At 71.9% G+C, this 114510-nt stretch carries 100 protein-coding genes, 1 tRNA gene, 1 pseudogene and 1 riboswitch (1 of these 103 only partly in view); of the genes and pseudogenes, 43 read left to right on the top strand and 59 right to left on the bottom strand.

The window, feature by feature from the left end:
* From egtB to ACWEGE_RS29740, 3 genes are all read right to left on the bottom strand, one after another.
* Positions 1 to 1232, bottom strand: the 5' portion of a protein-coding gene (gene egtB / locus ACWEGE_RS29750) for an ergothioneine biosynthesis protein EgtB (RefSeq protein WP_449663744.1). 106 nt of this gene lie to the left of the window's left edge; the window shows 1232 of its 1338 coding nt (coding positions 1-1232); it begins with the start codon at positions 1230 to 1232; its stop codon lies off the left edge, out of view.
* Positions 1229 to 2491: a glutamate-cysteine ligase family protein gene (locus ACWEGE_RS29745; RefSeq protein ID WP_449663792.1), complete on the bottom strand. Its 1263-nt coding sequence runs from the start codon at positions 2489 to 2491 to the stop codon at positions 1229 to 1231. Before ACWEGE_RS29745 ends, egtB begins: the two co-directional genes overlap by 4 nt.
* Before the next feature lie 130 nt (positions 2492 to 2621).
* Positions 2622 to 3548 carry a LysR substrate-binding domain-containing protein gene (locus ACWEGE_RS29740; protein WP_449663743.1) on the bottom strand — a complete coding sequence of 309 codons (927 nt, stop codon included), beginning with the start codon at positions 3546 to 3548 and terminating at the stop codon, positions 2622 to 2624.
* Between the two features lie 118 nt (positions 3549 to 3666).
* Between ACWEGE_RS29740 and ACWEGE_RS29735 the strand changes: the two genes are divergently transcribed.
* Positions 3667 to 4860: a Glu/Leu/Phe/Val dehydrogenase dimerization domain-containing protein gene (locus tag ACWEGE_RS29735; protein WP_449663742.1), complete on the top strand. Its 1194-nt coding sequence runs from the start codon at positions 3667 to 3669 to the stop codon at positions 4858 to 4860.
* Here the strand turns inward: ACWEGE_RS29735 and pip are convergent.
* The 5 genes from pip to ACWEGE_RS29710 form a co-directional block, all read right to left on the bottom strand.
* Entirely contained in the window at positions 4850 to 5797 is a 948-nt protein-coding gene (gene pip / locus ACWEGE_RS29730) for a prolyl aminopeptidase (RefSeq protein WP_449663741.1), read from the bottom strand. The genes ACWEGE_RS29735 and pip overlap by 11 nt on opposite strands.
* Positions 5798 to 5873: 76 nt before the next feature.
* Positions 5874 to 6602, bottom strand: a complete 729-nt coding sequence (locus tag ACWEGE_RS29725; RefSeq protein ID WP_449663791.1) for an ESX secretion-associated protein EspG — start codon at positions 6600 to 6602, stop codon at positions 5874 to 5876.
* Positions 6603 to 6627: 25 nt separating this feature from the next.
* Positions 6628 to 7995 (bottom strand): hypothetical protein, encoded by a 1368-nt coding sequence (locus tag ACWEGE_RS29720; RefSeq protein ID WP_449663740.1) that lies wholly within the window; start codon positions 7993 to 7995, stop codon positions 6628 to 6630.
* 3 nt (positions 7996 to 7998) lie between these two features.
* On the bottom strand, positions 7999 to 8628 hold the full coding sequence (locus ACWEGE_RS29715; RefSeq protein ID WP_449663739.1) for a DUF3558 domain-containing protein: 630 nt from the start codon (positions 8626 to 8628) through the stop codon (positions 7999 to 8001).
* Positions 8625 to 9026, bottom strand: a complete 402-nt coding sequence (locus tag ACWEGE_RS29710) for a hypothetical protein (protein ID WP_449663738.1) — start codon at positions 9024 to 9026, stop codon at positions 8625 to 8627. The genes ACWEGE_RS29715 and ACWEGE_RS29710 overlap by 4 nt, the downstream gene beginning before the upstream one ends.
* Positions 9027 to 9210: 184 nt before the next feature.
* On the opposite strand from ACWEGE_RS29710, the gene ACWEGE_RS29705 reads away from it, so the two are divergent.
* From ACWEGE_RS29705 to ACWEGE_RS29685, 5 genes are all read left to right on the top strand, one after another.
* A complete protein-coding gene (locus tag ACWEGE_RS29705; protein WP_449663737.1) occupies positions 9211 to 9792 on the top strand; it encodes a TetR/AcrR family transcriptional regulator in 582 nt (193 codons plus the stop codon).
* A gap of 199 nt (positions 9793 to 9991) precedes the next feature.
* On the top strand, positions 9992 to 11341 hold the full coding sequence (locus tag ACWEGE_RS29700) for a hemolysin family protein (RefSeq protein WP_449663736.1): 1350 nt from the start codon (positions 9992 to 9994) through the stop codon (positions 11339 to 11341).
* Complete coding sequence (locus ACWEGE_RS29695; RefSeq protein ID WP_449663735.1) at positions 11338 to 12381, top strand: hemolysin family protein; 1044 nt, start codon at positions 11338 to 11340, stop codon at positions 12379 to 12381. The genes ACWEGE_RS29700 and ACWEGE_RS29695 overlap by 4 nt, the downstream gene beginning before the upstream one ends.
* Positions 12378 to 13253 (top strand): 3-methyladenine DNA glycosylase, encoded by an 876-nt coding sequence (locus ACWEGE_RS29690; RefSeq protein WP_449663734.1) that lies wholly within the window; start codon positions 12378 to 12380, stop codon positions 13251 to 13253. Before ACWEGE_RS29695 ends, ACWEGE_RS29690 begins: the two co-directional genes overlap by 4 nt.
* Positions 13254 to 13369: 116 nt before the next feature.
* Positions 13370 to 15166: a hypothetical protein gene (locus ACWEGE_RS29685; RefSeq protein WP_449663733.1), complete on the top strand. Its 1797-nt coding sequence runs from the start codon at positions 13370 to 13372 to the stop codon at positions 15164 to 15166.
* On the opposite strand, the gene ACWEGE_RS29680 is transcribed toward ACWEGE_RS29685, so the two are convergent.
* Together ACWEGE_RS29680 and ACWEGE_RS29675 are read right to left on the bottom strand one after the other, a co-directional pair.
* Positions 15163 to 15942 carry an aldo/keto reductase gene (locus ACWEGE_RS29680; RefSeq protein WP_449663732.1) on the bottom strand — a complete coding sequence of 260 codons (780 nt, stop codon included), beginning with the start codon at positions 15940 to 15942 and terminating at the stop codon, positions 15163 to 15165. The genes ACWEGE_RS29685 and ACWEGE_RS29680 overlap by 4 nt on opposite strands.
* Before the next feature lie 40 nt (positions 15943 to 15982).
* Positions 15983 to 16777, bottom strand: coding sequence for a helix-turn-helix domain-containing protein (locus tag ACWEGE_RS29675; RefSeq protein WP_449663790.1), 795 nt, complete (start codon positions 16775 to 16777; stop codon positions 15983 to 15985).
* 169 nt (positions 16778 to 16946) lie between these two features.
* Between ACWEGE_RS29675 and ACWEGE_RS29670 the strand changes: the two genes are divergently transcribed.
* Positions 16947 to 17306: a nuclear transport factor 2 family protein gene (locus ACWEGE_RS29670; protein WP_449663731.1), complete on the top strand. Its 360-nt coding sequence runs from the start codon at positions 16947 to 16949 to the stop codon at positions 17304 to 17306.
* Between the two features lie 39 nt (positions 17307 to 17345).
* Here ACWEGE_RS29670 and ACWEGE_RS29665 read toward each other — a convergent pair whose 3' ends face one another.
* Positions 17346 to 18500, bottom strand: a complete 1155-nt coding sequence (locus ACWEGE_RS29665; RefSeq protein WP_449663730.1) for an NAD-dependent epimerase/dehydratase family protein — start codon at positions 18498 to 18500, stop codon at positions 17346 to 17348.
* A gap of 139 nt (positions 18501 to 18639) precedes the next feature.
* Here ACWEGE_RS29665 and ACWEGE_RS29660 point away from each other — a divergent pair, with 139 nt between their 5' ends.
* Entirely contained in the window at positions 18640 to 19149 is a 510-nt protein-coding gene (locus ACWEGE_RS29660; RefSeq protein WP_449663729.1) for a GtrA family protein, read from the top strand.
* Here ACWEGE_RS29660 and ACWEGE_RS29655 read toward each other — a convergent pair.
* From ACWEGE_RS29655 to ACWEGE_RS29640, 4 genes are all read right to left on the bottom strand, one after another.
* Positions 19079 to 21253 (bottom strand): glycosyltransferase family 2 protein, encoded by a 2175-nt coding sequence (locus tag ACWEGE_RS29655; protein WP_449663728.1) that lies wholly within the window; start codon positions 21251 to 21253, stop codon positions 19079 to 19081. The two genes, ACWEGE_RS29660 and ACWEGE_RS29655, sit on opposite strands and share 71 nt — an antisense overlap.
* Positions 21250 to 22185 (bottom strand): NAD-dependent epimerase/dehydratase family protein, encoded by a 936-nt coding sequence (locus tag ACWEGE_RS29650; RefSeq protein WP_449663727.1) that lies wholly within the window; start codon positions 22183 to 22185, stop codon positions 21250 to 21252. The genes ACWEGE_RS29655 and ACWEGE_RS29650 overlap by 4 nt, the downstream gene beginning before the upstream one ends.
* A 47-nt stretch (positions 22186 to 22232) precedes the next feature.
* Entirely contained in the window at positions 22233 to 25109 is a 2877-nt protein-coding gene (gcvP, locus tag ACWEGE_RS29645; protein WP_449663726.1) for an aminomethyl-transferring glycine dehydrogenase, read from the bottom strand.
* Positions 25110 to 25281: 172 nt separating this feature from the next.
* A riboswitch (glycine riboswitch) is annotated at positions 25282 to 25380 on the bottom strand.
* Between the two features lie 42 nt (positions 25381 to 25422).
* A complete protein-coding gene (locus ACWEGE_RS29640; RefSeq protein ID WP_033260631.1) occupies positions 25423 to 26001 on the bottom strand; it encodes a MerR family transcriptional regulator in 579 nt (192 codons plus the stop codon).
* A gap of 278 nt (positions 26002 to 26279) precedes the next feature.
* Between ACWEGE_RS29640 and ACWEGE_RS29635 the strand changes: the two genes are divergently transcribed.
* The gene (locus ACWEGE_RS29635; RefSeq protein ID WP_449663725.1) at positions 26280 to 26912 is read left to right on the top strand and encodes a TetR/AcrR family transcriptional regulator; all 633 of its coding nucleotides are present in this window, start codon (positions 26280 to 26282) and stop codon (positions 26910 to 26912) included.
* Here ACWEGE_RS29635 and trxA read toward each other — a convergent pair.
* The 8 genes from trxA to ACWEGE_RS29595 all read right to left on the bottom strand — a co-directional run bounded on the left by trxA (position 26893) and on the right by ACWEGE_RS29595 (position 31827).
* Positions 26893 to 27228, bottom strand: a complete 336-nt coding sequence (gene trxA, locus ACWEGE_RS29630) for a thioredoxin (RefSeq protein WP_449663724.1) — start codon at positions 27226 to 27228, stop codon at positions 26893 to 26895. The two genes, ACWEGE_RS29635 and trxA, sit on opposite strands and share 20 nt — an antisense overlap.
* An 11-nt stretch (positions 27229 to 27239) precedes the next feature.
* Entirely contained in the window at positions 27240 to 27635 is a 396-nt protein-coding gene (locus ACWEGE_RS29625) for a MerR family transcriptional regulator (RefSeq protein ID WP_449663723.1), read from the bottom strand.
* Between the two features lie 43 nt (positions 27636 to 27678).
* Entirely contained in the window at positions 27679 to 28152 is a 474-nt protein-coding gene (locus ACWEGE_RS29620) for a bifunctional nuclease family protein (protein WP_009078856.1), read from the bottom strand.
* A 216-nt stretch (positions 28153 to 28368) separates the two neighbouring features.
* Positions 28369 to 29115, bottom strand: a complete 747-nt coding sequence (ftsR, locus tag ACWEGE_RS29615) for a transcriptional regulator FtsR (RefSeq protein ID WP_449663722.1) — start codon at positions 29113 to 29115, stop codon at positions 28369 to 28371.
* Positions 29112 to 29576: a glycogen accumulation regulator GarA gene (gene garA, locus ACWEGE_RS29610; protein ID WP_004559567.1), complete on the bottom strand. Its 465-nt coding sequence runs from the start codon at positions 29574 to 29576 to the stop codon at positions 29112 to 29114. The genes ftsR and garA overlap by 4 nt, the downstream gene beginning before the upstream one ends.
* Positions 29577 to 29689: 113 nt before the next feature.
* Entirely contained in the window at positions 29690 to 30076 is a 387-nt protein-coding gene (gene gcvH / locus ACWEGE_RS29605) for a glycine cleavage system protein GcvH (protein ID WP_013226819.1), read from the bottom strand.
* Positions 30077 to 30165: 89 nt separating this feature from the next.
* Positions 30166 to 30789: a CDP-alcohol phosphatidyltransferase family protein gene (locus ACWEGE_RS29600; RefSeq protein WP_449663721.1), complete on the bottom strand. Its 624-nt coding sequence runs from the start codon at positions 30787 to 30789 to the stop codon at positions 30166 to 30168.
* A gap of 828 nt (positions 30790 to 31617) precedes the next feature.
* Positions 31618 to 31827 (bottom strand): hypothetical protein, encoded by a 210-nt coding sequence (locus ACWEGE_RS29595; protein ID WP_449663720.1) that lies wholly within the window; start codon positions 31825 to 31827, stop codon positions 31618 to 31620.
* Between the two features lie 284 nt (positions 31828 to 32111).
* Here ACWEGE_RS29595 and ACWEGE_RS29590 point away from each other — a divergent pair, with 284 nt between their 5' ends.
* Together ACWEGE_RS29590 and ACWEGE_RS29585 are read left to right on the top strand one after the other, a co-directional pair.
* The gene (locus tag ACWEGE_RS29590) at positions 32112 to 32615 is read left to right on the top strand and encodes a hypothetical protein (RefSeq protein ID WP_449663719.1); all 504 of its coding nucleotides are present in this window, start codon (positions 32112 to 32114) and stop codon (positions 32613 to 32615) included.
* Between the two features lie 29 nt (positions 32616 to 32644).
* Positions 32645 to 33046, top strand: coding sequence for a hypothetical protein (locus ACWEGE_RS29585; protein WP_449663718.1), 402 nt, complete (start codon positions 32645 to 32647; stop codon positions 33044 to 33046).
* A gap of 3 nt (positions 33047 to 33049) precedes the next feature.
* On the opposite strand, the gene ACWEGE_RS29580 is transcribed toward ACWEGE_RS29585, so the two are convergent.
* Positions 33050 to 34744 (bottom strand): AMP-binding protein, encoded by a 1695-nt coding sequence (locus ACWEGE_RS29580; RefSeq protein WP_449663717.1) that lies wholly within the window; start codon positions 34742 to 34744, stop codon positions 33050 to 33052.
* Positions 34745 to 34752: 8 nt separating this feature from the next.
* The gene (locus ACWEGE_RS29575; RefSeq protein WP_449663716.1) at positions 34753 to 35595 is read right to left on the bottom strand and encodes a crotonase/enoyl-CoA hydratase family protein; all 843 of its coding nucleotides are present in this window, start codon (positions 35593 to 35595) and stop codon (positions 34753 to 34755) included.
* A gap of 135 nt (positions 35596 to 35730) precedes the next feature.
* On the opposite strand from ACWEGE_RS29575, the gene ACWEGE_RS29570 reads away from it, so the two are divergent.
* Together ACWEGE_RS29570 and ACWEGE_RS29565 are read left to right on the top strand one after the other, a co-directional pair.
* Complete coding sequence (locus tag ACWEGE_RS29570; RefSeq protein WP_449663715.1) at positions 35731 to 36606, top strand: alpha/beta fold hydrolase; 876 nt, start codon at positions 35731 to 35733, stop codon at positions 36604 to 36606.
* Position 36607: 1 nt separating this feature from the next.
* Complete coding sequence (locus tag ACWEGE_RS29565; RefSeq protein ID WP_449663714.1) at positions 36608 to 37126, top strand: AAA family ATPase; 519 nt, start codon at positions 36608 to 36610, stop codon at positions 37124 to 37126.
* A 95-nt stretch (positions 37127 to 37221) separates the two neighbouring features.
* Here ACWEGE_RS29565 and cobA read toward each other — a convergent pair whose 3' ends face one another.
* The 6 genes from cobA to rpmB form a co-directional block, all read right to left on the bottom strand.
* Positions 37222 to 38439 carry a uroporphyrinogen-III C-methyltransferase gene (gene cobA, locus ACWEGE_RS29560; RefSeq protein ID WP_449663713.1) on the bottom strand — a complete coding sequence of 406 codons (1218 nt, stop codon included), beginning with the start codon at positions 38437 to 38439 and terminating at the stop codon, positions 37222 to 37224.
* A gap of 163 nt (positions 38440 to 38602) precedes the next feature.
* Positions 38603 to 39457: a hypothetical protein gene (locus tag ACWEGE_RS29555; protein ID WP_449663712.1), complete on the bottom strand. Its 855-nt coding sequence runs from the start codon at positions 39455 to 39457 to the stop codon at positions 38603 to 38605.
* An 86-nt stretch (positions 39458 to 39543) separates the two neighbouring features.
* Positions 39544 to 39798, bottom strand: coding sequence for a 30S ribosomal protein S18 (gene rpsR, locus ACWEGE_RS29550; RefSeq protein ID WP_449663711.1), 255 nt, complete (start codon positions 39796 to 39798; stop codon positions 39544 to 39546).
* Positions 39795 to 40100: a 30S ribosomal protein S14 gene (gene rpsN, locus ACWEGE_RS29545; protein ID WP_449663710.1), complete on the bottom strand. Its 306-nt coding sequence runs from the start codon at positions 40098 to 40100 to the stop codon at positions 39795 to 39797. The genes rpsR and rpsN overlap by 4 nt, the downstream gene beginning before the upstream one ends.
* Positions 40100 to 40267: a 50S ribosomal protein L33 gene (gene rpmG / locus ACWEGE_RS29540; RefSeq protein ID WP_003091682.1), complete on the bottom strand. Its 168-nt coding sequence runs from the start codon at positions 40265 to 40267 to the stop codon at positions 40100 to 40102. The genes rpsN and rpmG overlap by 1 nt, the downstream gene beginning before the upstream one ends.
* The gene (rpmB, locus tag ACWEGE_RS29535) at positions 40267 to 40503 is read right to left on the bottom strand and encodes a 50S ribosomal protein L28 (RefSeq protein ID WP_003091680.1); all 237 of its coding nucleotides are present in this window, start codon (positions 40501 to 40503) and stop codon (positions 40267 to 40269) included. Before rpmB ends, rpmG begins: the two co-directional genes overlap by 1 nt.
* Before the next feature lie 79 nt (positions 40504 to 40582).
* On the opposite strand from rpmB, the gene mrf reads away from it, so the two are divergent.
* Genes mrf through ACWEGE_RS29510 form a run of 5 tightly spaced genes read left to right on the top strand, consistent with a single transcriptional unit; the run spans position 40583 to position 43986 of the window.
* Positions 40583 to 41839: a ribosome hibernation factor-recruiting GTPase MRF gene (mrf, locus tag ACWEGE_RS29530; protein WP_449663709.1), complete on the top strand. Its 1257-nt coding sequence runs from the start codon at positions 40583 to 40585 to the stop codon at positions 41837 to 41839.
* The gene (locus ACWEGE_RS29525; RefSeq protein ID WP_449663708.1) at positions 41836 to 42090 is read left to right on the top strand and encodes a type B 50S ribosomal protein L31; all 255 of its coding nucleotides are present in this window, start codon (positions 41836 to 41838) and stop codon (positions 42088 to 42090) included. The genes mrf and ACWEGE_RS29525 overlap by 4 nt, the downstream gene beginning before the upstream one ends.
* Positions 42090 to 42242: a 50S ribosomal protein L32 gene (gene rpmF, locus ACWEGE_RS29520; RefSeq protein ID WP_449663707.1), complete on the top strand. Its 153-nt coding sequence runs from the start codon at positions 42090 to 42092 to the stop codon at positions 42240 to 42242. The genes ACWEGE_RS29525 and rpmF overlap by 1 nt, the downstream gene beginning before the upstream one ends.
* Entirely contained in the window at positions 42239 to 43288 is a 1050-nt protein-coding gene (locus tag ACWEGE_RS29515) for a GTP-binding protein (protein WP_449663706.1), read from the top strand. Before rpmF ends, ACWEGE_RS29515 begins: the two co-directional genes overlap by 4 nt.
* Before the next feature lie 20 nt (positions 43289 to 43308).
* Positions 43309 to 43986 carry a hypothetical protein gene (locus ACWEGE_RS29510; protein WP_449663705.1) on the top strand — a complete coding sequence of 226 codons (678 nt, stop codon included), beginning with the start codon at positions 43309 to 43311 and terminating at the stop codon, positions 43984 to 43986.
* A gap of 14 nt (positions 43987 to 44000) precedes the next feature.
* Here ACWEGE_RS29510 and ACWEGE_RS29505 read toward each other — a convergent pair whose 3' ends face one another.
* The gene (locus ACWEGE_RS29505) at positions 44001 to 44297 is read right to left on the bottom strand and encodes a hypothetical protein (RefSeq protein WP_449663704.1); all 297 of its coding nucleotides are present in this window, start codon (positions 44295 to 44297) and stop codon (positions 44001 to 44003) included.
* Positions 44298 to 44426: 129 nt separating this feature from the next.
* Here ACWEGE_RS29505 and ACWEGE_RS29500 point away from each other — a divergent pair, with 129 nt between their 5' ends.
* Genes ACWEGE_RS29500 through ACWEGE_RS29485 form a run of 4 tightly spaced genes read left to right on the top strand, consistent with a single transcriptional unit; the run spans position 44427 to position 47550 of the window.
* On the top strand, positions 44427 to 44861 hold the full coding sequence (locus tag ACWEGE_RS29500) for a MarR family winged helix-turn-helix transcriptional regulator (RefSeq protein WP_449663703.1): 435 nt from the start codon (positions 44427 to 44429) through the stop codon (positions 44859 to 44861).
* Positions 44858 to 46528, top strand: coding sequence for an MFS transporter (locus ACWEGE_RS29495; RefSeq protein WP_449663702.1), 1671 nt, complete (start codon positions 44858 to 44860; stop codon positions 46526 to 46528). Before ACWEGE_RS29500 ends, ACWEGE_RS29495 begins: the two co-directional genes overlap by 4 nt.
* The gene (locus tag ACWEGE_RS29490; protein ID WP_449663701.1) at positions 46525 to 47265 is read left to right on the top strand and encodes a dienelactone hydrolase family protein; all 741 of its coding nucleotides are present in this window, start codon (positions 46525 to 46527) and stop codon (positions 47263 to 47265) included. Before ACWEGE_RS29495 ends, ACWEGE_RS29490 begins: the two co-directional genes overlap by 4 nt.
* Positions 47266 to 47277: 12 nt before the next feature.
* A complete protein-coding gene (locus ACWEGE_RS29485; RefSeq protein ID WP_364242808.1) occupies positions 47278 to 47550 on the top strand; it encodes a DUF6295 family protein in 273 nt (90 codons plus the stop codon).
* 1 nt (position 47551) lies between these two features.
* Here ACWEGE_RS29485 and ACWEGE_RS29480 read toward each other — a convergent pair whose 3' ends face one another.
* The 4 genes from ACWEGE_RS29480 to ACWEGE_RS29465 form a co-directional block, all read right to left on the bottom strand.
* A complete protein-coding gene (locus ACWEGE_RS29480) occupies positions 47552 to 48967 on the bottom strand; it encodes a pyridoxal phosphate-dependent decarboxylase family protein (protein ID WP_449663700.1) in 1416 nt (471 codons plus the stop codon).
* Positions 48954 to 50276, bottom strand: coding sequence for an MFS transporter (locus tag ACWEGE_RS29475; protein ID WP_449663699.1), 1323 nt, complete (start codon positions 50274 to 50276; stop codon positions 48954 to 48956). Before ACWEGE_RS29475 ends, ACWEGE_RS29480 begins: the two co-directional genes overlap by 14 nt.
* 119 nt (positions 50277 to 50395) lie before the next feature.
* Positions 50396 to 51421, bottom strand: coding sequence for an LLM class F420-dependent oxidoreductase (locus tag ACWEGE_RS29470; RefSeq protein ID WP_449663698.1), 1026 nt, complete (start codon positions 51419 to 51421; stop codon positions 50396 to 50398).
* Between the two features lie 9 nt (positions 51422 to 51430).
* Complete coding sequence (locus ACWEGE_RS29465) at positions 51431 to 52348, bottom strand: oxygenase MpaB family protein (RefSeq protein WP_449663697.1); 918 nt, start codon at positions 52346 to 52348, stop codon at positions 51431 to 51433.
* 87 nt (positions 52349 to 52435) lie between these two features.
* On the opposite strand from ACWEGE_RS29465, the gene ACWEGE_RS29460 reads away from it, so the two are divergent.
* From ACWEGE_RS29460 to ACWEGE_RS29450, 3 genes are all read left to right on the top strand, one after another.
* Entirely contained in the window at positions 52436 to 53026 is a 591-nt protein-coding gene (locus ACWEGE_RS29460) for a TetR/AcrR family transcriptional regulator (RefSeq protein ID WP_449663696.1), read from the top strand.
* Between the two features lie 51 nt (positions 53027 to 53077).
* Complete coding sequence (locus ACWEGE_RS29455; RefSeq protein WP_449663695.1) at positions 53078 to 53863, top strand: IclR family transcriptional regulator; 786 nt, start codon at positions 53078 to 53080, stop codon at positions 53861 to 53863.
* Positions 53864 to 53950: 87 nt separating this feature from the next.
* The gene (locus tag ACWEGE_RS29450; protein ID WP_449663694.1) at positions 53951 to 55714 is read left to right on the top strand and encodes a glycosyl transferase; all 1764 of its coding nucleotides are present in this window, start codon (positions 53951 to 53953) and stop codon (positions 55712 to 55714) included.
* A gap of 75 nt (positions 55715 to 55789) precedes the next feature.
* Here ACWEGE_RS29450 and ACWEGE_RS29445 read toward each other — a convergent pair whose 3' ends face one another.
* The 6 genes from ACWEGE_RS29445 to ACWEGE_RS29420 form a co-directional block, all read right to left on the bottom strand.
* Entirely contained in the window at positions 55790 to 56941 is a 1152-nt protein-coding gene (locus tag ACWEGE_RS29445) for an LLM class flavin-dependent oxidoreductase (protein WP_449663693.1), read from the bottom strand.
* Complete coding sequence (locus ACWEGE_RS29440) at positions 56938 to 57945, bottom strand: ABC transporter substrate-binding protein (RefSeq protein ID WP_449663692.1); 1008 nt, start codon at positions 57943 to 57945, stop codon at positions 56938 to 56940. Before ACWEGE_RS29440 ends, ACWEGE_RS29445 begins: the two co-directional genes overlap by 4 nt.
* Entirely contained in the window at positions 57932 to 58636 is a 705-nt protein-coding gene (locus ACWEGE_RS29435) for an ABC transporter ATP-binding protein (protein WP_449663691.1), read from the bottom strand. The genes ACWEGE_RS29440 and ACWEGE_RS29435 overlap by 14 nt, the downstream gene beginning before the upstream one ends.
* Positions 58621 to 59439, bottom strand: a complete 819-nt coding sequence (locus ACWEGE_RS29430; RefSeq protein ID WP_449663690.1) for an ABC transporter permease — start codon at positions 59437 to 59439, stop codon at positions 58621 to 58623. The genes ACWEGE_RS29435 and ACWEGE_RS29430 overlap by 16 nt, the downstream gene beginning before the upstream one ends.
* A 134-nt stretch (positions 59440 to 59573) precedes the next feature.
* Positions 59574 to 60284 (bottom strand): MBL fold metallo-hydrolase, encoded by a 711-nt coding sequence (locus tag ACWEGE_RS29425; RefSeq protein WP_449663689.1) that lies wholly within the window; start codon positions 60282 to 60284, stop codon positions 59574 to 59576.
* A gap of 10 nt (positions 60285 to 60294) precedes the next feature.
* Positions 60295 to 61167, bottom strand: coding sequence for a LysR family transcriptional regulator (locus tag ACWEGE_RS29420; protein WP_449663688.1), 873 nt, complete (start codon positions 61165 to 61167; stop codon positions 60295 to 60297).
* A gap of 104 nt (positions 61168 to 61271) precedes the next feature.
* Between ACWEGE_RS29420 and ACWEGE_RS29415 the strand changes: the two genes are divergently transcribed.
* On the top strand, positions 61272 to 61883 hold the full coding sequence (locus tag ACWEGE_RS29415; RefSeq protein WP_449663687.1) for a dihydrofolate reductase family protein: 612 nt from the start codon (positions 61272 to 61274) through the stop codon (positions 61881 to 61883).
* Here ACWEGE_RS29415 and srmL read toward each other — a convergent pair.
* Together srmL and ACWEGE_RS29405 are read right to left on the bottom strand one after the other, a co-directional pair.
* Positions 61852 to 62979 carry a PheS-related mystery ligase SrmL gene (srmL, locus tag ACWEGE_RS29410; RefSeq protein ID WP_449663686.1) on the bottom strand — a complete coding sequence of 376 codons (1128 nt, stop codon included), beginning with the start codon at positions 62977 to 62979 and terminating at the stop codon, positions 61852 to 61854. The two genes, ACWEGE_RS29415 and srmL, sit on opposite strands and share 32 nt — an antisense overlap.
* Before the next feature lie 358 nt (positions 62980 to 63337).
* The gene (locus ACWEGE_RS29405) at positions 63338 to 63850 is read right to left on the bottom strand and encodes a DinB family protein (RefSeq protein ID WP_449663685.1); all 513 of its coding nucleotides are present in this window, start codon (positions 63848 to 63850) and stop codon (positions 63338 to 63340) included.
* 44 nt (positions 63851 to 63894) lie between these two features.
* Between ACWEGE_RS29405 and ACWEGE_RS29400 the strand changes: the two genes are divergently transcribed.
* From ACWEGE_RS29400 to ACWEGE_RS29390, 3 genes are read left to right on the top strand one after another with little or no spacing between them, the layout of a single operon-like run.
* Positions 63895 to 64767 (top strand): hypothetical protein, encoded by an 873-nt coding sequence (locus tag ACWEGE_RS29400; protein WP_449663684.1) that lies wholly within the window; start codon positions 63895 to 63897, stop codon positions 64765 to 64767.
* Between the two features lie 53 nt (positions 64768 to 64820).
* On the top strand, positions 64821 to 66491 hold the full coding sequence (locus ACWEGE_RS29395) for an ABC transporter ATP-binding protein (protein WP_449663683.1): 1671 nt from the start codon (positions 64821 to 64823) through the stop codon (positions 66489 to 66491).
* A complete protein-coding gene (locus ACWEGE_RS29390; RefSeq protein ID WP_449663682.1) occupies positions 66488 to 68239 on the top strand; it encodes an ABC transporter ATP-binding protein in 1752 nt (583 codons plus the stop codon). Before ACWEGE_RS29395 ends, ACWEGE_RS29390 begins: the two co-directional genes overlap by 4 nt.
* Positions 68240 to 68268: 29 nt before the next feature.
* Here ACWEGE_RS29390 and ACWEGE_RS29385 read toward each other — a convergent pair whose 3' ends face one another.
* The 5 genes from ACWEGE_RS29385 to ACWEGE_RS29365 all read right to left on the bottom strand — a co-directional run bounded on the left by ACWEGE_RS29385 (position 68269) and on the right by ACWEGE_RS29365 (position 89114).
* Positions 68269 to 69099, bottom strand: coding sequence for an RICIN domain-containing protein (locus tag ACWEGE_RS29385; RefSeq protein ID WP_449663681.1), 831 nt, complete (start codon positions 69097 to 69099; stop codon positions 68269 to 68271).
* A 285-nt stretch (positions 69100 to 69384) separates the two neighbouring features.
* The gene (locus ACWEGE_RS29380) at positions 69385 to 69594 is read right to left on the bottom strand and encodes an MbtH family protein (RefSeq protein WP_449663680.1); all 210 of its coding nucleotides are present in this window, start codon (positions 69592 to 69594) and stop codon (positions 69385 to 69387) included.
* 11 nt (positions 69595 to 69605) lie between these two features.
* Positions 69606 to 70628 (bottom strand): ABC transporter substrate-binding protein, encoded by a 1023-nt coding sequence (locus ACWEGE_RS29375; RefSeq protein ID WP_449663679.1) that lies wholly within the window; start codon positions 70626 to 70628, stop codon positions 69606 to 69608.
* Positions 70629 to 70698: 70 nt separating this feature from the next.
* Entirely contained in the window at positions 70699 to 71112 is a 414-nt protein-coding gene (gene panD, locus ACWEGE_RS29370; RefSeq protein ID WP_176169367.1) for an aspartate 1-decarboxylase, read from the bottom strand.
* A gap of 2 nt (positions 71113 to 71114) precedes the next feature.
* Positions 71115 to 89114 carry an amino acid adenylation domain-containing protein gene (locus ACWEGE_RS29365; RefSeq protein WP_449663678.1) on the bottom strand — a complete coding sequence of 6000 codons (18000 nt, stop codon included), beginning with the start codon at positions 89112 to 89114 and terminating at the stop codon, positions 71115 to 71117.
* 136 nt (positions 89115 to 89250) lie between these two features.
* Between ACWEGE_RS29365 and ACWEGE_RS29360 the strand changes: the two genes are divergently transcribed.
* Genes ACWEGE_RS29360 through ACWEGE_RS29345 form a run of 4 tightly spaced genes read left to right on the top strand, consistent with a single transcriptional unit; the run spans position 89251 to position 92667 of the window.
* Positions 89251 to 90291, top strand: coding sequence for a FecCD family ABC transporter permease (locus tag ACWEGE_RS29360; protein WP_449663677.1), 1041 nt, complete (start codon positions 89251 to 89253; stop codon positions 90289 to 90291).
* Entirely contained in the window at positions 90288 to 91346 is a 1059-nt protein-coding gene (locus ACWEGE_RS29355) for a FecCD family ABC transporter permease (protein ID WP_449663676.1), read from the top strand. The genes ACWEGE_RS29360 and ACWEGE_RS29355 overlap by 4 nt, the downstream gene beginning before the upstream one ends.
* A gap of 5 nt (positions 91347 to 91351) precedes the next feature.
* Positions 91352 to 92161 (top strand): ABC transporter ATP-binding protein, encoded by an 810-nt coding sequence (locus ACWEGE_RS29350; protein WP_449663675.1) that lies wholly within the window; start codon positions 91352 to 91354, stop codon positions 92159 to 92161.
* A gap of 20 nt (positions 92162 to 92181) precedes the next feature.
* Positions 92182 to 92667: a DinB family protein gene (locus ACWEGE_RS29345; RefSeq protein WP_449663674.1), complete on the top strand. Its 486-nt coding sequence runs from the start codon at positions 92182 to 92184 to the stop codon at positions 92665 to 92667.
* Here the strand turns inward: ACWEGE_RS29345 and ACWEGE_RS29340 are convergent.
* Positions 92654 to 93952, bottom strand: a complete 1299-nt coding sequence (locus ACWEGE_RS29340) for a lysine N(6)-hydroxylase/L-ornithine N(5)-oxygenase family protein (protein ID WP_449663673.1) — start codon at positions 93950 to 93952, stop codon at positions 92654 to 92656. The genes ACWEGE_RS29345 and ACWEGE_RS29340 overlap by 14 nt on opposite strands.
* A 114-nt stretch (positions 93953 to 94066) precedes the next feature.
* Between ACWEGE_RS29340 and ACWEGE_RS29335 the strand changes: the two genes are divergently transcribed.
* Positions 94067 to 95011 (top strand): methionyl-tRNA formyltransferase, encoded by a 945-nt coding sequence (locus tag ACWEGE_RS29335; protein ID WP_449663672.1) that lies wholly within the window; start codon positions 94067 to 94069, stop codon positions 95009 to 95011.
* A gap of 5 nt (positions 95012 to 95016) precedes the next feature.
* Here ACWEGE_RS29335 and ACWEGE_RS29330 read toward each other — a convergent pair whose 3' ends face one another.
* Positions 95017 to 96015 carry a hypothetical protein gene (locus ACWEGE_RS29330; RefSeq protein WP_449663671.1) on the bottom strand — a complete coding sequence of 333 codons (999 nt, stop codon included), beginning with the start codon at positions 96013 to 96015 and terminating at the stop codon, positions 95017 to 95019.
* 232 nt (positions 96016 to 96247) lie between these two features.
* Here ACWEGE_RS29330 and ACWEGE_RS29325 point away from each other — a divergent pair, with 232 nt between their 5' ends.
* The 4 genes from ACWEGE_RS29325 to ACWEGE_RS29310 all read left to right on the top strand — a co-directional run bounded on the left by ACWEGE_RS29325 (position 96248) and on the right by ACWEGE_RS29310 (position 101482).
* Positions 96248 to 98338, top strand: a complete 2091-nt coding sequence (locus ACWEGE_RS29325; protein ID WP_449663670.1) for an alpha-galactosidase — start codon at positions 96248 to 96250, stop codon at positions 98336 to 98338.
* A 106-nt stretch (positions 98339 to 98444) separates the two neighbouring features.
* Entirely contained in the window at positions 98445 to 99716 is a 1272-nt protein-coding gene (locus ACWEGE_RS29320; RefSeq protein ID WP_449663669.1) for an extracellular solute-binding protein, read from the top strand.
* A gap of 6 nt (positions 99717 to 99722) precedes the next feature.
* On the top strand, positions 99723 to 100664 hold the full coding sequence (locus ACWEGE_RS29315) for a carbohydrate ABC transporter permease (protein WP_449663668.1): 942 nt from the start codon (positions 99723 to 99725) through the stop codon (positions 100662 to 100664).
* On the top strand, positions 100661 to 101482 hold the full coding sequence (locus tag ACWEGE_RS29310; protein WP_449663667.1) for a carbohydrate ABC transporter permease: 822 nt from the start codon (positions 100661 to 100663) through the stop codon (positions 101480 to 101482). Before ACWEGE_RS29315 ends, ACWEGE_RS29310 begins: the two co-directional genes overlap by 4 nt.
* A gap of 88 nt (positions 101483 to 101570) precedes the next feature.
* On the opposite strand, the gene ACWEGE_RS29305 is transcribed toward ACWEGE_RS29310, so the two are convergent.
* Positions 101571 to 103208, bottom strand: a complete 1638-nt coding sequence (locus ACWEGE_RS29305; RefSeq protein ID WP_449663666.1) for an ABC-F family ATP-binding cassette domain-containing protein — start codon at positions 103206 to 103208, stop codon at positions 101571 to 101573.
* 146 nt (positions 103209 to 103354) lie between these two features.
* Between ACWEGE_RS29305 and ACWEGE_RS29300 the strand changes: the two genes are divergently transcribed.
* From ACWEGE_RS29300 to ACWEGE_RS29280, 5 genes are all read left to right on the top strand, one after another.
* Positions 103355 to 104266 carry a PaaX family transcriptional regulator gene (locus tag ACWEGE_RS29300; RefSeq protein WP_449663789.1) on the top strand — a complete coding sequence of 304 codons (912 nt, stop codon included), beginning with the start codon at positions 103355 to 103357 and terminating at the stop codon, positions 104264 to 104266.
* Between the two features lie 2 nt (positions 104267 to 104268).
* Positions 104269 to 105048: an enoyl-CoA hydratase/isomerase family protein gene (locus tag ACWEGE_RS29295; protein WP_449663665.1), complete on the top strand. Its 780-nt coding sequence runs from the start codon at positions 104269 to 104271 to the stop codon at positions 105046 to 105048.
* A 161-nt stretch (positions 105049 to 105209) separates the two neighbouring features.
* A complete protein-coding gene (locus tag ACWEGE_RS29290) occupies positions 105210 to 107423 on the top strand; it encodes a glycosyl hydrolase family 18 protein (protein ID WP_449663788.1) in 2214 nt (737 codons plus the stop codon).
* A 146-nt stretch (positions 107424 to 107569) separates the two neighbouring features.
* On the top strand, positions 107570 to 108733 hold the full coding sequence (locus ACWEGE_RS29285; RefSeq protein WP_449663664.1) for an alginate lyase family protein: 1164 nt from the start codon (positions 107570 to 107572) through the stop codon (positions 108731 to 108733).
* Positions 108734 to 108851: 118 nt separating this feature from the next.
* A tRNA-Pro gene (locus ACWEGE_RS29280) sits at positions 108852 to 108925 on the top strand.
* A gap of 271 nt (positions 108926 to 109196) precedes the next feature.
* Here the strand turns inward: ACWEGE_RS29280 and ACWEGE_RS29275 are convergent.
* The 7 genes and pseudogenes from ACWEGE_RS29275 to ACWEGE_RS29245 form a co-directional block, all read right to left on the bottom strand.
* Positions 109197 to 109604 (bottom strand): hypothetical protein, encoded by a 408-nt coding sequence (locus tag ACWEGE_RS29275; RefSeq protein WP_449663663.1) that lies wholly within the window; start codon positions 109602 to 109604, stop codon positions 109197 to 109199.
* Positions 109601 to 110323, bottom strand: coding sequence for a RipA family octameric membrane protein (locus tag ACWEGE_RS29270; RefSeq protein WP_449663662.1), 723 nt, complete (start codon positions 110321 to 110323; stop codon positions 109601 to 109603). The genes ACWEGE_RS29275 and ACWEGE_RS29270 overlap by 4 nt, the downstream gene beginning before the upstream one ends.
* A gap of 43 nt (positions 110324 to 110366) precedes the next feature.
* Positions 110367 to 110861: a tyrosine-type recombinase/integrase gene (locus tag ACWEGE_RS29265; RefSeq protein ID WP_449663661.1), complete on the bottom strand. Its 495-nt coding sequence runs from the start codon at positions 110859 to 110861 to the stop codon at positions 110367 to 110369.
* A complete protein-coding gene (locus ACWEGE_RS29260) occupies positions 110794 to 111456 on the bottom strand; it encodes a hypothetical protein (protein WP_449663660.1) in 663 nt (220 codons plus the stop codon). Before ACWEGE_RS29260 ends, ACWEGE_RS29265 begins: the two co-directional genes overlap by 68 nt.
* Positions 111457 to 111613: 157 nt before the next feature.
* Positions 111614 to 112000 (bottom strand): hypothetical protein, encoded by a 387-nt coding sequence (locus ACWEGE_RS29255; RefSeq protein ID WP_449663659.1) that lies wholly within the window; start codon positions 111998 to 112000, stop codon positions 111614 to 111616.
* Positions 111954 to 112412 (bottom strand): annotated as a pseudogene (locus tag ACWEGE_RS29250) (hypothetical protein); the annotation flags it as partial. The pseudogene ACWEGE_RS29250 and the gene ACWEGE_RS29255, both read right to left, overlap by 47 nt.
* A gap of 286 nt (positions 112413 to 112698) precedes the next feature.
* Positions 112699 to 114012 (bottom strand): hypothetical protein, encoded by a 1314-nt coding sequence (locus ACWEGE_RS29245; RefSeq protein WP_449663658.1) that lies wholly within the window; start codon positions 114010 to 114012, stop codon positions 112699 to 112701.
* Between the last annotated feature and the right edge of the window lie 498 nt (positions 114013 to 114510).

Genomic DNA, 114510 nt, shown 5'->3' with positions numbered 1-114510 from the left:
GAGTCGGTGCCGAACGAGCCGCCGCGCAGCACCTTGTACTCCGGGCCGAAGAACACCTCCGAGTACTCGCGGTACGGGAAGGCGGAGAAACCCGGGTAGCCGTGGAAGTCCGTCGAGGTCCACTCCCAGACGTCGCCGATCAGCTGGTGCACGCCGGTCGGCGACGCCCCGGCCGGATACGCACCCGCGGGCGCCGGGCGCAGGTGCCGCTGGCCGAGGTTGGCGTGTTCGGCCGTCGGCTCCTCGTCACCCCACGGGAACCGCCGCGACCGGCCGGTGGCCGGGTCGAACCGGGCCGCCTTCTCCCACTCCGCCTCGGTCGGCAGCCGCCGCCCGGCCCAGGCCGCGTACGCCTCGGCTTCGTGGTAGGAGACGTGCACGACCGGCTCGTCGGCCGGGATCCGCTCGTGGACGCCGAAGCGGGTCCGCCACCAGCCGTCCTGCTCCCGGTTCCAGAACCGCGGCGCGGTGATGCCGTTGTCCTGCCGGTACGCCCAGCCCGCCGGGCTCCACCACTGCCGGTCGTCGTAGCCGCCACTGTCGAGGAATTCGGCGTACGCACCGCACGTCACCGGGACGGTGTCCATCCAGAAGGCTTCGACGGCGATCTCATGGGCCGGGCGCTCGTTGTCCAGCGCCCACGGCTCGGCCGACGTGCCCATGGTGAAGACACCGCCCGGCACGAGCACCTCGGCCGGCAGCGTGCCGGACCGCGCGGGCGGCGGCTCGGGGGCGTGCAGCACCGGGTCGCCCTTGCGGAGCTGGTGGGTGGCCAGCATCGTCTCGTCGTGCTGCTGCTCGTGCTGGGTGATCATGCCGAACGCGAACGCCTGCTCGGTCAGCCGCCTGCCTTCCATCGGCGCGTGCTCCAGCACGTCGAAGGCCTTCTCGCGGACCTGCTTGACGTACGCGCGCGCCTCGGCCGGACCGAGCAGCGGCAGCTCCGGCCGGTCGGCGCGGGCGTGCTGGAAGGCGTCGTAGATGTCGTCGATGTCCGGGCGCAGCGGTTCGCGGCCGCCGACGTCCCGGACCAGCCACAGCTCCTCCTGGACGCCGATGTGCGCGAGGTCCCAGACCAGCGGCGACATCAGCTTCGAATGCTGGCGGACCAGGTCTTCGTCGTCCACCGCGTCGGTCAGTGCGACGCTGCGCGCCCGGGCCCGCGTCAGTGCCTCCGCCGCGCGGGCGCGCAGGTCCTGCGCGCTCAGGTCGTGCAGTGCTTCCGTGCTCATGCTTCGCTCCTCGATCGGTACGCGCGCCCCAGCACGCTCTCGCTGATCTCGGTGATCGACTCCGCCGCCAGCCCGGTCGCGCCCAGTTCGGCGCAGCCGAGGTCCGCCAGCGCCACCGCCGCGGCCGCCAGCTCCGGATCGGCCAGGCCGTGCCGCGCCGCGGTGGTCCACCGGCCCTCGACCGGCGCGCAGATCTCGCGCACCTTGTCGACCGTGGCCGGGCGGGCAAGTAGCGCGCACACCAGGGCCACCGGCGCCAGCCACTCGTCCGGCGGTTGCGCGTCGAGGTACCGGATCTCCAGGTACCCCTGCGGGCGGACCGGCGTGAACATCGTCGTGAGGTGGTAGTCGAGGTCCGCCACCGTGGGCCGCGGCAGCAGCGCCGCCGCGCCCCGGCCGTCGATCCAGTCGGCGAACGTCAGCCCGTCCGGCGCGTCCCACGGCCGGTCGCCGCGGGGCAGCACCATCAGGGGGACGTCCATCAGGCGCTCGGCCCATGCTCCGGCCGGGTCGTCGCCCGCCACGGCGGCCGTGCGCGTGCGCACCGCTTCCGTTTCGTGCACCGCCAGCCAGCGGGCGGAGGCGTGCCCGGTGTCGCGCCCGGCGTGGACGCGGGAGTTGGCGAAGAGGGCGAGCAGCGGCGGGCCCATCGCGTGCGCGGCCGCCCACCGCGCCGCGTGGTGCTCCGGCTGCCCCGCGTCGACGCAGACCTGCAGGCCCGCGGTGCTGCACATCATCGTGAGGCCGCCCGGTCCGATCGGCGCGAACCGGCGCTCCATGGCCGCGTAGCGCGGGGTGTGGAGGAGGCGGCGGGGCGCGCGGTGGGCGTCGATGCCCGTTTCGCCCAGCACGAGACCGCGGGAGGCGAGGCGGTCGCGCAGGTGGTGGAGGTCGGCCGTGACGACTGCGTCGAGCTCACGCAGGGAGGCCTGGGGAAGAGCGGAAATCTCGACCTGGCACCCGGGTTCGAGGCTCACGGGCGAGCCGGCCGGGAGTGGTGCGGCGGGGCTGCCGGGGTGGAGGGTCCGCGGGGTGTGCGGACCCAGCGCCGCGGCGAGGACGTCGGGATCAAGGGGTCTGGCCGGGTCGTCGGCGTGGTGCACGGTGAACTCCAGCTCCACGCCGGTCAGGCGGGGTGGTCCGTGCTTGAAACACACCGAGGCGACGTACGCCTCGCCGGCCGCGCGGTCCGCCAGGACCCGCGCGGTGCGGTTCGACGCACTACCCGACTTCTCGGGGAAATCGTGCACCGTGGACATCTCTGTCATGCCCGTTCCTGTTCCTGTTCGGTGGAACTTCTCGTCTTCGGACGCTACACGCGGGGTACGACAAATTCAGGGCGGATCCTGCGGTGTAGGAGGTGTTCACCACCCTGTAAGAAGTCCCTGATCAGGGCAAAGCCGGTTCGGTGCCGAGCCCGAGCTCGGCCGCGGAAGCCCGCACGGCCTCGATCACCAGGTGCAGCGCGGGGCGCCGGAACGCGGTGCGGCGGTAGGCGATCGACACCGTGCGCAGCAGCGGCGTGGTGAGCGTGACGACGTCGATCCCGGGCGGCCGCAGCAGCCGCAGGCCCAGGTCGGAGACGAGGGTGATGCCGAGCCCGGCGCCCACCATCGCCATCGCCGTCGACTGCTCCTCGACCTCGTGGTTGATCTTCGGCGCGAAGCCGTGCCGCTGGCAGGCGGTGCGCATCGCGCGCCCGAAGTGCGACTTGGGGCTGGCCAGGATCCACGGGTGCTCGGCCAGGTCGTGCAGCGACGCCGCCCCCGACGGCACCGCACCGCGCGGCACCGCGGCGTGCAGCCGCTCCACGGCCACGACCGCGCGCTCCAGCCCGGCGTCCCACGGGGTCGGCGCGTCGGAGTAGTCGATGACGAACGAGAGGTCGAGACGGCCGTCCCGGACCGCCTCGGCGGTGTCCTCCGGGGCCAGTTCGCGGGTGCGCACCTCGATGCCCGGGTGTTCGCCGGCCAGTGCGGTCAGCGCCGTCGGCAGCAGCCCGGAGGCCACCGACGCCCACACCCCGGCGGTCAGCCGGACCGTGCGGTCCTCCTGGGCCTCCTCGAGGGCGAGCGTGGCGCGCTCGACCGAGCCGAGGATCTCTTCGGCGTGCTCGGTGAGCAGGGTGCCGAGCTCGGTCAGCTGGACGCGCCGGCCGAGCCGTTCGAACAGCTTCGCGCCCACGTCCCGTTCGAGCTGCGCGAGCTGCTGTGACACCGCCGAAGCGGTGTAGTGCAGTGCCGCGGCCGCCGCCGTGACGGTGCCCCGGCGGTGCAGCTCGCGCAGCATCCGCAAGCGGTGCAACGAAAGCTCCATACACAAAACTTAAACGAGATCGTGCAGCAGCGTTAAATGGACGGGCGGGCCACCGGGGGCGCACGCTCGTGGTGGCGGTCACGAGGCCGCCCGGACTTCCCCGGAGGTGAGTGGCCTGATGACCCCCGCCCCGCCGCTGATGCGGCTCACGTGGACCGATCCCGTCACCGGCGCGCCCGGCTACCTGGTCGTGCACAGCCTGGTCTCGGGGGTCGCCACCGGCGGCACCCGGATGCGGGCCGGCTGCACGATGACCGAGGTCGAGGACCTCGCCCGGGGCATGGCCAACAAGACCGCCACCTTCAACCTGCCGGTCGGCGGGGCCAAGGGCGGCATCGACTTCGACCCCAAGGACCCGCGCGCGTTCGACGTGCTCAAGCGCTTCTGCGCCTTCCTGCGGCCGTGGCTGGACGCGCACTGGGTCACCGCGGAGGACCTGGGCGTGCCGCAGCACCTGATCGACTCGGTGTTCGCCGAGCTCGGGCTGGAGCAGTCGTACCACGCCGCGATCCGCCGTTCGGCCGACCCGGCGCGCACCCTGCGCCGGGTGCAGGCGGGGCTCAACGCCCCGGTCCCCGGCGGGTTGCTGCTCGGCGACGTCGTCGGCGGCTACGGCGTGGCGCAGGCGTGCCTGGGCGTCGCGGCGGCGTGGGACTGGGACGTGCGCGCGACGACGGTGGCGATCCAGGGCATCGGCACGATGGGCGGCGGCGCGGCCTGGTACCTGCACGAGGCGGGGGTCAAGGTGGTCGCGGTGGCCGACGCCGCGGGCACGCTGTACGACCCGGCCGGTCTCGACGTCCCGGTACTGCTGGAACTGCGCGACCGCTTCGGGGAGGTCGACCGGTCCCGGCTGCCCGCCGGCGTCCGGTCGCTGCCGCGGGAGACGATCGTCGGGATCGACGCGGACATCTTCGTGCCCGCCGCGATCTCCTACGCGCTGCGACCGGACAACGAGAGCGCCGTGAAGGCCAAGGTGGTCGTCGAGGCGGCCAACGCGGCGACGACGCCGGAAGCGGAAGCCGCGCTGTCGGCTCGCGGCGTCGCGGTGGTGCCCGACTTCGTCGCCAACGCGGGCGCCGCGGCGTGGGCGTGGTGGCTGCTGCTGGGCGAGGTCGGCGCGGACCCAGCCGACTCGTTCCTGCGGTTGCGCACCGAAATGCAGGCGAAGATCGCGCTGCTGCTGGCGGAGTGGAACCTGGACCGGCTGCCGCTGCGCCTGACCGGGCTCCGGCTCGCCGAGGCCAACCGGGCCCGGCGCGCCGAAGCCGCGCTCGCCCCGGAAGGCGAGCCGGGGCTGCTCATCCCCTGAGCGCGAACCGGTCGGTCGCGCCGATCAGGACGTCCTGCATCGACGCGGCCGACACGGTGTGCCCGACGTCGTCCAGCAGCACCAGTTCGCTGCCCGGCCAGGCGTGGTGCAGCAGCCAGGGCGTGCCGACCAGGTTGCTCGTGTCGAGCACGCCCTGCGCGAGCACCGCCGGGATGCCGGCGAGCTTGCCGGCCTGGCGCAGGATTTCGCCGTCCGGGAGGAACGCGCGGTTGCTGAAGTAGTGCGTGACGAGCCGGGCGAAGCAGAGCCGGTAGGCCGGGTCCTGGAAGTCGTCGTGCGGCGGGACGCCGGGGAGCATCGCGTCTTCCCAGGCGCACCACCCTTCGGCCGCCTTGTGGTGGACGGCGGGGTCCGGGTCCATCAGGAGGCGGTGGTAGGCCGCGGACAGGTCGCCGTCGCGCTCGCTTTCCGGGACGCCTTCGCGGAACTTGGCGAAGCCCTCCGGGAAGTACGCGCCGAGGCCCCGGATGAGCATCTCGATCTCGAGGTACCGGTCGGTCGCCAGGCCCATCAGGACGATCTCGCTGACGCGCTCGGTGTGGCGCAACGCATAGGCCAGGCTGAGCACCGAGCCCCAGGAACCGCCGAACAGCAGCCACTTGTCGATGCCGAGGTGGGTGCGGAGGCGCTCGAAGTCGGCCACCAGGTGGTCGGTGGTGTTGGCGGACAGGTCGGCGACCGGGGCGCCGGCGTGCGGGGTGCTGCGGCCGCAGCCGCGCTGGTCGGCCAGCACGATCCGGTAGCGCGCGGGGTCGAAGAACCGGCGGACGTTCGCCGAGCAGCCGGAACCGGGGCCGCCGTGCACGACCAGTGCGGGCTTGCCGTCCGGGTTCCCGCAGGTCTCCCAGTAGATTTCGTGGCCGTCGCCGACGTCGAGCATGCCGTGCGCGTAGGGTTCGATCTCGGGGTAGCGCATCAGCGCGTCCTTCCGCCGGAATGCAACAGCGCTGTCACATTATCCCCGATTGAGGTCTCGCGCACCCGGTTTTCGGTCAGTTCAGCGTGCCGGCCAGCTCGGTGAGCGTGCCGGCCAGCTCCTGCGGGCCCGCCGGGCCGATGTGGATGACGGCGTCGTCGCCCGAGCCGGACGTGTAGCTGAGGTAGCGGCCCCAGTCCGTGTCGGCGTAGTGCAGCGGCTGCTGCAGGCAGGTGTGGCGGCCGACGTCGTCGCGACGGCCGACGTAGAGTTCCCCGCTCCCCGAGACCGGCCGCTGCACGAGGCTGACGACGTCGGCGACGGCCGGGTCGAGCGGGTAGGCGGCCGGCCCGCGGCGGGCCGCCTCGGTCAGGTCGGCGACCCGCACGGTGCGCAGGCGGCCGCCGCCGGCCCCGACCGGCGGCAGCTGCTCGACGAGGGACTCGGCGAGCCGGTTCCGGTCGATTTCGCGGACACCGACGTGGGTCCCGTCGGAAACGGCCAAGACCGCCTGCAGCCCCTTCGCCGCGGCGAGCACGCCGTAGGTCTGCCCTTCGGTGCCGACCCAGCCGTAGTACTCCCGCGCCGGGTTGACCAGCAGCGGAAGCCAGTCGAGGAAGTCGACGGTGGCCCGGCCGCGGGTGTCGACCAGCCCCGCTTCGGCGAGCGCGGCGTCGACCCGCTTGCCGGCCTCCTCGCGCTCGGCGTCCGAGAGCCACAGCGGCTCGGGACGCAGGGTGAGGTGGAGCTGGCCGATCTGCTCGCGTTCGGCCAGCGCGGCCAGCGCCTCGACCGGAACGTCCACCCGGCCTGTTGCCACGTCCACCCGCCTACTCCCCGATGACCGGCGGACTGGTCCGCTGGTCGGTGCCGAAGATCGCGTCCGGGTCCGCTTCGATCAGGAAGTCCGGCCGCTGGTGCTCGTCGTCTTCTTCGCCTTCGCCCCGGCGTCCGCCGGGACCCATGGGGCCCAGCTGCCCGCCTCGCCCGGCGGCCGACCTCGCCGCCGCGGCCTCCGCGGCGGCCGCGTTGCCGAGGCTGCCCATGCCGGAGCCGCGGCCGCTGCCGAGCCCGCGTTCGCCTGCGCCGCCCGCCCCGCTGCCCGCGCCGGAACCGGTCCCCGTGCCCGTGCCGCCCCGGCCGGTCGGGTCCAGGAGCCGGCTGCCGGCATTGCCGCTGTTCGGGCCGCGGCCGCCGGTGGCGGAGTTCGGGTCGTTGGGGTTCAGGCCGTAGTTCGGGCCGTAGTTCGGCCCGCCACCGGTGTTGGTGGGGTAGAAGTCGATCCCCCCGGTGTTCGGCGGTGTCTTGCCCGGCTGGTCGGCGGTCTGCCCCGGCCTGGTCGGCACGGTGGGAACCGTCGGGCGGCCGGAGCCGGCGGTGTGGGTGTCGTCGCCGCCGGTGCCACCAGTGCCGCCGGTACCACCCGTGCCTCCGGTGCCACCCGTTCCGCCGGTCCCGCCGGTGCCTCCCGTGCCTCCGGTGCCACCCGTTCCGCCGGTTCCCCCGGTCCCGCCGGGCTTGTCGCCGCCGCCGGTGTGGCCGGGGTCGAAGCCGGTGGTGGAGGTGTGGTCATTGCCGCCGGTCCCCGGCGGCGGCTGCTCACCCCAGCCGGTCTTGTCGGTGCGGTCGATCCGGCCGGGGCCGTCAGGGGTGTTCACCGCGATGGCGGCGCCGTCGGACTCGAGGACGCCGTACTCGGTGGGCAACGCGGCCCTGGTCCCGCTGGTGACGTTGCTGTACTGGTCCATGACGCGGACGTTGGTCTCGTTCGCCGCGTTGTACTTGGCCATCCCCGCTTGGTAGGAATCGATGTCGTCCTTGGCCATGAACGGCCCGGCGATCGGGATGGCGGCCTTCAGACCGGTGGTCCACGGGTTCGGCTTGTCGGGCTTGGGCGGAACCTCGACCACGGAACTGCTGGACGAGTCGAAAACGGCAGCTTGGGTGTCGACGGAAGCCTTGGTCATGTCGAGGGGCGCGGCGGTCTCGGCGAACGCCTGCTCGAGCGGACCGGCGCCGGCGTTCGCGGCGTCCGCGGCGTCGCCGGTCCAGGCCTGCTTCATCCGGTCCTGCAGGGACTTGATGCCCTGCGCCCGGTCCAGGTAGGCCGACGAAAGCTTCGCCACCTCGTCCGCGGCGTTCCGGAGGCCGGTGGTGTCCCCCTGTCTGAAGTTCTCGTAGATCTGCTTGCCGTCCACCCGTCACGCCCCCTTGAGTGTGGTGATGATCGCGGCCGCCACCTTCTGGGCCGCGGCGCAGGAATCGTCCGCGCCTTCGTACCCCCCGGCGTACACGTTGATCGCGAGGTCGTCGGCGACGCCGACGTCCAGCACGCAGTTGCCGATCGGCCGGCGGTCCCGCTTGTCCACGTAGATCGCCGGGTAGCCGTCCACGTCGGGGGCCGCCTCGAGGAACGGGAACTGGCCGCTTTCGTGCGCTCCGTACAGTCCCGCCAGTCCTCCGGCGCCCCGGTCCCGGTTCCCGGTGCCGATGATGACCTGCATGCTCACGCCTTCGCCGGAGATCTTCCAGCCGCACCCCGGCCCGGCCGCGCCGAGTCCCTCGTCCTGCAGCTGGGTGTGCCCCGGTTCCGTGAACTTCAGGGACGACAGCACCGAGCCCGGCACGATGTCGCAGGGCTTCGAGGCGTACTTCGAGGCGTCGAGCGGGTTGGCCACCTTGGGCACGGCGGGATCGGACGGCGCACTGGACGACGCCGCACCACTCGGCGCGGGTGTCGCCGTTCCGGTCTTTTCGGGGGAACACCCGGTGAGCAGCAACGCGGCGGCCACGCCGCCGGCCAGGATGCGGGCAGGGAGGCGCACGGTCACACCGTCCGGAACGGGTCGGCCATGCCCTGGTCCGTCGCGACCGTCTTCGTCTGCGCTTCCTTCAGCTTCTTGATGTACCCCTGCACGTACTTGCGCATCGAGTCGTTCTGCGTCTGGAGGGCCGCGAGGGAGTCCATGCTCGTCGACACGTAGCCCCCGCTGACCGAGTCCTTCCCGGGCGCTTCGAGCATGAACATGATGTTCTGGATCCGTTCGCCGTCGTCGACGATCTTGTCCAGTTCGGCTTCCCACTGGCCGATCACCGAGGCGAGCTCCTCCGGGTCCATCTCGAACCGGCCACCGCCGCCGCCACCGCCGCCGTAGACGCGGCCGCCCTCGCCCAGGATGGCACCACCCCAGACCGCCTGGACCGCCTGCCCGGCCTCACCGATGATCACGACCGCACCTTCCCCTCAGTTCACCCACCGTGATGGGACAAACCTTAGCCAACCGTCTCTCTTCGTGTCAGCGAATCGCCGCAACGTTCGGACGGTGGGGTCAGGGCCGCGGTTCCCGGCACTCCGGGTCACAGTACGTACGTACGGATTGCGAGATCCCGGTCCGCGATGCCAGGATTTCAGGATGCCACGCGTAAGCCAGGATCACCTCGACGCACGCCGGCGCCAGATCCTCGACGGCTCGCGCGTCTGCTTCGCGCGCTACGGCTACGAAGGTGCCACAGTCCGGCGCCTGGAGGAAGCCACCGGGCTCTCGCGCGGGGCCATCTTCCACCACTTCCGCGACAAGGAGTCGCTCTTCCTCGCCCTCGCCGAAGACGACGCCCTCCGGATGGCCGACGTCGTCGCCGAACAGGGCCTCGTCCAGGTCATGCGCGATCTGCTGGCCGGTGGCGACCACCCCGCCGACTGGCTCGGGACGCGCCTGGAGGTGTCCCGGCGGCTGCGCACCGACCCGGAGTTCCGGGCCCGGTGGGCCGAACGGTCCGAGCAGCTCACCACCGCCACCCGGCTGCGCCTGCTGCGCCAGCGCGAAGCCGGCAACCTGCGCGACGACGTCGACGTCGACGTCCTCACCGCCTTCCTCGAGCTCGTCCTCGAAGGACTCGTCTCGCACCTGGCCATGGGCCTGAGCGCCACCGGGCTGGGGCCGGTGCTCGACCTCGTCGAAGAAACGGTGCGACGGCACCGCCCGAGCCGCGGATGAGCGCGCCGACACACCGCGAACGCCAGCGGCGACGGCCGGGGACACGTTAAGATTGTCCGCATATCCGCAGTACACGCCGATTTCCAGCTAGGAGTGACCGTTTCGTGCGCGCAGCGCAGTCACCCGGTGACAGTACCGGGCCGGGTGACCGACCCGGCTGTCCGATAGGTTCGTCCCCCGCCACCGGAGCGGGTGCGAAATGATCCAAATCCTCTTCGCCGTTCTCGGCGTCCTCCTCTTCGTGCTGCTGACGGTCGGCACCGGGCTCGCGGTCGCGGCCGAGTTCTCCTTGACCGCGCTCGAGCGCAGCACCGTCGAGGCCAACGTCCGCCAGGTCGGCGACCGCCGCGCGCTGACCGTCCAGAAGGCCCACCGGACGCTGTCGTTCCAGCTCTCCGGCGCCCAGGTCGCGATCACCCTGACCACGCTGGTCACCGGGTACCTGGCCGAGCCGCTGATCGGCGAGCTCGTCCGGCCGCTGCTGACCGGGATCGGGCTGCCCGCCGGGTTCGCCGGGGGCGCGGCGATCGTGCTCGCCCTGATCATCGCCACCTCGCTGTCGATGATCCTCGGCGAGATGGTGCCGAAGAACCTCGCGATCGCCCGGCCGCTGCCGACCGCGCGCGCGGTCGCCGGCTACCACTCGCGGTTCTCTTCGCTGTTCCGCTGGCTCATCACGCTGATGAACAACAGCGCGAACTTCCTGGTGCGCAAGTTCGGCGTCGAACCGCAGGAAGAGCTGCGGTCCGCGCGCTCGCCGCAGGAGCTGGGCTCGATCGTGCGGTCCAGCGCCGAAAGCGGCACGCTCGACACGTCCACCGCCGAACTGCTCGACCGCTCGCTGCGGTTCGGGGAGCGCACCGCGGAAGAGCTGATGACCCCGCGGGTGCAGCTCGAATCGCTGGCCGTCGACGACACCGTGCAGGACCTCGTCGAGATCTCCCGCCGCACCGGCTTCTCGCGGTTCCCGGTGCACGCCGAGGACCTCGACGACGTCCGCGGCGCCGTGCACGTGAAGCAGGCCTTCGCGGTGCCCGCGGCCGAGCGGGCCGCCGTGCCGATCGGCTCGGTCATGCGGCCGGTGCCGACCGTGCCGGAGTCCCTGCCCGGTGACGACCTGCTGCTGCGCCTGCGCGACTCCCGCTTCCAGCTGGCCATCGTCGTGGACGAGTACGGCGGCACGGCCGGGCTGGTCACTTTGGAGGACGTCGTCGAAGAGATCATCGGCGACGTCCGCGACGAGCACGACGAGCGCGAGGCACCGGCGTCGCAGCAGGTCGGCGCGAACAGCTGGCTGGTGTCCGGGCAGCTGCGCGCCGACGAGGTCACCGGGGTCACCGGGTTCCGGATGCCCGACGGCGACTACGAGACCATCGCCGGGCTGATCCTCGAACGGCTCGGCAAGATCCCCGCCGAAGGGGACGCCACCGAGGTCGACGGCTGGCTGCTCACCGTGACCACGATGGACAAGCGCCGGATCGCCGAGGTCGAGGTAGCCCCGGTCCGCACCACCTCGGACGCGAACCAGGAAGCGGAGGTGGCCTCGTGAGCGACTGGCTGAACATCGCCCTCGTCGTGGTCCTGCTGCTGGCCAACGCCTTCTTCGTCGGCGCGGAGTTCACCCTGATCTCCTCGCGGCGCGACAGGCTCGAAGCGCTGCTGGAACAGGGAAAGACCCGCGCGAAGATCGTCATCAACGCGAGCAGGCACGTGTCGCTGATGCTGGCCGGCGCGCAGCTGGGCATCACCATCTGCTCGCTGCTGCTCGGCCGCCTCGGCGAGCCCGCGATCGCGCACCGGCTGGCGGTGGGCTTCGACGCCCTCGGCCTGCCGGAGGCCTTGCTGCACCCGATCTCGTTCGCCATCGCGCTGGCGTTCATCACCGTGGCGCACGTGCTGATCGGCGAGATGGTGCCGAAGAACCTCGCCATCGCCGAGCCCGAGCGGCTCGCGCTGTGGCTGGTGCCGGCGCACGTCGCCTGGGTGAAGGTGGCCAACCCGTTCATCTGGCTGCTGAACTTCGTGGCCAACTCGCTGCTGCGCGCGGTCCGCGTCGAGCCGAAGGACGAGCTGGAGACGGCCTACACCTCCGACGAGCTGGCCGAGCTGCTCAGCGAGTCGCGGCGGGAGGGCCTGCTCGACCAGTCCGAGCACCAGCGGCTGGCCCAGACGCTCTCGTCGGTGCAGAAGACGGTCGCCGACGTGCTGGTGCCCACCGCCGAGCTGACCACGCTCCCCTGCGGGCCGACGGTCGGCGAGGTCGAGCGGGCCGTGTCGTCCACCGGGTTCTCGCGGTTCCCGGTGTGCACCGACGACGGGCGCCTGACCGGCTACATCCACGTCAAGGACATCCTCGACCTGGCCGGGCAGGACCCGAAGACGACCGTGCCGGCGTCGAAGACCCGCGCGTTGACCGAGCTGCCGGCCGACGCCCGGCTCGACGTCGCGCTTTCGGCCATGCGCAAGGAACGCAGCCACCTCGCGCGGGCACTGGACGCGAACGGCGACGCCGTCGGCGTCGTCGCGCTGGAAGACCTGGTCGAGGAGTACGTGGGCACGGTGCGCGACGGCACCCACGTGGGCGCATGACCGAGGTGCTCGCCGAGGCGGACTGGCTGGCCAGGGAGGCGGCGCACGTCGCGCGGATGCGCCGGTGGACCGGCCCGCACCAGGAGCGGCGGTCCCGCGGCGAGAAGCACCCGGTGCTGGACTTCCTGTTCACCTACTACTCCTACCGGCCCTCGCACCTGGAGCGGTGGCAGCCCGGGCCCGGCGTCGCGCTCGCCGGGCCCGCGGCCCGGCGCTTCCTGGACCGCAAGGGGTACGTCGAGACGCCGGACGGCGTGGTGCTGGATCCCGCCGGGTTCGGCGAGGGCAAGGCGCGGACGGCCGAGTTCGTCCTCGGCCTGCTGACCGCGACGGCGTCCCGCGCGCCCCGGCTGAACTGCTTCGGCCTGCACGAGTGGGCGATGGTCTACCGCGAGCCCGCGGATTCGGTGCGGCACGACCAGGTGCCGCTGCGGCTGGGTTCGGCGGGCACCGACGCGGTCGTGGAGTCCCTCGACATCCGCTGCGGGCACTTCGACGCGTTCCGCTTCTTCACCGCCGACGCGCGGCCGCGGAACGCGCTGACGCCGTCGAGGGAGACGCAGGTCGCACTCGAGCAGCCGGGGTGCCTGCACGCGAACATGGACCTGTTCAAATGGGCGTACAAGCTCGACCCGTTCGTGCCCGCCGAGCTCGTGGCGGACTGCTTCGAGCTGGCGGCCGAAATCCGGACGCTGGACATGCGGGCGAGCCCGTACGACCTGGCGGAGCTGGGCTACCCGCCGGTGCGGATCGAGACGGCGGCGGGGCGGGCCGAATACGCCAGGGCCCAAGGGGAGTTCGCCCGCCGCGCGGCGCCGCTGCGTCATCGCCTGATTGCGCATTGCCATCGCCTGGTCAGCGCAGCACCCTGAGCACGGCCCACTGTGAGTCAGATTATTCTCTCTCCGATACTCACCTGTTAGGGTGATAACGGTTTGGTTGCATAGCAGCGCGTGCTTGACATGCGCTCACCCCGAAAGGATGACGGATGGGGCGACACTACCGGGACGAGGAGCCGGTGCCGCACCCTCAGGACCGCACGCCCCGCGTGCCCGCCGAGGGCCGCGGCGAGGCCTCCGGTGCCTTCCGCACCTCGGGGCGCAGCTCCATCTCGGACGCTTTCGGCATCGCTCGCGTCGCGGGCGACTCGTCCGGTTCGGTCTTCTTCACGGAAGGAGCGGAGGCGCCCGGCTTCCCGCCCTCCGCCAACGCCCCGGCCCGCCGCGGTGAGGCTTCCGGGTCTTATCCGGTCGCGGACCGCCCGTCGGCCGGCCGCCGGGGCGAAGCCTCCGGGGCCTACCCCGTCGCCGACCGTTCCGCCGGCACCCGCCGAGGCGAAGCCTCCGGGGCCTACCCGATTGCGAACCGCTCCACCAACCCCCGCGGGGGCGAAACGTCCGGGGCGCGCCGGGGCGAAGCCTCCGGGGCCTACCCCGTCGCCGACCGACCCACCAACACCCGCGGCGGCGAAACGCCCGGAGCACACCCGGCCGCCCGCCGAGGCGAAACCTCCGGGGCCTACCCCGTCGCCGACCGACCCTCCGCCACCCGCCGAGGCGAGGCCTCCGGGTCCTACCCCGTCGCGGAGCGCCCAACCGGCACCCGCCGCGGGGAGGCTTCCGGGGCGTACCCGGTCGCGGGCCGGAGCGAAGCCACCCGCGCCCCGCGTCGCGGGGAAGCTTCCGGTGCCCACCCGGTCGCGAGCACCGAAGCCACCACGATCCTCTCCACGCGCCACGGCGAGCCGGAAACCGGCGCCTACGCCACCACCGACACCGCCACCCGCTCGCGCCGCAAGGACCGCACCAGCCCGGCTCCGGACCGCATCGAAGCGCCCGCGTCCGGCAGACCCACGCGCGCCTCCCGCCGGGCCGAAACCACCGGCGCCGCCCCGGCCGAAGCTCCCCGGTCGCGCCGCAAGGGCGGCAAAGCCCCCGCCGAAGCCGCCGCCGAGCGGACCGAGGTCATCACCCGGCCCGACGAAGACGTCACCCCCCGCAGCGACACCTCCCGCACCCTCGAGCGGACCGACGACACCGCCGCCCCCACCGCGGGCCGCGGCGAGCGCACCGACGCGACCGGCCCCCAGCGCACCGGGCGCGGCGACAGCACCGGCCCGAACCGCGCGGGCCGCAGCGAAGGCACCGGTTCGCACCGGGTCGTCGGCAAGAGCGACGCCACCGGTTCGCACCGCATCGTCGGGAAGAAGGCGCCGCGCCGCCGGATCGCCGGCTGGCCGATCGCCTGCGCCGTCCTCGCCGTCCTCATCGGGCTCGGCGTCGTCGGCTGGAACTGGGCCGACAACGAGCTCAACAGCCGCGCCGAGGCCCAAGCCGCCAGCTGCGACGGCGGCACCGCGAACATGCGGGTCGTCGTCACCCCGAGCGTGCAGAAGCCGCTCACCGCCGCGGCCCAGCGGTGGAACCAGGCGGCCACCGTCGTGCACGGGCAGTGCGTGCACATCGTGATCGAAGCCAAGCCGTCGGCGCAGGTGCTCGACGCACTGGTCGGCCGGGCGAACATGGACTCCATCGGCGGGCTCCCCGCCGCGTGGCTGCCCGAATCGTCGTACTGGGTCAGCGAGCTCACCACCAAGAAGCCGGAGATGATCGGCTCGCCCGCCCAGTCGGTGGCGAACGCGCGCTCGGCCGACTACCCGTTCATCGGGCTGGCCGGCCCGGGCGTCGACGACACCGCGCTGCGCGCCGCCCAGACCTTCCGCGAGTACCTGGAGCAGCCGGCCCAGCAGGCCGACTTCGCCGCGGCGGGCATCAAGTCCACCTAGACGCGCGTGCCGTTGTCGAGCTCGGCCACCACGGCGAGGTCGTCGTCGGCCAGCTCGAAGTCGAAGATCCCGAAGTTCTCCCGGATCCGGGTGGTGGTGGCCGAGGCCGCCACCGCGACCGTGCCGGTCTGCAGGTGCCACCGGAGCACGATCTGGGCCGGGGTCTTGCCGTACTTGGCCGCGAGCGCGGTGACCGTCTCGTCCGACAGCAGCGCCGTGTTCGCGGCCGGGTTGGCGGCGGCCGTCACGATGCCGCGCTCGCCGTGGAACTCGCGCAGCGGCACCTGCTGCAGCCACGGGTGCAGCTCGACCTGGTTCACCGCCGGCACCGAACCGGTCGCGTCGATCAGCCGGCGCAGCTCGGAGACGCCGAACCCGGAGACGCCGACGGCGCGGGCCCGGCCGTCGGCACGCAGCCGGCCCAGCGCGCGCCACGTGTCGGTGAACGCGCCTTTCGTGCCGTCCAACAGGCACAGGTCCACCCGCTCGAGCCGGAGGGCCTCGAGCGCCTGGTCGGCGGCCCGGCGGGCGGCGTCGTAGCCCTGGGCGGGCACGTGGACGCTGACGAAGAGCTCCTCGCGCGGCACCTCGGCCGCGGCGAGCACGGCGCCCACCGCCGTCTCGCTGCCCGGCGTGGCGTCGATGCCGCGGTAGCCGGTGTCGAGGGCGATGCGGAGGGCGCGCCCGGTTTCGGCCGGGGACAGCCCGGCGACACCGAACAGCAGCTGGGGGATGCGGACTCCGACGGACAGGGCGAGCGAAGGCGGGACGGCCATCAACCGGTGATCCTCACTTCGGATGCTGCGCGGACCCCCATCATCCCACCCGGACGGCCCGCTCGCGCAGGTACGCCGCCGTCGCCGGGTCGGCCGGGAAGAACGACTCGATGACCAGTTCCGCGACGGTGACGTCCAGTGGCGTGCCGAACGTGGCGACCGTGCTGAAGAACGTCAGGTCGGTGCCTTCGTGGCGGAACTTCAGCGGCACGAAGATGTCACCCGGTCCGGGCACCTCCACCTCCGGCACCGGCTGGGCGCACGGGTAGCCGCGCAGCTCGGCCAGCAGCTCGGCGAGGCCCGCGTCCGCGGTCTGGGTCACCTGGCGGCGCAGCCGGCCGAGCAGGTGGGCGCGCCACTCCCCCAGGTTCAGGATGTGCGGGGCCATCCCGTCCGGGTGCAGGGTCGCGCGCAGGACGTTGGCGGTCAGCCCGGCGGGGAGCCCGGCGACGAACAGGCCGGTGGCGGCGTTGGCCTCGACGAGGTCCCAGTTCCGGTCGACGACGGCCGCCGGGTACGGCTCGTGCCCGGCGAGCAGCTGCCGCACGGCCTGCCGGACGGCGTCCATCCCGGGGTCCCCCAGCGCGGTCTCGGTGTAGGCGGGCGCGTACCCCGCGGCGAGCAGCAGCCGGTTGCGTTCCCGCAGCGGGACGTCGAGGTGCTCGCCGAGGCGCAGCACCATGTCCCGGCTCGGCTTGGAGCGCCCGGTTTCCACGAAGCTCAGGTGGCGGGTGGAGATGTCCGCCGAGATCGCCAGATCGAGCTGGCTGATCCGGCGCCGGTCCCGCCACTCCCGCAGCAGCTCACCGACGGGCCGCTGCCGCGCCTGCACCATGGTCGTCACGCGGACGACGCTACGGCGGTCGAGGAGCCGCTGCCATTACTTCCGGGGTAATGCCCCGGCATTACCTCTCGCGTAATCGACGCGCCGCCGCCGCGCCGCCAGAGTGGGTTCCAGCGCCGGGACGACGACAACCGTTGTCCCCCAACGAAAGGGAAACCCCATGACCGACGTCCGCACCCTCGTCGAGCAGTACATCGCCGTCTGGAACGAGACCGACGCCGACAAGCGCCGGGCCCTCGTCGCCGACGTCTTCACCGACGGTGCCGCCTACACCGACCCGCTCGGCGCCGTCACCGGGCACGACGGGATCGACCAGTTCGTCGCCGGGGCGCAGCAGCAGTTCGGCGGGCTCACCTTCAGCCTGCCCGCCGACCCCGACGCCCACCACGACCTCGCCCGGTTCCAGTGGTACCTCGGCACGCCCGGCGCCGAGCCGGTCGCCATCGGGTTCGACGTCGTCGAGCTCGAAGACGGCAGGATCGCCAAGGTGCACGGCTTCCTCGACAAGCTGCCCGGCTGAACCCGGTGGGGGCTCCCACCCGGGAGCCCCCACCGTCGGCTAGCTCTTCAGCGCGCCCCGCCAGCGGACGGTCGGGCGCAGCTTCTCCGGGTTCACCCGGTGCTTGTTGGCGCCCACGATGTCGAACATCGACTCGATCAGCGTGTCCGACAGCAGGTGGGGCTTCAGGCCCAGCCCGACCAGCCCGGTGTGCTTCACGTTGTAGTAGTGCTCCGGCGCCTCGGTACGCGGGTTCTCCAGCTGCTCGATCTGCACCGGGCCGGGGAACCGGTCGGCCACCAGCTCGGCAATGCCGGCCACCGACATGCTTTCGGTCATCTGGTTGAACACCCGGAACTCCCCCGGCTCGGCGGGGTGCTCGACGGCCAGGCGGATGCACTCCACGGTGTCGCGGATGTCGATCAGGCCGCGGGTCTGCGCGCCCTTGCCGTACACCGTCAGCGGCTGGCCCAGCACCGCCTGGATGACGAACCGGTTGAGCACCGTGCCGAACACCGCGTCGTAGTCGAAGCGGGTCGCCAGCCTCGGGTCCAGCGCCGTCTGCGGGGTCTGCTGGCCGTACACCACGCCCTGGTTGAGGTCCGTCGCGCGCAGGCCCCACGCGCGGCAGGTGAATTCGATGTTGTGGGAATCGTGGACCTTGGTCAGGTGGTAGAACGAGCCCGGCCGTTTCGGGAACAGCACCCGGTCGGACCGGCCGTTGTGCTCCAGCTCCAGCCAGCCTTCTTCGATGTCGACGTTCGGCGTGCCGTATTCGCCCATCGTGCCCAGTTTGACCAGGTGGATCGCCGGATCGATCTCCGCGATCGCGTAGAGCAGGTTCAGGTTCCCGATCACATTGTTGTGCTGGGTGTACACCGCGTGTTCACGGTCGATCATCGAATACGGCGCCGACCGCTGCTCGGCGTAGTGGACGACGGCGTCCGGCGCGAAGTCGCGCACCGCTCCGAACAGGAACTCCGCGTCGAGGAGGTCGCCTTCGTAGCTGGTGATCGTCCGGCCGGAAACCTCGCGCCAGGTGGCGATCCGGTCGGCGAGGGATTCGATCGGGACCAGGCTCTCGACACCGAGTTCGGCGTCGTACCCACGGCGCGCGAAATTGTCGAGAACGGCCACCTCGTGGCCTTTGTCCGATAAGTGCAGCGCGGTCGGCCAGCCCAGATATCCGTCACCGCCGAGAACCAGCACCCGCATTGTGCCGCCTTTCCTGCTCGTTTACGCCACACGAACGCTATAGATCACGTGCTGATGAGGACCTGTCAAAGACCTGTGAATCTCCTATGCGTGCGGGGGTCGGACGGCGGCGCGACCGGCCCACGGGGAGGATGGGGGCATGACGACCGTAACCAACGCCGTGCAGCCCCGCACGACGGAGGCTGGCACCCCGGACCGAAGCCGCCGCGGCTGGGCCCGGCTGGCGCGCGCCGCGACGACGTCGATCGCGGCCACGGTCCTCAGCCAGGTCGTGTTGCTGGCCGTCCTCGCCACCGGCGGCGCCGCGGCGTGGGCGAGCGCGCTGGCCTGGGCGGCCGGGGCGGTGCTGAACTTCCTGGTCACGCGGCGCTGGGTGTGGGGCCGCACCGGCCGGCCGCGCGTCCGCCGCGAACTGCTGCCCTACCTGGTCGTCATCGGGCTCGGCGGGCTCGCTTCGATCGGCCTGACGACGCTGGCGGGCTCGCTGCTGACGCCGCTGGAGCTGCCGCACTTCTGGTGGGTCGTGCTCGTCGACGGTGCGTACGTCGCCAGTTACGCGCTGGTGTTCGTCGTCAAGTTCACCCTGCTCGACCGGCTCGTGTTCGGCCGCGGCGCAGCACGTACCCCCGCCACCACGTCCCGGTCATGACCCGCGCGTAGTTGGCGCCGTAGACCAGGCTGCCGCCCTTCTTGCTCTTGCCCGCCTTGCGCAGCCGCATGCTCATCGGCAGCTCGAGGACCCGGGCACCGCGGGCGGTGACGCCGAGCAGCAGCTCCGAGGACTGGTACTGCGGCTCGTTCAGCGGGACCGCGCAGGCCAGGCCGGCCCGCATCGCCCGGAAGCCGAACGAGGTGTCGGTGATCCGCCGGGCCGTGAGCACCGACGCCAGCACGGCGAACACCCGCACCCCGACCCACCGGACGCGGCTGTCGGCCTCCTCGTGCCCGAGCCGCCGCGACCCGGTGACGAAGTCCGCGGTGCCGTCGACGACCGGGCGGACGAGCGCCTCCAGCTCGCTGTTGTCGTACTGGCCGTCGGCATCGGTGGTGACGACGTACTCGGCGCCGGCTTCCGCCGCGAGGTGGTAGCCCAGCCGCAGCGCCGCGCCCTGGCCACGGTTTCGGGGCGCGACGCACACGTGCGCGCCGTGCACCTCGGCGATCGCCGCCGTGTCGTCGGTCCCGCCGTCGACGACGACGAGCACGTCGACCCGCATGCCGAGGCACTCGTCCGGCATCTTCTCCAGCACTTCGCCGATGCCGCCGGCTTCGTTGTAGGCGGCGATGACGACGGTCAGCGGGGCCAGCTCCAGGTCCGGGTGGCGGCCGCGGAAGTCGTCGAGAGCCCCTTGATCGACCTCGTCGGGGAAGGCGGCGAGCCGCTTCCGGCTCGCCGACGTCAGCGTGGTGAAGCCGAGCGCCCCGGCGACCGGGAACAGCACCAGCGCCGGAAGCTGGTAGCGCCACGAGAACTGGAACACCGCCGAAGCGAACAGCAGGAGAAGCCCGCTCGACGCCGCCAGCAGCGCCCCTGCCCGGGCCGGGTCGAGGGGCTTCTTGCGCCGGAAGACCGTCAGCAGGCCGAGCAGCGCACCGATGCCGAGGACACCGCCCGAGACGTAGCCGCCCTCGAGCTGGTAGTCGCGCAGGATCTTCGCCAGTGGCCGGTCGACGCTCGCGACGACACCGTCGTTCTGCAGCGTGACCAGGTCGATCAGGGACTGGTCGGCCCACTGCGGGTAGCTGAGCTGGAACTGCCACCGGTCCAGGGGGACGTCGGTGGGATCCTGCTCGCGCGTCCACGCGAAGCTCTTGGCGAAGTCGTCCAGGATCGCTTCGGCGACATCGCCGGGCTGCTCCTTCAGGACGTCGATCGCGAACTCGTGGGCCAGCGCGGCCTTGTCCGCGCCGGGCGGCAGCGGGCCCGGCCAGTTCGGGTCGAGGTCGGCGTGGGTGTAGTTGTCGACCAGCCGCTTCTCGCGCGGTTCGGCCGGGCAGAACACCCGCAGTTCCGGAGCGAGGTGGAGGTTCGGGCAGTCGGCGACGGCGGCGGTGCGGCCGTAGAGCATGTTCCCGGACGGCCCGGTCAGGCCCCACTTCCCGGTCTCCGAGTGCACGCGCGCCGCATACGGCACGAGCACGGCGAGCAGGCCCAGGAGACCGGCACCGGCCCGGCGCCAGCCTGCCCACCGCCGCCACGCTCCCCCGGCCGTGACGAGGAAGACCAGCAGCGGGAGGGCGAGCGAGATCCCGATCAGCCGGGTCAGCACGCCGAAGCCGAGCAGCAGGCCCGCGGCGCCGGCCCGCTTCCAGCCGGGGGTGCCCCGGCCGAGCAGCAGCCAGAGCAGCCCGAGGAGGACGGCCTCGAACGTCACCTCGGACATGATGTTCTGCTCGATCTGCAGCTGGTAGGCGTCGAGCAGCAGCGGGGCCGCGGCGAGCGCGCCCACCCACGGGCGGCCGCCGAGGCGCAGGACCAGCGCGTAGAGGCCGATGGCGATCAGCACCCCGCCGGCGTGCTGCACCGCCGCGACCCAGGCCAGGCCGCCGACGGCCAGCAGCGGCCGCAGGACGAGGTCGTAACCGATCGGGTCGAGCTGGTCGGCGCGCAGCGCGTGCAGGTTGTCGATGTAGCGGAACGAATCGATGAACAGCAGCGCCGGCCGGTAGGCCAGCCAGGTCAGCACCCGGAGGGTGATCGCCGGGACGAGGAGCAGGAGCAGCAGCCAGTGCCGCTTGAGAAAGACTCTCACGGTGTTTCGAGACCGGAGAAGTACTTCCAGGCGGTCGCGAGGCCGTCGGTCAGCGAAACCTCCGGCCGGTAGCCGATGGTCTCCGCGCTCGCCGAGACGTCGACGACGACCGCGGGCATCTCCCCGGCCGGGGCGTCGACGTGCTCCACCGGCAGTTCCGCGCCGGTCACCTCGCGCACCGCCTCGACCATCTCCAGCACGGACACCGAGCGCCCGGCGCCGACGATCGCGCGGCCGGAGTAGCCGCTGTCGAGGGCCGACAACACCGCGCGCACGACGTCGTCGACGTGGACGAGGTCGCGGCGCTGGCGGCCGTCGCCGTAGATCTTGACCCCGCCGCCGGTCAGCGCGGCGCGCATCATCCGCGGTACGAAACTGTCCTTGTGGGACATTCCCGGGCCGTAGACGTTGGTGAACCGCAACGCACACGTGGTCATGCCGTACGCGCCGGTGTAGCCCGACAGCAGCATTTCGCAGGCCGCCTTGGTGGCGCCGTACGGGGTCAGCGGGCGCAGCGGCAGATCCGGGGTGATGGTCGCGCCGCCGACGTTGCCGATCACCGCGTTGGTCGAGGCGAACAGGAACTTCGGCACGTCGTGGCGGCGCGCGAGTTCCAGGAGCTCCTGGGTGACCAGGACGTTGTCGGCGAAGGTGTCTTCGGGCAGCTCGACGGACTTCAGCACCGACGTCAGCGCGGCGAGGTGCACGATCGCCGCGGTCTCGCCGGTCACGGCCCGCTCGCGGACGGCGGCTTCGCGGAGGTCGCCGGTCACCACGCGCACGCCGTCGAGGTCTCCGGGGAGCGCGACCCGGTCCACGACGGTGACCGGGACACCCCGGTCGCGGAAGGCGCGCACGACGGCCCGGCCGATGAAGCCGCTGCCGCCGGTCACGACCACGGACGTCCGCTCAGGACCGTGCCCATTCGCCATGGGCGTCAACCTACCTGCCGTTCCTGTGCGCCCGCGCGACGGCTCGCTCAGGCGAACGCCTCCGGCGGCGGGCACGAGCAGACCAGGTTCCGGTCGCCCGCCGCGCCGTCGATGCGGCGGACCGGGGGCCAGATCTTCGGTGCGGCCGTCCCCGCCGGGAACACCGCCGTCTCGCGGCTGTAGGGCCGGTTCCACTCGCCGGCGACGCAGCGCGCGGTGTGCGGCGCCTGCCGCAGCGGCGAGTCCTCGAGGGGCCACTCCCCCGCCGCGACGCGGTCGATCTCCGCGCGGATGGCGATCATCGCCGCGCAGAAGCGGTCGAGCTCGGCGAGGTCTTCGCTCTCCGTCGGCTCGACCATCAGCGTGCCCGCGACCGGGAACGACACCGTGGGCGCGTGCAGCCCGTAGTCCGCCAGCCGTTTCGCGACGTCGTCGACCGTGACGCCGGTGGCCTTCGTCAGCGGCCGCAGGTCGAGGATGCATTCGTGCGCCACCAGGCCTTCGCGGCCGGCGTAGAGCACCGGGTAGTGGCCGCCGAGGCGGCGGGCGACGTAGTTGGCTCCTGCCACCGCGACGAGCGTCGCCCGGCGGAGGCCCTCGCTCCCCATCATCCGGATGTAGGCCCAGGAAATCGGCAGGATCGACGCGCTTCCCCACGGCGCCGCGCTGACCGGGCCGACGCCGGTGGCCGGGCCGGCCGCCGGCTGGAGCGGGTGGTTGGGCAGAAACGGCGCGAGGTGCGCGCGCACCCCGATCGGGCCGGCGCCGGGCCCGCCGCCGCCGTGCGGGATGCAGAACGTCTTGTGCAGGTTGAGGTGCGAGACGTCGGCGCCGAAGCGGCCGTACTGGGCGACGCCGATCAGCGCGTTCAGGTTGGCGCCGTCGACGTACACCTGGCCGCCCGCGTCGTGCACCGCCGCGCACACCTCGCCGACGGTGTCTTCGTAGACGCCGTGCGTCGAGGGGTAGGTGAGCATGATCGCGGCGAGGCCGGCCCGGTGTTCGTCCACTGTGGACCGCAGGTGCGCGAGGTCGATGTTGCCGTCGTCGTCGCAGCGGACGACGACCACCCGCATGCCCGCCATCACCGCGCTGGCCGCGTTCGTGCCGTGCGCGCTGGCCGGGATCAGGCAGACGTCGCGCGCGTGCTCGCCGCGAGAACGGTGGTAGGCGCGGATGGCGAGCAGGCCGGCGAACTCGCCTTGGCTGCCGGCGTTGGGTTGCAGGGAAACCGCGTCGTAGCCGGTGATCCGGGCGAGCCAGGCGCTCAGGCCGGCGGCGAGGTCCAGGAGCCCGGCGGCGTCTTCGGCCGGCGCGAACGGGTGCAGGCCGGCGAACTCCGGCCAGGTGACCGGCTCCATCTCGGCGGTGGCGTTGAGCTTCATGGTGCACGAGCCGAGCGGGATCATGCTGCGGTCGAGGGCGACGTCGGAGTCCGCCAGCTGCCGGAGGTAGCGCAGCAGGGCGGTTTCCGAGCGGTGCGCGTGGAACACCGGGTGGGTGAGGTACGCGCTCGTCCGGCGCAGCGGGGCCGGGAGGGCGTCGGCGGTGTCCGCGTCGAGGCCGTCCACATCGGACACCGAGACGCCGAACGCCTTCCACACGAGGGAAAGCCGTTCCCGGGTCGTCGTTTCGTCGCAGGCGATGCCGACGTGGTCGGCGTCGACGCGCCGGAGGTTGACGCCGAGGTCGCGGGCCGCCGCGACGACCGCGTCCGCCCGGCCCGGGACCGCGGCGGTGATCGTGTCGAAGAACTCGCCGTGCACGACGTCGACGCCGCCCTCGCAGAGACCCGCCGCCAGCACGGTGGCCATGCGGTGGGCGCGCAGCGCGATCCTCCGCAGGCCGTCGGGCCCGTGGTACACCGCGTACATGGACGCCATCACCGCGAGCAGGACCTGGGCGGTGCAGATGTTCGAGGTAGCCTTCTCGCGGCGGATGTGCTGCTCGCGGGTCTGCAGGGCGAGCCGGTAGGCGGGCGTGCCGTCGGCGTCCTTCGAGACACCGACCAGCCGGCCCGGCAGCTGCCGCTCGAGGCCGGTGCGGACGGCGAGGTAGGCGGCATGCGGGCCGCCGAAGCCGAGCGGGACGCCGAACCGCTGCGTCGACCCGACGGCGACGTCGGCGCCGAGCTCGCCGGGTGGCCTGAGCAGGGTGAGCGCGAGGGGGTCGGCGGCGACGACCACGGCGGCGCCGTGCTTCTTGGCGTCGGCGATGGTCAGGTCGAGTTCGCGGACCGCGCCGGAGGCACCCGGGTAGGCCAGCAGGATCCCGAAGAAGTCGCCGCCGAGCCCGAGGCCGGTCAGGCCCTGGGAGAGGTCCTCGACGACCAGCTCGATGCCGAGCGGTTCGGCCCGGGTCCGGAGCACGGCGAGGGTCTGCGGCAGGGTGTCTTCGTCGACGACGAACCGGCGGGAGGTCGCACGCCCGGCCCGGCGCACGAGCGTCATCGCCTCGGCGGCCGCGGTGGCCTCGTCGAGCAGGGAGGCGTTGGCGACGGGCAGGCCGGTGAGGTCGGCGACCACGGTCTGGAAGTTGAGCAGCGCTTCGAGCCGCCCCTGGGAGATTTCCGGCTGGTACGGCGTGTAGGCGGTGTACCAGGCCGGGTTCTCGAGGACGTTGCGCCGGATGACGGGCGGGGTGACGGTGTCGTGGTAGCCGAGCCCGATCATCTGCGCCATCGGCCGGTTGCGCGCGGCCAGCTCGCGCAGTTCGGCGAGGGCCTGCGCTTCGGAGGCGGCGGGCGGCAGTTCGAGCGGCTCGGCGGACTCCCGCAGCGACGCGGGAACGGCCCGCTCGGCGAGTTCGTCGAGGGAGGCGACGCCGATGACGTCGAGGATGTGCCGGAGGTCTTCGGGACCGGGCCCGAGGTGGCGGTCGGCGAAGGGAGTGCCCTGTTCCAGGGAGGCGAGTGACGGATCCACGATGGCCTCCAGGGGACAGCGGGGCTGGACCGGGACGGCGGTGTCCTGGCCCTCCCCACTCTGTCCGTACCCATTTCTGGGCGCCTGAGAGTTTCGCCCGCAGGTTGAGCCGGGCTTGCACCGTCGGCGGGGCCATCAGGCTGTGTCCTGACGACCCGCTTTCCAGAGGCGTCTCGTCCGCGCGGTCCAGGGTGCCTGAGAGGTTCCGGGGAGGACTTGCTCCTTCGGCGCCGAGCTCAAGGTGTGACTCGGACTCTCCCGCGCGGATTCGTCGACCGCACGGCCAACCTTACTCTGTCCGCCGCGGCGGTGATCAACCGGTCTTGCGGGCGTTGCGGCGCTGGGTGAGTTCGTCCGGTTCGTGCGTCTCGACGATGCCGCCGTCGGCGCGTTCGGCCGGGAACTCGTGGATGGTGCCGCTGATTTCCTGCATCGCGCCGCTGACCGCGATGCCGAAGACGCCTTGGCCGCCCTGGAGCAGGTCGACGATCTCCTCCGGCGAGGTGCACTCGTACACCGTCGTGCCGTCGGAGAACAAGGTCACCCGGGCCAGGTCGCGGACCCCGCGGACACGCAGGTGGTCGACGGCGACCCGGATGTTCTGGAGCGAGACGCCGGTGTCCAGCAGCCGCTTGACGACCTTGAGGACCAGGATGTCCTTGAAGGAGTACAGCCGCTGCGAGCCGGAGCCGTGCGCGGTGCGGATGCTGGGCGCGACCAGCTTGGTCCGGGCCCAGTAGTCGAGCTGGCGGTAGGTGATGCCGGCGATCTGGCACGCCGCCGGACCCCGGTAGCCCACCAGCTCGTCGGGCAGCGAGTTGTCGGGGAACAGTTCCCCCTGCTCCCCGGTCGCGACCTCGACAGGCTGCTTCTCGGAACCAGCCTCGACCACGCAAGCCTCCCCTCGCCCGACCTGGCGGCCGGCGAATGACAGCCGGGCGGCCCCAGGAGCGGGACCAGCCGGAGATCAACCGCCACGATCCGGCCCCAGACCGTGAATCACACCGTGACGATTTCCCTTCTTCGACGGTAAGCGCCCGGACAGTGCCGGTCAACGCGACGCGCGGCAAGCCCAGGCGGTCGGCTGAGCCTTTGAGCCGTTCGCCGTACCCACCTCTCGGGTGATCCAAACCCCTTGACAGTTTTACTCAGCCGAGTAACTTTTTACTCATGCAAGTAAACACCGACCTCATGGCCGAGATGGGGCTCAGCGCCGCCGAGGCCGCTCGCCGGGCGCAGATCATCGGCGCGACCATCGGCGTCCTGTCCGACCTCGGCTACCGCCGGACCACCTTCGCCAAGATCAAGGAGCGGGCCGGGCTCAGCAGCACCCGGCTGATCTCGTACCACTTCACGAACAAGGCCGGCCTGATGCAGGCCGTGCTGAGCACGGTCGTCGAGACCAAGGCCGCGTTCCTCACCGAACGCACCGGCGGCGGCCTCGACCCGGCCGACCGGCCCGGCTACCTGCGGGCGCACATCGAGACGTCGGTGGCGTTCCTGCGGGCGTACCCGGAGTGCGTCCGGGCGCTGACCGAGCTGGCCGGCAACTCCGACGACGCCGACGGCTGGGTGATGACGAAGGTGCTGGTCGACGACCTGCGCGTGCACGGCCTGGCCCGCCAGCTGCGGCAGGGCCAGGCCGAGGGCCTCTTCGGCGAGTTCACGCCCGAGGTGATGGCGATGTCCATCGCCCAGGCCATCGACGGCGTCGCCGCGGCCTACGCCGCCGACCCGGCGCTGGACCTGGAGAAGTACGGGCGCGAGCTGGCGGACGCGTTCGTCAAAGCGACGGCACCGTGAGCGCCCGGTCGAGCCGCTCTTCGATGCGGGCCTTCGGGAACGCGCCGACGATCGTCTCGACCGGCTCGCCGCCGCGGAAGAGGATCATCGTCGGCAGGGACATGACCTGGTAGGAGCGGGTGGTCTCCGGGTTCTCGTCGGCGTTGACCTTGCGGACGGCGAGCTCGCCGTCCCGCTCGGCGGCCAGCTGCTGCAGCACCGGGCCGACCATCCGGCACGGGCCGCACCAGGTGGCCCAGAACTCGACGAGCACGGGGACGTCGCTGCTGAGGACCTCGGCGAAGGTGTGGTCGGTGACTTCGCGAACTTCGGACACGGCGGGCTCCTTCACGGGCGCGGGGAATCGGGCACGACACACGGATCGGGTGCCTGGCGGGCCAGCGCGCCGGCGAGCTTCGCGGCCAGTTCCGCGCGGATGCCGCCGAGCCGGGCGAGCAGAGCGTCGGCTTCTTCGAGCTTGCGGCGGTAGACCTCGATGGAGCTCAGGCAGGAGTCGCCGGTCTCGTGGCCGCTGCGCAGGCATTCGACGAACGGGCGGGTCTCTTCCAGGGTGAGGCCGACCGTCTGCAGGGTCTGGATCTCCTGGACCAGCTGCAGGTCGTTCTCGTCGTACTCGCGGTAGCCGTTCGCCGAGCGACGGGCCGTGAGGAGGCCCTGGTCCTCGTAAAACCGCAGCGCACGGGTGGTGACACCCGTGCGCTGCGCCAGTTCTCCGATCCGCATGCTTCGACGCTAGACGTTGACGTCCGCGTCAAGGCAAGCCGACTTACGTATCGGCTCCGCGGAAGTCTTCGGGCGACACGGAGTCGAGGAACTCGCGGAACTTCTCGACCTCGTCCTCCTGCTCGTCCGGGATGATCAGGCCCGCCTCCTCCAGCACCGCGTCCACGGCGTGGATGGGGACCCCGATCCGCAGGGCCAGCGCGACGGAGTCGCTCGGCCGGGCGGACACCCGGATGTCGCCGTCGAACACGAGCTCCGCGAAGAACGTGCCCTCCTTCAGGTCGGTGATGACGACCTGTTCGAGCTCCCGGCCGAGCGCTCCGATGACCTCTTTCAGCAGGTCATGCGTGAGCGGGCGGGCGGGGCGGACCCCCTGCTGCTCCAAGGCGATGGCGGTGGCTTCGACCGAGCCGATCCAGATCGGCAGGTACCGTTCGCCCTCGGTCTCCCGCAGCAACAAGATCGGCTGATTCGCGGGCAGCTCGACCCGCACACCGACGACGCGCATTTCGCTCATCGGGCTTCGCCTCCCTCTCGTGCACACGGGCTGCAGCGCTGAACCGGCTTCACGCCCATACTCCCGACGCTACCCGTCATCCGTGCGCTGTGCTCGCTGTCCGGACTCTCTCGGTTCGCCTGCCGCAAACCCGTGCCTTCACGGTACGGCATGCGGTGCCGAACATTCAGTCATTGACATGGGACCGCAAAGAGGATCTCACTGCCCCGTTATCGATCAACACCCGGCGACGCCGCGGATTCCGGCCTTGACGAGGAGCGTGTGCAGGGTCACGGACAGCGCCGCGAGCTCCCGCACCACCTCGTCGGCCCGGGCCTTGGCCTCCGGGTCGCGGTGCCGGTACACCGGCGTCACGATCTGCTCCAGCAGGCCGACCTCGCGGTCGGCCGCGGCGCGGAAAGCACGCAGGTGTCTCGGTTCGATGCCGAATTCGGTCATCGCCTTGACCGTCCGCGCGACCAGCACCGCGTCCGGGTCGAAGAACCCCGCGGGACCGGGCCGGACCAGGCCGTACTGCTGCAGCTCGGCCAGCGCCGGCGCGTCGATGCCGGCCTGCTCCAGGAGCTCCTCCTGGGTCAGGCGCAGCTCCTTGCCCGGGGTGAAGTCGTCCGCCACGGGCAGGCCGACGTTCTCCGCCGGCGCGTCGATCGGGACCAGCCGGCGCGGCGGGCGGGGCAGGGCCGCGGCGGCCCCGGCACCCGAGTCCGCCGCGTCCAGCTGCTCCTTGATGACCTTCAACGGGAGGTAGTGATCCCGCTGGGCGGCCAGGACGAACCTCAGTCGCTCCACGTCCGCCGCGGCGAACTGCCGGTAGCCCGAAGGCGTGCGGCCCGGCTGCACCAGGCCTTCCGCTTCCAGGAACCGGATCTTGGAGATGGTGACATCGGGGAAGTCGCCGCGCAGCTGCGCGAGTACCGCCCCGATGCTCAGTCCGTGGTTCTGTGGCCGTCCGGCCGCCGTCACTGCGCCCCCTGGCCCCCGTGCCCCGGGCCGGTCAGGAAGACCAGGCGGAACTTCCCGATCTGCACCTCGTCGCCGCCGGCGAGCACGGCCTGGTCGACCGGTTCGCGGTTGACGTAGGTGCCGTTGAGGCTGCCGACGTCGATGACGACGAACTCGCCGCCCTCACGCCGGAATTCGGCGTGCCGGCGGGAGACCGTGACGTCGTCGAGGAAGATGTCGCTGTCCGGGTGCCGCCCGGCGCTGGTGGTGTCGCGGTCGAGCAGGAACCGCGAACCCGCGTTCGGCCCGCGCTTCACGACCAGCAGCGCCGAACCCGGGGGCAGCGCGTCGACACCCTGGACCGGGGCTTCCGGGGCGGGCTCGCGACCTTCGGCTTCGGCCAGGAAGTCGGCCCGGAAGACAGAGGTCCGCTCCGGAGACTGCTCCGGGGGAACGCCGCCGGGCCCGTCGTTCGTGCTCACCTGAGCTCTCCTCCACACATGCTGTGTTGCCATACTCAAGAACGTGTAGCTGCCAACGTACCGTGCCTGATCGATTCTCCGAGCCCCGGCTCCCCGAACCGGCGGAGCGGGCTTCAGCCCTTGGTCAGCGCGTCGTAGGCCTCGGCTTCGAGCAGGGCTTCCAGGCCCGCCGGGTCGTCGAGCCGGATCTCGATCAGCCAGCCCTCGCCGTAGGGGTCGCTGTTGATCAGCTCCGGCGAGTCGGCGACGGCGTCGTTGACCGCGACGACCTCGCCGTCGACCGGCGCGAACAGTTCGGAGACGCTCTTGGTCGACTCGACCTCGCCGAAGACGTCGCCGGCGCTGACCTGCCTGCCGACGTCGGGCAGGTCGACGAACACGACGTCGCCGAGCTGGTCCTGCGCGTACTCGGTGATGCCGACGCGCACGAGGGTGTCCTCGCCGCGGGTGGCGACCCACTCGTGTTCCTCGGTGTAGCGAAGCTCTTCAGGAGCGGACACCGCCGGTCCCCTTTCATGCCCTCACTGGAAGTGTTGGGCGAAGTCTTACACCCACACGGCGCAGCCGCCCGCCACGACCCGGCGGAAGCTCACTCCGCGGGTTCGCTTCGCAGGGCATTGCGCGCCTGGACGACGTAGAGCACGCCGGACCAGACGTAGAGGACCGCGCCCCAGATGGTGAAGGCGTACCCGATCGGCCGCGCGACCGCGGCGACGTCGGAGCCGCCCTGCGCGAGCAGCAGGAACGGGAAGGCGTACATCAGGACGAAGGTGGCGCCCTTCCCGAGGTAGGTGACCTCGGGCGGCGCGAACCCGCGGCGGCGCAGGGTGACCACGCAGACGCCGAGCACGGCCTCCCGCAGGACCAGCGGGACGACGACCCACCACGGGATGATGCCGCGCACGAGGAAGGCGATCAGGGTGGCGAGGATGTAGAGCCGGTCGGCGGCGGGGTCGAGCAGCTGCCCGAGCCGGGACATCTGGTTGAGCCAGCGGGCGAGCTTGCCGTCGAGCCAGTCGGTCAGGGCGCTGAAGACGAGCAGGGCGAGTGCCCAGCCGTCTTCTTCGGGGCCGAGCAGCAGCCAGAGGAAGACGGGCACGCCGGCCAGCCGCAGCAGCGACAGGATGTTGGGGACGTTCAGGGCCTGCCGCAGCAGCGACGGTTCGGCGGCGGGCCCCGCCTGAGCGGCGGGTTCGGGGGCGGCTGTGCTCACGGGGCCATTAAACAGCGGAGCGGGGCCGGGGCGCCCGGTGGTGCGGGGTGGGCCGGGGGTTGGGGTGGCGCCGGCCGGCGGAACGCAGGTCGGGGTTCGCCGGCGTGGGGTGGCATTGCGCGGCGGATCGGCGCGCCCGGGGGTCCGGCAGCGGGGGTCGGGGCACAGATCATGGCCCGGCTTCGCCGCGGAACAACCTCACGCCGACGGACCGGCCCACCCGTGGCTCTGGGCAGCGCGGGCCGGAGTGGCACGGCTGCCGGAAGGCAGATCGGAGCTGCGGCTCGCCGCGAAGCAACCTCACGCGCGGGTTGGGGCGGTGCGGGCTGGGGTCGAGCGGCCCAACCGGGCCCGGGCCCGGCGCGGGTCGAGGCGCAGGTTGGGGCGATGCAGGTTGGGGTGGCGAGGCACACCCAGGCCCTGGCCGGCGCCGGTCGAGGCGCAGCGGATTGGGACGATGCAGACTGGGGTCGAGCGGCCCAACCGAGCCTGAGCCGACGCCGGTCGAAGCGCAGCGGATTGGGACGATGCAAGCTGGGGCCGAGCGACCCAACCGAGCCTGAGCCGACGCAGGTCAAGGCGCAGCGGGCTGGGGTCGTGCAGGCAGCGGTAGCGCAGAGCGAGGCGCCCCGCTCGCGGCCTCCCCCTACCGGACCGGCCGCGGTGTCCAGGTGGCGCGAGGCTGCCCCGGCCGCCGGATCGATGATCACGGCCACACCCCGCAAGGCAACCTCGCGCCGGCCGGCCTGCCCGGGTGCCCTGGGGCACTCCCCCTGCAGGCCGGCGGCGAAGGCCGGGCCGCCCCAGCGGCCCGGCTCGTCGCGCACTTCAGCTCGCGCGGCGGTGGCTCCAGCCGCGTCGCTGCAGCTCGGCGCTGGTCAACGACTCGGGGCGGCCGCGGTAGTCGGTGCCCATCCAGCGGGCGCGGCCGGCGCGTCCCTCGAGGACGTACGGGCGGCCGCCGCACCAGACCACGGTGCTCGGGACGGTCGGCGGACTGGACGGGTCTTCGGTGCTTGTCACAGCGTCGGCGTTCATCGCTCTCACGGATTCGGGACGGTTTCGGGGACGGGAAGCCCTTCGGCCTCCACCAAGATCTTCGGCCCGCGGGGCCGGATTGTTAACCGCCTCGGCGCGAATTAGACCGATCGATTCTTGATGACAGCGGGAGGTTTCGGAGCGTGAACGGAATGTTAATCGTCCATTGTGGACACCATTTCGGCAGCCACCGGACCGGGCCGCCGGGCCGCTGTTGTAATCTCCGGCACACCCCTGGGCACGTCGCCCGCGGGACCAGGACGAACCGGGGAGGAAGGATCGCGGTGCCCCACCCGACCACCACGAGGACGTGGCTCGTGGCCTGCCTCGCCCTGCCCGCGCTGGCCGCCTGCTCGGGTGCCCCCGCCGCGCAGGCTCCCCCGGCCCCGCCGCCCGCCGCCACGACACCGTCGGTGACGACGTCGGCCGCCACCCCGCCGCCTCCGCCCGGCGGCACCGGCAGCGAGTCCGCGCCGCCGCCGGTCACCAAGCCGTCCGGGCCGCCGCCGTCGGTGCCTGGGTCGTGCGGCACCGTCACCGCCGCCAGCGGGCTGACGCTCTACGTCTTCGACAGCGGCTCGGCCGGGGTCAGCTGCGTGTCGGCGACGAAGCTGGTCGGCGACTTCCACCGCAAGATCGCCGGGCGCCAGGGCGCCGGCTCGAACGACGCGGTGAACGAGACCGTCGACGGCTGGCTGTGCACGTCCGGGCCGCCCGCCGCCCAGGGCGGCACCACCTGCACCAAGGGCGAGCAGACGGTCTTCGCCGCCGTCGTGCCGTCCGAGTGAGTCCGTTCCGATCCGCTCCTGAAGGGCCCATGAAGACTCTCGCGTACCCCCTGCTGCTCGTCGCCGCGGCCGCCGCCCTGGCCGGCTGCGGCGGCGGCGACCCGGCGCCCGCCGCGCCGTCCTCCTCCGCCGGTCCCGTCCCCGCGGCGGCCGCGGCCGCCGCGTCCACCGCCCCGGGCGTGCCGTGCGGCGACGTCACCGGGACAGGCGGCGCCAAGACGGCGGTCGTCGCGCACGGCCAGGTCGACTGCGCCGCGGCGACGAAGCTGCTCAAGGACTACTTCGCGAAGCTGACCCCGGCCGAGGCGAACGACGCCGACGGCCCGGGCCCGATCGTCCTGGACGAGTGGACGTGCGGCAGCGGCCCGAAGGACCCGGTGACGGCGTGCTCGACCGAGGACGGCCGCCAGGTCGAGGGCACCCGCAGCTGAGCCTCAGGACTTGAGGTCCGGGAAGTCCTCCTCGCGGTACTCCGTCCCCTCGCCGCGCTTCGGGTCACCCTCGCGGCCCCGCAGCTCGACGCGGCGGATCTTGCCCGAGATCGTCTTGGGCAGCTCCGCGAACTCCAGCCGCCGGATGCGCTTGTACGGCGCCAGGTGCTCGCGGCAGTACGCCAGGATCGACCGCGCGGTCTCGGCGTCCGGCGAGAACCCCGAGGCCAGCACGACGTAGGCCTTCGGCACCGCGAGCCGGATCGGGTCCGGGGCCGGGACGACCGCGGCCTCGGCCACCGCCTCGTGCTCGATGAGCACGCTCTCCAGCTCGAACGGCGAGATCCGGTAGTCCGACGCCTTGAACACGTCGTCGGTGCGCCCGACGTAGGTGATGTAGCCGCGCTCGTCGAGCGATCCGACGTCACCCGTGTGGTAGAAGCCGCCGGCGAAGGCCGCCGACGTGCGTTCGTCGTCGTCGGCGTAGCCGGTCATCAGGCCCACCGGCCGGTGCGCGAGGTCCAGGCAGATCTCGCCCTCCGAGGCGCGCTCGCCGCTGACCGGGTCGACCAGCGCCACGACGAAGCCGGGCAGCGGGCGGCCCATCGAGCCGGGCACGACGTCCTGGCCCGGCGTGTTGGCGATCTGGACGCTGCTTTCGGTCTGGCCGAAGCCGTCGCGGATGGTGACGCCCCAGGCCTTCTCGACCTGGTCGATCACCTCGGGGTTCAGCGGCTCGCCCGCCCCGACGACCTTCTTCGGCGGGGTCTTCAGCGCGGTCAGGTCGGCCTGGATGAGCATCCGCCACACCGTCGGCGGCGCGCAGAAGCTGGTGACGCCGCAGCGGTCCATCTGGGCCATCAGCGCGCCCGCGTCGAACCGGCTGTAGTTGTAGAGGAACACCGTCGCCTCGGCGTTCCAGGGGGCGAAGAAGTTGCTCCACGCGTGCTTCGCCCAGCCCGGCGAGGAGATGTTCAGGTGGACGTCCCCCGGCTGGAGCCCGATCCAGTACATCGTGGACAGGTGGCCAACCGGGTACGACACGTGCGTGTGCTGCACCAGCTTCGGCTTCGCCGTCGTGCCGGAGGTGAAGTACAGCAGCAGCGGGTCGGCGGCCTTCGTCGGGCCGTCCGGGGCGCACTCGGGCGACTCGGCGAACGCGGCCGAGTACGAGTGCCAGCCCTCGACCGGCTCCCCCACCGCGATCCGGGTGTAGTCCCCCGCGACGCCGTCGAACTTGGGCGCGTCCACCGAGCGGACGACGACGTGCTTCGCGGCGCCGCGCTCCACCCGGTCGGCCAGGTCGGCCGGCCCGAGCAGCGTGGACGCCGGGATGATCACCGCGCCGAGCTTGATCGCGGCGAGGATCGTCTCCCACAGCTCGCCCTGGTTGCCGAGCATGAGGATCAGCCGGTCGCCGCGGCGGACGCCGAGGCCGCGCAGCCAGTTCGCCACCTGGTTGGACCGGCCGGACATCTCCGGGTAGGTCCAGCGGTTCTCGGTGCCGTCCTCCTCGACGATCCACAGCGCGTACCGCTCGGCGTTGTCCGGGTCGTGCGCGACGACGTCGAACCAGTCGATCGCCCAGTTGAACTCGTCGAACTGCGGCCACGCGAAGTCGCGGTATGCCGTTTCGTAGTCCTCGCGGTGGGTCTGCAGGTAGTCCCGCGCGACGCGGAACGCGTGGTGGACGCTCACGCTGCCTCCTATTCGCCCTTGAACTCCGGCGGGCGGCGCTCCAGGAAGGCCTGGACCGCCTCGCCGAGGTCCTTGCTGGGCAGGAACGCCGAGTTCCAGGCGGCGACGTACCGGAGGCCGTCGGCGACCTGGCGCTCGGTGTTCGCCGCCAGTACCTGCTTCGTACCCTGCACCACCAGCGGCGGGTTCGCAGCGATCTCGCCGGCGAGTTCGCGGGCGGCCTTCAGCAGCGTGTCCTGATCCGGGTAGACGTCGTTGACCAGCCCGATCTTCTCGGCGCGGGCGGCGTCGATGTCCTTGCCGGTGAGGGCGAGCTCCCGCAGGTGCCCCTCGCCGATGATCGGGGCGAGCCGCTGCAGGCTGCCGAGGTCGGCGACGATGGCGACGCGCACCTCGCGGACGCTGAACTTGGCGTCGGCGCTGGCCAGGCGCACGTCGGCGGCCGCGACGACGTCGACCCCGCCGCCGATGCACCACCCCGAAACCGCCGCGACGACCGGTTTGCGGCAGTCCGCGATCGAGCTGACCGCCGCCTGCAGGGACCGGACCTGGTCGAGGAACGCCGTGCGCGGGCCGGCCAGGTTCTCGCCGCCGAGCATCGGCGCCCAGTCGCCCATCATCGCGGGCAGGTCGAGGCCGTAGGAGAAGTGCTTGCCGCTGCCGGTCAGCACGACCGCCCTGACCTGCGGGTCGGCGTCCAGCGCGCGGAAGACCAGGGGCAGCTCGCGCCAGAAGTCCGGGCCCATCGCGTTGCCCTTCGACGGGCCGAGGAGCGTCACTTCGGCCACGGAGCCGTCGATGTCGACCTTGAGGGACACCAGGTCGGGCAGACTGTCAGCAGTAGCGGTCATGGGGGTCATCTTGACCCATGCCCGCGACGACCCGCCATTGGCACGGTGTCAATTGCCCCCTATGTCACTGTGCCGACCCGGTCGGGGAATGCTTTCCTGGAAGAACCGACGCCGAAACGGGGAGGACGGTGGGACATGAGCCCGGCCAGCGCGACCGCGATCGAGTCCGAACCCCCGCCCGCCCCCGTCCGGCGGGCCTCCCGCCCGATCGAGCTGACCGGCTCGTTCGACCACGAGGGGCACCGGCTCTGGTACACCGAATTCGGCAGCGGCGACAAAGTCGTCGTCCTCACCCACGGCATCATGCTGACCCGCCGGATGCACGCGCCGCTGGCGCGCCGGCTGGCCCGCGCCGGGTTCCGGGTGATCACCCTCGACCTGCTCGGCCACGGCGACTCCGACCGGCCGACCGAGTCGTGGCTCTACTCGATGCCGTCGTTCGCGGAGCAGACCCTGGCCCTGCTGGACCACCTCGAGGTCGACTCCGCCGTGATCGGCGGGACGTCACTGGGCGCGAACGTCTCGCTCGAAGTGGCGGTGCAGGCGCCGTCGCGGGCGCGGGGGCTGATCGTCGAGATGCCGGTGCTGGACAACGCGATCGTCGCCGGGCTGGTCACCTTCGCGCCCCTGCTGATGGCGGCCCGGTTCCTGCCGTTCACGGTGCAGGCGGTGGCGCTGGCGGCGTCGGTGGTCCCGCACGGCAACCAGTGGGTCGACGTCGTCACGGACACGCTGTCCCAGCGCCCGGCCCCGATGGCGGCCCTGCTGCACGGGGTGCTGTTCGGCCGGATCGCGCCGCCGAAGTCGGTCCGCCGCAAGATCACGACGCGGGCCTTGGTGATCGGCCACCAGGGCGACCCGATCCACCCGTTCGGCGACGCGGACACCCTGGCGGTCGACATGCCGGACGCGGAGTTCGTCCAGGCCCGCAGCCCGGTCGAGCTCCGCTTCGACCCGACGAGGCTGTCGGACGCGATCCGCGATTTCGCCGCGAGCTGCTACGCGGACTGACATGCCGTTGGTGTGGGTGACCGGCAACTCCGGGGCCGGCAAGTCGGCGGTCTGCGCGGTCCTGAAGGAACGCGGCGAGCTCGCGGTCGACGCGGACAACGAGGGCTACCACCACTGGGCCGACCGGACGACCGGGCAGGTCGTCGCCGATCCGCCCGACCCGGTGCCGGCGGGCTGGCTCGACCGCTTCGGCTGGCGGATCAGCCGGGCGAAGGTGGAAGCCCTCGCGGCCCGGGCGGCCGGTGAGATCGCGTTCTTCTGCGGCTGCCCCGAGAACGAAGAGGACGTGCGGGACCTCTTCGACCTGGTGATCTGCCTGGTGATCGACGAAGACACCCTCCGGCACCGGCTCCTGACCCGCACGACGAACTCTTTCGGCAAGCACCCCGAGGAACTCGCGGCGGCCCTCGACGCGAACGCCTACCGGCACCCCGGCGCCACGATCGTCGACGGAACCCGCCCGCTGCCCGACGTCGCCGACGCGATCCTCGCCGCCGCCCGCTCCCCGGAACTCGCGTGATCAGCTCCGGATCTCGCGTGATCGGAGCCGCAACTCGCGAGATCCGGCTTCGATCACGCCAGTTCCGGCTTCGATCACGCGAGTCACGGGCCTGATCACGCGGGGGCGAGGCCGGCGACCGGGCCGATCACGATCACGGCCGGGGGACGGACTCCGGACGCGGCCGCGTCGGTGACCACGGTGTCCAATGTGGATCGGAGGGTGCGCTGGGTGCGCATCGTGCCGTCCTCGACGATCGCCACCGGGGTGTCGGCCGGGCGGCCGCCGTCCAGGAGGGCCTTGGCGAACTGCGGGAGCCGCTCCACGCCCATCATCAGCACGATCGTGCCGCGCATGCGGGCCAGCAGGTCCCAGTCGACCAGGGAGCGGTCGTCGCCGGGGGCGACGTGGCCGGAGACCACCACCACCTCGTGCGCGACGCCGCGGTGGGTGACCGGGACGTCCGCCACCGCCGGGACCGCGAATGCGCTCGTGATGCCCGGGACCATCGTCACCGGGACACCCGCCTCCGCGCAGGCCAGCACCTCCTCGAAGCCGCGGCCGAACAGGTACGGGTCGCCGCCCTTGAGGCGGACGACGAACTTGCCCTCCTTGGCGCGCTCGATCAGCGTGCTGTTGATGACGTCCTGGCTGGCCGCGCGGCCGTACGGGATCTTCGCCGCGTCGACGATCTCCACCTCCGGCGCGAGCTCGTCGAGCAGCTCCCGGGGCGCGAGCCGGTCCGCCACGACGACGTCCGCGCGCGCGAGCAGGCGACGGCCGCGAACCGTGATCAGCTCCGGGTCGCCCGGGCCGCCGCCGACCAGCGCCACCCCGGGCAGCGTGCCCTCGGGGTGGGGCTGACGGCCGTCTTCGATCGTGCCGTTGTGCAGGCCGTCGAGCATCGAGTCGCGGACCGCGGCCGAGCGCAGGGGCTCGCCGCCCGACAGCACGCCGAACAGCAGGCCGCCGTGCCGCCCGGACGCCGGGGTCACCGCCGACCCCGACTCGCCTTCGTCGGCGCGGACGCAGAACACCCGCTCCCGCTCGGCCTCTTCGCAGACGGCGGCGTTCACCTCGGGGTCGTTCGTGCAGGCCAGCGCGTACCAGGCGTCGCGCAGGTCACCGGGCTCGTACCGGCGTTCGTGCCAGACCAGCTCGCCCGCGTCCACCATCCCCTGCACCGACGGCGTCGTGTGCGGTGACACCAGTTCGACGCGGGCGCCCGCCGCGATCAGCCGGGGCAGCCGTCGCTGGGCCACGCTGCCGCCGCCGAACATCACGACGCGGCGGCCGGTCAGCTGGAGGCCGGAGAGGTAGTGCGGGTCGTCCATGGGCGGGAGTTTATTGGCGCGCGAGCCCCGCGCCAGCCCAGCGTGGGTCACGCCACCCGGAACACCGGCCCGCGGGACGCGAACGGCAGCCGCGCGCCCCTCGGCACCAGGTACGCGTGCTCGCGGCGCGGCCGGACGTGGTCACGGCAGGCGTCGGTGATGATCAGGATCGGCCCGTCGGCCGGCCGCTGCAGCAGGTCGACGCCGGACTGCAGGCACGGACGACCTCGGTGTCGACGACCAGGGTGAACCCGGCCGCGACCGCGCCGAGCAGCGGGAACGACGAGACGAACCAGGACAGGGCGCGGTCCCACTCCCCCATCGCCCGCCGGTGCCGGGTCCGGCCGCGGGCATCCGCGGCGTGTTCCATGGCTTCGGTGGCCGAGGCGATCAGCCCGCGGGCGAACCGTTCGGTCCCCGGCTCCGGCTTCCCGTGGTACTGCCGCTGCCACCGGGACATCAGTTCTGCGAGCCCCAGGCACGGCCGCCCGGGTCGCGGGCGGCCTCGACCAGGAGACTCTTCGCGCGGAAGGCGAACTGGCGCACGGCCGCGGAGGGGCGTGCCGCTTGTCCGCGGGCAGGTCCTTGACCAGCCGCGCGGAAGGTCTCGGCGAGGAAGCAGAGCAGGTCGCGGTCGGCGGGCCCAGCGCGCGTCGCCCTTGAGGATCGCCTCCAGGTCGAAGGCGTGCCGGGCGACCTCGAGGTACGCGCGGAACGCGCCGGCGTGGGCCGGGGTGAGGGTGGCGTACGCCAGCAGGGCGACCGTCTCGTCGCCGGCGGAGTGGAGCAGGTCGGAGAGCATGTGCCAGGACCGCGGCGTCGAGAACGGCTCCTCGGTCTTCGGCGGCGGGCTCCACAGGTGGTCCGGGCGCTGGGTGAGGTACTCGACCATCCACGGGTGGATGCCGTTCCCGGCGGCCCAGGCGAGCGCGCCCCAGAGGAACACCGGCCGCATGACGGCGGTGGTGAGCAGGACTTCGGGCAGCCGGGCGGGCGTGACCGTGAGCTGGGCGTGCAAGCGTGGACATCCGGTGTCAGGACATCCCTTGCGACGCCCCCTTTCGTACGCTCATGGTCGCGCGCCGCCCGGCCTTCGCACCCGGGTTAATTCGCGCGGCCCGCGGAGGGGTAGGGCAGCAAAGCCATCTCACGGGCGTTCTTGATCGCCGTGGCGACCTGTTTCTGTTGCTGCGGGGTCAATCCCGTGACGCGGCGGGCGCGGATCTTGCCGCGATCGGAGACGAACTTCCGCAGCAGGTCGACGTCCTTCCAGTCGACGTGGGTGATCTTGTTGGCGTGCAGCAGGTTCACCTTGCGCTTGGCCGGACGGTCGCGGTGCGGCTTCGGCATCCGGCTCACCAGCTCGACTTCGCGACGCCGGGCAGCTCGCCGTGGTGCGCGGCCTGCCGCATCTTCACCCGCGACAGCCCGAACTTCCGGAGATAGCCGCGGGGACGGCCGTCCGAGACGTCGCGGTTGCGGATCCGGGTCGGGCTCGCGTCGCGCGGCAGCTTCTGCAGCGCGACGACGGCCGCGGCCTTCTCCCCGGCCGACGAGCCCGGTGAGGCGACGACGGCCTTGAGCGCGCGGCGGCGTTCGACGTACCGCGCGGCGATCACCTTCCGCTGCTCGTTCTTCGCGATCTTCGACTTCTTCGCCATCAGCGCTCTTCCTTGAACTCGACGTGCTTGCGCGCCACGGGGTCGTACTTGCGCAGGACCATCCGGTCCGGGTCGTTCCGGCGGTTCTTCTTCGTCACGTACGTGTAGCCGGTGCCCGCGGTGGACCGCAGCTTGATGATCGGCCGGACGTCGGTGCTCTTCGCCATTACAGCTTCACCCCCTTCGCCTTCAGCTCGGCGACGACGGCCTCGATGCCGCGCTTGTCGATCGTCTTCATGCCCTTGGCGGACACGCGCAGCCGCACCCAGCGGCCCTCACTGGGCACGAAGTAGCGACGGTTCTGCAGGTTCGGCTCCCAGCGCCGCGAGGTGCGGCGGTGGGAGTGCGAGACCTGCTTGCCGTAGCCCGGCTTGCGGCCGGTGACCTGGCACACGGCGGACAAGAGCCCTCCCGAGTTGATAGTGGTTTTCGTTTTCAGTTACTGTAGCGCACCGCACCCCGTCCGCATTCCTGGAGCCGCAGTGACCCCCAAGCAGACCCGTCACCCCCGCGTCCCGCTCGTCCTGGTGAGCGGCCTGACCGCCGGAGCGAACGCTTCGCTGGCCGAGCTGCTGCGCGTGGCCGAGCCCGGCACCGCCGTCGTGCACCACGACCTGCGCGAGATCCACTCCGGCGTCGTCCGCCGCCGCCTGGAGCTCGGCGAGCGCGACGACCTCACCGTGCTCGAACTGGCCCACGGCTGCGTCTCCTGCACCCTGCGCGAAGACCTGCTCCCGCTGCTGCGGCGGCTGGCCCGGCGCCCGGAGGTGACCCGGATCGTCGTCCGGCTCGACGAGGCCATGGAACCGGAGCCGGTGAGCTGGGCGATCCGGAACGTCCTGGTCGGCGACCACCCGGTGAGCGAGGACGTCGACCTGCGGGCCGTCCTGACCGTCGTCGACTGCGCGACCTGGCTCGCCGACGCGACCGGCGACGACGAGCTGGCCGACCGGAACCTGCAGGGCAGCCCCGAGGACGAGCGGACGGTCGCCCAGGTCGCGTTGTCCCAGGTCGAGTTCGCCGACGTCCTGGTGCTGGCCGGCGCGGCCACCGACGCCTGGAGCGCCGCCAAGGCGGCCGCGGTGCTCGACCGGGTGGCACCGTCCGTCCCGCGGGTCGAGCTGGCCCGGATCGACGGCCACCGCGTGCTCGACGCGGTCCCGAAGGGCGCCCGGCGTGGCGAGGTCACCGACATGCACGGCGCCCTGCTGCGCGGCGAACCGCCGCTGCACGCCGACTGCGGCATCGCGCTGCTCACCTTCACCGCGCGGCGGCCGTTCCACCCGGCACGGCTGCACGACGCGCTCGACGTCCTCCTGGACGGCGTCGTCCGCACCCGCGGGCGCGCGTGGGTGGCCGGCCAGCCGGACGTCGCGTTCTGGATCGAGTCGGCCGGCGGCGGGCTGGGCCTCGGCCACGCCGGGCCGTGGCTCGCGTCGCCGGACGGTCCGGCGTGGGCGGACGTCTCCCCCGAACGCCGCACGCTGGCGTCCCTGCGCTGGGACCCCGTGCACGGCGACCGCGCGCAGGAGCTCGTCGTGGTGACGGACCGGACAACGCCCGACGAGATCGACGCGGCCCTCCGCGGCGCTCTACTGACCGACGAGGAACTCGCGGCCGGGCCCGGAGCGTGGGCGCACTACCCCGACCCGTTCGGGGACTGGCACGAGGAACCGTGCGAGGACACCGAACCCGACCCGGCGCGGCACTCCGCGGCGAACCGAAAGGAAGAACGATGAAGACCGGAATCCACCCCGACTACCACTCCGTGGTGTTCAAGGACTCGTCGACCGGCGACGCCTTCCTCACCCGCTCCACCATCACCTCCGACAAGACGATCGAGTGGTCCGACGGCCACACCTACCCGCTGGTCGTGGTCGACATCAGCGCGTGGTCGCACCCGTTCTGGACCGGCACCCAGCGGATCATGGACAGCGCCGGCCAGGTCGAGAAGTTCCACCGCCGCTACGGAAAGCGAGGCGATCGCTGATGGCCGTCCCCAAGCGCAGGATGTCGCGCAGCAACACGCGGTCCCGGCGGTCGCAGTGGAAGGCCGCGGTGCCCGACCTGGTGCCGATCAAGGTGAACGGCGAGACGAAGCTGGTCCCGCGCCGGCTGATCAAGCACTTCCACGCGCGGTGAGCGTTCCGGTCACGGTGCTGTCCGGCTTCCTCGGCGCGGGCAAGACGACCCTGCTCAACCACATCCTCGCCAACCGGGCGGGGCTGCGGGTGGCGGTGATCGTCAACGACATGAGCGAGGTCAACATCGACGCCGCGCTGGTCCGGTCGCAGGAGCGCCTCGTCGAGCTGACCAACGGGTGCATCTGCTGCACCCTGCGGGAGGACCTGCTGGAGGAGGTGGCGGCGCTGTGCGCGGACGACCGCTTCGACCACGTGCTCATCGAGTCCAGCGGCATCTCCGAGCCGATGCCGGTGGCGGCGACGTTCACGTTCCTGGACGCCGTCGCCCACCTCGACACGATGGTGACGGTGGTGGACGCGGCGAACTTCAGCCGGGAACTGGCGGCCGGTGACTCCCTCGTGGAGCGCCGGCTGGACCAGTACTCCGGTGACGAGCGGACGGTCAGCGACCTGCTGGTCGACCAGGTCGAGTTCGCCGACGTCCTGCTGCTGAACAAGACGGACCTGGCCACCGACGTCGACCGGCTCGTGGCGGTGCTGCGGCGGCTGAACCCGGCCGCGGACGTCGTCACGGGCAGCTTCGGGAAGGTGCCGCTGGAGCGGGTCCTCGGGACCGGCCGGTACGACCCGGTCAAGGCCCAGGAGGCGCCGGGCTGGGTGGCCGAGCTGAACGGCGACCACGTCCCGGAGACCGAGGAGTACGGCATCTCCAGCGTGGTGTTCCGGGCGGCCCGGGCGTTCGACCCGGTGGCGCTGTGGGACTTCGTCACCCGGCGGCTGGACTCCGGCGAGTTCGGGACGGTGCTGCGGTCCAAGGGGTTCTTCGCGCTGGCGTCCCGGCCCGGGGTGACCGGGCTGTGGTCCCAGGCCGGCACGGTGGCGCGGTTCGAACCCCAGGGCGTCGCGGATTCGCCCCGGCAGGAGCTGGTGTTCATCGGCGTCGACCTGGCCGGCGAGGCACTTCTGGAGGCGCTGCACGGCTGCCTCGGCGAGTCGAGCGGACCGGATCCGTTCCCGGAGTGGGACCCGGTCCACCTCCACTGAAACCGGGGCAGGATGGCGGGATGAACGGACGCGGATATCTGGAGAAGCTGATTTCCGACGGTCTGGGAAGGGGACGGGGGCAGCCGCCTGCCGGACGGCTGAGCGGGTTCAACCGGTGGGAAATCCGCGGGGTGGCGATCGGCCTGGTGGCCGCCGGGGCACTGGGCCAGGAGGAAGCCGACCGGATCCTCGCCGACCTGGACGTGACTCTGCAACGCTCCGGCCGGCTCAAGGTCGTGCACGCTGAAGGCTCGGCCTCGACCTCGATCAGCGGCGCGGCGGCGGCCAGGGCCGCGGGCGCCGAGCGGCCCGAGTGGCGGCAGGCGATCGAAGAGCCACCCGCGCCGGTGCTGCGGCAGGTGGTTTCCCTCGCGGGCCGCACCCTCGAGGCGGGTGAGCTGACGGCGGACCTGGTCAGCCTGGAGGTGTGGTCGACCTTCGTCGTGTTGACCACGGCGCGAGAAGGCGGCGAATCCCGCCGGATGCGAGAGCTCTTCCACCTTCGCACCGTCTGGCGCGGGTGGGACGACGCGGGAACCCAGTACCGCGGCGGCGGTGGCGGCGGATCCGGGTCGCACGGCCTGCTGGTGGAACGGCGCACGTTCGAACCCGGCCCGCCCGCGGAAGCCCGGTTGCTCACCCTCGCCGTCGAGTCGCCCGGTGGTCGGGCCACCATCCCGATCCCCCTGCCCGGCTGATCCGCCGCGGCTGGTCAGTGGTCGTCGTAGTGGTCCTCGTGGGTCGCGTGGCGGTGCCCGTCGTGCAGGTAGTCGACGTGGTCGCCGTGCGGGACCGCCATGTGGCCGCACCCGTCGCCGTGGGTGTGGTCGTGGCCCGTGTGCGGGACGTGGCCCGCGATCTCGCACTCGTCGAAGTGGCCGTCGTGAGCACGGTGCAGGTGGCCTTCGTGCACGTAGTCGATGTGATCGCCGTGCGGGATCGCCGCGTGCCCGCAGCCCTCCCGGTGCACGTGGTCGTGGCCGGCGTGCTCGACGTGCAGGACGGTCATCGGCATTCCCTTCCAGGTGTCCATTTCGGACGGTAACACCGGAAGCCGGGGGAAACCTCCCGGCTCACCCGATAGCGGCGCGTACGTCCGGGTTGATCAACCCAGGTTTATCAGTCTAGGTTGACCATCGTGACGGACGAGGAACTGCTCCGGGCGAGCAACGACCTGCGCGTCGCACTGGGCCGGCTGGTCCGGCGGCTGCGCCAGGGGTACGTGGTCGGCGAACTGACCACCCCCGAGCGCTCGGTTCTGTCCCGGCTCGACCGCGAGGGCCCGGCCACGCCGGGCTGCCTGGCCGACCTCGAACGCGTCAAACCGCAGGCCATGGGCGTGACGCTGGCCGGGCTGGTCGAGCGCGGGCTCGTCGAGCGGCGCAAGGACGACTCCGACCGCCGCAAGGTGGTGATGTCGGTGACCGAGGCGGGCGTCCGGCTGCTGGTCGACAAGCGGTCGCGGATGACGCGGCAGATGGCCACCGCGCTGGCCGAAAGGTTCACCGAGGCCGAGCGGCGCGAACTGCTCGCGGCCATCCCGCTGATCGAGCGGCTGGCGGACGAGCTGTGAGCTACAAGTGGGTCGCGCTGTCGAACACCACGCTCGGCGTGCTGATGTCCGCGCTCGACGGCTCGATCGTCATCATCTCGCTGCCGGCCATCTTCCGCGGCATCGGGCTGGATCCGCTGGCCCCGGGCAACATCGGCTACCTGCTCTGGATGATCCTCGGCTACCTGCTGGTGCAGGCCGTGCTGGTGGTGACGCTGGGCAGGCTCGGCGACATGTTCGGCCGGGTCAAGATGTACAACGTCGGCTTCGTCGTGTTCAGCGCCGCGTCGGTCGCCCTGTCGTTCGACCCGTTCCACGCCGGCGCCGGGGCGCTCTGGCTGATCGGCTGGCGGGTGGTCCAGGCCGTCGGCGGGTCGATGCTGACGGCGAACTCCGCGGCCATCCTGACCGACGCCTTCCCGGCGCGGCAGCGCGGGATGGCGCTGGGCGTCAACCAGATCACCGCGCTGGCCGGGCAGTTCCTCGGCCTGGTCGTCGGCGGCCTGCTGGCCGAGATCGACTGGCGCGCGGTGTTCTGGGTGAGCGTCCCGTTCGGCCTGCTCGGCACGATCTGGTCGATCCGCAGCCTCCGCGAGGTCGGCACCCCGCGGCGCGCCAAGATCGACTGGGGCGGCAACGTCACCTTCGCGGCCGGGACCGCGCTGGTGCTGGCCGCGATCACCTACGGCATCCAGCCGTACGGCGGCGCGGCCACCGGGTGGGGCAACCCGTGGGTGCTCGGCGGGATCGGCACCGGGGTGCTGCTGCTCGTGCTGTTCGGCGTCATCGAGACCCGCGTCGCCACGCCGATGTTCCAGCTTTCGCTGTTCCGGATCCGCGCGTTCGCCGCGGGCAACATCGCCGCGTTGCTGACTTCGGTCGCGCGTGGTGGCATGCAGTTCATGCTCATCATCTGGCTGCAGGGGATCTGGCTGCCCCTGCACGGCTACGACTACGAGCGGACGCCGCTGTGGGCGGGCATCCACCTGCTGCCGCTGACCGTCGGGTTCCTCATCGCCGGTCCGGTGTCGGGGTACCTGTCCGACCGCTTCGGCGCCCGGCCGCTGGCCACCGGCGGCCTGCTCCTGGTCGCCGCGGCGTTCCTCGGCCTGCTCGCCCTGCCGGTGGACTTCTCCTACCCGGCGTTCGCGGCCCTGCTCGTGCTGAGCGGCGTCGGCCAGGGCATGTTCGCCGCGCCCAACACCTCGGCGATCATGAGCAGCGTGCCCACCGAGCAGCGCGGCGTCGCCTCCGGCATGCGGGCGACGTTCCAGAACTCCGGAACGTCGCTGTCGATCGGCGTGTTCTTCTCGCTGATGATCGCCGGGCTGGCCACTTCCCTGCCGCAGACGCTGACCGGCGGCCTGCAGGCCCACGGCGTCCCGGCGTCCGTTGCCGACGGCGTCGCGCAGCTGCCGCCGGTCAGCACGCTGTTCGCCGCGTTCCTCGGCAGCAACCCGGTCGGGCACCTGCTCGGCCCGGACGTCCTCGCCGGGCTCGCGCCGGCCGACCGGGCCACGCTCACCGGCGGTTCGTTCTTCCCGCGGCTGGTGTCCGCACCGTTCCACCACGGCCTGGTGGTCGTGTTCACCGCGGCCGCGGCGATGGCCGTGGTCGCCGCGATCGCGTCCGCATCCCGCGGCGCGCGGTACCTCCACACCTCCGAGAAAGCGAAGGAGCACCGATGAAGGACGAGATCGTCGCCGGGACGGTCACCATCTCCGGCCACGGCGGGGACGAGCTCGAGGCGTACCTGGCGAAACCCACCGACGCGACCCCGCGCGGCGGCGTCGTGGTGATCCACCACCTGCCCGGCTACGACGCGGCGACGAAGGAGATGGTCCGCCGCTTCGCCGTCGAGGGCTACAACGCGCTCTGCCCGAACCTGTACACGCGAGAGGCACCGGGCGCGGACCCGGACGACGCGGCGGCGACGGTCCGCGCGGCCGGCGGCGTCCCCGACGACCGCCTGGTCGGCGACGTCTCGGGCGCGGCGGACTACCTGCGTGCGCTGGAGAACGCGAACGGCCGGATCGGCGTCATCGGGCACTGTTCCGGCGGCCGCCACGCCTTCCTGTCCGCGTGCTCCCTGGACCTCGACGCGGCGGTGGACTGCTACGGCGCGTTCGTCGTCAACGACCCGCCGGAGGCCATGAGGATAATGAAGCCGCTGCTCGGCCTGACCCCGCAGCTGTCCTGCCCGTTGCTGGGCATCTTCGGCGCCGACGACCAGTTCCCGGGGCCGGACGAGGTGGCCGTGCTGGCGGCGGAGCTGGAGAAGCACGGCAAGGAGCACGAGTTCCACACCTACGCCGACGCCGGCCACGCCTTCTTCGCCGTCGACCGCCCGAGCTACCGCCCCGAAGCCGCCAAGGACGGCTGGGAACGCATCCTCGGCTTCTACGCCCGCACGCTCACCGCCTGAAAGGACCCGCGCATGTGCACCTACCTGACCGAGAAGTTCGCGCTCGAAGGCAGCGGCAAGGGCGCCCGCGGCTGGTTCCGGCTGAACGAGGGAACCGTGTACGTCGACCATCCGGTCCACGCGCCGTACGCGCACACGGTGAACATCGACTTCCGCAACCCGTCTTTGGGCGCTTCGGCTCGGGTCGCCCTGGAACTGACCGAAGAGGACGCGCTGGCCCTCGCGGACGCCATCCACGCGGCGGTGAAGTCGGCTCCCGCGGGTCTGGCTTCGCGGAACCAGTGAGTCAGGGCGTGTAGAGCGCGCCCAGGAACTCCAGCAGCAGCCGCTCCCGCAACGGCGCCGGTGCCGTTGCGAGGAGCGCGTTGATCGGGGCCATCCGGTCCGGAAGTCCCGAGGCGCCACCGAGGCCCGCGGCCGCGAGGAGGCCCGCGAACTGCTCCGACGTCAGCGTGTCCGGGTCGAGGGCCGCCACGAACTCCGCCACGGCGGAGTCGACCACCACCGGGCCCGCCGCGCGGGCCGCGTCGACCGCGGCCGCGAGGTCGGTGAGGAACTCCTTCTCGCTGCCGTGGTTGGCCGCCGTCACCGTCAGGTGGAGGTTCGCCGGGGACGACAGGTGCGCGAACTGCGGCTGCACGTACCAGCCGCGGGCCTTCATCTCGTCGGCCACCGTGAACAGGTCGAAGCCGTCTTCGCCGGTGAACGCGACCAGCGTCGACACCGGGTCGCCGAGCACCCGCAGGCCGGGTAGCTCCTCGATGCCGGAACGGATGCGGGAAACCGCTTCCCGGGCCGCGGATGCCAGCTTCAGGTAGCCCTCGGTGCCGAGGTGGTTCACCACCGCCCAGGCCGCGGCGAGCGGCCCGCCGGAGCGGGTGCTCTGGATCGTCGTGTTCAGCATCGTGTAGCCCGGCCAGGCCGCGCTCGCGAAGTAGTGCGTGCGCCGCAGCTCTGCCGAGGCGTGCAGCAGCACCGACGTCCCTTTCGGACAGTAGGCGTACTTGTGCAGGTCCACCGAGATGCTCGTGACGCCCGGGACGCGGAAGTCGAACGGCGGGAGATCCGCGCCGAGCCGGGCGAAGTAGGGCAGCACCCAGCCGCCGATGCAGGCGTCGACGTGCATCCGGACGTCCCGCGCGGCCGCCGCCGCCGCGATTTCCGGGATCGGGTCGAGCACGCCGTGGGCGTACGACGGCGCGCTCGCCACGACCAGGACCGTCGAGTCGTCGATCGCCGCGGCCATCGCCGCCGGGTCGGCGCGGAAGCTCACCGGGTCGACCGGGACGTCGATCCGGCGCAGCCCGAACAGGTGCGCCGCCTTGTGGAAGGCCGCGTGCGCGGTGGTCGGCAGCACGATCGAGGGCGACGCGACCCCGGGCCGTGCGTCCCGGGCGGCGAGCACGGCCAGCAGGCACGACTCGGTGCCGCCGGAGGTGACCGAACCGGCCACGCCCGGGACGTCGCCCAGCAGCGCCGCGGCCGCGGCGACGAGGTCGTTCTCCATCCTCAGCAGGCTCGGGAACGCCGTCGGGTCCAGGCCGTTGGCCGACGACGCGAGCGCGTGCGCCGCCGCGCCCAGGGAGTCCACTTCGGACAGCCCGCTGTCGTAGACGTAGGCCAGGGTCCGGCCGCCGTGCGTCGGCAGGTCGCCGGCGCGCAGCTCGCGCAGCGCCGCGAGGACCTCCTCAGGCGGTTTCATGGCGCGGCTCCCGCGGCTCCAGCACCGAGCGCCGCAGCATCGGCAGGGCCAGCGCGATCAGCACGCCGGGGATCACCGACGCCCCGACGAGGATCGCCACGATCGCGCTGTGCGGCTGGAACGCGGTGGCGTCCGTGCTGGAGACGTACCCGCCGAAGGCCAGGATCAGCGCCCAGAGCCCGCCGCCGAAGGCCAGCCCGAGCGTCTCCCCCGCCGTCCACACGCCCGCCGCGATCCCGGCACGGGTCTCGCCGGTGCGCTCTTCTTCGGCGGTGATCAGGTCCGGCAGGATCGCCAGCGGGAACACCGAAATCCCCGCGTAGCCGACCCCGCAGAGCGCCACGAACACGAACGAGACGACCAGCGGGATCGACTGCGCGAACACCAGGCCCAGCAGGCCGATCGCGAACGCCGCGGTGGCCAGGCGGAAGCCGTTGAGCTTGCCGACCCGGTCGCCCAGCCGCGGCCACAGCGGCATGGTGACCAGCGCCGGGCCGACGAAGATGACGAACAGGATCGTGCCGTAGCCCTCGTCGCCGAGGATGCGCTGGGCGAAGAACGGGATCGCGGCGAGCACCGTGCCGATGCCCAGCGCCTGGATGAAGTAGGTGCCGAGCAGCCAGCGGAAGGGCCGCCAGCCCGCGAGCGTGGCGACGAGTTCCTTGAGGCTCACGGTGTTCGGCCGCAGCGAGCCGACCGGCGCGTCCTTCAGCCCGAAGTAGACCAGCAGCGTCGCGGCCAGCACGATGAGCCCGATCACCACGGCCATGACGCGGTAGCCCGCGACCCCGTCGATCGCGGCGGTGATCGCCGGGGCGCCCCCGCCGCAGATCAGGATCGTCACGGCCAGCACGCCGATGCGGACGCTGGTGAGCTTGGTGCGCTCGGTCGCGTCTTCGGTCAGCTCGGCGGGCAGCGCGTTGAACGGCACCTGGAACAGCGCGTACGCCGTGGCGCAGGCCGCGAACGTGATCGCCACGTACAGCGCGTCCGGCAGCGGGTCGCCGAACCCGGGGTGGGCGAACATCGCCGCGAACAGGATCGCCACGCCGATGCCGCCGATGAGCAGGAAGCGCCGCCGGCTGCCGGTCTTGAGCAGGTCGGCGTCGGAGAGCCGGCCGGCGACCGGGTTGAACAGCACGTCCCAGGCCTTGGGCACGAACACGATGGCGGCCGCCCAGCCGGCGGGCACGGCCATCGTGTCGGTCAGGTACTTGACCAGGACCAGGCCGGGGACCGTGCCGAAGGACCCGGTGACGAACGAGCCGAGCGAATAGCGGAACCTCGTCCGGCCGGGCAGCGTCGCCAACAGGTCCTCCTCGGGTGCGTACCGCGTGCAGGCCATGAGTATTCGATCTCGGCGCGCGCCGGGTAGTGGTCGAGGGGAATCGTGCCATCGTCGTGACCAAGGCCACGACCGGGCCCGGGTCAGCCGAGCACGTCGGCGATCTTGGCCAGGGTCGCCGCGTCACCGCGCAGGAGCAGCTGGGTCACCACGGTCTCCTCCCAGGCCTGCAGCTCGTCGCGGATCTTCGCCGGCGGCCCGATCAGCGAGGTGTCCTCCACCAGCGACGTCGGGATCGCCGCGGCCGCCTCCTCCTTGCGGCCGGCGAGGAAGAGCTCCTGGACCTTGTCGGCGACGTCGCCGTAGCCGAGCCGCGCGTACACGTCGTGGTGGAAGTTGACGCTCTTGGCGCCCATCCCGCCGATGTACAGCGCCAGCGACGGCTTGATCCAGCTCGCCGCCTCCTCGACGTCGTCGTGCACGATCACCGGCAGCGAGCACGGCACCTCGAACGTCTCCAGGGTGTGCCGCGCGCCCGGCCGCGAGAAGCCTTCCTCGAGGGCGGCCTTGTAGAAGCCGTTGCTCTTCGGCGAGAAGAACAGCGGCAGCCAGCCGTCGCCGATCTCCGCCGCGAGGGCCACGTTCTTGGGGCCTTCCGCCGCGAGGAAGATCGGGATCTCCTTGCGCAGCGGGTGCACGGTCGGCTTCAGCGGCTTGCCGAGCCCGGTGCCGCCCTTGTAGGGCAGCTGGAAGTGGTCGCCGTCGAGGGTCACCGGCGCCTCGCGGGCGATCACCTGCCGGACGATGTCGACGTACTCGCGGGTCCTGGCCAGCGGCTTCGGGTACGGCTGGCCGTACCAGCCCTCGACGACCTGCGGGCCGGACGCGCCGAGTCCGAGCGCCATCCGGCCGCCGGAGAGGTGGTCGAGGGTCAGCGCGCTCATCGCCGTCGCGGTCGGCGTCCGCGCGGCCATCTGGACGATGTTCGTGCCGAGCCGGATGCGGCTGGTGGCAGCGCCGTACCAGGCCAGCGGCGTGAAGGCGTCCGAGCCGTACGCCTCCGCCGTCCACACCGAGTCGAAGCCGAGCTCCTCGGCCTTCAGGACGGCTTCCAGCGCACCCGGAGTCGGGCCGCTCTGCCAGTACCCGACGTGGAATCCCAGCTTCACGAATGCCTCCTAGACGTTCGGCGCGTAGTGCTCGGGCTTGCCCCGCTCCGACAGCGGGGGAAGGTTCCTGCGTGGAGTTTCGACCAAGGGAGCGTCCGGAGCCACCTCGCCGCGGGCCCGGCGCCAGCCGGCGCGGGCCCGGGGGTGGTAGCGGCGGTCGTGCGGGACGAGCTTGAACACGGCGCTGACCAGCTTGCCGAACCGCCGGTGCCGCCGCGCGTCGCGCTCGGTCCAGCGGAAGCCGAGCAGGTCGCGGACCTCGCGGTCGTACAGGCCGATCGTGAGCCAGACGAAGTTGCGGGCGACCACCCGCTGCACCGGGCGCCACAGCGCGTCCGGCAGCCAGGGCAGGAACGGCGGCTTGCCGAGCCCGCGGATGTCGAGGACGTCCCGGGTGGCCTTGTTGTCTTCGAGCACGTCGGTGCACATGTGCTTCCAGTACCGCTGGAAGTCCTCCCAGCTCTCCGGTACCGGCCGCACGGTCATGCCGTACATCCGCCACCAGCGGACGTGCTCGTCGAACAGCTGCCGCTTTTCGGCTTCGCCGATGCCGCCCGTGAAGTGGTCGGCGATGAGGATCGTGCTGACGAAGAACGTCGCGTGCGCCCAGTAGTAGGTGTCCGGGTCGAGCGCGTGGTAGCGGCGGCCCCGAGCGTCGACGCCCTTGATGCGGTCGTGGTACCCGCGGACCTCGAGGGCGGTCGCGTGGGCGCGCGGGCCGTCGTAGACCACCCCGCCGATCGGGTAGAGCGAGCGGAACAGCCGCTGCCAGCGCTCTTCGAAGAACCGCGAGTGCTGCTCGACGCCGGCGCCGAGGCCGGGGTGCATGTTCTGCATCGACCCGGCCCACAGGCCGATCAGCAGGCCGCGCCAGTCGCCGAAGTACTTCCACGTCAGCGAGTCCGGGCCCAGGGGCTGGGGGGTCATCGGCGCACTCCTCGTCGAGTCCGGAACTGACCACGGCTGTTGTCAGGCTAGGATCTGACAACAGTTGTAGTCAACCAAGGAGCTGCGATGCCGGGCCGGACCTGGGCGGGCACGACGCTGGACGACCGGAAGGCGCTCCGGCGCCGTCAGCTCGTGGCGGCCGGCCTGGAGCTGCTGGGCACCGAAGGCTCGGCCGGGACGAGCGTCCGCGCGGTGTGCCGGCACGCGAAGCTGACCGAGCGCTACTTCTACGAGAGCTTCGCCGACCGCGAAGAGCTTGTCGCGGCCGTGTACGAGCACGTCGGCGAACAGGCGCGGCAGGCGCTCGTCGACGCCGTCCGGGACGCCCCCACTCCCCGGCTGCGGGCCGAGAACGCCGTGCGCGCCTTCGTCGAGCTGATCGTCGACGACCCCCGCAAGGGCCGGATCCTGCTGCTCGCGCCGCTCACCGACCCGGCGCTGACCAGCCGCGGCCTGCACCTGCTGCCGGTGTTCGCCGCGCTGGTCGGCGAGCAGCTGTCCCACGGCGACGAGACCGAACGCCGGATGGTCGCCGTCGGCCTGGTCGGGGCGCTGAGCAACGTCTTCATCGCCTACCTCGACGGGTCGCTGAAGGTTTCGCGCGAGCGGCTCGTCGCGCACTGCGTGAAGCTCGTCCTCGGCGCCGACGGCCACTGACCTCACCTCCCGCTGCTGACACTCGCCCCGCCGATCGGGCACACTCAACCCATGCGTACCGCTGGGCGGAACGACGGCGTGAGCGGCGACGGTCTCGTCGCGGCCCGGCTGGCCGCGCTCCTGGAAGCCTTCCGGCCGGGTGACGAGACCCTCGGCGTCTCCGAGCTGGCCCGCCGGACCGGGCTGGCGAAGACGACCGTGCACCGGCTCGTCGGGCACCTGACCGAAACCGGGCTGCTCGAACGCGAGGCGGCCGCGGTGCGGCTCGGGCTGCGGCTGTTCGAAATCGGCCAGCTCGCTTCGCCGCGGCGCGGCCTGGTCGAGGCGGCCCGGCCGTACCTGGCCGACCTGCGCGAAGCCACGCGCAACACGGTCCACCTGGCGATCCTCGAAGGCACCGAAGTGGTGTACCTGGACGTGCTGCGCGGCCCGGACGCGCCGACGCTGCCCTCGCGCATCGGCGGGCGGTTTCCCGCGCACGCCACCGGCGTGGGCAAGGCGATCCTGGCGTTCTCCCCGGAACCGGTGGTGAACCAGGTGATCGACGCCGGGCTGCCGCGGATGAGCGCGCGGACGATCACCGCGCCCGGTCTGCTGCGCCGTCAGCTCACCCGTGTCCGCGAGGACGGAATCGCGCTGGAGCGCGAGGAATCCGGCGTCGGCGTGGTGTGCGCGGCCAGCCCGCTGCTCGACGGCCGCGGGGTCGCGGTGGCCGCGGTGTCGATCTCCGGCTGGGCCAACCGGATGCGGACCGAACGGGTCGCCCCGGCCGTCCGGACGGTCGCCCTCGCGTTGAGCCGGACGCTGTCGGGCTCCACTGCGGACAGTCGACGATAATCCCGCCGGGCCAAGGTTTTCCGGCGACCGGGGCGCTCCGCGGTCCCGAACCGGGAGCGGTCGCCGCCACCCGCTACGATCCGTGCAATGGTCCAGCACCGCCCGGTCTCCGCCGCGCACCGGTTGCTGTCGCTCGACATCGTGCTCGCGCTGCTGGCGCTGGCCGGTGGGCTGCGGGTGCTCTACCTCGCGGCCCCCGAACCCGCTCTGCCCGCGGAGGCGGCCACCGCCGCCCACGCCTACGCGCTCGGCAACCTGACGTCGTTCGCCGACTCCGGTGGCGCCGGGGCGAGCCCGTTCGGCTGGCTGCAGCTCGCGGCGGCCACCATGGTCTCGGACGCGTTCGGCCGCTCGGCCACGGCACTGGCCGCGGTCCGCGAGACGGTGCTGGTCGCGGCCCTCGCCGGCGCGGTGCTGATGTGGCTGCTGGGGCGCCGCCTGGGCCTGACGCGCTGGGCGTCGGCCGCGGCGGCGGTGCTTCTGGCGGCCTCCCCGCTGGCGCTGGGGTTGCAGCGGCTGGTCGTCGTCGAGCACCTGGCGGCGGCGTGGGCGCTGGGGGCGCTGGTCCTGATCACCCGCCGCGGGGCCCGCATCCGGCACGACATCGCGGCCGCGGTGTGCCTGCTGGCCGCGGTGCTGACGTCGCCGTTGGCGCTGTTCTTCCTGCCCGCGGCGGGCTGGCTGCTGGCGCGCCGGGCACCGGTGCGGGCCGCGTTGGTGGCGGTGGTGCTGAACCTCGGCCTGGGCATCGCGTTCGGCCCGGCGGCGGCCGCGCTCCGGCCCCACCTGGCGGCCGCGACCCGGCCCTCGGTGGCCGACTGGGCGGCCCTGGATCCGGTGTGGGTGGCGCTTTCGCTGCTGGGGCTGGTGGCGGCGCTGGCGGTCAGGGCGGTGCGTCCGCTGGCCGCGACGGGACTGCTGCTCGCGGCGACGCTGCTCGTGCCGGGCGTGCCGGCCACGGCGGTGCTGGCCCTGCTGGTGCCGGTGACCCCGCTGCTGCTCGCGGCCGTCGCCCAGGCGGTGCCGCGGCGGCGCGCCCCCGCCCACGACGGCCGCACGAGCCACCGCCGAGTCGCGCCCGTGCTCGCCGCCGGTGTGCTCGCCGCCGCCTTCGCGCTCAGCTGGGCCGCGGGCTACCCGGAGCTCCGGCCGTCCGCCGACCGGGGCGGCCCCCTCGCCTCCGCCCGGGATTGGCTCAAGGCCAACGCTTCCGGCTCCCGGCTCCTCGTCGACGACGCCGCCTGGGCCGAGCTCGCGAACGCCGGCTGGCCGACCGGCCTGCTGGCGCCGCCCACCGCCTGCGCCCGCACCTGCCCGCCCGCCGAATGGGCCGTCTTCACCGGCGACGAGACCGGGCTCCGGACGCGCTACCCGGCCCTCGACGGCGCCTTCACCGGCGCCGGCCCCACCGCCGTGTTCGGCTCCGGCGGCGCCCGGGTCACCGTGTGGCGCCTTGGGCTCCCGCCGTCCGATCCGGCCGCGCCCCCGGAAGCCCCGGCCCGGGCGCACGCCGGCGAGGCCCTGACCGCGTCGGCCCGGATCGCCGTGACCTCCGAAGCCGCCGCGGTGCTGCGCGAAGGCTGCGCCGACCCGCGGCTCATCACGACGATCGCCGCGCTCGCCGCCGTCCAACCGGTGGGGATCGCCGCCTTCCCCGAGGTCGCCGGCGAGGACGCCGCCGGGCAGCCGCGGCGCCGGGTGCTGCTGACCGGCCACGAAGACGGCACCACCGCCTTCTACACCGGCCAGCGCGACCTCTTCCGCCCGGCCTCGGTCGTCCGCACCGGCGGCGGCGTGCTCGTCACGTACCCGCTGTTCGCGCCGCCCGGGCTGCTCCCCCTGAGCCGGTAGGTGCCCGGCACGGGGCCGGAACGCCGGGTCTTGACCGCCGCGCGCCGGCTCCCGCGGCGCGTCCCCGCACCACCACTACAGCGCGGAGACGTTCCGCTCCGGGTGCGACGGCCGCCGCAGCGCCGGGACATCGGCCAGCAGGCCGCGCCGGGCCAGTTCCGGCCGCACCCCGTCACCGAACCAGTAGGCCTCCTCCAGGTGCGGGTAGCCCGACAGCACGAACTCGCTCACGCCGACGCTGTGGTACTCCTCGATCAGGTCCGCGACCTCCTCGTGGCTGCCGACCAGCGCGGTCCCCGCGCCGCCGCGGACCAGGCCGACGCCCGCCCACAGGTTCGGGTGGATCTCCAGCCCGCGGACGCCGCCGTCGGTCCGGCCGCCGTGCAGGGCGACCATCCGTTGCTGTCCGACCGACTCGCTCGCGGCGAGCTGGGCCTGCGCCTTCGCGACCTGCTCCGGGCTCAGCGCGTCGAGCAGCTTCTGCGCCTCGGCCCAGGCCTCGGCCGAGGTGTCGCGCGAGATCGTGTGCAGCCGGACGCCGAACCGGATCGGCCGGTCGCCGGCCAGCTCGCGGACGCGGCCGATCTTCTCCGCGACCTGCGCGGGTGGTTCGCCCCAGGTCAGGTAGACGTCCGCGTGGCGCGCGGCGACCGGCAGCGCGGCCGTCGACGAGCCGCCGAAGTAGATCGGCGGCACCGGATCGGGCGCGGCCAGCGTCGTCGCGCCTTCGACGCGCAGGTGCTCGCCTTCGAAGCTGAACGGCTCGCCGGACCAGACACCGCGCACGATGGTCAGGAACTCGTCGGTGCGGGCGTACCGGGCGTCGTGGTCGTGCCAGTCGCCGAAGCGGCGCTGCTCCACCGCGTCGCCGCCGGTGACGATGTTGAGCAGCACGCGATCGCCCGACAGTCGTTGAAAAGTCCCCGCCATCTGCGCGGCCAGGGTCGGCGAGATGACGCCGGGGCGGAACGCGACCAGGAACTTCAGCCGGGTCGTCTCCCGGATCAGCGCGGCCGTGGTGAGCCACGCGTCCTCGCACCAGGTGCCGGTCGGCGTCAGGACGCCTTCGAAGCCCTGGCGCTCGGCCGCGCGGGCGACCTGGGCCAGGTAGTCCAGGTCCGGGTCGCGCTGAGCGGCCGGGCCCGCGGAGCGGTTGGCGTGGAAGCGTTCCACGATCGTGCGGCCGTCGCCGCTGGTGGGCAGGAACCAGTGCAGCCTGATGCTCATCCGTTGCTCCTCGCCTGGTCCAGGTCGGGACCGAACCGCCGGTCGACGAAGGCGGCGAAGTCCACCTTGCCCGGCAACGTCTTCTCGTCGGTGAAGGCGTCCGCGAGCTGCTGCTCGGACGCCACCACCGAGTCGTCCAGCACGATCGGCTGGTCGCGGCCCGCCTCGACCGCCTTCCGCGCGACTTCGAGCTTCAGCCCGGTCTCCTTGGCCCACGCCTGCGCCCACGCGTCGCGGTGCGTGTCGGCCCACTTCTGCGCCTTGACCACGCGCACGGCGAAGTCGCGCAGGGCGGAGTTCTTGCCGGGATCGCCGAGCGCGGCCGTGCCCGCGGTCAGGAAGGCCAGGCCGTTCGACGCGCCCCGGCCGTCGGCCAGCACCCGCGCGTCGGCTTCGAGCTGGGCCTGCGCGGTGTAGGGGTCCCAGATCGCCCAAGCGTCGATGGTGTGCTGGCTGAACGCGGCGTACGCCTCGGCCGGCTGGAGGAAGCTCAGCTTGACGTCCTTGGTGGACAATCCGTGGTTGTGCAGCGTGTTCAGCAGCTGCCCGTGCGCGGAACTGCCCTTGGCGACGCCGATCGTCCTGCCCCTCAGCGAAGCGACGTCCTGGAGCGGCGAATCCGGCGGGACGAGGATGGCTTCCCGCTCGACGTTGCTGCGCGCCACGCTGATCACCTTGATCTTCGCCTTCGCGGCGGCCGCGAAGATCGGCGGCGTGTTGCCGACCCGGCCGGCGTCGATCGCGCCGGCCGAGGCGGCTTCGAGCAGCGGCGGGCCCGAGGTGAACGTGGCCCATTCGATCCGGTACGGCGTCCCCTGCAGCAGGTTCGCCGCGGTGAGCAGGGACTTGACGCCGCCCTTCTGGTCGCCCACCTTGAGCGTCACCTTCGCCAGGTCCGCCGCGCTCACCGAGGCCGGCACGGCAGCTTCGTTCCCGGTCGCCGGGCCGCACGCGGACACGGCCAGTGCCACCGCGAGCACGATGATTCCCCTACGCCACAGCATCTTCGGTCACTCCCAGGTCGGCCAGCACGCGGCGGCGGAGGGTGTCGTGGTCGGCGGCGTCGCGCGGCCGGTGCTCGGCCACGATCCGCCCGCCGTCGAGCACCAGGACGCGGTCGGCGAGGCGCAGGGCTTCGTCGACGTCGTGGGTCACCAGCAGCACGCCCGGCCGGTGCCGCCGCCAGAGGTCCTGGACGAGGCCGTGCATGGAGATCCGGGTGAGCGCGTCGAGGGCGCCGAACGGCTCGTCGAGCAGCAGGAGGTCCGGTTCGCGCACCAGCGCGCGGGCCAGCGAGACGCGCTGGGCCTCGCCGCCGGACAGCGTGAGCGGCCAGTCGTCGGCGTGCTCGGCCAGGTGCACTTCGGCCAGGGCCTTCTCGGCGAGCGCCCGGTTGCGGGACTTCGCGACGCCGTCCTGGCGCAGGCCGAGGACGACGTTGCGCCAGACCTTCCGCCAGGGCAGCAGTCTCGGTTGCTGGAACGCGACCGACACCGTGCCGGTGACTTCCGCGCGGCCTTCGACGTCACCGTCGAGGCCCGCGAGCACCCGCAGCAGCGTCGACTTGCCGGACCCGCTGCGGCCGAGCAGGGCGACGAACTCGCCGCGCCCGACGGTCAGGTCCAGTCCGCTCAGCACCGTCCGCTCGCCGAACCGCTTGGTCAGGCCGCGGACCTCGGCTACCGGGCTCGCCACCGCAGCACCTTCCGTTCCAGCAGCCGGACCAGCGCGTCGGTGACCAGGCCGAGCAGGGCGTAGAGGACCAGCCCGACGACCACGACGTCGGTGCGCAGGAATTCCCGGGCGTTGTTGATGAGGTAGCCGACCCCGGCGTCGGCGTTGACCGTCTCGCCGACGATCAGCGCGAGCCAGGCCAGGCCGAGCGACTGCCGCAAACCGACCAGTGCCTGCGGCAGGGCACCGGGCAGGACGACGTGCCAGAGCCGTTCCGCGCGGCTGAACCCGAGCGCCCGTGACGCTTCGACCAGCGCCGGGTCGGCGCCGCGGATTCCCGAGTGGACGTTGAGGTAGAGCGGGAAGGCCACGCCGAGGGCGACCAGCACGATCTTCGTCTCTTCGCCGATGCCGAACCACAGGATGAACAGCGGGATCAGGCCGAGGAACGGCAACGTCCGCAGCATCTGCACCGGCGGGTCGACCAGGGCTTCGCCCCAGCGCGAGAGCCCGGAGACGATGCCGAGCAGGACACCGGCGACGGCGCCGAGCGCGAAGCCGGCGCCGACCCGGCCGAGCGAAACGGCGAAGGCGGCACCGAGTTCGCCGCTGCGCGCGGCCTCGATGCCGGCCTGCACGACCGTCCACGGTGCACTGAGCTTGTCGGGCGGCAGGACGCCGGTGGCGCTGGCGACCTGCCAGGCGGCCAGCAGCACCACCGGGCTGATCCAGCGCCGCAGATCGGGCCGCCTGCCGGCCTTGCGCGGCGGCTCGGCGGCGCGTTTCCGGGCGTGCGCGAGCACACCCGTGGTGGAAATCGACACGGATTTCTCCCGGGGACGGGGGTTTCTCGATTGCGTGGCCCCGACCATCCGGGGAGTGGGACACCAAGTCAATCGGTGCCCACTCCGTGAACATCCCGTGTTTCACCCCGTGGAACGGCTTGGCTCGGGCCGGTTCAGCCGCCGAACATGACCTTCCATTCGTCGAGCGACCGCGGCCGGTAGACGAAGTTCGTGCGCTTGACCTCCGACAGCGCGGCCGACGGCTCGGCGGAGTACTGGTGCCCGGGGTAGACCACGGGATCGCCGGGCAGGCCGGCGAGCGCCTGCAGGCTGCGGTAGATCTCTTCGGCGTCCCCGCCCGGGAAGTCGGTGCGGCCGCAGCCTTCGAGGAAGAGCGTGTCGCCGGAGACGAGCTTGTCCTCGACCAGGAAGCACTGGCTGCCGGGCGTGTGCCCGGGCGTGTGCAGCAGCCGGATCGGGACGGCCCCGACCTCGATGACGTCGTCGTGGTCGTGCGCGCGCAGGTCCGTGCCGCCGACCCCGGTGACCCGCTTGACCCATTCGGTCTCGGCGCCGTTGACGTGGATCGGCACCGGCTCGATCGCGAGGAGTTCCGCGATCCCGGGCAGGGAGAAGCCGAGCATCTCGCCGCCGACGTGGTCGGGGTGGTGGTGGGTGGCGAGCACCCCGGTGAGCCGCATGCCGTCCTGGGCGAGGACGTCGAGCAGGTCCCGCACCGCGTAGGCGGGGTCGACGACGACGGCGTCCCCGGTCTCGCGGTCGCCGATCAGGTAGGCGAAGTTCACCATCTGCGTCGCGACGGGATCCCCGACGGCGAAGTCACGGCCGGCGAGCAGCTGCCGGAAGTAGAGCCGATCTGTCATGCCGGACACCCTACGGTCCCGCTCCGGCGGCCTGGGTGAGCGCGGCCAGGACGGCGGCCACCGCGGGCGGGTCCGGTGGGTCGCCGTAGGTGGCCGCGTGGATGCGGCGGTGGACGCCCGGGAGCTCGGTGGTGTGGACGCCGGGATGGCGATGCGCCTCCAGGGCGAGCCCGGGCAGGGTCGCGACGCCGAGGCCCGCCGCGACCAGGGACTGCACGACGACCATGTCGTCGCTGGAGGAACCGAGGCGCGGGCGGAAACCCGCCTCCGCGCAGATCGCGGTCAGCTCCGCGCGGCACCGGGGGCAGCCGCCGATCCAGGCGGAGTCGCGGTGGCCGGCCAGGCTGTCGTCCGGCCGGCGGCTGATCAGGTGGATCGGGTCGTCGGCGAGGTGGCGGAACCGGAACCCGTCCTCCTCGAGCGGGGCGCCGGCGTGCTGGAAGACGAGGGCGACGTCGATCTCGCCGCGGCGCAGCATGTCCAGAGCTTCGACGGGATGCCGGTCGGACAGGCTCAGCTCCAGGGCCGGGTGCGCCCGCAGCAGGGACGCGGCGGCTCTCGGCACGAGGGTGCTCAGCGCGGACGCGTTGGCGGCCAGCCGGACGCGCCCGGCCCGCAGGCCGACCTGTGCGGCCAGTTCTTCGGCGGCCGCGGCCACGCGGCCGGCGATCTCCGCGGCGCGGTCGGCCAGCAGCCGGCCTTCCGGCGTCAGGCGGATCCCGCGGCCGGCCCGCTGCACGAGCCGGGCGCCGGTGGCCGCTTCCAGGCGGGCCAGGTGGTGGCTCACCGAGGGCTGCGAATAGTGGAGTTCCCGGGCCGCTTCGGTCACCGACCCGTGCCGGGCCACCGCGGCCAGGACCTCGAGCTGCACCAGGTTCAGCATTCATCAAGAATATCGATGGGTCACCGGCTCGATTGACATTGGACGTCATGTCGTTGTCCGGTCCATCCTGGGGTCCGGAACAGCCGAACGAGGAGGACACGGACATGACCGGCACGGTGACCTGCGACCTCACGATCACCCTCGACGGGTACGCAGCCGGGCACCACCAGAGCGAGCAGCGCCCGTTCGGCGACGACGGCGGCGACGGCTGGGGCGACAAGCTGCACGCCTGGTACGCCGGGGGCCGCGACGAGCACCCGGCCGAGTTCGACCGGATGATGACGGCCAAGGCGTTCATCATGGGGCGCAACATGTTCGGCCCGGTGCGCGGCGAGTGGGACCGGCCGTGGACGGGCTGGTGGGGCGACAACCCGCCTTACCACGGCCCGGTCTTCGTCCTCACCCACCACCCGCGCGAGCCGCAGCCGATGGCGGGCGGCACCACGTTCCACTTCGTCACCGACGGCATCGAGGCCGCCATGGCCCGCGCCCGCGAGGCGGCGGGCGACGGCGGCATTTCCGTCCACGGCGGCCCGAGCACCGTCAACCAGTACCTCGCCGCCGGCCTGGTCGACGAGGTCCGGCTGCACATCGCGCCCTACACGCTCGGCGGCGGCGTCCGGCTGTTCGACGGCGTCGGACCGCTGAACCTCGAACAGCTCGACGCGCGGGCGACGGCCGCGGTCACGCACCTCCGCTATCGCGTCCTCCGCTGAGCCCGGCCCACTCGTGGACGCTCCCCCGGTGCAGGGCGGCGTAGGCCCGGTCCCGCAGGACGTTCGCCTCGTGATCGGACAGCGTCCGGTCCAGGGGACGGAGCACCAGGCGGACGAGCAGGTTCTTCTGGTCCGGCGTCGCACCGAGCCGGGCCCTGGCCCGGGCCGGAAGCCGGGCGTACGGCGTCTCCTGCACGATCTCGACCGACTCGACGACGTCGGCTTCGTCGCCGAGAGCGTCGCGGACCCGGTCGCCGAGGTCTTCGGCGCGGTCCCCGGCCGGCACCACGATCGACAGGTCGCGGCGCACCGGCGGCAGCGCCGAGACGGGCCGGTAGGGCGCGAGGTCCGTCAGCTGGGCGGCGACGGCCGGCTCGGTGGAGCGCAGCAGCCGGATGTCCGGGATGCCCTTGCGGAGCATGACCATCCGGTCGAGGCCCATGCCGAGCGCCAGGCCGGACCAGCCGCCGGTGAGCCCCGCCCGCGCGAGGACGCCCGGGTGGGCGAGGCCGCACTCGGCGACCTCGACCCAGCGCCCGTCGTGCTCGACGTCGAGCTGCGCACCGTCCACTGTGTACGGATGCCGCCGCGGTTCGAGCCGCCACCGCCGGTCCGGCACCAGGGCGGCGACCATCTCTTCGAGGTCGGCCTGGGCGACCTCCCCGCGGACGAGCCGCCAGAGGTCGAGCTGGTGCGGCGTGCCGCTGTGCAGCCGGTCGATGCTGTCGCGGCGGTAGACGACGCCCGGGCAGACGAGCAGCACGTCGTCGACGGGATCCGCGGCGAGATCCCGGAGGGCGGTGGGAACGAGGGCGGTGGCGTGGCTGCGCAGGACGTGACCGGCGTCGACGTACCGGGTGTAGCGGGCGTCGCGGGTGACGTCGGCGGGGTGGTAGCCGAGGTTGTCGTAGTTGTCGGCGATGGTGACGACGCGTTGGCCGGGGCTTCTCCGGACGTCGCAGGACCACAGGCCGGCGAGCGCCTCGACGGCTTGGTCGACGACGAGCTGGATGGCGTGCGGGCCGGCGGCACGGTCGGTGAGATCGCGGACGGCGAGGTCGCGGGCGAGCTGGGCAGGGGTGAGCGTTGCGGGCATGGCGGAACCTCCGGGCTCGGGTGGGTTTCGGGGCGGTTCCCCCCTGGCCCGGGCGGCCCGGCGAAGGTTCAGGCGGACATGGCGCCGGGACCCCGCTGGCGCCCGGAACGGGCCAGGGGGCCGGTAAATCGGCGGTACTCCGCAACGACGGCCACGAATCCAGGATAGCGGCGCTTGTCACCCGGATTTGCCGAAGCGGACCGAGACATGGGCAGACCCTGGGCGCTGCGGAACCGCATCGCCCCGGGATCGCGGTGACCCCAGGCCGGAGCCGCCCGACCAACGCGCGATCCGGGCCGCAAACTTCTCCCCCTCCCCCTCCCCCTCGCCCTCCCGCCGCCACCACCTCACCGGTTCGTCACTCGCCCACCTCCCCGTCGGCCAGCTCGCGCAGCACGTCCAGGTGCCCCACGTGCCGCGCCGTCTCCTGGACCACGTGGGCCACCACCCACCGCACCGTGAACTCCGAGCGGCGGCGGGTGCGGTCGTCCGGGCCGAGCCCGCGCAGTGCCTTCTCGACCCGGGCCCACTCCGCCTTGTACGCCGCCGTCACCGACCGCGGGGTGTCCTGCGGTGCGATTTCCCAGCTCGGGTCCGGGCTGCCCGCCCACAGCGATGGCAGGTCCGCCCCGCCCGCCTCGATCGACAGCCACCAGCGCTCCACCGCCGTCAGGTGCTTGACCACCCCCAGCGCGCTCATCCGAGGCGACGACGGCAGCGGTGTTGCCGAGGCTTGCGAGAGCGTCAGGCCCGCCAGCTTGTTCACCGCCGTCGCACGCAGGAACTGCAGGAAATCCAGCAACAGGCGCAGTTCGTCGCCCGCCAGCGGCGAGGGCCACTGGCGGTGCGTCTTCGAACTTGTGTTCGACATGGCCGCACCGTACCCCACCGGTCCGACAAAATAGAGTGACCCGCATGTGGTGGGGACTGCTCTGCGCCTTCGGCGCGGCATGCGCGTACGGCGTGGCTTCGGTGATGCAGTCGGTCGCCGCGCGGGCCACGGACACCGGGGCCGCCGGCGGGGTCGACCCGAAACTGCTGGTGCGCGTGCTCGGCCAGGGGAAGTACGTGCTCGGCCTCCTCCTGGACGTCCTCGGGTTCGTCGCGCAGATCGCCGCCCTGCACGTCCTTCCCCTGTTCGTCGTGCAGGCCGCGCTCGCCGCGAGCCTCGCCGTGACCGCCGTGGCCGCCCGGTTCCTCGGGGTGCGGCTCGGCACGAAGGAGTGGGCCGCCGTCGCCGTCGTGTGCGCCGGGCTCGCCCTGCTCGGCGCCGCCGCCGAGGGCGAGGGCTCCGACCCCGTCGGGCTCGGCTTCCGGCTGGGGCTGGTCGGCGCGGTCGCCGTGCTCGCCGTGGCCGGGATCGCCGCGGGCAAGGCGAGCCGCCGGATCCGGACGCCGGCGCTCGGGCTCGTCGCCGGGCTGTGCTTCGGCGTCGTCGCCATCGCCGGCCGGATCATCCCGAGCCTCGCGCCGCTCGACCTGCTCACCGACGTCGCCACCTACACCGTCGCCGTGGCCGGTGGGCTGGCGATGCTGTTCTACGCGACGGCGCTGCAGCGCGGGAGCGTCACCACCTCGACCGCGATGATGATCCTCGGCGAGACGATCTTCCCCTCACTGGTCGGCGTGCTGGCGCTCGGCGACCGCACCCGGCCCGGTTTCGCGCTCGTCGCCGTCGCCGGGTTCGCCCTCGCCGTCGTGGCCGCGCTCGCGCTGGCCCGGTTCGGCGAACCGGCGACCGAGCCGCGGGCCGAGCAGACTGAGACGAAGCCGACCGTGCTCCCGTAACTTCTTTACTTAGACTAGCCTTACCTATCCCAGCTCTGGAGAGGGAGGCGCGGGTGCGCACGACGGGACGGCAGGTCCTCCGCCGGTCGATCGCCGGGCAACGACGATCCGTGGCGCTCGCGGCGCTGCTGACCGCGAGCCACCAAGGCGGCGAAGCACTGGTCCCGGTGGTGATCGGCGTGGTCGTCGACCAGGCCGTCGCGGGTGGCTCGGTAGGCACGCTGCTGGTCTGGCTGGCCGTACTGGGCGTGCTCTTCGCCGGGCTGTCGACCAGCTACCGCCTCGGCGCCCGGTTCGGCGAGCGCGCCGCCGAACGCGCGGCCCACGACCTCCGCCTCGACGTCGGACGCCGGGTGCTGCACCCCGGCGGCGTGGCCGGCACCGGCACCCTCGCCGGCGAGCTGGTGAGCGTCGGGACGTCGGACGCCAAGCGCGTCGGCACGGTCAACGGCGTCCTGCCCTTCGGCGTCGCCGGCCTGGCCGGGCTGCTGGTCAGCGCGGTCGCCCTGCTCACCATGTCGCTGCCGCTCGGCCTGCTCGTGCTGCTCGGCACGCCGCCGATGCTGTACCTGGCCCACCTGATCGGGAAACCCCTGGAGCGCCGCAGCGAAGCCGAGCAGGAGCGGTCGGCCTTCGCCTCCGGCGTCGCCACCGACCTCGTCGCCGGGCTGCGGGTGCTCAAGGGGATCGGCGCCGAGCGCGCCGCGGTCGACCGCTACCGCCGGACCAGCCAGGACTCACTGCGGGCGACCCTGCGTGCGGCCCGCGCCCAGGCCTGGCACAACGGCGCGCTGCTGGCGCTCACCGGCATCTTCATCGCCGTCGTCGCGCTCGTCGGCGGCAACCTCGCCGCGGCGGGCGAAATCAGCGTCGGCGACCTGGTCGCCGCGGTCGGGCTCGCCCAGTACCTGATCACGCCGTTCTCGATCTTCTCCTGGGTCAACGGCGAGCTCGCGCAGGGCCGGGCCTCGGCCGCGCGCATCGCCGACGTGCTGAACGCGGCCCCGGCCGTCGGCGGCGGGGACGCGACGCTGCCGGTGCCGTCGGCCGGGCACGTCAAGCTGTCCGCGCTGAACCGCGGCGCCCTGCGAGACGTCGGTTTCGAAGCACGGCCGGGCGAGCTGCTCGGCGTGGTGGCCACCGACCCGGCCGCCGCGACGGACCTCCTGGACTGCCTGGGCCGGACCGCCGACCCCGCGGGCGGCTCGGTGTCGGTCGACTCCGTTGATCTGTCCACTGTGGACCCGAGCCGGGTCCGGGAGGTGGTGCTGGTCGCCGCGCACGACGCGGACCTGTTCGCCGGCACGGTCGCCGAGAACGTGACCGCCGGGCCGAAGACGGCCGAGGCTATGACCGCGGCCGCCGTCGACGAGGTGGCGAGCGCGCTGCCCGACGGCGTCGCGACCGCCGTCACCGAACGCGGGCGGTCGCTGTCGGGCGGGCAGCGGCAGCGGGTCGCGCTCGCCCGGGCGCTCGCCGCCGACGCGCCGGTGCTCGTGCTGCACGACCCGACCACTGCCGTCGACACGGTCACCGAGGCCCGGATCGCCGCGGGGCTCGCCGAGCTGCGGCGCGGCCGCACCACGATCCTCGTCACCACCAGCCCGGCCCTGCTGGCGGCGACCGACCGCGTCGTCCTGCTCGACGACGGGCGCGTCGCGGGCGAAGGCCGCCACGCCGAGCTGGCCGGGCGTCCCGACTACCGAGCGGCGGTGCTGTCATGACCCGCGAACTCCTGCCCGTGGCCGACGGACGGCGGATCCGGGCCGTCCTCGGCGAGCTGCTCGGCCGGGCGAAGGGCCACGCGGCGGCCGCCTTCACGGTGCTGTTCGCGGCCACCGCGATCGGCCTGCTGACCGCGCCGCTGCTCGGCCGGGTCGTCGACCTGGTCGCCACGCGCCGCCCGGCCGTGGAGCTGGTCACGCCGGTCGTGGGCCTGGTGCTCGTCGCGGTGGCGCAGGCCGTGGCGACGGCGCTCGGGGTGGCGCTGGTGGCGCGGCTGGGCGAGACGATCCTGGCCGAGCTGCGCGAACGCTTCGTCGAGCGCGCTCTCGGCCTGCCGCTCGAACAGCTCGAGCGCGCCGGGTCCGGCGACCTCACCGCCCGCGTGACGAACGACGTCTCGGTGGTCGCCGAGGGCGTCCGGCAGGCGCTGCCCGAGCTGGGGCGGTCGGTGCTGACGGTCGTGCTGACGTTCGGCGCGCTGGCCGTGCTGGACTGGCGGTTCCTGCTCGCCGCGCTGCTGGCCGTGCCGATCCAGCTGTGGACCGTGCGCTGGTACGTGCCGCGCGCGAAGCCGTTGTACGCGGCCCAGCGGGAAGCGGTCGGGGCGCAACAGCAGCAGCTGCTGGACACCATCGGCGGCGCGAAGACGGTCCGGGCGTTCCGGCTGGCGGACACCCACCTCGACCGGGTGCGGCAGCGGTCGGACGCCGCAGTTTCCCTGGCGCTGCGGGGAATTCGATTGGTGACCCGGTTCTACGCCCGGCTCAACCTGGCGGAGTTCGTCGGGCTGTCGGCGGTGCTCGCGCTGGGGTTCGTGCTGGTCGGCGCGGACGCGGTGACGGTCGGCGTCGCGACGGCGGCCGCGCTGTACTTCCACAGCCTCTTCGGGCCGATCACGACGGCGCTGGCGCTGGTCGACGACGCGCAGGCGGCCGCCGCGAGCCTCGCGCGGCTGATCGGCGTCGCGGACCTGCCTGCCGAGGCGTCCCCTTCGCAGCCGTCACGGCCGGTGGACGGGTCGGTGAAGGCCGCGGGGATCGGTTACTCCTATGTGGATGGACATCCGGTGCTGCGCGACGTCGACCTGGGTGTCGCGCCCGGCGAGCGGGTGGCGCTGGTCGGCGCGAGCGGGGCCGGGAAGACGACGCTGGCCAAGCTGATCGCCGGCATCCACCGCCCGGACGCGGGCTCGGTGACGCTCGGCGGCGTGCCGCTGGACGAGCTGGGCCCGGAGGCCACCCGGCGGACGGTGGGACTGATCAGCCAGGAGGTCCACGTCTTCGCCGGCACGCTGGCGGACGACCTGCGGCTCGCCCGGCCGTCGGCTTCGGACGCCGAACTGCGGGCCGCGCTGGCGAAGGTGGGGGCGTTGACCTGGGTTTCGTCGCTGCCGGACGGGCTCGCGACGGTCGTCGGCGAAGGCGGTCACCAGCTGACGGTGACGCAGGCGCAGCAGCTGGCCCTGGTGCGGCTGGTGCTGGCCGACCCGCCGATCGCGATCCTCGACGAGGCCACGGCGGAGGCGGGCAGCGCGGGTTCCAAGGTCCTGGAAGCGGCGGCCGCGGCGGCCTTGGCAGGCCGGACGGCGCTGGTCGTGGCGCACCGCCTCACGCAAGCGGCGGCGTCGGACCGGATCGTGGTCCTGGACGAGGGTGCGGTCGTGGAATCCGGCACCCACGAGGACTTGGTCGCCACCGGTGGCCGGTACGCGAAGCTGTGGGAGGCGTGGTCCGGCCAGCGCGCTTGAGGGCGCGCCGGCCGGCACCATGATTCGCCTCAGGCGATGGCGAGACTCCACTTCTGCCAGTTCGCCAGGGAAGTGCGCTCGTAGGTCGAGATGGTGCCGCCGCTGCTCGGCGTGAGGTAGGTGCCGCCGGCGACGTTGCGCACCCGGAACGTGCCGATCAGGTCGGGCTCGACCTGCCACCGCTGCGCCGGGTCGTCCGCGGCGCAGGCACTCACCAGGTCGACGCGGGGCGAGCCGAACGTGGTGGTGCGCAGGCAGGTGCCGCTCGTGTGGCTGCGCAGCTGCACCACGCCCCCGCCGAGTTCGACCCGCTGGAACTTCTGTTCTGCCGCGGCGGCGCAGTCGGCCAGCTTCGCGGCGGTCCCGGCGGCCGCGGCGCACTTGCCCTCCGACACGCTCCTGACCTGGACCACCTGGCCGCTGGTGTCCGCAGGCGGAGCGGGCGCGGTCCCGGTGACCCGGTACTGCCACCGCTGGTGGTCACTGCGGCCGGCGTCCTGCAGGAACACGCCGAAGTTGTCGTACAGGACGGTGTCGGCCACCCGGCCCGTCGCGGCGTGCGTCAGCTTCTCGCCGGCGAGCACCCAGTACTGCTCTTCGTCCTCGTCGTCGCACGCGTAGCGCACGACGTTGTTGATTCCCTTGAGGCAGGTCCGGTCGCCGAGGTTGCGGAGGATCACCTTGTCGCCCGCGACGGGGATCTGCTCCCATTGCTGGGTTTTCGCGCCGGTGCAGGTTTCCACCGTCGCCCAGGCATAGGTCGGCGCCCCGACGGCGAGGCATTTGCCCAGTGCGACGCTCTTGATTTCGAGCGTCTGATTGGTTTCCGCCGTCGCGGGAGCCGTGACTCCGAATCCCATTGCCACTGCGGCCGCGACTACGGCGAAGATGCGCGAGGTGAGTTTCACCCGGCGACGATTGCGATCTCGACATACGGGGAGATACCGAATTATCGGGCCATGGGTGCAAATGGTCCAACGATCGAATCCCGATCTCGCGTGATTGAAGACCGATCTCGCGTGATTGGGGAGCGATCTCGCGTGATTGGACGGCAATCTCGTGTGATTGGAGGGGCATCACGCGTGATCGGGAAGACGACACGCCGGAAGCCGGAGCGGCTTCCGGCGTGTCGTGCGGGAAGGGAGTCAGGCGTCCATGGCGTCGGCCAGGGACTTGGGGCGCATGTCCGTCCAGTTCGCTTCCACGTGGTCGAGGCACTCCTGGCGGGACGACGGGCCGAAGGCGACCGTCCAGCCGGCCGGGACGTCGGCGGACTCCGGCCACAGGCTGTGCTGGTTTTCGGCGTTCACCAGCACCAGGTACGTCGCGGACGGGTCTTCGAACGGGTTGGTCATCGCGGGCCTCCTCAGGCGGTGATGTCCGTGCGGGCACCCTTCACCAGCGCGGTCAGCTTCTGGATGACCGGCGTGGCGAGCAGGTGGTTGAAGCGCGGCTCGGCCGACCAGTCACCGAGCTGCCCGGCCTTGACCGCGGGCAGCTGGTTCCAGGTCGGGAACTGCGTCATCTGGGCGCGCGGCAACGCGTACGAGCGCGAGTCGGTCAGGATCAGGTCCGCCGGGTACTTGCCCGCCTGCTCCCAGGACAGCTGCTCCCAGTAGTCCTCGCTGCCGCCGCCGGAGACGATGTCCAGGCCGAGCTCGCGGTAGTAGGCGAGGTCGGCGAAGTAGTCCGGCTTCGCGATGTACAGGCCGTCCTTGTCGCCGTAGAGCACCAGGACCTTCAGGCCGGCCTTCTCCTTCGCCGCGGCACGCAGGTCTTCGGACGCCTTCTCGAAGTCCGTCTTGGCCTGCTTCACGGCCGCCGAGTTCGCGTCGCCGCCCAGGGCGACAGCCAGCTGCGAGTAACGCTCGATCACCTTGGGCAGCGTGACCTTGTACTCCGACAGCGCGACGATCGGCGCGACCTGCTGCACCTTGGGGCCGAGGTCGCCGGTGAGCACCCACATGTCCGTCGGCTTGGTGCCGGTGAGGCCGGTGACGACCAGGTCCGGCTTGAGCGCGGCGAACTTCTCCATGCTGAAGTCGTCCCAGGCGTTGCCGATCGAGGTGACGGCGTTCAGGTCGATGTTGCCGGCCTGGATCTCCTTGCCGCCGTCGGCCGTCTTCTGCGGGCCGAACACGCCGACCGGGCGGACGCCGTAGTCCCAGAGCGCGGCGGCCGAGCTGGCGTAGGCCACCACCCGCGCCGGACGCTGGTCGCGCGAAGCCTTCTGACCGCGGTCGTCGGTGAACTCCCACGGGCCGGAAGAACCGGCCGAAGAGGGCTTGTCGCCGCTGCCGCACGCGGTGAGGGCCGCGGCGGCCGCGAGGCCACCCGTCCCGATCAGGAAGCCACGCCGGCTGAGCCCGGCATTGGGGAACACGGACATGAGCACCTCTCGCAGACCAGCAGTTACTTAGGCATACCTTATTTAGGTAAGCCTCTCAAAAGCAACTGTGTCAGCGCCCACGGCCGGACAGCTGCCCGACCGCGCCCGGCACCGGCTCGGCCGGGTCGTGTCCGAGGTGGACCTGCCGGTTGTCCGCGTCGACGTGCACCACCCGCGGCCGGTGTCCGGCGCGCTCGGCCTCCTCCACCTGGGCGTAGGTGATGATGATGACGAGGTCGCCGGGGTGCACCAGGTGCGCGGCCGCGCCGTTGACGCCGATCACGCCGGACCCCGGCTCGCCGGTGATGGCGTAGGTCTCCAGCCGGGCGCCGTTGGTGATGTCGACGACCTGGACCTTCTCGCCTTCGACGATGTCCGCTGCGGCCATCAGGTCGGCGTCGATGGTCAGCGAGCCGACGTAGTGCAGGTCGGCCTGGGTGACGGTGGCGCGGTGGATCTTGGCGTTCATCAGGGTGCGCTGCACGTCTAGTCCTCGTCTCGGGTCACCAGCGCGGCGAGGCCCGCCGCGGTGGGGGTGCGGAAGAATTCGGCGATCGGCAGCTCGGTCCCGAACCGCTCGGTGATCCGGTTGCGCAGGACCACCAGCAGCATCGAGTGGCCGCCGAGGGTGAACAGGTCGTCGTCGGCGCCGACGGCGGCGACGTCCAGGGCCTCCGCGAAGATCTCGCAGAGCGCCCTCTCCGTGGCCGTTTCGGGCGCCCGGCCGCGGGCGGCGAACCCGGGTTCCGGCAGGGCCGCCCGGTCGAGCTTCCCGTTGGGGGTCACCGGAAAGGCGTCCAGGGGCACGACGGCCGCGGGCACCATGTACTCCGGCAGCGACCGCGCGAGGAACTCCCGCAGCTTCGCCGGATCCGCGGCCGCCGGGGTCGTGTACGCGACCAGCCGCTCTTCGCGGACGACGACCAGCGCCTGCGTGACGTCGCCGTGCCGGGTCAGGGCCGTCTCGATCTCGCCCGGTTCGACCCGGAAGCCGCGGATCTTGACCTGGTCGTCGGTGCGCCCGAGGTACTCCAGCTGCCCGTCCGGCCGCCAGCGCACCAGGTCGCCGGTGCGGTACATCCGCTCCCCCGGCTGATGCGGCGAAGCGACGAACCGTTCGGCGGTGAGCGCCGGCCGGAAGTGGTAGCCGCGGGCCAGCCCGGCACCGGCCAGGTACAGCTCGCCCGGCACCCCGGCCGGGACCGGCGATAGACCGCCGTCGAGGACGTACGCGCGGGTGTTGTGCACCGGACGGCCGACCACCGGCCGGTCGGCGTCGCCGAAGCGGCCGACCAGGGCGTCCACCGTGGCCTCGGTCGGGCCGTAGAGGTTGTACGCCTCCGTGCCCGGCATCGACGCCAGCGTCTCCCACAGCGTCTGCGAAACGGCTTCACCGCCGACGCCGACCACGCCGAGGGCGCACCGGCCGTCCGCGATCACCCCGGCCGCGGCCAGCTGGGCGAAGTGCGACGGCGTGAGCTCGAGGAAGTCGAGTTCGCGCTCGCGCACCACCGCCGCCAGCCGCGAAGGGTCGCGGCGGGTGTCGTCGTCGACGACGTGCACCTCGTGCCCGTCGAGCAGCCACAGCTGCGGCTGCCAGGACGCGTCGAAGAAGAACGCCCACGCGTGCCCGACCCGCAGCCGCCGCCCGCCCGCCGCCGCGACGGCCGGGCGGTAGAGCGTCTCGCGGTGGCTGTGGAACAGGTTGACCAGCCCAGAGTGCGGGATGACGACACCCTTCGGCTTGCCCGTCGAGCCGGACGTGTAGAGCACGTACGCCGGATTCGCCGGCGACGGCGGGGTGAGCGCCGCGTCACTGTCCACCATGTCCTCGACACACACCGCGCCGGGCACCACCGAAGCCAGTGAACGGCTGGTGAGGACCAGCGCGGGACCGGCATCGGCGAGGATCGCCGAGATCCGGTCCAAGGGCTGGTCCGGATCGATCAGCAGGTACGCCGCGCCCGTCTTGAACACGCCGAAGATCGCCTCGACGACCGCCGCCGACCGCGGCAGCACGAGCGCCACCACCTTCTCCGGACCCGCCCCCTGCGAAGCCAGCCACCGCGCGAGGCGGTCGGTCCGCGCGCCGAACTCCGCGAACGTGACGCTCGAGGTGGCGTCGCTGAGCGCGGTCGCGCCCGGGGTCGCCGCCACCTGGGCGGCCAGCCGGTCGACGACCGTCGGGGCCGAGAGCGTGAGCGGTGCCCCGGCACCCCACTCGTGCAGGATCCGGTGCCGTTCCGGAGCGTCGAGGACGTCGATCCGGCTCAGCGGCCGGTCCGGGTCCGCGACGACCGCCGCCAGCACCCGGACCAGCCGCTCGGCGAGGGTACGGGCGGTCGGCTCGTCGAAGAGGTCGAGGCTGTATTCGAGGTCGCCGTCGATGCCTTCGGCCGTCTCGACCAGGTCGAACGACAGGTCGAACTTCGCCTGCCGCAGCCCGGTGTCCCGGGGGGCCGCGTCCAGGCCGAGCAGCCGTTCCGGCTCCGAACCCGAGTGGTAGACCGCGAGCATGACCTGGAACAGCGGGTGCCGGGCCAGGGATCGGGGCGGGTTGAGCAGCTCGACGAGGTGCTCGAACGGCAGGTCCTGGTGGGCGTAAGCGGCCAGGTCGGCCTCACGGACGCGGTCCAGCAGCTCGCGGAACGTCGGGTCGCCGCCGGTGTCGGTCCGCAGCACCAGGGTGTTGACGAAGAAACCGGCGAGGTCTTCCAGCGCGTGGTCGGAGCGGCCGGCCACCGGGGTGCCGAGGGGGATGTCGGTGCCCGCGCCGAGCCGCGTCAGCAGGGCGGCCAGTGCCGCCTGCAGGACCATGAACGTGCTGGTGTCGCTGCGGTGGGCCAGCTCCCGCAGTCCTCGGTGGACGGACGCGGGCACGGTGAACGGCACGGCGGCGCCGCGGTTGGTCGACCGCGCCGGCCGCGGCCGGTCGGCCGGGAGCGCCAGCTCGTCCGGGATCCCGGCCAGGGTGTCCCGCCAGAACGCCGCCTGGCGGCCGAGGAGGCTGTCCGGGTCGTCGGCGCGGCCGAACATCTCCCGCTGCCACAGCGTGTAGTCCGCGTACTGCACCGGCAACGGCGTCCATTGTGGACGCTCGCCGCGGAGCCGGGCCGCGTAGGCGGTGCCGAGGTCGCGCTTCAGTGGCGGCAGCGACCAGCCGTCGCCCGCGATGTGGTGCACCAGCAGGACCAGGACGTGCCGGTCCGGTCCGGCCGAAACCAGGGTCACCCGGATCGGGATCTCCGCACCGAGGGTGAAGCAGTACGACGCCGCCGCGGCGACGCGCTCGTCGAGGTCGGCTTCGGCCACGGATTCGGTGACCAGCACCGGGACGGCCCGGTCGAGCACGACCTGCCGCGGTGTGCCCCGCTCCTCGACCAGGAGGGTCCGGAGGACCTCGTGCCGGGCCACGACGTCCCCCAGCGCGGCCCGCAGCGCGTCGATGTCGACCGGGCCGGTCAGGTCCCACGCCCACGGGATGTTGTAGGTCGCCGACGGCCCGTCCAGGCGGTCGAGGAACCACAGCCGCTGCTGCGCGAACGACAGCGGCAGAACTTCCGGGCGCTCGGCCCGGGTCAGCGCGGGGCGGACACCCCGGCCCGGGTCGAGGGCTTCGGCGAGCCGGGCCGGCGTCGGCGCGTCGAACACCGCCCGGATCGGCACCTCGACGCCGAGGAGCGCGCGGATCCGGCTGACCAGCCGCGTCGCCAGGAGCGAGTGCCCGCCGAGGGTGAAGAACCCGTCGTCCGGGCCCACCGCCGGAACACCGAGGACGTCGGCGAACAGTCCGCACAGCGCCTGCTCGGCCGGGGTACGCGCGAGCCGTCCGGACGCGCGCACCTGCGGGTCGGGCAGGGCGGCGCGGTCGAGCTTGCCGTTGGCGTTCAGCGGCAGCGCGTCGAGCACCACGATCGCCGACGGCACCAGGTACTCCGGCAACCGGGCGGCGAGCGACGCCCGCAGCGCGACCGGGTCGCCCGACGGCGCGACGTAGGCGATCAGCCGGTTCTCGCGGGCGATCACGGCCGCGCGTGCCACCGAGGCATCCGACAACAGCACGGCCTCGACTTCGCCGGGCTCGACGCGGAAGCCGCGGATCTTGAGCTGCTGGTCGGCGCGGCCGAGGAACTCCAACGCCCCATCGGCGCGGCGGCGGACGAGGTCGCCGGTGCGGTACATCCGCTCCCCCGGCTGGTGCGGCGAGGCGACGAACCGTTCGGCGGTGAGCGCCGGGCGGCCGAGGTAGCCGCGCGCGACTCCGGCGCCGGCGAGGTACAGCTCCCCGCGGACGCCCGGCGGGACCGGCCGCAGCGCGGCATCGAGGACGTACGCGCGGGTGTTCGCGACCGGCCGCCCGATCGCCACCGGGCCGCAGACCTGCGCGAGGCTGTCGCCGGCGACTTCCGAGCAGCCGTAGAGGTTGACCAGTTCCGCCGACGGCCACCGGGCCGCGACCTTCCCGGCCAGTGCCGCGGAAAGCGGCTCGCCGCTGGTGATCCAGGTGGTCACCGAGTCGAACGCGCCGTCCGGGGCGTCCTCGGCGAAGGTGTCGAGAAGGCTGGGGACCACCGTGAGCACCTGCGCGCCGGTTTCACGGACGAATTCGGCCAGCTTGACGGGGTCGGTGGCCGTCGTGTCGTCGGCGAGGACCACCGGATCGCCCGCGACGAGACCGCCGAGGAGTTCGGTGGAGCCGTCGATGAACGTCAGCGCGCTCTTGGCCACGCGCACGCCCCGGGCAACGTCCCGGCCCCAGTGCAGCCGGTTGGCCAGCGCGCGCTGGGTGCCGGCGACGGCCTTCGGGCGTCCGGTGGAGCCGGAGGTGAAGATCACGTACGCCGGGTGGTCCGGGCCGATCGACGGCCAGGCCGCGTCCGGCCCGGTGTCGCCGGGCCGGACGAGCCGGTCTCCGAAGCCTTCCGACGCGATGACCAGGTGCGGTTCGGCATCGGTGAGCATCAGCTCGATGCGGTCCGCCGGGTGGTTCAGGTCCAGGGGCAGGTACGCGGCGCCGGTCTTGAGCACCGCCAGGAGCGCGACGACCAGGTCGGCCGACCGCGGCAGCGCGACCGCCACCACCCGTTCCGGCCCCGCGCCACGCGCGAGCAGCGCCCGGGCGAGCGCCGTCGCCCGCCGGTCCAGCTCGGCGTAGGTGAGCCGCTCGTCGCCGAACGTCAAGGCGAGGGCGTCCGGCGTCCGCGCGACCTGGGCGGCGAACAGCTCGGCGGCCGTCTCCGCGGGCAGCGGGGTCGCGGGATCGGCGGCGAGCTGGTCGTGTTCGGCCGCGGTGAGCAGGTCGACGGCGCCGATCCGGGTGTCCGGGTCGGCGACGACGGCGGCCAGGAGCGTCCGGAGCCGCTCGAGGATCGCCTCGACGGTCGCGCGGTCGAAGACGTCGCTGTTGTACTCGGCCGTACCGCGGATCCCGGCCAGGTGCCCGGGCCGCTCGCCGACGAAGAACGTCAGGTCGGCCCGAGCGGTGCCGGTGCGCACGGGCTCCTCGGCGACGGTGAGACCCGGCAGCACGAGGTCGGCGACGGCGTTGTTCTGCCAGGCGATCATCGTCTGGAACAGCGGGTGGTAGGCCAGCGACCGCGCCGGGTTGAGGGCTTCGACCAGCCGCTCGAACGGGACGTCCTGGTGGGCGTAGGCGTCGAGACTGCGCTCCCGCACCCGGGCCACCAGGTCGCGGAACGACGGATCACCGCCGGTGTCCACCCGCAGCACCAGGGTGTTGACGAAAAACCCGACGAGGTCGTCGAGGGCGGCGTCGGTGCGCCCGGCGATGGACGTGCCCAACGGGATGTCGGTGCCCGCGCCGAGCCGCGTGAGCACTGCGGTCAGCCCCGCGTGCACGACCATGAACACGCTGGCCCCGCAGGCGCGGGCCAGCTCGACGAGTCCATTGTGGAGCCCGGCGTCCCAGCCGAAGGCGAACTGTTCGCCGCGGTAGGACGCCTCCGCCGGGTGCGGCCGGTCGGTGGGCAGCTCGATCCGCTCGGGCAGCCCGGCGAGAGTCTCCCGCCAGTAGGCCAGCTGCGGCTCGATCACCGGCTCGCCGAGGACGTCCCGCTGCCACAGCGTGTAGTCCGCGTACTGCACCGGCAATGGCGTCCACTGCGGACGTTCACCGCCGCACCGCGCGGTGTAGGCGGTCGCGAGGTCCCGCCACAACGGTGCGGTCGACCAGCCGTCGGAGGCGATGTGGTGGAACACCAGCACGAGGACGTGCTCGCGGGCGCCGAGGCGCAGCAGCTGCGCCCGCAACGGCAGCTCCGACTCCAGCTCGAACACCGTGCCCGCCGCTTCCGACACCGCGTCGGCGAGGGCGGCCTCGGTCACCGTGCGGACCGGCAGCGGGATCGTGACGTCGTCGAGGACGTGTTGCCGGGCTTCGCCGCCGACCTCCGGGAAGACCGTGCGCAGGGCTTCGTGGCGGTCCACCACGTCGGACAGCGCCGTGCGCAGCGCGTCGACGTCGAGGACGCCGGTCAGCCGGACCGCCGTCGGCATGTTGTAGGTGGCCGACGGGCCTTCGAGGCGGTGCAGGAACCACAGCCGCTGCTGGGCGAACGACAGCGGCAGCACGTCCGGCCGCGGGTCGGCGCGCACCAGCGCCGGCCGGGCCGAGGTGTCCGAAGTGGCCAGCGATGCCGCCAGCCCGGCCACGGTCGGTGTCTCGAACACCGACCGGACCTGCAGTTCGACGCCGAAGACCGCGCGCACCCGCGCGACCAGGCGGGTCGCCATCAGCGAGTGCCCGCCGAGGGCGAAGAAGTCGTCGTCGACGCCGATCGACGCGGTGTCGAGGACCTCGGCGAAGAGACCGCACAGGACCTCCTCGACCGGGGTCCGCGGGGCCCGGCCGGCGGTGACCGCCTGCTTGCCGGGGCTCGGCAGCGCGCGCCGGTCCAGCTTGCCGGACGCCAGCAGCGGCAGCCGGTCGAGCACGACGAACGCCGAGGGCACCATGTACTGCGGCAGCCGGTCGCGGACGTGCGCCCGCAGGGCCGTGACCAGCGCGCTCGTGTCCCGCTGCCCGGACGGGTGATTGCCCAGTGTCTCCAGGGCGGCCCCGACCGGGCGGCCGCGGTGGATCCGGCGCGGCTCGCCGGTGGTGAACACGACTTCCAGGTCACCCTCGTCCGCGGTGAGGGTCGCGTACACGCGGTAACCGTGCCGTTCGCCGAGCTCGTGCAGCGTCTCGGGGTCGACTCCGGACCGCTCGTCCAAAGAGGACAGCGCGGCTTCGGCGTCGCCCGCGGCCAGCGCGGTGACGGCGGCGAGTTCCCCGGACAGCCGGGCGTTGGGCACGCCGGTCACGCGCAGCCGGGCCGGGCGTGCGGCCAGGGCCCCTTCGAGCGCGTCCAGGGCGACGACCTGCTCTTCCGGAGTTTCCGGTCGCGGTGCCTTCCGCAGCACGACGTCGTAGCGGTGCCGGGTCAGCTCGTTGTGGGCGTGACCGCGCTTGGCCCACACGTCGACGTCGTCGAAGCCGTCGAGCTCCAGGGCCGCGAAGAAGTCCGGGTCGAGCACCAGCTCGCCCTCCCGGGCGATCGCCTGGTCCACCGCGGCGACGTCCCGGCGGCCGTGGCGCAACTCGGTCGCGGTCCGGAACGCGCGCAGCGAACGGAGGTTGCGGATGTCGCCGAGGAAGATCACCCCGCCCGGCCGGACGTGCGCCGCGGCCGTGCGGAGGACTTCGGCGAGGTAGCCGACGCTCGGGAAGTACTGGGCGACCGAGTTGACGATCACCGTGTCGAACTCCGGCAGCTCGCCCAGGTCGTGGGCGGGCCGCGCGGCCAGGTGGACCTTGCTCGCGAACGGCGTGGCCGCGAGTTCGCGCCGCAGGGTGGCGATGGCCTTTTCGGACAGGTCGACGCCCCAGTACTCCTCGGCGTCCGGCGCGATCCGCGAGAGGATGAGGCCGCTGCCGACGCCGATCTCCAGCACCCGTCTCGGCCGCAGCGAGCGGATCCGGTCGATCGTCGCCGCGTGCCACTCGCGCATCTCGCCGAGCGGGATTTCCGAGCCGTCGTAGCTGGAGTTCCAGCCGGTGAAGTTCTCCTCCAGCCCGCCGGCCGCGGCTTCGGTGAAGACGTTCTCGTGCAGCTCGCGCCACTCGCCGACGTGGTCGAGTTCCGCTTCTTCGTCCCGCCCGGCCGAAGGCACGGCGTAGGCGACGAGCCGCCCGTCCTGGGCGACGACGACGGCCTGCCCGACCGCCGGGTGCTCGGCCAGCACGGATTCGATCTCGCCGAGCTCGATGCGGTAGCCGCGGATCTTGACCTGGTCGTCGGCCCGGCCCAGGAACACCAGCCGCCCGTCCGGCAGCCACTTCACCAGGTCACCGGTCCGGTACAGCCGTCCGCCGGAGCCGAACGGGTCCGCGACGAACCGCTCGGCCGTCAGCGCCGGCCGCCCGAGGTACCCCCGTGCCAGGCCGGAGCCCGCGAGGTACAGCTCCCCCACCACCCCGGGCGGGACCGGCCGCAGCCCGGCGTCGAGCACGTACGCGCGGGTGCCGGGGTCGGGGATGCCGATCGGGACGACCGTCGCGCCCGCCAGCTCGGCGGGGTCGCTCTCGCCGAGCGTCGAGTTGGTGGTCGCCTCGGTCGGGCCGTAGGCGTTGAACATCCGGCGGCCCGGCGCCCAGCGGCGCACCAGCTCCGGCGACACCCGCTCGGTGCCCGCCAGCAGCACGCTGTCGCGCGGCAGGTCGAGCTCCGCCGGCATCGCGTCGAGCAGCGCGGGCGGCAGGATCATGAAGTCGACGCCGTGGGCGTGCGCGTACTCGGTGAGGGCCGGGCCCGCGACCCGCCGCTCGGCCGGGACCACGACCAGCCGGCCGCCCGAGAGCAGGCCGAGGCAGAGGTCCCAGAACGCGACGTCGAAGCTCGGCGACGCGAACTGCAGCACCCGGCTGTGCGGCCCCACTCCGAACCGCTCGACCTGGGTGGCGACCAGCTTCGCGACCCCGGAGTGCTGGAGGACGACGCCCTTCGGCCGCCCGGACGAGCCAGAGGTGTAGAGCACGTAGGCCGCGTTCTCCGGCTTGACCTCGACGTCGGGGTCCACTGTGGACGCCGCTTCGAGTGCCGGGTCGTCGAGGAACACCCGGGGCAGGGCCGCGGGCAGTTTCGCCTCGACGTCCCGGGTCGTCACCACGCACACCGGGGCCGCGTCCTCGACCATGTAGGCGATCCGGTCGCCCGGGTAGTCGACGTCGACCGGCAGGTACGCGGCACCGGCCTTGAGCACCGCCAGTTCGGCGATGATCAGGTCCGGCGACCTCGGCACGGCCAGCGCGACGACCCGCTCCGGTCCGGCGCCGCGGTCGAGCAGCAGGTGCGCGAGCCGGTTGGCGCGCGTGTTCACCTCGGCGTAGGTGAGCTCGACGTCCTCGAACACGAGCGCCACGGCGTCCGGCGCTTCGGCGACGCGGCGGGCGAACAGGCCGGGGAACGTCTCGGTGCCCGCCGGGTCGAGGGAGCCGGCCCACTCGGTGAGCACGCGGTCGCGCTCGTCGCCGTCGAGGAGGTCCAGGGCGCCGACCGGGCGGTCCGGCTCGGCCAGGGCCGCGCGCAGCAGCACTTCGAGCCGGCGCAGGATCGCGTGCGCGCCCGCGTGGTCGAAGACGTCGGCGTTGAATTCGAGGACCCCGGCGATCCCGGCGTCGCGCTCGGTCAGCGAGATGGACAGGTCGAACTTGGCCGTCCCGGTGGTGACCGGGATTTCGGAGACGGCCAGGCCGGGCAGGGTCACCTCGGCGCGGGCGTTGTTCTGCCCGGCGATCATCACCTGGAACAGCGGGTGGTACGCCAGCGACCGCGCCGGGTTGAGCACCTCGACCAGCCGCTCGAACGGCACGTCCTGGTGGGCGTAGGCGTCGAGGTTGCGCTCGCGGACCCGGGCGAGCAGCTCGCGGAACGTCGGCTCGCCGCCGGTGTCGACGCGCAGGACGAGGGTGTTGACGAAGAAGCCGACGAGGTCGTCCAGCGCCGGGTCGGTGCGGCCGGCGATCGGCGAGCCGATCGGTACGTCGGTGCCCGCGCCGAGGCGGGTGAGCAGGGCGGCGAGGGCCGCGTGCACGACCATGAACACGCTCGCGCCGCTCTCGCGGGCCAGCTCGGCCAGCCGCGTGTGGAGCCCGGCGTCCCAGGTGAAAGTGTGCAGCTCGCCGCGGAAGGTCGCGGTCGCCGGGTGCGGCCGGTCCAGGGGCAGCTCGATCCGGTCCGGCAGGCTGTCCAGCGCTTCCCGCCAGTAGTCCAGCTGCGCGCTCAGCACGCTGTCCGGGTCGTCCTCGCGGCCGAGCAGGTCCTGCTGCCACAGCGTGTAGTCCGCGTACTGCACCGGCAGCGGCGTCCACTGTGGAGCTTCACCGGACCGGCGGGCGGCGTAGGCCGCGGCGATGTCGCGCCACAGCGGGGCCATCGACCAGCCGTCGGAGGCGATGTGGTGGAACACCAGCGCGAAGACGTGCTCACGGGCACCGAGCCGCAGCAGCTCCGCACGCATCGGCGCGTGCCGCTCAAGGTCGAACGACCCGCGGACCAGGCCGGTCAGGGCCTCGTCGAGGTCGGAGACCTCGCGCACGGGCAGGTCGATGTCGCCGGCCGGGGGGATGTCCTGGTAGGGCACGCCGTCGCGCTGCGGGAAGCGGGTGCGCAGGGCCTCGTGGCGGGCGACCACGTCCGAGAGCGCCCGGCGCAGCGCTTCGACGTCGAGTTCGCCTTCGAGGCGCATGATCAGCGGGACGTTGTAGGTGGCCGAAGGCCCTTCGAGGTGGTGCAGGAACCACAGCCGCTGCTGCGCGCCGGAGAGCGGGACGAGATCCGGGCGGGGCGCGGGCACCAGCGCCGGCCGCGCAGTGCCGCGGGCGGTGGCGAGCACCGCGGCCAGGCCCGCCGGGGTCGGCGTCTCGAAGACCGACCGCACCTCGAGTTCGGCGTTCAGGGCGGTGCGGACGCGGGCGATCAGCCGGGTCGCCAGCAGCGAATGACCGCCGAGGGCGAAGAAGCTGTCGTCCGGGCCGACCCGCGGCAGGCCGAGGACGTCGGCGAACAGCGCGCACAGCTGCCGTTCGGCCGGGGTGCGCGGCTCGCGGTCCGAGACCGGCGCGCTCGCCTCCGGGGCGGGCAGCGCGCGGCGGTCGAGCTTGCCGTTCGCCGTCACCGGCAGCGCGTCGAGCACGACGATCGCCGAGGGCACCATGTGCTCGGGCAGCCGTCCGGCCGCGAAGGTCCGCAGTTCCGCCGGGAGGGCGGCGCTGCGGCGGGACCGCCGGGGGTTTCCGGTGTAGGCCAGGACCTCCTCCGGGCCGGGCCGGAACGCACCGGCCGGCTCACTGGTGAAGAGGACGTCGACCGAGCCGTCGCCGGCCGCCGACCAAGTCACGACCGCACCCAGTTCGTACCAGTCGTCCGGGTTCACGCCTTCGGTGATCCGGCCGTTCGGGACGTTCTCGATGCGCAGGCCGTCGTGCCGCCGAGCGGTCACCTCGTCCACAGTGGACACATCGGTGCCCCAGGTCAGGGTCTCGACCGGAAGCGGCTCGGCGGTTCCCGGGCGCAGGACGACGTCGTAGCGGTACTGGGTGAGTTCGTTGACCGCCCGGCCGCGCTTGACCCGGATGTCCGCGGCGACCCCGTCGAGTCCCGCGAAGAACTCCGGTGCCACCAGGAGCTCCTTCTCCCGCAGCAGCCGCTGTTCGACGTCGCCGCCGCGCACCTGCGCCACGGCGGTGTGGAAGGCCCGGACCTGGCGCAGGTCGCGGACGTCCCCGACGAACAGCGCCCCGCCCGGCGCCAGGAGCGCCAGGGCCTTGCGCACGACGTCGAGGAGGTACGCGCCGCTCGGGAAGTACTGGACGACGGAGTTGAGCACGACCGTGTCGAAGAACCCCGCCGGCAGGCCGGTGAGGTCGGCGGCGTCGCCGGTGCGCAGTTCGACGCGCCCGGCGAGCGCCGGATCGGCCGCGACCCGCTCGCCGAGCGAAGCGATGACCTCGGCGGAGAAGTCCGTGCCCCAGTACGTCTCGCAGTCCGGGGCCAGCTCGGTCAGCAGCAGGCCACTGCCGACCCCGATCTCCAGCACCCGCTTCGGCCGCAGCGACCGGATCCGGGTGACGATCGCGTCGCGCCACTCGCGCAGCTCGTCGCGCGGGATCGGCTCGCCGGTGTAGCTGGAGTTCCAGCCGGCGAACTCGTCGGCGTCACCGGAGTACATCGAGTCGTACAGCTCGCGCCACTCGCCGACCTGCTCGGTCTCTTCCTCGGCGGAGCCCGCGGTGTCGGCCGGCACGACGTACCCGACGAGGCGGACGTCGCCGGGCCGGTCCTCGCGGGCGACGACGACGGCGTGGGCGACGTCGTCGTGCGCGGACAGGGTCGCGGCGATCTCGCCCGGCTCCACGCGGAAGCCGCGGATCTTGATCTGCTCGTCCCCGCGGCCGAGGAACTCGAGCACGCCGCCGGGGCGGAAGCGGGCGAGATCGCCGGTGCGGTACATCCGGGTGCCGGGCGCGCCGAATGGGTCGGCGACGAACCGCTCGGCGGTCAGCCCGGCCCGGCCGAGGTAGCCGCGGGCGAGCTGGACGCCGGCCAGGTACAGCTCGCCGGGCGTGCCCGGCGGGACCGGGCGCAGGGCGCCGTCGAGGACGTAGGTGCGGGTGTTCCACACCGGACGTCCGATCGGGACGGAAATGTCCTCCGTGGACGTTTGCCACGCCGTGACGTCGACCGAGGCTTCGGTCGGGCCGTAGAGGTTGTGCAGCTCGGCGTCGAGGACCTGGCCGAACTGCGCGACAGCGTCCGGCGGCAGGGCTTCGCCGCTGCACAGCACCCGGCGCAGGCTCGCGCACTCCCGTGCCGCCGGTTCCTGGAGGAAGACCTGCAGCATCGACGGGACGAAGTGGACGGTCGTGATCCCGCGGTCGCGGATCAGCCGGGCGAGGTAGGCGGGGTCCTTGTGCCCGTCCGGCCGGGCGAGCACCTCGGTGGCGCCGGTGAGCAGCGGCCAGAGGAACTCCCACACCGAGACGTCGAAGCTCGACGGCGTCTTCTGCAGCACGCGGTCGTCCGCGCCGAGACGGTACTCGTCCTGCATCCAGAGCAGCCGGTTGACGATCCCGGCGTGCGGGACGACGACGCCCTTGGGCCGGCCCGTCGAGCCGGAGGTGTAGATGACGTACGCCGGGTTCTCCGGCCGGAGCGTGACGTCCGCAGGGGCGTCCGGCACTCCGGCCAGGGTGGCCGGGTCGTCCAGGAGCAGGGCGCCGTCGACCGCCGTGTCCGAGACGGCCAGCACCAGGGCCGGGTCCGCGTCTTCGAGCATGAAGGCGATGCGGTCGGCCGGGTAACCGGGGTCGAGCGGCAGGTAGGCCGCGCCCGTCTTGAGCACGGCGAGGATCGCGGTGACCAGGTGCGTCGAGCGGGGCAGCGCCAACGCGACCACCCGCTCGGGCCCGGCGCCGCGCGCGGCGAGCACGCGGGCCAGGCGGTTCGACCGAGCGTCCAGCTCGGCGTAGCTGAGTTCTTCGTCCTCGAAGACCAGCGCCGGGTGGTCCGGCGTGCGCGCGACCTGGGCGGCGAACAGCTCCGGCACGGTGACCGCCGGGACGTCCCTGGCCGGCCCCGACCAGGTCTTTTCGAGGCCCGCGCGTTCGGTCTCGGTGAGCACGTCCAGTGCGCCGAGGCGGCGGTCCGGCGCGGTGACGACCTGCCGGAGCAGGGTTTCCAGGCGGTCGAGGAGGCCGGTGACGGTGGCGCGGTCGAACACCTCGGCGTTGAACTCGGCCTGTCCGTGCAGGCCGTCGGCGCGCTCGGTGAAGGAGAACCAGAGGTCGAACTTGGCGGTGCCGGTGCCGACGGGCTGCTCGGTGACGGTCAGGCCGGGCAGTTCGACACCGGCGCCGGGCGTGTTCTGCCAGGCCAGCATGGTCTGGAACAGCGGGTGGTGCGCCAGCGAGCGCGCCGGGTTGAGGGCTTCGACCAGCCGCTCGAACGGGACGTCCTGGTGGGCGTAGGCGTCGAGACTGCGCTCCCGCACCCGGGCCACCAGGTCGCGGAACGACGGATCACCGCCGGTGTCCACCCGCAGCACCAGGGTGTTGACGAAGAACCCGACGAGGTCGTCGAGGGCCGGGTCGGTGCGGCCGGCGATCGGGGTGCCGATCGGGATGTCGGTGCCCGCGCCGAGCCGGGTCAGCAGCGCCGTCAGGCCCGCGTGCACGACCATGAACGGGCTGGCGCCGCAGGCGCGCGCGAGGTCGGCCAGCCCGGCTTGGAGCCCGGCGTCCCAGGTGAAGGTGAAGAAGCCGCCGCGGTAGGCCGAGACCGCGGGGTGCGGCCGGTCGAGCGGGAGCGGGATCCGCTCGGGCAGGCCGTCGAGTGCGTCGCGCCAGTACTCGAGCTGGGCTGCTTCTTCGGCGGCCAGGAGTTCGCGCTGCCAGAGCGTGTAGTCCGCGTACTGCACCGGCAGCGGCGTCCACTGTGGAGCAACGCCGCCCAGGCGGGCGCGGTAGGCCGTGGCGATGTCCCGCCACAGCGGCGACAGCGACCAGCCGTCGGCGGCGATGTGGTGCACGACCAGGACCAGCACGTGCCGCCGCGGGCCGGCGGTGAGCAGCTCCGCGCGCACCGGCACCCCGGCACCGAGGTCGAACACGCCGCGCACGAGCGCGGCCACCTCGGCGTCCACATCGGACACCGCACGGACGGTGAGCGCCACCGTCCCTTCCGGCAGGATCCGCTGGTACGGGACGCCGTCGGCGACCGGGAAGACCGTCCGCAGGGACTCGTGCCGGGCCACGACGTCGTTGAGCGCCTCGCGCAAGGCGTCGACGTCCGGCTCGCCGGCCAGGCGCATGACGAGCGGGACGTTGTAGGTCGCCGAGCCGCCTTCCAGGCCGTGCAGGAACCACAGCCGCTGCTGGGCGAACGACAGCGGCAGCCGCTCGGGTCGTTCGGTGACGCGGGTGAGCGGGCGCCGCCCGGTCCCGGTGACCGCCCCGGCGAGGAGGTCCGCGAGCGCGGCCGGCGTCGGGGCGTCGAACACCGCCCGCACCGGCACCTCGGCACCGACGGCGGCGCGGATCCGCTGGATGAGCCGGGTGGCGAGCAGCGAGTGGCCGCCGAGGGCGAAGAAGTCGTCGTCCGGGCCGGCCTGCGGCACCCCGAGGACGTCGGCGAACATCTCGCACAGCAGCTGCTCGACGGGGTTGCGCGGCGCACGGCCGGGTCCGGCGGTGAAGTGCTCCGGGCTCGGCAGGGCCTTGCGGTCCAGCTTGCCGGAGGCGAGCACGGGGAGCTTGTCGAGCACGACGAACGCCGAGGGCACCATGTACCGCGGCAGCCGGTCCCGCACGTGCGCGCGCAGCGACGCCACCAGGGCACCGGTTTCGCGGCGGGCCGCGGGGTTGTTGGCGTACGACCCCGGTGCACCCGTCTGCCGCACCGGGCGGTAGGCCGGGCCGTCTTCGCCCCTCGTGAAGACGGCTTCCAGCCCTTCGGCCGCCAAGGTGACCGCCACGCGGTAGCCGGCCCGCTCGCCGAGCGCGTACAGCGCTTCCGGGTCGACGCCGTCGCGGCGGCCGAGCGCGGTCAGGGCCGCCTCGGCGTCACCGGTGTCCAGGGCGCGGACCGCGGCCAGCTCGCCGGCCAGCCGGGCGTCCGGGATCGCGGTGACCCGCAGCCGCTCCGGCGTCTCGGCGGCCAGGAACCGGGCCACCGCGTCGAGGCCGCCGAAGGCGACGACCTGCTCGTCCGCCGGTTCCGGCCGAGGTGCCTTCCGCAGCACGACGTCGTAGCGGTGCCGGGTCAGCTCGTTGTGGGCGTGGCCGCGCTTGACCCACAGGTCGACGTCGCCGAAGCCGTCGAGGCCGCGAGCCAGGGCCGGGAAGAAGTCCGGGTCGAGGACCAGCTCGCCCTCGCGGGCGATCGCCTGGTCCACCGCGGCGACGTCGGTCCGGCCGCGGTGCAGCTCGACGGCGGTCCGGAACGCCCGCAGCGAACGGAGGTTGCGGATGTCGCCGAGGAAGATCGTCCCGCCCGGTTCCAGCAGGCCCGCGGCGGTCTTGACGACCTCGGCGAGGTAGTCCGCGCTCGGGAAGTACTGGGCGACCGAGTTGATGATCACCGTGTCGAACTGCGGTAGCTCACCGAGATCGTGCGCGGGCCGGGCCGCCAGGTGCACCTTGTCCGCGAAGGGCATGGCGGCGACTTCGCGGCGGACGTTCTCGATGGCGCTCTCGGAAAGGTCGACACCCCAGTAGGTCTCGGCGTCCGGCGCGATCCGGGACAAGATCAGGCCACTGCCGACGCCGATTTCCAGCACCCGCCTCGGCCGCAGCGCGCGGATCCGCTCGATCGTCGCCGCGTGCCACTCCCGCATCTCGCCGAGCGGGATCTCGGAGCCGTCGTAGCTGGAGTTCCAGCCCGCGAAGTTCTCCTCGATGCCGTGGGAACCGGCGAGCATCTCCTCGTGGACGTCGTGCCATTCGTCGACGTGCCCCCGCTCGGCGGCCTGGTCGCGATCGGGCACGGGCACGGCGTAGGCGATCAGCTGCCCGTCCTGGGCGACGACGACCGACTGGCCGACGCGCGGGTGTTGCGCCAGCACGGACTCGATCTCGCCCGGCTCGATCCGGTAGCCGCGGATCTTGACCTGGTCGTCGGCCCGGCCCAGGAACACCAGCCTGCCGTCCGGCAGCCACTTGACCAGGTCACCGGTCCGGTAGAGGCGGCTACCGGAGCCGAACGGGTCGGCCACGAACCGCTCGGCCGTCAGGCCCGGCCGACCGAGGTATCCGCGCGCCAGGCCGCTTCCGGCGAGGTACAGCTCCCCGGCGACGCCCACCGGGACCGGGGCCAGGTGGGCGTCGAGGACGTACGCGCGGGTGCCGGGGTCCGGCACGCCGATCGGCACGGCCGAACCGGCGGCGATCCGCGGGTCGCAGAGCCCGAGGGTCGAGTTGGTCGTGGCCTCCGTGGGGCCGTAGGCGTTGAACATCCGCCGCCCCGGCGCCCAGCGGCGCACCAGTTCGGGCGACACCCGCTCGGTGCCCGCGAGCAGCACGCTGTCGCGCGGCAGGTCGCAGTCCTCGGGGAACTCGGCGAGCAGGGCGGGCGGCAGGATCATGAAGTCGACGCCGTGCGCGTGCGCGTATTCCGCCAGCTCCGGGCCGGGCACCCGGCGCTGCGCCGGGACGATCACCAGGCGGCCACCCGAGAGCAGGCCGAGGCACAGGTCCCAGAACGCGACGTCGAAACTCGGCGACGCGAACTGCAGCACCCGGCTGTGCCGGCCCACGCCGAACCGCTCGGACTGCGTGGCGACGAGCTTGGCGACACCCGCGTGCGAGACCACGACACCCTTGGGCCGCCCGGTGGAGCCGGAGGTGTAGATGACGTAGGCGGCGTTGGCGGGGACGATCGCCACGCCCGGGTCCGGCGCCGGGTCCCACGAGATCTCGTCCAGCAGCAGGACATCGCCGTCGAACCGGTCGGCCAGCTCGCTCGTGGTCACCACGCACACCGGGCGCGCGTCGGACACCGTGAACGCGATCCGCTCGGCCGGGTGGTCCTGGTCCAGCGGCAGGTACGCGGCACCGGCCTTCAGGACGGCCAGCTCGGCGACGATCATCTCGATCGAGCGGGGCACGGCGAGCGCGACGACCCGCTCCGGCCCGGCGCCGCGCCCGATGAGGACGTGGGCGAGCCGGTTGGCGCGCGCGTCCAGCTCGGCGTAGGTCAGCTCCTCGTCCTCGAAGACCAGCGCGACGGCGTCCGGGTGCTCGCGGACGCGGGCCGCGAACAGCTCCGGGAACGTGGCCGGCGGAGTGGTGAGGTCCGTGTCGTTCCAGTCGTCCAGGATCTCGTGCAGCTCCGGCGCGGTCATCAGGGCCAGCCGGTCGACCGGCCACTGTGGACGCTCGGCCGCGGCGGCGAGGAGGTGACCGAGGTGGCCGAGCATACGGTCCACAGTGGACTCGTCGAGGACGTCGGGGCGGTAGCGCAGCCCGTCCTCGGTCAGGTTCAGGTCCAGCGGCAGGTCCGTTTCGGCGCCGAAGCCCACGTTGAACAGCAGCGCTCCCCCGCGACCGGGCTCGGGCCGCACTTCGGCGACCAGGTCTTCGAACGGAACCCGGTGCGCCAGGGCTTCTTCCCGCGCCGCACGCACGCGCGCCACGACTTCGCCGAACCCGGGCGACCCGCCCAGGTCCACCCGCAGCGGCACCAGCGAGCCGATGCCGACGACGACGTCCACGGCTCCCGCGTACCGGGACAGCAGCACCGTGAACGCGGCCAGCAGGGTCAGCTCGTCGGCCTCGGGTACCGGCCGGCCGAGCGCCACCGGGGCGGCGGGCTCCGCCGGATAGGGCCGGTCGACCGGCAGCGGCAGCTCCTTCGGGGCCGAGGCGAGGCGGTCACGCCAGAACCCGAGCCTCGACTCCTGCTGCTGCACAGCGTCACCGTTGCTCACCGGTAGACCAGCCTCCCGCTGCTCACGGCGCCCCGATCGGGGCGCGAACTTAGGTGACCCTAACAAACGGATGGTGAGGATGCACTCCTGTACCATCGGTTAGCCTTACCTAAAATCTGTACCAGTCGGAGGTGCGGTGCGAACAGACCCCGGAGGGATCGCTCTCAAGCGACGCCCGCCACACACGGGCCGCGCACTCGGTCTGCTGGCCGCACTCGGCGTCCTGGTTTTCCTGTGCCTGCTGAGCGTCTGGCTGGGGTCGAAGGAGATGTCGTTCGGCGCCGTCTGGCAGGTGCTCTGGCACGACGATGGCTCGGCCGACGCGGTGATCATCCACAGTGTCCGGATGCCGCGGACGCTCCTCGCGGTGCTGGTCGGCGCCGCGCTCGGCCTGGCCGGCACGCTCATGCAGGCACTGACCCGCAACCCGCTGGCCGATCCGGGCCTGCTCGGCATCAGCGCCGGAGCCGCGTTCGCCATCGTCTTCTCCATCACCGTGCTCGGCGTCGGCTCCCTGTACGGCTACATCTGGTTCGCCTTCGCCGGCGCGCTCGCCGCCACCGCGGTCGTCTACTTCCTCGGCACCCGCGGCCGCAGCGGCTCGAGCCCGGTCAAGCTGGCCCTCGCCGGCGCCGCCGTCACGGCGCTGCTCGGCTCGTTCACCAGCGCGATGGTGCTGTCGGACCCGGTGGCGCTCAACCGCTTCCGGTTCTGGTCGGCCGGCTCGCTCGCCGGCGTCGACAGCGGTTCGATCCTGCGGGTCCTGCCGTTCCTGGTGGCCGGCGGGGTGCTGGCGATCGCGAGCGCGCCCGCGCTGAACAGCCTCGCGCTCGGCGACGACGTCGCGGTGGCACTCGGCCGCCGGCTCGGCCCGCTCCGGCTGCGCGGCGCCCTGGCCATCACGCTCCTGACCGGCGCGGCCGTCGCGGTCGCCGGCCCGATCGTGTTCCTCGGCCTGGTCGTCCCGCACGCCGTGCGGTTCGTCATCGGCCCGGACCACCGCTGGCTGCTGCCCTACACCGCGGTGCTCGCGCCGTGCCTGCTGCTGGCCGCGGACATCCTCGGCCGGATCATGGCACGGCCCGGCGAAGTCCGCGCCGGCGTGATCGTCGCCTTCCTCGGCGCGCCCTTCTTCATCTGGCTGGTCCGCCGCCGCAAGCTGGTGGAGACCCGATGAGCCTGCTGCAGGTGCGGCGCGACCGCCTCACCTTCCGCCTCGCGAAACCCGCCGTGTCCGGGCAGATCCGGCTCCGGCTGGTGGCCGTCTCGGCGGTGCTCGCCGTGCTGGCGTTCGCGTTGTTCTGCGTGGGCATGACGATCGGCGAAGTCCCGCTGAGCGTGTCCGACGTCCTGTCCGCCGTGTTCGGCGGCGGCGACAGCGGCACCGCGTACATCGTGCAGGAGCTGCGGCTGCCGCGGGCGCTGACCGGGCTGCTGGCCGGGCTCGCGTTCGGCGCGTCCGGCGCGGTGTTCCAGACCGTCACGCGCAACCCGCTGGCCAGCCCGGACATGATCGGCATCAACGCGGGCGCGGCCACCGCCGTCGTCGCCGGGATCTCCTTCGGCTTCGGCGGCGGCCTCGGCACCACCACGCTCGGCCTGCTCGGCGGCCTGCTGACCGGGCTGCTCGTGTACGTCCTCGCGTGGCGGCGCGGCACCACCGGCTACCGGATCATCCTGGTGGGCATCGGGATCTTCGCGATGTGCACCAGCCTCACCGACTACCTGCTCAGCCGCGCGCAGCTCACCGAAGCCCAGGCGTCGATCGGCTGGCTCGTCGGCAACCTGAACAACCGCGGCTGGGAGCACGTCGTCCCGCTGGCGTGCGCGCTGGCCGTGCTGCTGCCGCTCGTGCTGGCCCTGTCCCGGTGGATGCGCACGCTGCAGCTCGGCGACGACGTGGCCGCCGGGCTCGGCACGCCGGTGCAGCCGGTGCGGCTGGGGCTGCTGCTGTCCGGCGCCGGGCTGGTGGCCTTCGCGACGGCGTCCGCGGGCCCGGTCTCGTTCGTCGCGCTGACCGCGCCGCAGATCGCGCAACGCCTGGCGCGCCAGGCATCCCCGCCGCTCACGGCGTCCGCGCTCACCGGCGCCGTCGTGGTGCTGGGCAGCGACGTCCTGGCCCGCACGATCACCGCGTCCCCGCTGCCGGTCGGCATCGTGACCGGCGCGCTCGGCGCCCCGCTGCTGCTCTGGCTGCTGGCCAGGGCCAACCGATCCGGCTCCGGAGGCTAGCGAAGATGACACCGTCCCTGCGCGTGCAGGACCTGCGCGTCGCCTACGACGACCGGGTCGTCATCGACGGCCTCGACCTCGAGATCCCGCCCGGCCGGATCACCGCGATCGTCGGGGCGAACGCGTGCGGCAAGTCGACGCTGCTGCGGACACTGGCCCGGCTGCTGACGCCGAAGTCGGGCACGGTGTACCTCGACGGCCGCTCGATCCAGGACCTCCCGACCCGCCAGGTCGCCCAGCGGCTCGGCATCCTGCCGCAGTCGCCGGTCGCGCCGGAGGGCATGACGGTGGCCGACCTCGTCGGCCGCGGCCGCGCCCCGCACCAAAGCTGGTGGCGGCAGTGGTCCACATCGGACGAAGACGCCGTCCGCGCGGCCCTGGAAGCCACCGAACTGACCGACCTGGCCGATCGCCCGGTGGACGAGCTCTCGGGCGGCCAGCGCCAGCGCGCGTGGATCGCGATGGCGGTCGCGCAGGACACGCCGGTGCTGCTGCTCGACGAGCCGACGACGTACCTGGACCTGGCCCACCAGATCGACGTGCTGGACCTCGTGGTCGACCTCAACCGCGCGGACGGCCGCACGGTGGTGATGGTCCTGCACGACCTGCCCCAGGCGTGCCGCTACGCCGACCACCTGATCGCGATGAAGGCGGGCCGCGTGGTGGCCTCCGGCGAGCCGGCCTCGGTGATCACCGAGGAGCTCGTCGACGAGGTCTTCGACGTCCGCTGCCAGGTGACGCCGGACCCGGTGAGCGGGACGCCGATGGTGATCCCGATCAGCCGCCACCACCCGGCGCCGGTGCACCAGGGCTGATTCTCCGGCAAGCTGGCCGCATGTACGTGCTGCCCGAAAAGACCTCCGGCCCCGAGCGCGAACTCCTGGAGGCCATGCTCGACCGCGGCCGCCTCGCCCTCGTGGAGAACGCGCGCGGCCTCTCGGAGGCGGACGCCCGGCGCCGGCTGGTCCCGTCGCTGACCACGCCGATCGCGCTGGTCAAGCACGCCGCCGTCGCCGAGCGCCGCTGGTTCCAGTGGCTGGTCGCCGGGCTCGGCGAGGCGGAGATCGACGGCCCGTCGACGCCCGGAGACGCCAGTTTCGCGGTCGCCGACGAAGAAACGGTCGACGACGTGATCGCCGAGTACGAGCGGGCCACCGCCCGCTCACGCGAGATCGCGGCGGGCTTCTCGCTCGACGACCGGTGGACGCACCCGGTCGTCGGCGAGGTCAGCCTGCGGTTCGTCTACCTGTTCCTGATCGAGGAACTGGCCCGCCACACCGGCCACGGCGACATCCTCCGCGAACAGATCAACGCAGGCTGACCGCCAGCTCGCCGGCCGGTTCCGCGACCACCCGCCGGGCCAGCACGGACTGCAGGATCTCCCCCACCCGCACCGCGGTGTTCGACAGCAGCGACGACGTGATGCCGTGCGTGTGCTCGGTGCCGCCCTGCAGGTAGATCCCGCCGCGCAGCGGCGAATCCGTGGTGAGGCGGTAGTCGCGCTCGACGCGGAGGCGTCCGTCGTCGTCGCGCAGGCACCGCGGGCCCAGCTCGCCGAGCAGCGGCGTCGGGTCCGCGGGCCGGTAGCCCGTGGCGTAGACGACGGCGTCGGCCTCCAGCACCGTCTGCGAACCCGTCGTCAGCGATTCGACCGTCACCGCTCCCGCGTCGGTCACCTCGACCGGGCGCGAAACGTTGAACAGCCGCAGCCGCCGCACGCCCAGCACCTTCTCGCGGTAGACGCGCCGGTAGAGCTCGTCGATCAGGTCGATGTCGACGGCCGAGTAGTTCGTCGCGCCGTGGTAGCGCATCAGGCGGTCCTTCACCGGCTCGCCCGCGCGGTAGAACTGGTCGACGGCCTCGGGGTCGAAGATCCGGTTCGCGAACGAGCTGTCGTCGGCCGGGCTGTAGCCGTAGCGGGCGAACACCGCGCACACCTCGGCGCGGGGGAACTCGTCGTGCAGCAGGGCGGCGACTTCGGCCGCGCTCTGGCCGGCCCCGACCACGACGAACCGCTCCGGGTCGGCGTTCTTCAGTCCCTCGAGGCGGAACAGCAGTTCGCTGTTGTGCCAGATCCGCTCGCCGGTGTTGACGCCTTCGGGCAGCTGCGGCCGCAGACCGGTGCCCAGCACCAGGTTGCGGGCGCGCAGCGAGGAGCCGTCCGACGCCTCGACGTCGAAGTAGGCGATCTCGGCGCCGTCGTACACCGGCTTGATGGCGACCACCTCGGTGCCGTACGAGACGACGTCGTCGACCTTCGCGGCCGCCCACTCGAAGTAGTCGTGGAACTCGACGCGCAGCGGGAAGAGGTTCTTGTGGTTGATGAAGTCGACCAGCCGGCCGGCCGCGTGCAGGTAGTTGAGGAAGCTGAACTCGCTGGTCGGGTTCCGCATGGTGACCAGGTCCTTGAGGAACGACACCTGCATGGTCGCGGTGTCGATCAGCATCCCGCGGTGCCAGCCGAAACGGGGCTGCCGCTCGAGGAAGTGCGCCGTGACCGGCTCCCCGGCGCCGGCGTTGTGCTCGGCGAGGGCGATCGCGAGCGCGAGGTTCGACGGCCCGAAGCCCACGCCGACGATGTCGTAGATCGGGACCTCTGCAGTCATGTTGCTCCCTCGCGCGCTCCGGTACGGTTCAGGGAACCCTAACCTAACTTAGGCGAGCCTCGCCTAGTACGTTCGTGGTGATGTTCGTCCCCCGACCATGAAAGGCACTCTCGAATGCGCGTGGCGATGTTCGGCTACCAGACCTGGGGGCACCGGACCCTCCAGGCGCTCATCGACGCCGGCCACGAGGTCGCCCTCGTGGTCACCCACCCGAAGAGCGACCACGCCTACGAGCGGATCTGGGCCGACTCGGTCGCCGACCTCGCCGCCGCGCACGACATCCGCGTCCTGCTGCGCAACCGCCCGGACGACGCCGAGCTGCCGGCCGAACTCCAGGCCGCCGACCTCGACCTGATCGTGGCGAACAACTGGCGCACCTGGCTGCCGCCGGAGATCTTCGAGCTGCCGCGCCACGGCACCCTGAACATCCACGACTCGCTACTGCCGGCGTACGCGGGCTTCTCGCCGCTGATCTGGGCTATGATCAACGGCGAGCCCGAGGTCGGCGTCACCGCCCACCTGATGGACGGCGAGCTCGACGCCGGCGACATCGTGCTGCAGCGCGCGATCCCGGTGGGACCGTCCGACACGACGACCGACCTCTTCCACCGCACGGTCGACCTCATCGCGCCGATCACCGCCGAAGCCATCAAGCTGATCGAGACCGGCTACACGCCGGTGCCGCAGGACCGCTCGAAGGCCAGCTTCTTCCACAAACGGGCCCAGCGCGACAGCCTGATCGATTGGACGCTGCCGCCCGCGGACCTCGAGCGGTTCGTGCGCGCGCTGTCCGACCCGTACCCGAACGCCTTCACCTACCACCGCGGCGAAGAGCTGCGGATCCTCAAGGCGTCGGTGTCGCAGGGCCACTACGGCGGCACGCCGGGCCGGATCTTCATCCGCGAGGGCGACGGCGTGGTGATCGTCGCCGGGCCGGACGCGCGCCGCGGGCAGTCCCCCGGGCTGCTGGTCGAGCGCGTCCGCACCGCCGACGGGACCGACCTGCCCGCGCACGAGTACTTCAAGACGATGGGCGGCTACGTTACCGACCGTGGGTGAGCGCCTCAGCCGTCCTTGCCCCGCGCCGGCACGACCGCGTTCTGGTCGGCGGCGCCGGGCAGGGTGCGGACGATCGTGTCCTGCGCCCAGCGTTCGCTGAACCCGGCGAGGAAAGCGAGCCCGGCGAAGAAGAAGTTGACCTTTTCCGCCGAACCGGGAAGCGCGATCGGCACCAGTCCGGCGCTGACGAGCACGAACATCGCGGCGCCGAAAACGGCTCCGATGATCAGCCGGAAGAACCCGGAAAGAAAGGCCACGAACCGTCCCTGGGCGAGGCTCACGCTCAATTTCTGCCGGTCGCCCGCGCGGATCATGACGCTCAGGATCGCGCCGAGGGCACCCGAAGCCAGGCAGATGATCAGCGTGGCGCCGATTTCCGCCCTCATCGGCACGAACCTCAGGGCGATCACGGCGGCGACAGCCAACACGAAACCCGCGGCGAGACCACCGAGATAACGGGCGAGCGCGCGGTCGAGGGCGGCGTCACGCGCGTTCTGCTCGATCTGGCGGAGCTCCTTCTGGGCCGAGGCGGCCGCGACCGCCACCCGCTTGGGCTTGTCCGGCGAGTCCACCATCGCGTCGAGCACGCCCAGGAGGACGACGGCCGTGGCGTGGATGCCGCGCGCCAGGATCTCCTGCGTCTTCCCCTCCAGCAGGACCGAGTACTTCCGCTCGACCCGGCGAGCCGCCTGGAAGACGTCGTCGACCTCCGGCGTGCTTTCGCGCGCGTCGTAGTACAGCCTCATCTTGAGGACGTTCCGCTCCGCGCCGCCGTCGGTCTCGACCTGCTCCTTGGCGCGGACGAGCAAGATCGCCGCCCGGAAATTGAGCGCGTAGTGCTCCTCCAGGATCTTTCCCTGGCTGTCCTCGTACGCCGCTCGCATCTTCGCGAACTCCGCCGGCCCCTTTTTCTTGGCCTCGACGAGATCGGGCAGGCACGGGCAGTCGACCCACTCGACTGCCGGTCCCGCTTGCCCGTTCTTCACCCTGTTGTCGACCACCACGGCGATCTCCCCTCGTTGACGACGGCTTCACCGCCACGTCGCCACCCCTCGAATCTTTCCGATCTCACTCATTGTTACGGCGGCCACCCGTTCGCACCAATATCGTCCAGCAAATGCCACACGAACAGCCGCGGAAAAATAACGCGGTGAAGGCGCGCTGGTCACGGTTGGGCGGTGACCGGTCAGCGGGACGTCCCTTGGCGGCGGCCGCGCCGATGAGCAGGATGTCCGCATGACCGGGATCAGCTTCCTCGAAGAACACCGCACCTGGGTGCTCACCGGGGAGTCGAGCACCTACGCGTTCCGGCTCGACGAGGACGACGTCCCGACCCACGTCCACTGGGGACCCGCGCTGCCCGGCGCCGACGTCGTCGAACTCGCGGGGAAGACGCTCCCCTGGTGGGACGGCTTCAACGACCCGAACGAGGGACTCGGCGAACTCGCCGCCGACGGCGGTACCCGGTACTGGACGCCCGCCCTGCAGGTCCGGTTCGCCGACGGGACGCGGGCCCTCGAATGGCGGTTTTCCGGCCATGAAGCCACCGCCGATCACCTGCGGCTGTTCTTCGAGGACCGGCACTACCCGCTGCGGATCACGCTGCACTACCGGCTGCGCGGCGCCGTGCTCGAACGCTGGACCGAGCTGAGCGCCGACACCGACGTCGAGGTCGTCCGGGCCGACTCCGCCACCTGGGCGCTGCCGGTCTTCGAGGACTACCGGCTCAGCCACGTCACCGGTCGCTGGGCGGCGGAGACCCAGCTGCGCCGCGCCCCCGCGTCGCACGGCGAAACCGTCTTCGGGAGCCGCCGCGGGATCACCGGCCACCACGCGAACCCCTGGGTGATGGTCGACGACGGCACGGCGACCGAGCGCCACGGCGAGGTCTACGGCGTCGCACTGGCGTGGAGCGGGTCGTGGCGGCTGACCACCACCCGCTCGTCCACCGGACGGCTGACGGTGAGCGGCGGGTTCGGCCAGGACGGCGTCGTCCACCGCGTCGGTCCGGGCCGGCCGCTGGTCACCCCGGTGTCGGCCGGGCTGTACACCGATGGCGGGTTCGGCGCGGCGAGCCGGGCGTGGCACGCCTACGTCCTCGAGCACGTCCTGCCGCACCCCGGCGAACTGCGGCCGGTGCTGTACAACTCGTGGGAGGCCACCGGGTTCGACGTCACCGAGGCCGGGCAGCGGGCCCTCGCCGAGCGGGCGGCCACCCTCGGCGTCGAGCTGTTCGTGATGGACGACGGCTGGTTCGGTGCCCGCACCGGCGACCACGCCGGCCTCGGCGACTGGCAGGTCAACCGCGCACGCTTCCCCGACGGGCTCAAGCCGCTGGTCGACGCCGTGCACGGGCTCGGCATGCGGTTCGGCATCTGGGTCGAGCCCGAGATGGTCAACCCCGACAGCGACCTCTACCGCGCGCACCCGGACTGGGTGCTGCACCACCCGCACCGGCGCCGCTCGGAGCTGCGGCGGCAGCTGGTGCTCAACTTCGCGCGCCCGGACGTCGCGGCGTGGGCGCACGAATGGCTCGACCGGCTCGTCGGCTCGCACGGCGTCGACTTCCTCAAGTGGGACATGAACCGGCCCTTCAGCGAAGCGGGCTGGCCGGGCGAGCCCGACCAGGACCGGCTGTGGGTGGACCACACCCGTGCGGTGTACGCGCTGCTCGACCGGCTGCGCGCGGACCACCCCGGCCTGCGGATCGAGTCGTGCGCCGGCGGCGGCGGGCGGATCGACCTCGGCATGCTCGCCCGCACCGACCAGGTCTGGACCTCAGACAACACCGACGCGCTCGACCGGCTGCGGATCCAGCACGGTTACGGCCAGCTGTACCCGGCCCGCGCGATGTCGGCGTGGGTCACCGACAACCCCAACTTCGTCACCGCCCGCTCGGTGCCGCTCGAGTTCCGGTTCCACGTCGCCATGGCCGGCGTGCTCGGCCTCGGCGGCGACATCGTGCACTGGCCCGACGAAGATCTCGCACTCGCCCGGGACCTCGTGGCCCGCTACAAGGACGTCCGGCCGGTCGTGCAGCACGGCGCGCTGTACCGGCTCCGGCCGCCGGACGACGACGGCGTGACCGCCCTCCAGTACGTCCTCGGCGATCGGGCGGTCGTGTTCGCCTACCGGCAGGCCGCGCACTTCAACGCGCCGCAGCGGCCGCTGCGGCTCGACGGCCTCGATCCGGCCGCGCGGTACCTCGACCCGGATTCGGGCCGCACGCACAGCGGGGCCGTGCTGCGCGCGCACGGGCTTCCCCTTTCCCTGCCGCCCGGCGACTTCGCCAGCGCCCTCGTCCGACTCGATCGGATAAAGATCTGATCTATCTCCCGCTTTTCGCGGCACTGGCCACCCTGGACGCTTGACATCGCCGAATAGGTCCGATCAAATGCGTCATACATCACATATGGTGGAAGGTGGCTTGGACATGAGAAGGTCCCTGGCGCTGGGCGCAGCGGCGCTCCTGGCGGTGAGCGCGTGCTCGGTCGGCTCGAACACCGGCAGCGGCGGCGACGCGGAGATCACCTTCCTGACCTTCGAAACCCCGAACCTCACCCCGGCCTACTGGGACGCGGCCATCAAGCGCGTCACCGACAAGAACCCGGGCATCAAGGTCAAGAAGCTGGTCGCGCCGACCGCCGACGGGCGGACGTCGTACGCGAAGCAGCTCCTGCAGTCCGGCCAGTTCCCGGACGTGATGATCGCCGTCGACTCGGCGGGCTTCGCCGAGGCGGGCAACCTCTACGCGTGGACGCCCGAGGAGCTGAAGGACTTCCAGTTCCCGCAGGCCAACCCGGTCAAGGGCAAGTACTACCAGCTGCCGGCCAACACCCAGACCATCCCGCCGGTCTACTACAACAAGAAGATGTTCGCCGACGCCGGCATCGCGGCGCCGCCGAAGACGTGGGATGAGCTCGTCGCCGACGCCGGCAAGCTCAAGGACAAGGGCTACGCGCCGTTCACCATCGGCGGCGGCAAGGACGGCTTCCCGTCGTCGATGATCCTCTCCGGCCTGGTCAGCACCGAGGTCTACAACACGATGCCGGACTGGCTGACCCAGCGCCGCCAGGACAAGGTGAAGTTCGCCGATCCCGCGTTCCAGCACGCGTTTTCGAAGCTCGCCGACCTCGCGGCGAAGGGGTACGTCGACAAGACCAGCGTGTCCCGCGACTACGCGGCGACCGAGCAGGCCTTCCTCGACGGCCAGGGCGCGATGTACCCGATGGGCAACTGGTTCTCGGCCAACGCGGACTCGAAGAAGCACGACTTCGAGGTGGGCATCTTCAACTTCCCGACCGAGGACGGCAAGCTGGTCGTCCCCGCCTACACCGGCGGCGGCATGATCGTGAACGCCAAGGCCGCGAACCTCGACGCGGCGCGGAAGTTCGCCCTCGGCTTCCAGCTCGACAAGGACCAGCTCGACGCCTCCGTCAAGGCCGACGGCCTGTTCCCGGCGATCAAGGGCTACACCCCGCCGTCCGACGCCGGGGCGACGTTCAAGGCGGGCTACGACCTGTATTCGCAGGCCGTGCAGCAGAACGCCGTCGTGCACGCGTTCCGGTGGGAGACCGCCGACGACGGCTTGCTGCCGGGGATGAAGGACAAGGTCGACCAGGCCGCCCAGGACGTCATCACCGGCCGCAAGTCCGTGGCCGACGCGTGCGCGTTCCTGGACACCGAGTGGGCGAAGGCGGGCTGACTTTCCTTGACCGCCGTCATCTCCCGCCCGTCCCCGCCCTCGGCCGCCACCGGGCCCCGCCGCCGGCGACGGCCGGTCCTGCCGCGGCTGGCGCACTTCGCGTCGTTCGGCGCGCCGGGCGTGCTCGTCTACCTGTGCTTCGTGATGGCCCCGATCCTGATCAGCTTCGGCTACAGCCTGACGAACTACAACCCGTTCAACCCGCCGGTGAAGTTCGTCGGCTTCGACAACTACCAGCTGCTCTTCACCGACTCGCAGTTCCTCACCGCGCTGCAGGTCACCACGATCCTGACGCTGATCGTGGTGATCGTCCCCAACGTACTCGGCCTCGGCGTGGCGCTGCTGCTGGACCGGAAAGGCTGGCTGTACAACGCGTTGCGGAGCGTGTTCTTCACGCCGGTGATCCTCAGCTCGGTGGTCGTGTCGATCGTCTGGTCCCGGCTGCTCGACGACCGCGGACCGGTGAACTCCCTGCTGCGCGCGTTGGGCGTGGCGCACCCGCCGGGCTGGCTGTCCGACCCGGACGTGGCACTGTATTCGGTGGCCTCGATCGTCTGCTGGCAGATGCTCGGGTTCTGCGTCGTGGTGTACCTGGCCGGGCTGCAGGGTGTGCCGCCGGAGCTGCTGGAGGCCGCCGAGATCGACGGCGCGGGGCCGTTGCGCCGGTTCCGCGCGGTGACCTGGCCGCTGCTGGCGCCGTCGTTGACGATCAACACGGTCGTGCTGCTGATCTCGGCGTTCAAGACCTACGACTACGTCAAGGTGATCACCAACGGCGGCCCGGGTTCCGGCTCGACGGCGACGATCGCCTTCGACGTCCTCCAGACGGGCTTCGACTCGAACCACGTCGGCTACGCGTCGGCGATGGCCGTGCTGATGCTGGTGATCGTCGCGCTGGTGACGACCGTGGTGCTGAACTTCCTGCGCCGCCGGGAGGTGGACCTGTGATCCGGTCGTGGTCGCGGCCCGCGGTCGCGTTGCTCGTCAGCGCGGTGTTCTTCGTGCCCCTGTACCTGGTGCTGGCGAACGTGTTCAAGGAGGGTTCGCTCATCGCGAAGTCGCCGGCGTCCTTGCCGGTCCCGCCGACGCTGGCGAACATCCACGCGGTGCTGACCCGCCCGGACGGGCTGTTCTGGGTGAGCCTGACCAACAGCATCGTGGTGACGGTGCTGTCGATCCTGGTGCTGACGGTGCTCTCGGCCATGCTCGGTCACTACCTGGCCCGCTCCGCCAAGCGCTGGACGAAGGTCCTCACGCTGGTGCTCCTGGCCGGGCTGATGATCCCGCCGCAGGTCATCCTCATCCCGATCACCGACGTCCTGCGCGTGACGCACCTGATGGCGACGCTGCCGGGGCTGATCCTGTTCAACGTCGGGTACTACGTGCCGTTCGGGGTGTTCGTGTTCACCGGGTTCATCCGCGGGGTGCCGGTGGAGCTGGAGGAGGCGGCCCTGCTCGACGGCGCGAGCCGCATGCAGGTGTTCTGGCGGGTGGTGTTCCCGCTGCTGCGCCCGGCGACGGCGTCGGTGCTCATCTTCCTGGGCGTGTGGATCTGGAACGACTTCATCGACCCGCTGATCATCCTCGGCCCCAGCCAGGGGACGACGATCACGACGGGCATCTACCGGTCGATCGGCCAGTACCAGGCGGACCTGGGGAGCGTGTTCGCGCTGATGTTCCTGGCGACGCTGCCGGTGTTGATCTTCTACCTGGCGTTGCAGAAGCAGTTCGTGAAGGGCCTGACCGGCGGGGCGACGAAGGGGTGAGTGGCGCTCTCGCGCAAGAGCACCAGGCATCCGGCACCGAGGACCGGAGCATGGAGCCCGGAGGCCGGGGCGGGAGCCCGGGCGCCGGTCACACCTCGCTGACCTTGCCCCCGTCCACCACCAGCCGGCGGGTCACGTGCACCGCGTCGAGCATCCGGCGGTCGTGCGTCACCAGCAGCAGCGTTCCCGGGTACTTCTCCAGCGCCGCCTCCAGCTGCTCGATCGCCGGCAGGTCCAGGTGGTTGGTCGGCTCGTCCAGCACCAGCAGGTTCACCCCCCGCGCCTGCAGCAGCGCCAGGGCCGCCCGGGTGCGCTCCCCCGGCGAGAGCGTCGCCGCCGGGCGGAGGACGTGTGCCGCCTTCAGGCCGTACTTGGCCAGCAGCGTCCGGACCTCCGCGTCCGCGAACTCCGGCACCTCCCGCGCGAACGCCGAGACCAGCGGGACGTCGCCCAGGAACAGCCGCCGCGCCTGGTCGACCTCGCCGACCACGACACCCGGGCCCAGCGCCGCGGCCCCGTCGGACAGGGCGACCCGGCCCAGCAGCGCCGCCAGCAGCGTCGACTTGCCCGACCCGTTCGCCCCGGTGATGGCGACCTTGTCCGCCCAGTCGATCTGCAGGTCGACCGGCCCGAGCGTGAACCCGCCGCGCCGGACCACCGCGCCGCGCAGGGTCGCCACCACCGCGCCCGCCCGCGGGGCCGCGGCGATCTCCATCCGCAGCTCCCACTCCTTGCGCGGCTCCTCGACAGCCTCCAGCCGTTCGATCATCCGGTCGGTCTGCCGTGCCTTCGACGCCTGCTTCTCCGTCGCCTCGCTGCGGAACTTGCGCGCCGACTTGTCGTTGTCCGGCTGCTTCCGGCGGGCGTTCTTGACGCCCTTCTCCATCCAGGCCCGCTGCATCCGCCCGCGGGCCTCCAGGGCGGCCTTCGTGTCGGCGTACTCCTCGTACTCCTCGCGCGCGTGCCGGCGCGCGACCTCGCGCTCCTCGAGGTAGGACTCGTAGCCGCCGCCGTAGACGTTCACCTGCTGCTGGGCCAGGTCCAGTTCGACGACGCGGTCGACCGTGCGCGCCAGGAACTCGCGGTCGTGGCTCACCAGCACCGTCGCGGCGCGGAGGCCGGACACGAACCGCTCGAGGCGGGCGAGGCCGTCCAGGTCGAGGTCGTTCGTCGGCTCGTCGAGCAGGAAGACGTCGTAGCGGCTCAGCAGCAGCGAAGCGAGCCCGGCCCGGGCCGCCTGGCCACCCGAGAGCGACGTCATCGGTTGGTCGAGGTCCACCGCCAGGCCGAGGTCGGCCGCCACTTCGGCGGCCCGGTCGTCGAGGTCGGCGCCGCCGAGGGCGAGCCACCGGTCCAGGGCCGCGGCGTACCGGTCGTCCGCGCCCGGGGAGCCCGCCGTCAGCGCGTCGGTCGCCGAGTCGAGGTCGGCCTGTGCCGCCGAGACACCGGTGCGCCGCCCCAGGAAGGCCCGCACCGACTCGCCTTCGCGCCGTTCCGGCTCCTGCGGCAGGTGCCCGACCGTCGCGGCCGGCGGGTTCAGCCGGACCTCGCCGCTGTCCGGCTTCGCGAGCCCGGCCAGGGTCCGCAGGAGCGTCGACTTGCCGGCGCCGTTGACCCCGACCAGGCCGACGACGTCACCGGGGGCCACCACGAGATCGAGGCCGGAGAAGAGGACGCGGTCACCGTGGCCCGCGGCCAGGTCCTTCGCGACGAGAGTTGCGCTCATGAGGTAGCCGAGTCTACGACCTCGTGGTGAACGGTCAGATCAAGGTCAAAACCACCGACGGTGTGTGTCCCGTGGCGCTTTGATCACTCAGTGTGGGTACCCTGTTCGGTTGTCGGTGCCACAGCACAGTGAGGTCGGTGAACAGCATGGGCGAGCCCGCTCCCCCGGTCACCCTCGGCCGCAGGCCGAAGCCGAGGGAAGGCCGTCCGTCCGCGCCCCGGCCCACGGTGAGCCGGCGCCGCGAGGTCAGCCACGCCAGCGCGCGGTCGCTGCTGATGACCGTCCTCGGCGAGTACGCGCTGCCGCGGGACAAGCCGGTCTGGACGTCGATGCTCGTCGAGGTGCTCGCCATCCTCGACATCGAGGAGAAGTCCGCGCGGCAGGCGCTGGCCCGCTCCGCCGCCGAAGGCTGGGTGGTCTCCGAGCGCGTCGGGCGCCGCGTGCGCTGGTCGCTGACCCCGCCGGGACGCCGCCTGCTGACCGAGGGCGCCGACCGGATCTACGCGTTCGGCCGCGAGGAACGCCGCTGGAACGGGCAGTGGCTGATGCTGATCGTCTCCGTCCCCGAGGCCAAGCGCGACCTGCGGCACCGGCTGCGCACCCGGCTGACCTGGGCGGGCTTCGGCTCGCCGGTCGCCGGGGTGTGGGTCAGCCCGGACCTGACGCGGCAGCGGGAGGCCCAGCAGATCGTCAGCGAGCTCGGCCTCGACGCCCAGGCGATGTCGTTCACCGCCGCCTACGGCGAGGTCGGCGAGCAGGAGTCGATGGTCGCCCGGTCCTGGGACCTCACGGACCTGAAGGACCGCTACGAGGACTTCATCGACCGCTTCACCGGGCTGCACCCCACCGGCGGCCGCGCGGTGCTGCGCGCGCAGACCGAACTGGTCCACGAGTGGCGGCGGTTCCCCTTCCTCGACCCGCAGCTGCCGGCGGAGCTGCTGCCGGCGAAGTGGAGCGGGACGAAAGCGGCGGAACTGTTCCATCACAAACACGTCGACTGGCGCCCCGAGGCCCAGCAGTATTGGGACGACATCGTCGAAGCCGAAGAAGCAGGGTGAACATGACCGAGCAGGTCCGCCTCGATCGTGACGGCGGGCTCGCCGTCCTGACCGTCGACGCTCCGCCGTTGAACCTCTACACGGCTTCGCTGCAGTCCTCGTTCGCTTCGGCGCTCGACGCGCTGGAAGAGTCGACAGCCCGGGCCCTGCTCATCCGGGCCGAGGGCAAGATCGTCAGCGGTGGCGTCGACGTCTCGCTGTTCGACGCCCAGGGCTCGCCCGCCGAGGCGAAGGTGCTCTTCGACCGGATGCTGGCGGTGCCGGACCGGATCGCGGCGCTGCCGTTCCCGACCGTGTTCGCCGCGCACGGCCTGTGCCTGACCTGGGCGTTCGAGGTCGCCGTGGCCTGCGACGTCATCCTCGCCGCTTCGCGGGCGAAGTTCGGGCTGGTCGAGAAGGTCGTCGGCCTGACCCCGACCATGGGCGGCACCCAGCGGCTCGCCGCGCGGGCCGGCGTCGGGCGCGCCAAGGAGTTCGTGATGACCGGCGACACCTACGACGCCGCGACGCTGGAGCGGTGGAACGTCGTCAACCGCGTCCTGCCGGACGAGGGCTTCGACGACGCCGCGCGGGACTTCGCACGTCAGCTGGCTTCCGGGCCGACCAGGGCGCACGCGGCGACCAAGCGCGTCCTCGACCACTTCGCCGCCGGCGGTGTCCCGGAGGCGAACGCGCACATCACGACGATCGCGGCCGAGCTGTTCGACACCGAAGATCTCCGGGGCGCCGTGAAGTCGTTCCTCGCCGACGGACCGGGGAAGGCGACCTTCTCGGGGCGTTAACAGTCCGTTCGGACACCGGTTGCCGCCGTTCGGGCGTGCGCGGTTCTCCCGGCACCGGGTTACATTCGATGTGGTCTAGACCACATCGTCCCCCGCCTCGTGCCGCTTGGAGAACCGCCATGAGACGCACGCCCGCACGACTACGCTCCGCGCTCGCCGCCTTGCTCATCGCACTCGGCGGCACCGCGGCGCTCGCGCCACCCGCCGCCGCAGCCGGTTCGCTGACCGCCACCTTGGCGATGAGCGGCACCACCGGCACCTACACCGTCGCGAACACCGGGACCACCTCGGTGAGCAACTGGGCGATCACCTTCACGCTGCCCGCCGGCGTCACCGCGTCGACCGGCGAAAACGGCACGGTGACCCAGAACGGCACCCAGGTCACGCTGACGCCCGCGTACTACATCGCGACGCTGGCGCCGGGCCGGAACACCTACCCGTACAGCCCGACCTTCCGGCTCAGCGCGGCCGCGACGCCGACCCAGTGCCGGGTCGACAACGCCAACTGCGATGGTTCACCCGACACCCCGCCGAGCGCGCCGGCAGACCTGCGGCTGGTCGCGAAGACGACCAAGACGGTCGCGCTGGCGTGGAACGCCTCGGCCGCCGGTTCCCTGCCGGTGACCGGGTACGACGTCTACCAGGGGAACTCCCTGGCCGTGTCGGTGACCGGGACGAGCGCGACGGTGTCCGGGCTCGCGCCGGGCACGGCCTACTCGTTCACGGTGAAGGCCAAGGACGCCAAGGGCACCACGTCCCCGGCGAGCACTGCCCTGTCCGTGACGACGAACAGCCCGGCCGACGACACACAGCCACCTTCGGCGCCGGCCGGGTTGCGCTCGACCGCCGCCGATTCCGGCAGCATCTCGCTGGCCTGGACGGCGTCGACGGACAACACCGGCGTGATCGGCTACGACGTGTACCGCGGGTCGGCGCTGGCCACGACGGTGACCACGACGTCGGCGGTGGTGACCGGGCTGGCACCGTCCACTTCGTACACGTTCACCGTCCGGGCCCGCGACGGCTACGACAACGTGTCGGCGCCGAGTGCCGCGGTCACCGCCCGGACCGGCGACATCGTCTCGGGGTACGCGAAGGTCGGGTACTTCGTGCAGTGGGGCATCTACGGGCGTCAGTACTTCGTGAAGAACCTGGAGACTTCGGGCGCGGCGGCGAAGCTGACGCACCTGCTGTACGCGTTCGAGAACATCGATCCGGTGAACCTGACCTGCCTGTCCGGGGTCACGAAGGGCACCACGGCCAACCCGCAGGACCCGAACCAGGGCGACGGCGCCGGTGACGCTGAGGCCGACTACTCGCGGCCGTTCGCGGCGGCGCAGTCGGTGGACAGCGTGGCCGACACCGGCTGGGAGTCGCTGCGCGGCAACTTCAACCAGCTCAAGAAGCTCAAGGCGAAGCACCCGAACCTGAAGGTGCTGGTTTCGCTCGGCGGCTGGACGTATTCGAAGTACTTCTCCGACGTCGCGGCCACCGACGCGTCGCGCAAGAAGTTCGTCTCGTCCTGTGTGGACACCTGGTTGAAGGGCAACATCGCGCCCTACGGCGGCGCGGGCGGGCCGGGCACCGCGGCCGGCATCTTCGACGGCATCGACCTCGACTGGGAGTGGCCGGCGAGCGGTGACGGGCACCCGGGCAACCACTGGAGCGGAGGAGACAAGGCGAACCTGACCGCGCTGCTGGCCGAGTTCCGCACGCAGCTGGACGCCTACGGCGCGACCACCGGCAAGCGGTACCAGCTGCACGCCTTCACCCCGGCGGACCCGGCGAAGGTGGCTTCGGGCTGGGACCTGTCGAAGGTGTTCAACTACCTGGACGTGGCGAACGTGCAGGGGTACGACTTCCACGGGGCGGGCAGCGACAACTCGTGGGAGCCGAACCGCACCGGCCACCAGGGCAACCTGTACGCCGACGCGGACGACCCGTACAACTTCCACTTCAGTGCGGAAAGCGCGATCAACGCGTACACGAACGCGGGCGTAGATCCACGGCGGCTGACGCTCGGCCTGGCGTTCTACGGCCGCGGCTGGCAGGGCGTGGCCGACGGCGGGAAGTCCGGCGAATGGCAGTCGGCGACCGGTGCGGCGCCGGGTCAGTTCGCCGAAGAAGCGGGCACGCGCGGGTACGCCAACCTGGTGGCGAGCGTGCCGAACTGCACGGTCCACCACGACACGGCGGCCGTCGCGACGTCGTGCTACACGGGCAACGGCGGGCAGTGGTGGACGTTCGACGACGCCTGGTCGATCGGGCTGAAGACCACGTGGCTCAAGTCGCGCGGCCTGCTCGGCGTGATGGCGTGGGAGATGTCGGGCGACACCGGTGCATTGCTGAACGCGGTGAGCGCCGGGCTCGGCTGAGGGGTTTCCGTTCAGCCCGCTGAACGTTTCCGTTCAGCGGGCTGAACACTTTCTTTGACACACAAAGAAAAACTTGACCTGCGATGGTCTGGACCATGACACTGAGCCGGCGCGCGCCCCCAGACACCGTCGTCTCGAGGAGAGCCATGTCCCGCTTCCGCAAGGTCCTCGCCCTGGTCCCCCTGCTCCTGGGGTTGCTCGCCGCCCCGGCCACGGCCGCGCCGGCGGCGTTCACCCACCCGGGCGTGCTGGTGAGCCGCCCGCAGCTCGACTTCGTCAAGGCCAAGGTGAACGCCGGCGCCCAGCCGTGGAAGGCGGCCTACGACCAGGCACGGGCCAGCTCGTACGCTTCGTTGTCCAGGACACCGAAACCGCGCGCGGTGGTCGAATGCGGCTCGTATTCGAACCCGAACTACGGCTGCACGGACGAGCGCGAAGACGCACTGGCGGCGTACACGGACGCCCTGATCTGGTACATCACGGGCGACGCGCGGTACGCGCAGAAGGCGATCGCCCTGATGGACGCGTGGTCGGCGGTGATCACGAGCCACACGAACAGCAACGCGCCCCTGCAAACGGGCTGGGCGGGCTCGTCGTGGCCCCGGGCGGCGGAGATCGTCAAGTACACGTATTCGAGCTGGCCGAACTCGGGCCGCTTCGCGACGATGCTGCGCAATGTGTACCTGAGCAAGGTGATCAACGGCAGCAACAGCAACGGGAACTGGGAACTGTCCATGATGGAGGCCGCGGTGGGCATCTCGGTGTTCCTGGAGGACAGGACGAGCTACGACAAGGCGGTAACCCGCTACCGCAACCGCGTCGCGGCGTACGTGTATCTGTCGTCGGACGGCTCCCTGCCCAAAACGGTCCCCGGCAGCGGCCTCGACACCCAGTCGGAGATCGTGAGCTACTGGCAGGGCCAGTCGACGTTCGTGGACGGCCTCACCCAGGAAACCTGCCGCGACTTCACCCACACGGGCTACGGAATAGCGGCAATAGCCGACGTGGCGGAGACGCTCCACATCCAGGGCGAGGACGTGTACGGGACGGAGATCGGCACGCGCCTGCGCCAGGCACTGGGCTTCCAGTCGAAGTACCAGCTGGGCACGGCACCGCCGTCGTGGCTGTGCGGAGGCCACCTGAACCTCGGCCTCGGCCCGGTGACGGAGGTGGGCTTCAACGCGCTGAACACGCGCTTGGGCATCGCCATGACGAACACCCAGACACTGACCGAGCGCCAACGCCCGGCGGGCTCGAACAACCTGTTCGTCGCCTGGCAGACGCTGACCCACGCCGCCAACCCGGCGTGATCTTCCGGGTGGGCCCTCCTGACCTGTTTCCGCAGGTCAGGAGGAGGTGGGACCCTGGTTGCGGGGCCGTTCGGCGGGCACGCTAGAGTACTTCTCACGCACTCAGGGAGTGCGGGTCCGGGCTGTGGCGCAGTTTGGTAGCGCACTTGACTGGGGGTCAAGGGGTCGCAGGTTCAAATCCTGTCAGCCCGACGGACACAGAAGCCGCTTGGCTTGGGTGAAAGCCCAGGTCAAGCGGCGTTTCCGGTTAACCCCATGTCACCGGGCTTACCGCCCGAGCGAATCTCCTGGGGACCACGTGGGGACCAAGCTCCTTGAGGTACGCATCGCTCTGGACGCGGACCAGGCTGGCGACAACGACATCTGCAGCCTCACCAGCCAACGGCTCAGAGGAACCCGTTCTGACTCGCCTGCGTCACGAGAGGTACAGCTGCAGCCATCGGGCCGGCACATCCCTTGCCCACTAAGACGACTTCGCCTCTAGCGCACAAGATCGCAATATTTCAGATACAACGCGCCGATAATCTTCAAGGTTTTCATAGAACCGAACATCTGCACGGCCCCACGCTTGGTGTATTTCCGTCCCGGTCGCCGCAATCAAGTAGGTTGGAACCCCCACAGCCTGCGCAACACCTAGTTCATAGTAACAACTCGGCCGCTCATGCGATAAGTCGACAAGAACAAAACGCGCAGAGCGAAATCGGTCAGCAATTTCCGCCGGATGCACCTCGGACGCGTGTCCGCCGACCTCATCCAAAGGAAATTTAGCCGACAGGCCGCAGAACTTCGAAACCTCGAGCACAATTTGCTTTTTCGCTTGAAAGTATCGGTCAAGCCTTACCGGCGCGACGACATAGAAGTTCGCCTTCACGGAGTGACCCCCTGCCGCGTCACAGTCGAGGGTTGCACAGTCGACACCACGGTCGTCGTCGCCGTGGCTGTTCTGACTGGAGCCATAGAGGTAGAGCTCGGCGCAACAAAAGGCGACACCGAGCGGGGTGACGATCCCCAACCGATGAGGGCAGCGACTATCATTCCAACACCAACCGCAGCAAATAGAGAACCAAAAGCTATCGGAAGGAACAGTTCCGGCCCAGATGAAGCTAAGGCGAGGCGGCCACGCAGAAGGCCGACAGGCTTCGCATCTCCGGTCTTCGATAGAATAGCCCACTCTTTATCGAATGGCTGGTCAGAGCGCAGCTTCCTGTCTTCAAAGCGCACTCGCACAGCCATTTTATTCAAGACTTCAAATTTGGCAGCGTTCAAAGACTTGAAGGATTGTACTTCTTTCCGCCAGAAGTAGCAGAATACTATCGCAGTGACACTCAGTGCCTCAACAACCAAAAGCCCGGCCACGAGATTTGAAGGCTTATCCGTAGACCACTTAAAAACAACCGCAATGGCTACAAGCAAGGCTATCGAAACGGAATAATTCCACCTATTAGCCGCCTGACGACGGTCAGTCACCTGTTCCGTGGTCTCGTAATACATCTTGTACTCGTCGAAACTAACGAGAGCAAGTACTTCCTCCCCGCCGACGTCAGCGGGAGAAACTGACTCCTTATCGGCGCCTTCCTCCGACGAGCCCATCGCCCTACCCGCCTCCAAGCTAGCTCCTGACCAGGTCAGGAGACTACACGCTCTGCACTGCGGACCGCCACGAGAGCTGGCCTAAGCGCGTGACCCAGCTCGCCTTCCAGTCAAAGAGGCCCCGTGCCAAGGCGGATAAGCACTTCATGGAGTCACCTAGATTGCGCGAAGCTGGGAACGTCGTGGTGAATTGAGATGCAGAGTCAAAAGTTGACCCGCGTCTTGGACTGACTGCTTGTCTGGGGTGTAGGTACCGCTGGGTCGTCGAAAGCGACCCGTGCCCGGCGATCTTCCGGAGGTGATGCACAGGCACCCCCGCGTCTGCCATCCAAGTCAATCCGGTGTGTCGCAGGTCGTGACGTCGCAGGTGGTCGTACCCGAGCTTCGCTACCACCTGGTCCCACGCCGTAGCGTCCCGCAGCACCGCCGTCGTAATGCGGCCTCCTCGCGGTCCCTTGAACAGCCGGCCGTCAGGGTCGTTGTCGGCGAGCGCGATACGCCGCTTGACCAGCTCCCGGATGTCCTCGATCAGCGGCACCGTCCGAGCCCCGTTTGCCCTTCGTCCCCTTGTCCACGAGACCACCAGGTGACGGCGTCGTCTGCCAGCGAACCGTCCAGGTCCACGACGAGGTGTCGATATCCCCCACCCGGCAGCCCGAGACTTCCCCGATCCGGGCCGCCGTACAGGCAGCAAACAGCACCACGTCACCCCAGCCCCGGTACTCCCCCGACGACCGCGCCACCAGGGCGTCCGCCAGCGTCGTGAGCGAGATCCAGTCTGGCAGCGCCAGCGACCGCGGATCGTCCAACTCGTCCTCGGCGCGCTTGTACTCCTGCTGCCAGCCAGTCACCCGAGCCGGGTTCCGGTCGATGATGCCGCCCCGGAGAGCCTGCTCCATAACCCTGACCAGCACCGCAATGCTGTTCTTCACCGTCGACCGGCTGCACGCATCCGCGATCCAGGCGTGCACCGCCCGATCGACGGCCCCGTTCGTGATCATGCTGACCGGCAGGTGCCCCAGCGTCGGGACGACTCGCTTCCGCCAGCCGGCCAAGTACGGATCGGTGGTCTTGGCCTCCAGCCCCCGCAGGGCGAACGTCATGTTCGTCGTGCCGTAGTCGACCAGCTTCATTGTCGCCGTGTTCGGATCGCGTACCGAAGTTTGCCGGTCGCAGTGTCTCCCACCTCCATTGTGAATGGACGGACACAGACTCCGTGTTTCTCCGCTGTCGCCCGGACGACGTCAGCAGCCAGCGGCGTCCGCATCCGCTCTGCACGTGTCTCACCTATCATGCCGCCACCTCCCCCGGCGAGGACCAACCACGCAGAAGGAACACCGGCATATCCTGCTTCGCTCCGGCCGAGAGATCCGGGAACGTGCTCGGCTCAAACCGCACCACGCCGAACACCACGACGGGAATGCCGCATGGCGTCCGGCCGGTGATCGACAGGTGCACCTGCGTCCCGTCGACCAGCCGCCACAGCCGAGCCGAGACGTCCTCGAGCGTCTGCGTCCACACCAGCAACGCCCGCGACACCTCCGGCAGCCCGTCCACGTCGAGCTGAACGGTGATCGGGCTGGACCAGGCGTTGACGTCCACCGACGCGGCCGGCGGCAGCTGGTGCGAGTCAAGATGATCGCGGATGGCGTCGAGGAAGATCATCAGCCGGTTCACGCGGCCACCCCTCACCGCCGTGTCTCAGATCCGCGACACCCCCGTTGGTCACGTACGCCTCCAGCGCCTTGACGGTGCTGTCGGAGACCCAGCCCGCGCGGACGCACAGGGGTTCGCGGATGCCTTCGCCCAGACGTAGCCGACGCCGGCCTCCGAGTCACCGATCCGGTTCGCCCACGCCCCGCGCTCGTACGCGCCGTCGCCGAGGACCATCCCGACGTGCGTCTTCGAGGTGACGCGCAGGCACACCCGCCGGGTGAACAGCTCCCGCACGGGGACGGTGTCCTTAGTAGGCTCCCTGGACGTAGCCGCGGACCGAGATCCCAAGTGCCCGGCCTTGGGTGGTGAGCAGCGCAACGCGCTCCACAATGGCCTCACGGGTCTTGCGGTCGGCGTACTTCGTCAGCGCGCCGCACCCCTCCGATCTTGGTCACTGCCTCAGTGACTTGCAAGCCGTCGGCGGAGTTGCATGGATCAATCAGATCGCCGGCCGGGCGGAACCGGCTGGATCTGGCGGTGGCGCCCACGTCACCCTCAACCGGCCGCAACCGCGACAACGCCAACGCGGCCCGCCCCGGCGGACTGCACGACGCCGTCACCAGCAGCCAAGCACCTGGCCTCGCCTCGCACCCAACGTCCGGCGAGTCCGCCGGAGCGCCCTCCGACGTCGGCAAGGATGCCGAAACTGATCGACGTCTTCACCCGTCCTGTTGCGATAGGAACGACTTGCGAAGGGCGGCGCCGATTCCATCGAACTGGTGGACGGGCACAGTGAGCTCGCCCTCGTACAGGCGGTGATGTCCGCGCGCGGTGACGCGCCATTTCCCGCGCAGTTCGGTGATCTCGGAGCCCTTTGCGATAAGGACGAACTCGCCAGCCCGAGTCAACTTGGTTTGCTGAGGGCGTAGGACGCCTAGATGGACGGTGAGCTTCGTCGAATCAGCGCGGTTGTCGTGAAAGACCGTCGGCGTCCGACGTAACGCACGCGAAACGGCCTTGTCTAGGAAGTAGTCAGGTATCGAGTACGACCCTGCCCCCCAAGGCGTGGGTGGCTTCGGCAACTGAGAGAGCGGATTGAAATCCCGTTCCATGACAGCGTCCAGACTGCGAACGCCTCCGTGGATTATGACGTCAACCTGCACGTCCTCCAGGAACGCGTCACTCTTGTTTATGATGCGGATCTGAGTCTTGTTTCCAAGAAAGGCCGCAACATGGTCGAGAGCTTTGGGCCAGGCAGCACGAAAGTTCTTGCCCCATTGGTCGACCTCCGCGCGATAATTGACTGGGGATCGCTGCTCAAGATACTTACCCGGACCTGGGAGCGACCGGACACTGCCGTACCCAGCGGCCGATTTGGATTGCGGAATCGCCTTACTGAGCCGTTCGAGGTGGACACGGAGGTACTCATCGAGTATTTCATCGTGCCCGGCCAGATATCCGATCGTCGGCCCGACGACGGCGACGTCAAGGCTGGCAGAGGCTTGGCGCCAATGGCTTCTAGCCACCATGTCCCGGATCTCGGCTCCCTTGGCCAAGCGCGTCTCACCGTCGGCACGGATGAAGATCGCGCCGTCGGTCAACTTATCGGGGCCGTCGCTCAAGCACGTCCACGTCTCGCCGGTCGGTGGGTCGACGACGATGGCGATGACGTCCTTTCCCTGTTCCGTAGTGATGCGTTCGAAGTCCCAGCGTGGCCCCGGGACGCCTATGTACTTGGCGACGAAGCGGCTGAACTCATGCGCTTCGAACGGCGGGACACTGTTGATCGCTTCGTGCGCGACCCCGAAGATCAGCACCGCGTGGCCGTCGAAGTACCGCGCAGCGACTTCTGGATCTCGGTTCGACGTGCCGAGGATGAACTTGACAACCTTGACACGGTCGGAGGGCAGACTGAGATCACCTTCGGACTTCAGCTCAAGGAAGTGCCTCTCGACCCGGTCATCCGTCGCGCAGAGCTCGTTCACGAGCGACATCCATGCGAGCTGACCGCGGGGAATTCTCGAGAAGTCCATGTCCGTCCGTCCTAGGCGCTGTGCCGTACCCGTGGACAGTAGCCGCCGGCACCGATGACCCCAATCGCATTGCCCCTGACTGCCCACCTTCCGGGCCGAATTGCCGACCGGTTGGCGCGGGCGTTCGAGGTGCACCTGCACGACGTCGCGGCCCGAGATCCTCGGTCAGACTGGCGAAAGGAGATCGCCTGTTGAGCGACGCACACCCGCGCGCGGCTCTCGAACAGGTCGCGCTGGCGACGGCCAGCAGCGGTTAGGCCGGGTTATCCCGATCTAGCCGCACCGCAGGTTCCCGCCCGCCTGGCACCGCCAGGGGGACACCTTGCCTCGGCCGGGGCGCCCTGCAGCGGTGCACATAGGTGTAGGCAGCCGAAGTGTGTGTGTGTGTTGGCAGCTACCGCTATGGAGTTGCCCCTTGGGGGCGGACACCTTGATTCCAGACGGTGGTCTGGAGGGAGGATGTCTTGGTGTCGCGCAGGTCGAAGTATCCGGAGCAGT

The organism is Amycolatopsis sp. NPDC004747, from assembly GCF_053601335.1.
This window is presented reverse-complemented; position numbering and strand designations above follow the sequence as displayed.

Bases quoted from the DNA above. Each gene is read 5' to 3' on its own strand.
- ACWEGE_RS29340 (WP_449663673.1), bottom strand. From the start codon at position 93,952: ATGACTGCAGAGGTCCCGATCTACGACATCGTCGGCGTGGGCTTCGGG.
- rpsN (WP_449663710.1), bottom strand. From the start codon at position 40,100: ATGGCGAAGAAGTCGAAGATCGCGAAGAACGAGCAGCGGAAGGTGATC.
- ACWEGE_RS29245 (WP_449663658.1), bottom strand. From the start codon at position 114,012: ATGGACTTCTCGAGAATTCCCCGCGGTCAGCTCGCATGGATGTCGCTC.
- ACWEGE_RS29445 (WP_449663693.1), bottom strand. From the start codon at position 56,941: ATGAGCATCAGGCTGCACTGGTTCCTGCCCACCAGCGGCGACGGCCGC.
- rpmG (WP_003091682.1), bottom strand. From the start codon at position 40,267: ATGGCGAAGAGCACCGACGTCCGGCCGATCATCAAGCTGCGGTCCACC.
- ACWEGE_RS29690 (WP_449663734.1), top strand. From the start codon at position 12,378: ATGACCGAGGTGCTCGCCGAGGCGGACTGGCTGGCCAGGGAGGCGGCG.
- ACWEGE_RS29625 (WP_449663723.1), bottom strand. From the start codon at position 27,635: ATGCGGATCGGAGAACTGGCGCAGCGCACGGGTGTCACCACCCGTGCG.
- ACWEGE_RS29385 (WP_449663681.1), bottom strand. From the start codon at position 69,099: ATGGGATTCGGAGTCACGGCTCCCGCGACGGCGGAAACCAATCAGACG.
- ACWEGE_RS29635 (WP_449663725.1), top strand. From the start codon at position 26,280: ATGCAAGTAAACACCGACCTCATGGCCGAGATGGGGCTCAGCGCCGCC.
- ACWEGE_RS29510 (WP_449663705.1), top strand. From the start codon at position 43,309: ATGAACGGACGCGGATATCTGGAGAAGCTGATTTCCGACGGTCTGGGA.
- ACWEGE_RS29490 (WP_449663701.1), top strand. From the start codon at position 46,525: ATGAAGGACGAGATCGTCGCCGGGACGGTCACCATCTCCGGCCACGGC.
- ACWEGE_RS29415 (WP_449663687.1), top strand. From the start codon at position 61,272: ATGACCGGCACGGTGACCTGCGACCTCACGATCACCCTCGACGGGTAC.
- ACWEGE_RS29285 (WP_449663664.1), top strand. From the start codon at position 107,570: ATGTCCCGCTTCCGCAAGGTCCTCGCCCTGGTCCCCCTGCTCCTGGGG.
- ACWEGE_RS29440 (WP_449663692.1), bottom strand. From the start codon at position 57,945: ATGCTGTGGCGTAGGGGAATCATCGTGCTCGCGGTGGCACTGGCCGTG.
- ACWEGE_RS29505 (WP_449663704.1), bottom strand. From the start codon at position 44,297: ATGACCGTCCTGCACGTCGAGCACGCCGGCCACGACCACGTGCACCGG.
- ACWEGE_RS29595 (WP_449663720.1), bottom strand. From the start codon at position 31,827: ATGAACGCCGACGCTGTGACAAGCACCGAAGACCCGTCCAGTCCGCCG.
- ACWEGE_RS29455 (WP_449663695.1), top strand. From the start codon at position 53,078: ATGCGTACCGCTGGGCGGAACGACGGCGTGAGCGGCGACGGTCTCGTC.
- ACWEGE_RS29460 (WP_449663696.1), top strand. From the start codon at position 52,436: ATGCCGGGCCGGACCTGGGCGGGCACGACGCTGGACGACCGGAAGGCG.
- ACWEGE_RS29335 (WP_449663672.1), top strand. From the start codon at position 94,067: ATGCGCGTGGCGATGTTCGGCTACCAGACCTGGGGGCACCGGACCCTC.
- ACWEGE_RS29380 (WP_449663680.1), bottom strand. From the start codon at position 69,594: ATGACCAACCCGTTCGAAGACCCGTCCGCGACGTACCTGGTGCTGGTG.
- pip (WP_449663741.1), bottom strand. From the start codon at position 5,797: ATGCGCTACCCCGAGATCGAACCCTACGCGCACGGCATGCTCGACGTC.
- ACWEGE_RS29525 (WP_449663708.1), top strand. From the start codon at position 41,836: ATGAAGACCGGAATCCACCCCGACTACCACTCCGTGGTGTTCAAGGAC.
- ACWEGE_RS29345 (WP_449663674.1), top strand. From the start codon at position 92,182: ATGTACGTGCTGCCCGAAAAGACCTCCGGCCCCGAGCGCGAACTCCTG.
- ACWEGE_RS29740 (WP_449663743.1), bottom strand. From the start codon at position 3,548: ATGGAGCTTTCGTTGCACCGCTTGCGGATGCTGCGCGAGCTGCACCGC.
- cobA (WP_449663713.1), bottom strand. From the start codon at position 38,439: ATGGACGACCCGCACTACCTCTCCGGCCTCCAGCTGACCGGCCGCCGC.
- ACWEGE_RS29745 (WP_449663792.1), bottom strand. From the start codon at position 2,491: ATGTCCACGGTGCACGATTTCCCCGAGAAGTCGGGTAGTGCGTCGAAC.
- ACWEGE_RS29350 (WP_449663675.1), top strand. From the start codon at position 91,352: ATGACACCGTCCCTGCGCGTGCAGGACCTGCGCGTCGCCTACGACGAC.
- ACWEGE_RS29665 (WP_449663730.1), bottom strand. From the start codon at position 18,500: ATGCGGGTGCTGGTTCTCGGCGGTGACGGATATCTGGGCTGGCCGACC.
- ACWEGE_RS29295 (WP_449663665.1), top strand. From the start codon at position 104,269: ATGACCGAGCAGGTCCGCCTCGATCGTGACGGCGGGCTCGCCGTCCTG.
- ACWEGE_RS29375 (WP_449663679.1), bottom strand. From the start codon at position 70,628: ATGTCCGTGTTCCCCAATGCCGGGCTCAGCCGGCGTGGCTTCCTGATC.
- ACWEGE_RS29270 (WP_449663662.1), bottom strand. From the start codon at position 110,323: ATGGGCTCGTCGGAGGAAGGCGCCGATAAGGAGTCAGTTTCTCCCGCT.
- ACWEGE_RS29685 (WP_449663733.1), top strand. From the start codon at position 13,370: ATGGGGCGACACTACCGGGACGAGGAGCCGGTGCCGCACCCTCAGGAC.
- ACWEGE_RS29585 (WP_449663718.1), top strand. From the start codon at position 32,645: ATGAAGACTCTCGCGTACCCCCTGCTGCTCGTCGCCGCGGCCGCCGCC.
- ACWEGE_RS29670 (WP_449663731.1), top strand. From the start codon at position 16,947: ATGACCGACGTCCGCACCCTCGTCGAGCAGTACATCGCCGTCTGGAAC.
- ACWEGE_RS29650 (WP_449663727.1), bottom strand. From the start codon at position 22,185: ATGGCGAATGGGCACGGTCCTGAGCGGACGTCCGTGGTCGTGACCGGC.
- ACWEGE_RS29355 (WP_449663676.1), top strand. From the start codon at position 90,288: ATGAGCCTGCTGCAGGTGCGGCGCGACCGCCTCACCTTCCGCCTCGCG.
- ACWEGE_RS29485 (WP_364242808.1), top strand. From the start codon at position 47,278: ATGTGCACCTACCTGACCGAGAAGTTCGCGCTCGAAGGCAGCGGCAAG.
- ACWEGE_RS29480 (WP_449663700.1), bottom strand. From the start codon at position 48,967: ATGAAACCGCCTGAGGAGGTCCTCGCGGCGCTGCGCGAGCTGCGCGCC.
- ACWEGE_RS29680 (WP_449663732.1), bottom strand. From the start codon at position 15,942: ATGGCCGTCCCGCCTTCGCTCGCCCTGTCCGTCGGAGTCCGCATCCCC.
- ACWEGE_RS29390 (WP_449663682.1), top strand. From the start codon at position 66,488: ATGACCCGCGAACTCCTGCCCGTGGCCGACGGACGGCGGATCCGGGCC.
- ACWEGE_RS29400 (WP_449663684.1), top strand. From the start codon at position 63,895: ATGTGGTGGGGACTGCTCTGCGCCTTCGGCGCGGCATGCGCGTACGGC.
- ACWEGE_RS29300 (WP_449663789.1), top strand. From the start codon at position 103,355: ATGGGCGAGCCCGCTCCCCCGGTCACCCTCGGCCGCAGGCCGAAGCCG.
- ACWEGE_RS29705 (WP_449663737.1), top strand. From the start codon at position 9,211: ATGCCACGCGTAAGCCAGGATCACCTCGACGCACGCCGGCGCCAGATC.
- ACWEGE_RS29325 (WP_449663670.1), top strand. From the start codon at position 96,248: ATGACCGGGATCAGCTTCCTCGAAGAACACCGCACCTGGGTGCTCACC.
- ACWEGE_RS29465 (WP_449663697.1), bottom strand. From the start codon at position 52,348: ATGACCCCCCAGCCCCTGGGCCCGGACTCGCTGACGTGGAAGTACTTC.
- ACWEGE_RS29305 (WP_449663666.1), bottom strand. From the start codon at position 103,208: ATGAGCGCAACTCTCGTCGCGAAGGACCTGGCCGCGGGCCACGGTGAC.
- ACWEGE_RS29420 (WP_449663688.1), bottom strand. From the start codon at position 61,167: ATGCTGAACCTGGTGCAGCTCGAGGTCCTGGCCGCGGTGGCCCGGCAC.
- ACWEGE_RS29570 (WP_449663715.1), top strand. From the start codon at position 35,731: ATGAGCCCGGCCAGCGCGACCGCGATCGAGTCCGAACCCCCGCCCGCC.
- ACWEGE_RS29450 (WP_449663694.1), top strand. From the start codon at position 53,951: ATGGTCCAGCACCGCCCGGTCTCCGCCGCGCACCGGTTGCTGTCGCTC.
- ACWEGE_RS29260 (WP_449663660.1), bottom strand. From the start codon at position 111,456: ATGAAGCTGGTCGACTACGGCACGACGAACATGACGTTCGCCCTGCGG.
- ACWEGE_RS29620 (WP_009078856.1), bottom strand. From the start codon at position 28,152: ATGAGCGAAATGCGCGTCGTCGGTGTGCGGGTCGAGCTGCCCGCGAAT.
- ACWEGE_RS29675 (WP_449663790.1), bottom strand. From the start codon at position 16,777: ATGGTGCAGGCGCGGCAGCGGCCCGTCGGTGAGCTGCTGCGGGAGTGG.
- ACWEGE_RS29320 (WP_449663669.1), top strand. From the start codon at position 98,445: ATGAGAAGGTCCCTGGCGCTGGGCGCAGCGGCGCTCCTGGCGGTGAGC.
- ACWEGE_RS29405 (WP_449663685.1), bottom strand. From the start codon at position 63,850: ATGTCGAACACAAGTTCGAAGACGCACCGCCAGTGGCCCTCGCCGCTG.
- ACWEGE_RS29565 (WP_449663714.1), top strand. From the start codon at position 36,608: ATGCCGTTGGTGTGGGTGACCGGCAACTCCGGGGCCGGCAAGTCGGCG.
- srmL (WP_449663686.1), bottom strand. From the start codon at position 62,979: ATGCCCGCAACGCTCACCCCTGCCCAGCTCGCCCGCGACCTCGCCGTC.
- ACWEGE_RS29700 (WP_449663736.1), top strand. From the start codon at position 9,992: ATGATCCAAATCCTCTTCGCCGTTCTCGGCGTCCTCCTCTTCGTGCTG.
- rpmF (WP_449663707.1), top strand. From the start codon at position 42,090: ATGGCCGTCCCCAAGCGCAGGATGTCGCGCAGCAACACGCGGTCCCGG.
- ACWEGE_RS29575 (WP_449663716.1), bottom strand. From the start codon at position 35,595: ATGACCGCTACTGCTGACAGTCTGCCCGACCTGGTGTCCCTCAAGGTC.
- ACWEGE_RS29660 (WP_449663729.1), top strand. From the start codon at position 18,640: ATGACGACCGTAACCAACGCCGTGCAGCCCCGCACGACGGAGGCTGGC.
- ACWEGE_RS29735 (WP_449663742.1), top strand. From the start codon at position 3,667: ATGACCCCCGCCCCGCCGCTGATGCGGCTCACGTGGACCGATCCCGTC.
- ACWEGE_RS29425 (WP_449663689.1), bottom strand. From the start codon at position 60,284: ATGACAGATCGGCTCTACTTCCGGCAGCTGCTCGCCGGCCGTGACTTC.